71 protein-coding genes (1 of these 71 cut by a window edge) are annotated in these 80,752 nt (G+C 70.3%); 27 read left to right on the top strand and 44 right to left on the bottom strand.

The genetic code is table 11. The annotated features are described in order from the left end of the window. Positions 1 to 640: 640 nt before the first annotated feature. Both C5B99_RS02695 and C5B99_RS02690 read left to right on the top strand, forming a co-directional pair. Entirely contained in the window at positions 641 to 1,006 is a 366-nt protein-coding gene (locus C5B99_RS02695) for a PadR family transcriptional regulator (RefSeq protein WP_104240224.1), read from the top strand. Continuing rightward, positions 1,003 to 2,418 (top strand): hypothetical protein, encoded by a 1,416-nt coding sequence (locus C5B99_RS02690; RefSeq protein WP_104240223.1) that lies wholly within the window; start codon positions 1,003 to 1,005, stop codon positions 2,416 to 2,418. Before C5B99_RS02695 ends, C5B99_RS02690 begins: the two co-directional genes overlap by 4 nt. Before the next feature lie 471 nt (positions 2,419 to 2,889). Here the strand turns inward: C5B99_RS02690 and C5B99_RS02685 are convergent, their stop codons facing one another. The 5 genes from C5B99_RS02685 to efeU form a co-directional block, all read right to left on the bottom strand. Next, entirely contained in the window at positions 2,890 to 4,401 is a 1,512-nt protein-coding gene (locus C5B99_RS02685; protein ID WP_181064915.1) for a cell wall metabolism sensor histidine kinase WalK, read from the bottom strand. 56 nt (positions 4,402 to 4,457) lie between these two features. After that, a complete protein-coding gene (locus C5B99_RS02680) occupies positions 4,458 to 5,207 on the bottom strand; it encodes a response regulator transcription factor (protein WP_104240221.1) in 750 nt (249 codons plus the stop codon). A gap of 115 nt (positions 5,208 to 5,322) precedes the next feature. Beyond that, entirely contained in the window at positions 5,323 to 6,639 is a 1,317-nt protein-coding gene (efeB, locus tag C5B99_RS02675; protein WP_104240220.1) for an iron uptake transporter deferrochelatase/peroxidase subunit, read from the bottom strand. A 124-nt stretch (positions 6,640 to 6,763) separates the two neighbouring features. Next, on the bottom strand, positions 6,764 to 7,981 hold the full coding sequence (gene efeO, locus C5B99_RS02670; protein WP_104240219.1) for an iron uptake system protein EfeO: 1,218 nt from the start codon (positions 7,979 to 7,981) through the stop codon (positions 6,764 to 6,766). Between the two features lie 49 nt (positions 7,982 to 8,030). After that, positions 8,031 to 8,939, bottom strand: coding sequence for an iron uptake transporter permease EfeU (efeU, locus tag C5B99_RS02665; RefSeq protein ID WP_104240218.1), 909 nt, complete (start codon positions 8,937 to 8,939; stop codon positions 8,031 to 8,033). Positions 8,940 to 9,206: 267 nt separating this feature from the next. On the opposite strand from efeU, the gene C5B99_RS02660 reads away from it, so the two are divergent. The 3 genes from C5B99_RS02660 to recQ all read left to right on the top strand — a co-directional run bounded on the left by C5B99_RS02660 (position 9,207) and on the right by recQ (position 11,869). Then, the gene (locus tag C5B99_RS02660) at positions 9,207 to 9,509 is read left to right on the top strand and encodes a rhodanese-like domain-containing protein (RefSeq protein ID WP_104240217.1); all 303 of its coding nucleotides are present in this window, start codon (positions 9,207 to 9,209) and stop codon (positions 9,507 to 9,509) included. A 157-nt stretch (positions 9,510 to 9,666) separates the two neighbouring features. Further along, entirely contained in the window at positions 9,667 to 9,894 is a 228-nt protein-coding gene (locus C5B99_RS02655; protein WP_104240216.1) for a hypothetical protein, read from the top strand. A 61-nt stretch (positions 9,895 to 9,955) separates the two neighbouring features. Beyond that, entirely contained in the window at positions 9,956 to 11,869 is a 1,914-nt protein-coding gene (recQ, locus tag C5B99_RS02650) for a DNA helicase RecQ (protein WP_104240254.1), read from the top strand. Between the two features lie 185 nt (positions 11,870 to 12,054). Here the strand turns inward: recQ and C5B99_RS02645 are convergent, their stop codons facing one another. Then, positions 12,055 to 12,555: a heme-degrading domain-containing protein gene (locus C5B99_RS02645; RefSeq protein ID WP_104240215.1), complete on the bottom strand. Its 501-nt coding sequence runs from the start codon at positions 12,553 to 12,555 to the stop codon at positions 12,055 to 12,057. A gap of 160 nt (positions 12,556 to 12,715) precedes the next feature. On the opposite strand from C5B99_RS02645, the gene C5B99_RS02640 reads away from it, so the two are divergent. Then, the gene (locus C5B99_RS02640) at positions 12,716 to 13,117 is read left to right on the top strand and encodes a YccF domain-containing protein (RefSeq protein WP_104240253.1); all 402 of its coding nucleotides are present in this window, start codon (positions 12,716 to 12,718) and stop codon (positions 13,115 to 13,117) included. Positions 13,118 to 13,212: 95 nt separating this feature from the next. Here C5B99_RS02640 and C5B99_RS02635 read toward each other — a convergent pair whose 3' ends face one another. The 5 genes from C5B99_RS02635 to C5B99_RS02615 form a co-directional block, all read right to left on the bottom strand. Then, a complete protein-coding gene (locus C5B99_RS02635) occupies positions 13,213 to 14,112 on the bottom strand; it encodes an ATP-binding cassette domain-containing protein (RefSeq protein WP_104240214.1) in 900 nt (299 codons plus the stop codon). Continuing rightward, positions 14,112 to 15,194 (bottom strand): ABC transporter permease, encoded by a 1,083-nt coding sequence (locus C5B99_RS02630; RefSeq protein ID WP_104240213.1) that lies wholly within the window; start codon positions 15,192 to 15,194, stop codon positions 14,112 to 14,114. Before C5B99_RS02630 ends, C5B99_RS02635 begins: the two co-directional genes overlap by 1 nt. Positions 15,195 to 15,261: 67 nt before the next feature. Then, complete coding sequence (locus C5B99_RS02625; RefSeq protein WP_104240252.1) at positions 15,262 to 16,239, bottom strand: substrate-binding domain-containing protein; 978 nt, start codon at positions 16,237 to 16,239, stop codon at positions 15,262 to 15,264. A 283-nt stretch (positions 16,240 to 16,522) separates the two neighbouring features. Next, a complete protein-coding gene (locus tag C5B99_RS02620) occupies positions 16,523 to 17,515 on the bottom strand; it encodes a Gfo/Idh/MocA family oxidoreductase (RefSeq protein ID WP_104240212.1) in 993 nt (330 codons plus the stop codon). A 1-nt stretch (position 17,516) separates the two neighbouring features. Further along, complete coding sequence (locus C5B99_RS02615) at positions 17,517 to 18,743, bottom strand: Gfo/Idh/MocA family protein (RefSeq protein WP_104240251.1); 1,227 nt, start codon at positions 18,741 to 18,743, stop codon at positions 17,517 to 17,519. A 131-nt stretch (positions 18,744 to 18,874) separates the two neighbouring features. Between C5B99_RS02615 and C5B99_RS02610 the strand changes: the two genes are divergently transcribed. Together C5B99_RS02610 and C5B99_RS02605 are read left to right on the top strand one after the other, a co-directional pair. Next, positions 18,875 to 19,906, top strand: a complete 1,032-nt coding sequence (locus C5B99_RS02610) for a LacI family DNA-binding transcriptional regulator (RefSeq protein WP_258063012.1) — start codon at positions 18,875 to 18,877, stop codon at positions 19,904 to 19,906. A gap of 91 nt (positions 19,907 to 19,997) precedes the next feature. Continuing rightward, a complete protein-coding gene (locus tag C5B99_RS02605) occupies positions 19,998 to 20,528 on the top strand; it encodes a GNAT family N-acetyltransferase (protein ID WP_104240210.1) in 531 nt (176 codons plus the stop codon). Positions 20,529 to 20,777: 249 nt separating this feature from the next. Here the strand turns inward: C5B99_RS02605 and C5B99_RS02600 are convergent, their stop codons facing one another. Next, entirely contained in the window at positions 20,778 to 22,394 is a 1,617-nt protein-coding gene (locus tag C5B99_RS02600) for an aminotransferase class I/II-fold pyridoxal phosphate-dependent enzyme (RefSeq protein ID WP_258063011.1), read from the bottom strand. 75 nt (positions 22,395 to 22,469) lie between these two features. On the opposite strand from C5B99_RS02600, the gene C5B99_RS02595 reads away from it, so the two are divergent. Next, positions 22,470 to 23,411, top strand: a complete 942-nt coding sequence (locus tag C5B99_RS02595; protein WP_104240209.1) for a LysR family transcriptional regulator — start codon at positions 22,470 to 22,472, stop codon at positions 23,409 to 23,411. A gap of 96 nt (positions 23,412 to 23,507) precedes the next feature. Further along, positions 23,508 to 24,341, top strand: coding sequence for an aldo/keto reductase (locus C5B99_RS02590; protein ID WP_104240208.1), 834 nt, complete (start codon positions 23,508 to 23,510; stop codon positions 24,339 to 24,341). A gap of 274 nt (positions 24,342 to 24,615) precedes the next feature. Here the strand turns inward: C5B99_RS02590 and C5B99_RS02585 are convergent, their stop codons facing one another. The 3 genes from C5B99_RS02585 to C5B99_RS02575 form a co-directional block, all read right to left on the bottom strand. Beyond that, positions 24,616 to 25,509, bottom strand: a complete 894-nt coding sequence (locus C5B99_RS02585; protein ID WP_104240207.1) for a neutral zinc metallopeptidase — start codon at positions 25,507 to 25,509, stop codon at positions 24,616 to 24,618. A gap of 136 nt (positions 25,510 to 25,645) precedes the next feature. Further along, entirely contained in the window at positions 25,646 to 27,070 is a 1,425-nt protein-coding gene (locus tag C5B99_RS02580; protein ID WP_308471574.1) for an aldehyde dehydrogenase family protein, read from the bottom strand. Beyond that, positions 27,067 to 28,152, bottom strand: a complete 1,086-nt coding sequence (locus C5B99_RS02575; protein WP_104240206.1) for a homoserine dehydrogenase — start codon at positions 28,150 to 28,152, stop codon at positions 27,067 to 27,069. The genes C5B99_RS02580 and C5B99_RS02575 overlap by 4 nt, the downstream gene beginning before the upstream one ends. Positions 28,153 to 28,407: 255 nt before the next feature. On the opposite strand from C5B99_RS02575, the gene C5B99_RS02570 reads away from it, so the two are divergent. The 3 genes from C5B99_RS02570 to C5B99_RS02560 are packed head-to-tail and all read left to right on the top strand — an operon-like array spanning position 28,408 to position 31,892. Further along, positions 28,408 to 29,925, top strand: coding sequence for an amino acid permease (locus C5B99_RS02570; RefSeq protein ID WP_374953459.1), 1,518 nt, complete (start codon positions 28,408 to 28,410; stop codon positions 29,923 to 29,925). Next, positions 29,922 to 31,088, top strand: a complete 1,167-nt coding sequence (alr, locus tag C5B99_RS02565; protein ID WP_104240205.1) for an alanine racemase — start codon at positions 29,922 to 29,924, stop codon at positions 31,086 to 31,088. The genes C5B99_RS02570 and alr overlap by 4 nt, the downstream gene beginning before the upstream one ends. A gap of 51 nt (positions 31,089 to 31,139) precedes the next feature. Next, complete coding sequence (locus tag C5B99_RS02560) at positions 31,140 to 31,892, top strand: IclR family transcriptional regulator (protein ID WP_104240204.1); 753 nt, start codon at positions 31,140 to 31,142, stop codon at positions 31,890 to 31,892. A gap of 34 nt (positions 31,893 to 31,926) precedes the next feature. Here C5B99_RS02560 and C5B99_RS02555 read toward each other — a convergent pair whose 3' ends face one another. Together C5B99_RS02555 and C5B99_RS02550 are read right to left on the bottom strand one after the other, a co-directional pair. Continuing rightward, positions 31,927 to 32,691 (bottom strand): IclR family transcriptional regulator, encoded by a 765-nt coding sequence (locus C5B99_RS02555; RefSeq protein ID WP_258063010.1) that lies wholly within the window; start codon positions 32,689 to 32,691, stop codon positions 31,927 to 31,929. Between the two features lie 19 nt (positions 32,692 to 32,710). Beyond that, complete coding sequence (locus C5B99_RS02550) at positions 32,711 to 33,415, bottom strand: cyclase family protein (protein WP_104240246.1); 705 nt, start codon at positions 33,413 to 33,415, stop codon at positions 32,711 to 32,713. A 571-nt stretch (positions 33,416 to 33,986) separates the two neighbouring features. On the opposite strand from C5B99_RS02550, the gene C5B99_RS02545 reads away from it, so the two are divergent. Then, positions 33,987 to 34,484 (top strand): Lrp/AsnC family transcriptional regulator, encoded by a 498-nt coding sequence (locus C5B99_RS02545; RefSeq protein ID WP_104240203.1) that lies wholly within the window; start codon positions 33,987 to 33,989, stop codon positions 34,482 to 34,484. 29 nt (positions 34,485 to 34,513) lie between these two features. Here C5B99_RS02545 and C5B99_RS02540 read toward each other — a convergent pair whose 3' ends face one another. The 10 genes from C5B99_RS02540 to C5B99_RS02495 all read right to left on the bottom strand — a co-directional run bounded on the left by C5B99_RS02540 (position 34,514) and on the right by C5B99_RS02495 (position 45,260). Beyond that, on the bottom strand, positions 34,514 to 34,975 hold the full coding sequence (locus tag C5B99_RS02540) for a flavodoxin domain-containing protein (RefSeq protein WP_104240202.1): 462 nt from the start codon (positions 34,973 to 34,975) through the stop codon (positions 34,514 to 34,516). Positions 34,976 to 34,984: 9 nt separating this feature from the next. Further along, on the bottom strand, positions 34,985 to 36,331 hold the full coding sequence (locus C5B99_RS02535; RefSeq protein ID WP_104240201.1) for an FAD-dependent oxidoreductase: 1,347 nt from the start codon (positions 36,329 to 36,331) through the stop codon (positions 34,985 to 34,987). 113 nt (positions 36,332 to 36,444) lie between these two features. Next, positions 36,445 to 38,538: an acyl-CoA dehydrogenase gene (locus C5B99_RS02530; RefSeq protein WP_104240200.1), complete on the bottom strand. Its 2,094-nt coding sequence runs from the start codon at positions 38,536 to 38,538 to the stop codon at positions 36,445 to 36,447. Positions 38,539 to 38,733: 195 nt separating this feature from the next. Beyond that, positions 38,734 to 39,927 (bottom strand): ABC transporter permease, encoded by a 1,194-nt coding sequence (locus C5B99_RS02525; protein WP_104240199.1) that lies wholly within the window; start codon positions 39,925 to 39,927, stop codon positions 38,734 to 38,736. Further along, positions 39,924 to 40,808, bottom strand: coding sequence for an ABC transporter ATP-binding protein (locus C5B99_RS02520; protein WP_104240198.1), 885 nt, complete (start codon positions 40,806 to 40,808; stop codon positions 39,924 to 39,926). The genes C5B99_RS02525 and C5B99_RS02520 overlap by 4 nt, the downstream gene beginning before the upstream one ends. Positions 40,809 to 41,029: 221 nt before the next feature. Further along, positions 41,030 to 41,749, bottom strand: a complete 720-nt coding sequence (locus C5B99_RS02515; protein WP_104240197.1) for a response regulator transcription factor — start codon at positions 41,747 to 41,749, stop codon at positions 41,030 to 41,032. Positions 41,750 to 41,853: 104 nt separating this feature from the next. Next, a complete protein-coding gene (locus C5B99_RS02510) occupies positions 41,854 to 43,308 on the bottom strand; it encodes a sensor histidine kinase (protein WP_181064914.1) in 1,455 nt (484 codons plus the stop codon). Between the two features lie 46 nt (positions 43,309 to 43,354). Continuing rightward, entirely contained in the window at positions 43,355 to 43,837 is a 483-nt protein-coding gene (locus C5B99_RS02505; protein ID WP_104240195.1) for a hypothetical protein, read from the bottom strand. Positions 43,838 to 43,968: 131 nt separating this feature from the next. Continuing rightward, positions 43,969 to 44,787 carry a M48 family metalloprotease gene (locus tag C5B99_RS02500; protein WP_104240194.1) on the bottom strand — a complete coding sequence of 273 codons (819 nt, stop codon included), beginning with the start codon at positions 44,785 to 44,787 and terminating at the stop codon, positions 43,969 to 43,971. Between the two features lie 74 nt (positions 44,788 to 44,861). Then, positions 44,862 to 45,260, bottom strand: coding sequence for a BlaI/MecI/CopY family transcriptional regulator (locus tag C5B99_RS02495; RefSeq protein WP_104240193.1), 399 nt, complete (start codon positions 45,258 to 45,260; stop codon positions 44,862 to 44,864). Positions 45,261 to 45,437: 177 nt separating this feature from the next. On the opposite strand from C5B99_RS02495, the gene C5B99_RS02490 reads away from it, so the two are divergent. From C5B99_RS02490 to C5B99_RS02480, 3 genes are read left to right on the top strand one after another with little or no spacing between them, the layout of a single operon-like run. Next, positions 45,438 to 46,001 (top strand): ECF transporter S component, encoded by a 564-nt coding sequence (locus C5B99_RS02490; RefSeq protein ID WP_104240192.1) that lies wholly within the window; start codon positions 45,438 to 45,440, stop codon positions 45,999 to 46,001. After that, positions 45,998 to 47,860 carry an ABC transporter ATP-binding protein gene (locus C5B99_RS02485; RefSeq protein ID WP_104240191.1) on the top strand — a complete coding sequence of 621 codons (1,863 nt, stop codon included), beginning with the start codon at positions 45,998 to 46,000 and terminating at the stop codon, positions 47,858 to 47,860. The genes C5B99_RS02490 and C5B99_RS02485 overlap by 4 nt, the downstream gene beginning before the upstream one ends. Then, positions 47,857 to 48,726, top strand: a complete 870-nt coding sequence (locus C5B99_RS02480) for an energy-coupling factor transporter transmembrane component T (protein ID WP_104240190.1) — start codon at positions 47,857 to 47,859, stop codon at positions 48,724 to 48,726. The genes C5B99_RS02485 and C5B99_RS02480 overlap by 4 nt, the downstream gene beginning before the upstream one ends. 31 nt (positions 48,727 to 48,757) lie before the next feature. Here the strand turns inward: C5B99_RS02480 and C5B99_RS02475 are convergent, their stop codons facing one another. From C5B99_RS02475 to C5B99_RS02450, 6 genes are all read right to left on the bottom strand, one after another. Further along, entirely contained in the window at positions 48,758 to 49,093 is a 336-nt protein-coding gene (locus C5B99_RS02475; protein ID WP_104240189.1) for a hypothetical protein, read from the bottom strand. 114 nt (positions 49,094 to 49,207) lie between these two features. Further along, positions 49,208 to 51,313 (bottom strand): DEAD/DEAH box helicase, encoded by a 2,106-nt coding sequence (locus C5B99_RS02470; RefSeq protein ID WP_104240188.1) that lies wholly within the window; start codon positions 51,311 to 51,313, stop codon positions 49,208 to 49,210. A gap of 129 nt (positions 51,314 to 51,442) precedes the next feature. Continuing rightward, positions 51,443 to 52,222 (bottom strand): hypothetical protein, encoded by a 780-nt coding sequence (locus C5B99_RS02465; protein ID WP_258063008.1) that lies wholly within the window; start codon positions 52,220 to 52,222, stop codon positions 51,443 to 51,445. After that, positions 52,198 to 54,033 carry a polysaccharide deacetylase family protein gene (locus C5B99_RS02460; RefSeq protein WP_104240187.1) on the bottom strand — a complete coding sequence of 612 codons (1,836 nt, stop codon included), beginning with the start codon at positions 54,031 to 54,033 and terminating at the stop codon, positions 52,198 to 52,200. Before C5B99_RS02460 ends, C5B99_RS02465 begins: the two co-directional genes overlap by 25 nt. Continuing rightward, positions 54,030 to 55,010, bottom strand: a complete 981-nt coding sequence (locus C5B99_RS02455; RefSeq protein WP_104240186.1) for an NAD-dependent epimerase/dehydratase family protein — start codon at positions 55,008 to 55,010, stop codon at positions 54,030 to 54,032. The genes C5B99_RS02460 and C5B99_RS02455 overlap by 4 nt, the downstream gene beginning before the upstream one ends. Before the next feature lie 23 nt (positions 55,011 to 55,033). Continuing rightward, positions 55,034 to 56,305 (bottom strand): nucleotide sugar dehydrogenase, encoded by a 1,272-nt coding sequence (locus C5B99_RS02450; RefSeq protein ID WP_219819606.1) that lies wholly within the window; start codon positions 56,303 to 56,305, stop codon positions 55,034 to 55,036. A 326-nt stretch (positions 56,306 to 56,631) separates the two neighbouring features. Here C5B99_RS02450 and C5B99_RS02445 point away from each other — a divergent pair, with 326 nt between their 5' ends. Continuing rightward, positions 56,632 to 57,894: a glycosyltransferase family 2 protein gene (locus C5B99_RS02445; protein ID WP_181064913.1), complete on the top strand. Its 1,263-nt coding sequence runs from the start codon at positions 56,632 to 56,634 to the stop codon at positions 57,892 to 57,894. Here C5B99_RS02445 and C5B99_RS19135 read toward each other — a convergent pair. Next, positions 57,891 to 61,352 carry an efflux RND transporter permease subunit gene (locus tag C5B99_RS19135; RefSeq protein ID WP_258063007.1) on the bottom strand — a complete coding sequence of 1,154 codons (3,462 nt, stop codon included), beginning with the start codon at positions 61,350 to 61,352 and terminating at the stop codon, positions 57,891 to 57,893. The genes C5B99_RS02445 and C5B99_RS19135 overlap by 4 nt on opposite strands. 128 nt (positions 61,353 to 61,480) lie before the next feature. Continuing rightward, positions 61,481 to 62,572, bottom strand: a complete 1,092-nt coding sequence (locus tag C5B99_RS02435; RefSeq protein ID WP_104240183.1) for a YdcF family protein — start codon at positions 62,570 to 62,572, stop codon at positions 61,481 to 61,483. A 207-nt stretch (positions 62,573 to 62,779) separates the two neighbouring features. Here C5B99_RS02435 and C5B99_RS02430 point away from each other — a divergent pair, with 207 nt between their 5' ends. The 6 genes from C5B99_RS02430 to C5B99_RS02405 all read left to right on the top strand — a co-directional run bounded on the left by C5B99_RS02430 (position 62,780) and on the right by C5B99_RS02405 (position 68,332). Beyond that, positions 62,780 to 63,757 (top strand): hypothetical protein, encoded by a 978-nt coding sequence (locus C5B99_RS02430; RefSeq protein WP_146081916.1) that lies wholly within the window; start codon positions 62,780 to 62,782, stop codon positions 63,755 to 63,757. Further along, positions 63,754 to 64,791, top strand: a complete 1,038-nt coding sequence (locus tag C5B99_RS19805) for a PadR family transcriptional regulator (protein WP_104240181.1) — start codon at positions 63,754 to 63,756, stop codon at positions 64,789 to 64,791. Before C5B99_RS02430 ends, C5B99_RS19805 begins: the two co-directional genes overlap by 4 nt. 140 nt (positions 64,792 to 64,931) lie before the next feature. After that, positions 64,932 to 65,447 (top strand): CrcB family protein, encoded by a 516-nt coding sequence (locus C5B99_RS02420; protein WP_181064911.1) that lies wholly within the window; start codon positions 64,932 to 64,934, stop codon positions 65,445 to 65,447. Continuing rightward, positions 65,447 to 65,911 (top strand): CrcB family protein, encoded by a 465-nt coding sequence (locus C5B99_RS02415; RefSeq protein ID WP_104240179.1) that lies wholly within the window; start codon positions 65,447 to 65,449, stop codon positions 65,909 to 65,911. Before C5B99_RS02420 ends, C5B99_RS02415 begins: the two co-directional genes overlap by 1 nt. 127 nt (positions 65,912 to 66,038) lie before the next feature. Then, positions 66,039 to 66,857 carry an ABC transporter ATP-binding protein gene (locus C5B99_RS02410; protein WP_104240178.1) on the top strand — a complete coding sequence of 273 codons (819 nt, stop codon included), beginning with the start codon at positions 66,039 to 66,041 and terminating at the stop codon, positions 66,855 to 66,857. After that, positions 66,854 to 68,332, top strand: coding sequence for a permease (locus tag C5B99_RS02405; RefSeq protein ID WP_104240177.1), 1,479 nt, complete (start codon positions 66,854 to 66,856; stop codon positions 68,330 to 68,332). The genes C5B99_RS02410 and C5B99_RS02405 overlap by 4 nt, the downstream gene beginning before the upstream one ends. 200 nt (positions 68,333 to 68,532) lie before the next feature. Here the strand turns inward: C5B99_RS02405 and C5B99_RS02400 are convergent, their stop codons facing one another. Then, positions 68,533 to 69,681 (bottom strand): NAD(P)/FAD-dependent oxidoreductase, encoded by a 1,149-nt coding sequence (locus C5B99_RS02400; protein ID WP_181057695.1) that lies wholly within the window; start codon positions 69,679 to 69,681, stop codon positions 68,533 to 68,535. Between the two features lie 225 nt (positions 69,682 to 69,906). Between C5B99_RS02400 and C5B99_RS02395 the strand changes: the two genes are divergently transcribed. Then, positions 69,907 to 70,152: a DUF3073 domain-containing protein gene (locus tag C5B99_RS02395; RefSeq protein WP_104240175.1), complete on the top strand. Its 246-nt coding sequence runs from the start codon at positions 69,907 to 69,909 to the stop codon at positions 70,150 to 70,152. A 72-nt stretch (positions 70,153 to 70,224) separates the two neighbouring features. Next, the gene (locus tag C5B99_RS02390) at positions 70,225 to 70,602 is read left to right on the top strand and encodes an SdpI family protein (RefSeq protein ID WP_181059585.1); all 378 of its coding nucleotides are present in this window, start codon (positions 70,225 to 70,227) and stop codon (positions 70,600 to 70,602) included. Between the two features lie 28 nt (positions 70,603 to 70,630). Here the strand turns inward: C5B99_RS02390 and C5B99_RS02385 are convergent, their stop codons facing one another. The 8 genes from C5B99_RS02385 to C5B99_RS02350 form a co-directional block, all read right to left on the bottom strand. Further along, entirely contained in the window at positions 70,631 to 71,122 is a 492-nt protein-coding gene (locus C5B99_RS02385; protein WP_104240174.1) for an FBP domain-containing protein, read from the bottom strand. A gap of 25 nt (positions 71,123 to 71,147) precedes the next feature. Next, positions 71,148 to 71,828, bottom strand: coding sequence for an alpha/beta fold hydrolase (locus tag C5B99_RS02380; RefSeq protein WP_104240173.1), 681 nt, complete (start codon positions 71,826 to 71,828; stop codon positions 71,148 to 71,150). Positions 71,829 to 72,325: 497 nt separating this feature from the next. Further along, on the bottom strand, positions 72,326 to 73,633 hold the full coding sequence (locus C5B99_RS02375) for a M20 family metallo-hydrolase (RefSeq protein WP_104240172.1): 1,308 nt from the start codon (positions 73,631 to 73,633) through the stop codon (positions 72,326 to 72,328). After that, positions 73,623 to 74,741, bottom strand: a complete 1,119-nt coding sequence (locus C5B99_RS02370) for a DUF917 family protein (RefSeq protein ID WP_104240171.1) — start codon at positions 74,739 to 74,741, stop codon at positions 73,623 to 73,625. The genes C5B99_RS02375 and C5B99_RS02370 overlap by 11 nt, the downstream gene beginning before the upstream one ends. After that, positions 74,734 to 76,602, bottom strand: a complete 1,869-nt coding sequence (locus C5B99_RS02365; RefSeq protein WP_219819605.1) for a urocanate hydratase — start codon at positions 76,600 to 76,602, stop codon at positions 74,734 to 74,736. The genes C5B99_RS02370 and C5B99_RS02365 overlap by 8 nt, the downstream gene beginning before the upstream one ends. After that, positions 76,595 to 77,437: an IclR family transcriptional regulator gene (locus C5B99_RS02360; RefSeq protein WP_104240169.1), complete on the bottom strand. Its 843-nt coding sequence runs from the start codon at positions 77,435 to 77,437 to the stop codon at positions 76,595 to 76,597. The genes C5B99_RS02365 and C5B99_RS02360 overlap by 8 nt, the downstream gene beginning before the upstream one ends. A 2-nt stretch (positions 77,438 to 77,439) precedes the next feature. After that, positions 77,440 to 78,831 (bottom strand): dihydroorotase family protein, encoded by a 1,392-nt coding sequence (locus C5B99_RS02355; protein WP_104240168.1) that lies wholly within the window; start codon positions 78,829 to 78,831, stop codon positions 77,440 to 77,442. A gap of 341 nt (positions 78,832 to 79,172) precedes the next feature. After that, positions 79,173 to 79,646: an Lrp/AsnC family transcriptional regulator gene (locus C5B99_RS02350; protein ID WP_104240243.1), complete on the bottom strand. Its 474-nt coding sequence runs from the start codon at positions 79,644 to 79,646 to the stop codon at positions 79,173 to 79,175. 150 nt (positions 79,647 to 79,796) lie between these two features. On the opposite strand from C5B99_RS02350, the gene ald reads away from it, so the two are divergent. Beyond that, positions 79,797 to 80,752 carry the 5' portion of an alanine dehydrogenase gene (gene ald, locus C5B99_RS02345; RefSeq protein WP_104240167.1) on the top strand. It continues 166 nt past the right edge of the window, so the window shows 956 of its 1,122 coding nt (coding positions 1-956); the start codon lies at positions 79,797 to 79,799; its stop codon lies beyond the right edge, outside the window.

Raw genomic sequence — 80,752 nt, 5'->3', positions numbered from 1 at the left:
CGGGCGGACCGCGACGGCGGGCGGCAGCAGCGGGCGGGCGGCGGCGGGCGGCGGCCATCAGCCCCGCGTCCGCGCATCCGCCCCGCGCCCTCCGCGTCCCACCCCAGCGCCGACTCGCCCGCAATAAGGACACCTTGACCGCGTGTCGCGAGGCATCACGGGGTGAAACCGACCTATTTGGCGGCGGAGAGTGCGCGGGCGGGCGACGGAGAGCGGGCGAGCGACGGACGGGCGGCGGCGGCATCCAGCCCGCCGAGTGCCTCCGTCCCGCACGCCCGACCCGCGTCAGCGCGCATCCGCCCCGCGGACCTCGCGCCCTCCGCGCCGACCCGGCCGGCCGATTGCCCGCAAAAAGGACACTTGAACCGCGTGTTGCACGCCTCCATGGGGCAGAACCGACCCATCTGTCGGCGGGGAACGAGCACACGGCGGGCAGGGGCGAGCGGAGGACGCACGGCGGATGAGGTGCACGGGCTGGGGCCGGGACGCAACGCGCGACCAGGCACGCGAGGCGACGCGAGGCGACGACGCGCGATGCCGGTGGATGGCGGGCGGCCAAGTGGATGCGGGCGGCGGAGAAAGGGCGGCGGAGAGCGTGGGCGCGTGGCCAGATAGTCCAATGGCGGGTATATTCCTGTGCATGGCAACCATGACCGAGTCCACGTTCTGGATCCTCACCGCCCTCGCCGCCGGGCGTCAGCACGGCTACGCGATCATGCGCGACGTGGGGCGCCTCAGCGGCGGCGCCGCGACGCTGCGCGCGACCACCCTCTACGCGGCGCTCGAGCGCCTCGAACGCGAGCAGCGCATCCAGAAGGCAGGCGACGAGATCGTGGATGGCCGCGCCCGCCGCTCTTACGAGCTCACCCCGCAGGGACACCACGACCTGGTGGCTGAGACCGAGGCTCTTGCGGCTCGCGCGCAGGTCGCCGCGACGGCGCTGAAGCGTGGCCCCTCGCCTGCCGTTCGCCCCTCCCCGGCCCTGCGTCTCGGCCGCGCCTGGTGAGCGCATCCCTCAGCACGAGGTTCGAGCGCCTGCTCCGGTGGTATCCGCGCGCCTGGCGGGAGGAGAACGGCGACTACCTGCTCGCGGTGCTCCTCGAGGACGCCGTCGAGCGCGGCAAGACGAAGCCGACGCTCGCGGACGCCTGGTCGATCCGCGTGCATGGCCTCGCCGCCCGGGCCACACCGGGGGCGACGCTCGGTGTCGCGGTCGCAGCGCTGATCGTGAGCCTCATCCCGATGGCCACCATCTTCGTGAGCGCGCTCATGGAGCCGACCTGGCTGCGCCTCGGCATCGCCGGGTTCCAGGAGTTCTCAGGCCTGCTCCTGCTCTTCCTGACCGTCATGATGTTCGGCCGCCGCCACGGTGGCAAGCTCACCGCCCCGGCCGCACTCTCGGCACTTGCGCTCTGGGTGCTGCACGCCGCGGCCGCCGCGTGCGCGCGCCTGAGCTGGTCGATCGGATGGGAGGAAGCGGATGACAACCTGCTGCCGGGAGCGACGAGCACCTGGTTCGGAGACTCCACCTCCTTCTGGCTCGCGGTTGCCGGCACGCTCGGGATCGCTTCGCTGAGCATCGTCTTCCGGGGCCCACTACGACGGAATCGTTCCGCTTTCGAGGCGTGGATGCTTGCCGGAGTCATCTCCTCAGGCTGCCTCGTCGCCCTGTTCATCACGAGCATGATGCCGTCGATCATGCCGCTCGCAGCGGGAACCATGCTCGTCCTGAGCGCGATCGACGTGAGCAGGGAGACCGCAGGCGCCCGCAGGTCGCAGCTCGCTGCTCGCCCAAACCGCCCCGTGCATGGCCGAGCCCGACAGCGCCGAGCCCGCTTCCTGATCCTGTTGGTCCTCGCGGCCCTGACGGCGCTGGCCGGAGCGTTCTGCGCGGCGCTCGCCATCGGCGGCAGCAGCTGGAGTCTGGCGTTCCGCGACACGACGCACGCCATGAACGTCGGGTTGGCCCTCGGCTGCCTCGTCGTGGTTCCGCTCGCAGCCGTCGGAGCGTGGATGCTCTTCCGCCGGTTCGGAAGGCGCTGGCTGGTCGGCGGTGCGTTCCTCGTGGCCGCGCTGCTGCTCGAGGCAGGCTCGCAGCTCGCGGGGGCAGGCCATCCGGCGCAAGAGCCGCTCTGGGTGCTCGCGGCCCTCTGCATCGGCGCGGCACCCACCATCCCGCTCACCGCGCTGATCCCCGCGTCGAGGCCCGTCAGCGCCATCCTCGCGGTAGGCGGGTCAGTTGTGCTCGCCCTGACCGTGGGGCTCGGCGTGCCAGGCCTGCCGTTCATCGCGCCACTCGCGTCCGTCGCCGTCGCGTGCTGGGCCGCGGTTCAGATCATCGTGGATGCGCGTCGCTCGCGAGCCGACGCGCGAACCCCGAGCGCCGGGGGTGGATTCCAGCTGGCAGAGTCGCCCTGAGCAGGCGCTCGCCGCAGCCGCATCATCCCCGCGCGCATCTGACCCCCGCGCGTCCTCCCCGCGCACATCCGTCCCCGGTGCACCTCTGCGTCCTCCGCGCGCATCCGCTCCCGGCGCCCGCGCCCGCACCCCAGCGCGGAGCTACCCACGAAAAGGTCACTTTGGCCGCGTGTTGCACGCCGCGACGGGGTGAAAACGCCCCATCTGACGGCAGATGGGCGGATGGCGGACGGGCGGCGCTCACCCGCCCTACTCCCGCCCCGCGCGGGCCCCGAGTACGCGCGCACCGCAGCCGCTCCATCCCCGCGCGCATCCACCTCCGCGCACCCCCACCCCAGCGGAGCTACCCACGAAAAGGTCACTTTGGCCGCGTGTTGCACGCCGCGACGGGGTGAAAACGCCCCATCTGACGACGGATGGGCGGATGGCGGGCGGGCTCGGCGTCGGGGCGGGCTCGACCTCGCGCGGGGCTCAGCCCCGCGAGGGCTGAGGCTCGGCGAGCGGCAGGCGCACCGTGAAGCGCGTCTCGCCAGGGCGGCTGTCGACGGAGATCGTGCCGCCGTGCGCATCCACCACGCTCTTCACGATCGAGAGGCCGAGTCCCGTGCCGCGGGTGACCGGGATGGAGCTCGCCTCGGTCTCGCCGCGCGTGCGAGACACGTCGCCGCGCACGAACCGCTCGAAGAGGTGCTCGAGCACGCCGGGGTCGATGCCTGGCCCGTCGTCGACGACGCTGAGCACGGCGTTGCTGCCCTCGACGCCGAGCGTCAGGGTGACGTTCGTTCCCGCCGGGGTGTGCGCGTTCGCGTTGGCGAGGAGGTTCGAGACGACTCGGCGCAGCTGCGCGTCGACTCCCGTCACCTCGATGGCGACGCCTGGGATGTCGAGGTTCCACCGATGCTTCGGCCACGCAGCGTGCGCGTCGCCGACCGCCTCGAGGGCGATGAGCGACAGGTCGACCGTCCCGTGCTCGACGTCGACACCCTCATCGAGGCGGGCGAGCAGCAGGAGCTCCTCGACGAGCGCGGTCATGCGGACGGACTCCGAGTCGATCCGCTCGAGCGCGCGAGCAGTGTCCTCCGGCAGGTCTGCGCGGCTGCGGCGCGTGAGCTCGGAGTAGCCGCGGATGGACGCGAGGGGAGTGCGCAGCTCGTGGCTCGCATCCGCCACGAACTGCCGCATCTTCGCTTCGCTCGCCTCCCTCGCGGTGAAGGCGCGGGAGATGTGCCCGAGCATCGTGTTGAAGGCCTGGCCCATGCGCCCGACCTCGGTGCGCGGGTCCGCGTCGCGCGGTTCGACCCGTACGTCGAGGGCGGCGTCGCCCGAGGTGAGGGGCAGCTTCGAGATGCTGGTCGCGAGATGCTCGACCCGCTCGAGCGGTGCCATGGATGCGCGGATCCAACGCGACGTGAAGATCGCGGCGAGCCCCATGCCGAGGAGTCCGATGAGGGCGATCATGAGGCTCAGCGTCGTCGTCGTCGCGTTGACGTCGCCGAGTGGGAGCGCGATGACGACGCCGTATCCGGCTGGCCCTTCGCTCGCTTGCGCCCTGACTTCGCCGATGCCGAGGACGGTGACGGTGTGCGCCTGCCCATCCTGTGGGACGCTCGCAAGTTCCTCGGCGGTGGCCGGGGAGATCAGCACGACCTCGCCGAGACTGTTGAGGGCGCCCGCCGAGATGACGGTGTCGTCGTCGATGACCGCGCCGACGGTGCCCTCTGCCTGGCCGGGGAGCTTCAGCACGAACGTCGCGTTCGGGGTGATGGAGAGGGGTCCACCCGTGTCGCCGTGACCGGACGCGCCTTCGCGCCCGCGGTCGCTCGCAGAGGAAAGCTGCTGGTCGAGCCGGTCGACGAGCACGTTGTGCAGCAGCGTCACGCTCACGGCGCCGATGACGGCGGTCACGATGACGAGCGTCGCGACGAGTCCGAGGACGAGTCGACGCCGGAGGGTCAGCGGCGCACGCTCGCGCCTTGAATCCACGCCCGACGGTGGAGCATTCGGGGGCAGAGCTGCAGGGGATGCGCCTCCCGGCGCGCTCATTCCGTGGCCTTGAGCATGTAGCCGACGCCGCGAACCGTGCTGATCATGGGCTCACGGCCGGCGTCGACCTTCTTGCGCAGGTAGGAGATGTACAGCTCGACGACGGTCTCGCGCCCGCCGAAGTCGTAGCTCCACACGTGGTCGAGGATCTGCGCCTTCGACAGCACGCGGCGGGGGTTGCGCATGAGGAAGCGCAGCAGCTCGAACTCGGTGGCCGTGAGCTCGATGAGGTCGTCGCCGCGGCGCACCTCGTAGCTCTCCTCGTCGAGGCTGAGGTCGCCGACGCGCAGCACGGGGTCGTTGGCGCCGCCCTGCGTGAGCATGGAGCGTCGGACGAGGCCGCGCACGCGCGCGATGACCTCCTCCAAGCTGAAGGGCTTCGTGACGTAGTCGTCGCCGCCGGCTGTGAGCCCCGCGAGTCGGTCGGCGAGCGCGTCCTTCGCGGTCAGGAACAGCACGGGCAGCGTCTCGTCGTCGGCGCGGATGCGGTGCAGCAGCGAGAGCCCGTCCGTGTCGGGGAGCATGATGTCGAGCACGGCAGCGTGCGGCTTGAACTCGCGGGCGACCTTCACCGCGGATGCCCCGTCCGCGGCGGTGCGCACTTCCCAGCCCTCGTAGCGCAACGCCATCCTGAGGAGGTCGGTGAGCGAGGGCTCGTCGTCGACGACGAGCACTCGGATGGCGGACCCGTCGGCCGCCTTGAGCATCGGGCCGAGTCGCGAGCTCGACTGATCGGTGGGAGGCATGCCTCTAGTCTCCTCCTTGATCTATGGAGGAGCTATGAGGCGCCTGAGCGCCGGGTATGGGGTCGGCAACGGGCGCGCAACGTTCTGGGCCGCATCCGCTCACCCACCCATCGAGTCAGCCGAAGAGCGTCTCCCCGACGTACCCGCCCTCGCGAGCGCCAGGGGGAATCGCCCAGATGCCGCTTCCGGTGTGCTTGATGTACTCGTTGAGGAGGTCGGTGCTGAGCGACTGCTGCACGCGGATGAACTGCTCCGGGTCTCGCTGGTAGGACAGGAAGAAGAGGCCGGCGTTGAGGCGTCCGAGCTCATCGTTGCCGTCGACGAAGTTGTAGCCGCGGCGCAGGAGCCGAGCTCCCGCGTTCTTGGTGGGGTGCGCAAGCGCGACGTGGGAGTTCGCGTCGATCGCCGGCTGCCCGAACGTCGTGCTGCTCTCGGCCGCGAAGTCGGGTTCGGCGAACTCCTCGCCGCCGCTGAGCGGCGCCCCGGCGCGCTTGTCGCGGCCGATGATCTGCTCCTGCTCCTCGAGCCTGACCCGGTCCCAGGACTCGATCATCATGCGGATTCGCCTCGCCACGAGGTAGGAGCCGCCGGCCAGCCAGTCGGCGCCGTCGCCTGGCGCGACCCAGACGTGCTCCGTCGTGGCGCTCGTCTCTTCCGCCTTGACGTTCGCGGTGCCGTCCTTGAAGCCGAAGAGGTTGCGAGGTGTGGCCTGGCTCGTCGAGGTCGACGAGGTGCGCCCGAAGCCCAGCTGCGACCAGCGCAGGATGACGCGGCCGAAGCCGATGCGCGTGAGGTTCCGGATCGCGTGGACCGCGACCTGGGGGTCGTCGGCGCAGGCCTGGATGCAGAGGTCGCCGCCCGAGAGCGCGCTGTCGAGCGCGTCTCCGGAGAAGCGTGGGAGCTGCGTGAGCTTCGCCGGCTGCTTGCTGGCCAGGCCGAAGCGGTCGACCCCGTCGCCGTCGACGAAGAGCGTCGGGCCGAAGCCGAACGTGATGGTGAGTGCCGAGGGCGGCAGTCCGAGGGCCTCGCCGGTGTCGTCGGGTGGGGCGAGCGGCGACCCTCCGACGGCTCCGGAGGCGGAGACGTCGAGGCCCTGCACGAGTCGCGACGACGCGTAGCTCCAGTCCTGCAGCAGCTCCGCGAGGTCCTCCCTCGTCGTTCCCTCGCGGACGTCGAAGGTCGCGAAGTGGATGCGGTCCTGGGCCGGGGTTACGATGCCGGCCTGGTGCTCGCCGTTGAAGGGGTACTGGGTTCCGCTGCCGGCGTGGGAGGTGGCACCGGCACCGGTTGCCGCGGCGATCCCGAAGCCGCCGGCGCCACCTGCGGCGATTCCGGCCGCGCCTGCGCCGAGGAGGCCGAGGAGACCGCGGCGGGACAGGCCGCGGGCGGGTTCTTCGATGTCGTGTTCGTTCGGGGTCTCGCCTGCGCTCACGGGCAGCCCTCCTGGGTTGTTCTGATGAGAGTGGCCAGCTTGCGTGACCGTCCGCGGGTGGTCACCGCGTTCGGGGTGACCACAGGCGGATGCTGACGCAAGCTGGCCGGGTGCGCTGGGAACGCTATGCCGGCAGCCCGAGCACGGTGGTCGTGAGCTGCGAGAGCGGCTCGGCGAGCGCGTCGACCTGGGTCGACAGCTCCTTTACCTGCTCGGGGGTGAGGTCGCGGTAGTTGGTGAAGCCGTCCTCATAGCTGCCGTAGCTCGCGAGCAGATCGTTGAGCGCGGTGAACTCGGTGCTGATCGAGTCGGCGATCGCGATGCCGTCCTCGCCCTTCGACCGGGCGACGTCCTCGACGATGCCGAACGCGACCTCCGCGCCCTCGACGTTCGCCTTGAAGTCGCTGAGGTCGGTGCCGGACCACCAGTCCTCCTCACCCGAGATCTTGCCGGTCGCGACCTCGTCGAGCAGGCCGATGGCGCCGTTCGTGATGTCCTCGATGGAGATCGAGAACTCGTCGCTGTTCACGAGGTCCGCGAGCTGCTGGATGTCGGCGACGAGCTGGTCCGCGTACTGCGCGCGCTCCGCCGTGGTCGACGGCGCCCAGTCCAGGAACGCGTCGGTGTCGTCGGAGTTCTTGGCGCCGGGCTGCGGCTGCCAGAGGTCCTTCTCGATCCGGTGGAAGCCGGTCCAGTCGAGGCCTTCGGCGACGGCGTCGACCTCGCGGTAGTCGATCTTCGGGTCGAGGTCGCCGAAGGCCTCGGCGGTCGGCTCGATGCGCTCGTATGGCACGCGCGCGGCTGCGAAGAGCTCGCGCGCGGCTTCGTCATCGCCCGACTTGTAGGCGGTGGTGAACTGATCCACGAGGGGGACGAGCTCGGCGACCTGGTTGCGCAGGTAGGCGGTGTAGCTCGTGACGGCTTCGTCGTAGGCCGCCTGGTCGTCGGCGGCGACCGCGACTGCCTCGCCCGAGACAGAGAAGGCGGTCTGGCCGATGCCGGCCCCGAGCATGCCCGGCTTGCACACGGTGAAGTAGCTGCCTGGCTGCGCGACGACCGAGAGCTGGCGGCTCGTGCCTGGCGCGATGTTCTCGACCTCGCCGACGATGCGGAGTCCGTCGTCGGCGAGCAGGTAGAACTCGGTGACGCGTTCGCCGTCGTTGGTGACCTCGAAGGTGATGGGGCCGCTGGCGGCGGAGTCACCGGAGACCGTGCAGTCGGTGTCCGTGCTCGAGACGGCGAGCGAGGCGGCGGAGTCGGCCGGCGCGTTCGGCACGCAGCCGGTGAGGGAGACGAGCGTGACGGCGGAGAGCAGTCCGACCGTGAGTGGCTTGAGGTGCATGGTTGTCCTTCTGAGAGCGGGTGCTGAAAGCGGGTGCTGAGGTCGGTGCTCAGCGTGCGGCGGTCGCCGCGGGCTGAGGTGATGTGGGGGTCGATTGGCGGCGGCCGGAGCGCGTGCGGATGACGAAGAGCGCGGCTGTCGGGATCAGGTAGGCGAAGTAGGCGAGGATCTCGGGCTTCGTCATCTCGGGCGTGAAGCCGATGGTGCCCTTGAGGAGCGCCCCGAGGAGCCCGTCCGGCGGGATGACCTCTGGGATTCGGAACGCCCACGCGTTCTCCCCGAACCAGGCCTGCACGGCGGCGGATGCGCCCTCCGGCGCCGCGATGAAGGGGCCGGGCAGGACGGCGGCTTCCTGCAGGTCGTGGATGGCGTAGGCGACGATGCCGGCGGCGAAGACGATGAGGATGGCGCCGGTCCACGTGAAGAACGTCGAGAGGTTGATGCGCACGACGCCGCGGAAGAGCCCCCAGGCGAGGCCGACCGCGAGGAGCAGGCCGACGATGGCGCCGAGGAAGCCGAGCACCCAGCCGTCGCCCGAGCGGGTGGTCGACCAGACGAAGAGCGCCGTCTCGAGCCCCTCGCGTGCGACGGAGACGAAGGCGACGGCGACGATGCCCCACCCGCTGCCCCCGAGGTGCCGGTCGACCTGCCCTTCCAGCTCGTGCTTGAGGGTCTTGGAGACTCGGAGCATCCAGAAGACCATCCAGGTGACCATGGCCACGGCGACGAGCGAGAGGCTGCCGCCGATGATCTCCTGCGCCTGGAAGGAGAGCCCGTAGGCGCCGAAGGTGAGGACGGCGCCGAGGATGAGCGACGCGACGACCGCGAAGGCGACGCCGAGCCAGATGCGGCGCACGATGTCGGGACGCTGGATGCGCCTTGCGTAGGCGATGAGGATGCCGACGACAAGCGCCGCTTCGAGGCCTTCGCGGAGTCCGATGAGCAGAGAGCCGAGCATGTTGGGTTCCTGGGCGTGAGGGGGTACGGGCTGGCGGGCGTGAGGGCCAGCCATAGCCCAGGCGTCCATGCGCGGTAGGCCAGGTAAGGCTTACCTTTCGCGAAGATACACCCGTCCTCGGCGAATTGCCAAGTCCCCGATACCGAGGATCGCGCACCCGCCACGATCGGGCTGGAACGGGGCGGAAGGTCCCACCGAGACGACTCAAGTACCGTGGGCAGCGGCCCGCGCCACCGTCGGGCATCAGCCAGTTCAGGAGGAGCATTCGTGCAGACCATCGACATCACCCAGCTCGCGGCGCTCGGCGAGCAGGCCACGGTCATCGACGTCCGCGAGCCGGACGAATTCTCGGCCGTGCGCATCCCCTGGGCCAGCAACGTGCCGCTCAGTGAACTTGTGGAGCGCGCAGACGAGGTGCCGGATGACGGCCCGGTCTACCTGATCTGCGCGGCTGGTGTGCGCAGCGAGCGAGCCACTGCCTACCTCGAGCAGCAGGACAAGCCGGTCGTCAACGTGCTCGGCGGCATGTCGGAGTGGGCGGGCGCCGGCCACACGGTCGAGCGCGGCTGACGCGAGCAGCCAGGAGCGCTCACCGCCGAGTACCGAACGGCGACGGGGAGTTCTCCCCGTCCTCTCGGGTGTGCCGCGCGACGATTCTCGCTAGCGTGGGGCCACCTCGACTGGGGCGCCAACGGCGCCCCAGATCCACCGGCGATGGGAGTGGAGCGTGAACAGTCCACGGCGTCCTGCGCGCACCCGCGACGCCCCGAACCGGCTGGCCTCGCAGCCGAACACCGAGGCGCAGCGGCAGGCCGAGCAGCAGCACCGGGCGGCGCAGGCAGATCCCTTCGGCCACACGCTGCCGCGGCGCCAGCCAGCCGTCCAACCGCCTCCGCTCTTCATCCCGGGCTTCCGGTACTACCCGCCCGCGGCCCGCATCCGCGCCGCGGGGTAGCACCGAGTCATCGCTCGCTGCTGAGCGCATGGAGCGATCGCGCCTGTGGATGACCGAGCGGATGTCCGAGGTCGCGCCTAGGGTTGCTTGCATGGTCGCAACGCACGAGACAGATGCCCCCGCTCCATCAGGGACCCTGCTCCAGCGCGCGCAGACGGTGCTCAGGGAGGTCTTCGGCTACGACGACTTCCGCGGCGACCAGGCGCAGATCATCGAGCGGCTGTGCGCCGGCGACGATGCCGTCGTGCTCATGCCGACCGGTGGCGGGAAGAGCCTCTGCTACCAGGTGCCCGCGCTGGTCCGCGAGGGCACCGGCGTCGTCATCTCGCCGCTCATCGCGCTCATGCACGACCAGGTCGGGGCACTCGAGCAGCTCGGCGTGCGGGCGGCCTTCCTCAACTCCACGCAGTCCATCGACGAGCGCCGCGACGTCGAGCGTCAGCTGCTGGCGGGCGAGCTCGACCTCATCTACCTGGCGCCGGAACGTCTGCCCGTCGCAGCCGACCTCCTCAGCCGAACGAACATCTCGCTGTTCGCCATCGACGAGGCGCACTGCGTCGCGCAGTGGGGTCACGACTTCCGACCCGACTACCTGAACCTGTCGATGATCGCCGAGCGGTGGCCCGGGGTTCCGCGCATCGCGCTGACGGCGACCGCGACGAGCGAGACGCGGCAGGAGATCGTCGAGCGGCTAGCGCTCGACGACGCGAAGGTGTTCGTCGCGAGCTTCGACCGCCCCAACATCCAGTACCGCGTCTCCCCCAAGCGGACCCCGAAGGCGCAGCTGCTGCGCCTCATCCAGGAGGAGCACGCGGGCGATGCGGGCGTCGTCTACTGCCTGAGTCGAAAGTCGGTCGAGAACATCTCGGAGTGGCTGCGTGGGCAGGGCGTGAATGCCCTCGGCTACCACGCCGGCATGCCCGCCGAGACGCGGGCGAGGCACCAGTCGAAGTTCCTGCGCGAGGACGGGGTCGTCATGGTCGCGACGATCGCGTTCGGCATGGGCATTGACAAGCCCGATGTGCGCTTCGTCGCCCACCTCGACCTGCCGAAGAGCATCGAGGGCTACTACCAGGAGACGGGTCGAGCCGGACGCGACGGGCTCCCCTCGACCGCGTGGCTCGCCTACGGGCTCCAGGACGTGGTGCAGCAGCGGCGCATGATCGCCGAAGGCGATGGCGACGCGCAGCGCAAGCGCGCGCAGAGCCAGCACCTCGACGCCATGCTCGCGCTCTGCGAGACGGTCACGTGTCGCCGCGTGCAGCTCCTCGCCTACTTCGGGCAGCTGAGCGAGCCGTGCGGCAACTGCGACACGTGCATCTCACCTCCCGACTCGTGGGACGGCACGATTCCCGCGCAGAAGCTGCTCTCGACGGTGCTGCGGCTCGACAGGGAGCGCAACGGCCAGGCGTTCGGCGCCGGCCAGCTCATCGACATCCTCACGGGGAAGACCACCGACAAGGTCACGCAGTGGAAGCACGACGAGCTCTCCACGTTCGGCATCGGCAAAGACCTGGGCGACACGGAATGGCGCGGGGTCGTGCGCCAGCTGCTCGCGGCGGGCGTGCTCGCGGTGCGCGGCGAGTACGGCGTGCTCGCGCTCACCAGCGAGGCCGCCCCGGTGCTGCGCGGCGAGCGTCAGCTCATGTTCCGCAAGGAGCCCCCGAAGGCGCCCGGCTCGAGCGGGCGACGCTCGCGCGGCGAGTACTCGGGCCGCTCCGGCGGCGGCAGCGCGGCGGCCGCGGCCCTCACCGAATCGCAGCGCGAGGTGTTCGAGCGGCTGCGTGCCTGGCGGGCGGAGACCGCGAAGGAGCAGGGCGTGCCGGCGTACATCGTGTTCACGGATGCGACGCTCGCGGCCATCGCCGAGGTGAAGCCGCGCCAGCACGCGCAGCTCGCGGCGATCTCAGGCGTCGGCGCGGCGAAGCTGGAGCGCTACGCCGACGACGTGCTCGACGCCATCGCGGATGAGTAGCGCCGCCGACCTCGAACCGTGATGGGTTTCAGTGACCGTGATGGGATAAAACCCATCACCGGTCACCGAAACCCAGCACGAGCGCCCCGAGAACCCATCGGCGTCGCCGGAAGCCAGCCTCCGCACACGTTGAGCGGGGGCGGGGGCACGGACTGCAGGTCAGTCAGCGTCCTGTTGCCTGGCGGCTAGGAGAGCACTCGGTGCACGCGCAGCGCTTCGACGACCAGCCCGTGGTCCTCGTGCATCTCGAGGCCGCTCACGCCGACGGCACCGGCGAGCGTTCCCCCGATGCGGATGGGGAAGGCGCCGCCGGCAGCGGCGTACTCGCGCGGGTCGAGCAGCGAGTCGGCGGCGAAGTCCTCGCCGTTCGCCTGATAGATGTACCGGACCGCGAGGGTCGAGTGGCCGAAGTGCTCGACGACCCGGAACTTGCGGGCGAGCCACGCGTCGTTGAGCGCCGCGGAGCCGGGGGTCGCCGCGTGGAACGCCCGCTGCCCGCCCAGGACGATCGAGACGGCGACGCTGTGCCCGCGCACGAGCGACTCGTGGCGCAGCCACGTGCCGACCTGCCAGGCATCCTCGAGCGTGAAGCTCGGGAAGTCGAGCTCCCGCTCTTCGGCGCGCAGGAGCTGGAGGATGTCGTCGACGGGCAGGGCGACGTATGGCGGAGTGGGGGCGGAGCTCATGGTTCACCTCGGTGTGCGGAATGAGTGGAGTGCTGGGGCACGCCTACGTGCCTGCAAGCGAGCATAACCCTCGAAGCCTCATTTGTCATGACATACGAACATGATCGATTTCACCCTCCGGTATGACGCGATACATCGCGAGTTCCGGCAGGCTGTTCGCATGCGCACTCTCCTTAACATCATCTGGCTCCTCCTCTCGGGGTTCTGGCTCTTCTGCGGCTACGTCCTCGCGGGCGTGCTGCTGTGCATCCCGATCATCACCATCCCGTGGGCGATCGCCTCGTTCCGCATCGGCCTCTACGCGCTCTGGCCCTTCGGACGCGACGTCGTCTCGCGAGCCGACGCCGGCGCGTTCTCGTTCATCGGCAACGTCGTCTGGTTCGTCCTCGCGGGCTGGTGGCTCGCGATCGGCCACATCGTCTCTGGCATCGCACTGTGCGTCACGATCATCGGCATCCCGATGGGCATCGCCGACTTCAAGATGATCCCGATCTCCCTCTCGCCCCTCGGCAAGGAAGTCGTCGACCGTGACAACGGCCCGTTCGGCAGCCCGCGGCGCTGACGGGTCTCCCCGAGCGCAAGGAACGGCCGGCACCCAACTGAGGGTGCCGGCCGTTCCGCGCGCTGCTCGCGGCGTCTCGCGGTGGATGCGCGCGCCTACTTCACGGGCACGTCCGGGATGTCGTCCTCCACTTCGCGGATGACGGCGATGTCCTGCGTGTATCCGCCGAGCTGTTCGAGCTCGTGGGCGAGCTCCTCGAGCTCGGCACCGCCGGCCATCTGCGCCGTGAGCTCGTCGAGGGTGATGTCGGCCTTGTCGTAGTAGCCGATCGACTTGCCGCGCTTGAGGAGCAGGAAGCTGTCGCCGACAGGGAACGCGTGGTGCGGGTTGTGGGTGATGAAGATCACGCCGAGCCCGCGGTCGCGGGCCGCGAGGATGTAGCGCAGCACGACGCCGGACTGCTTCACGCCGAGGGCGGCGGTCGGTTCGTCGAGGATAAGCGCCTTCGCGCCGAAGTACACGGCGCGGGCGATCGCGACGCACTGCCGCTCGCCGCCGGAGAGCTGGCCGATGGGCTGGTCGACGTCGCGAAGGTCGATGCCCATGTCGAGCAGCTCCTTCTTGGTGATGGCCTTCATCTGGTCGACGTCGAGGCTCTTGAAGGGGCCGAAGCCCTTCGTGAGCTCGGAGCCGAGGAAGAAGTTGCGCCAGATGGGCATGAGCGGCACGACCGCGAGGTCCTGGTAGACGGCCGCGATGCCCCGCTCGAGGGCCTCGCGCGGCGACTTGAGGTGCACCGACTCGCCCTCGATGAGGAACTCGCCGTCGGTGTGCTCGTGGCGTCCCGCGATGATCTTGATGAGCGTCGACTTGCCGGCACCGTTGTCGCCGAGCACGCACGTGACGCGACCCGGATCGACGTCCATGTCGACGTTCTGCAGGGCGAGGATGTTGCCGTACCGCTTGCCCGCATCCCGGAGCGAGATGAGGTGCGTGCCCTGCTCGACGCGGTCGGGTTGCCGCACGTCCGCTGCTGCTGTCTGGTTGGTTGTCATCACTTCTGCTCCGCTCGCTTCTTGACGACGAGGTTCACGATCGTTGCCATCAGCAGCATGAGGCCGAGGAAGAACTTGAACCAGTCCGGGTTCCACTGGGCGTAGACGATGCCCTTGTTGGCCATGCCGAAGATGAGGGCGCCGATCGCGCCGCCGATCGCCGAGCCGTAGCCGCCGGTGAGGAGGCAGCCGCCGATGACGGCCGCGATGATGTACAGGAACTCGTTGCCGATACCCTCGCCCGACTGGACCACGTTGAAGGCGAACAGGTTGTGCATGCCCAGGATCCAGGCGCAGAACCCGACGCCCATGAAGAGGCCGATCTTGGTCGCCGTGACGGGCACGCCGACCGCGCGGGCCGCGTTCTCGTCGCCGCCGACGGCGAAGATCCAGTTGCCGATCTTGGTGCGCATCAGGATGAACGTGGCGACGAGCACCAGCGCGATCCAGATGAAGACGGTGACGTTCACGTTGACGCCGAAGACGGGGATCTCGCTGGCAAAGATCGCCTTGGCCGATGCGAAGCCGTCCATGTCCGCGATGGCGGGGCTGGAGACACCGCCGCCGACGAGTCGAGTGATGCCGAGGTTGAGCCCCGTCAGCATGAGGAACGACGCGAGCGTCACGATGAACGACGGCAGCTTCGTCTTGATGAGCAGCCAGCCGTTGATGAAGCCGACGGCGAGGGCGAAGACGAGGCCCATGAGCACGCCCACCCACACGTTGGTGGCGAAGTACCAGCTGAAGAGGGATGCGGTGAGTGCCGAGGAGATGACGGCGACACCGGCGGAGAGGTCGAACTCGCCGCCGATCATGAGGAGGGAGACGCCGACCGCCATGATGCCGATCGTGGAGGCGCCGTAGAGGACGGTCGCGAGGGAGGTGACCTGGGTGAAGACGGGCGCCGCGATCGCGAAGAAGACGAACACGACGATTGCGCCGACGACGGCGCCCATCTCGGGCCGACCGAGGATGACCGACAGCGGCGAGCGTCTGCCGATACGCTCGTCGGCGCTCGAGGATACGGGGCCGGTGGCGGGTGTTCGGGGCGATGCTGAAGTTGGTGTTGCGGTGTGAACCATGACTGCACTTCCTTGTGAGAGGTCGGGATGGCCGCGGCTCGCAGCCATCCCGACCGTGGCTCGCTGGTTAGCGGATACCCTTCTTGGCCTCTTCGAGGACAACGGCCGCGTTGCTCTCGTCGATGATCGTCGGGCCGGTGAGCACGGGCTTGCCGCCACCGAGGGCGAACTCGCCGTTGTTCTGCAGCCAGAGCGAGTCGACTGCCATGTATCCCTGCAGGTAGGGCTGCTGATCGACGGTGAACACGACGTCGCCGTCGACGATCGCCTGCGCGAGGTCTGCGTTGAGGTCGAAGGACGCGACCTTGGCGCTGGAGCCGGTCTCGGCGACCGAATCGATCGCCGTGAGCGTGAACGGAGCGCCGAGTCCGATGACGACGTCGGTGTCCGGCGTCGACTGGAGCTTGGCGGAGATGGTCGACTTGACCTGCGTCATGTCCGTGCCGGTCACGTACAGGATCTCGGTGGCTGGCACCTTCTCCTTGATGCCGGCGCAGCGGGCTTCGAGGCCGACGTGGCCCTGCTCCTGGATGATGCAGAGGGGCTTCGTGTAGCCGAGCTCGGTGATCTTGTCGCCAGCGGCCTGGCCTGCAACCACTTCGTCCTGGCCAATGTAGGTGAAGGCACCGAATTCGAAGGCCTCCTTGCTTCCGCCGTTGAATGCGACCACGGGGATACCGGCGTCGACGGCGGCCTTGATGGAGTCTTCGAGTGCGTCCCCCTTGGCGATCGTGACGGCGATGCCGTCGACGCCCTGGTCGATCGCCTGTTGGATGAGCTGGGCCTGGTTCGGCGCCTGCGGGTCGGAGGAATAGAGCAGTTCGACGTTGTCCTTCGCCGCCGCGGTCTCGGCGCCCTTCCGAACGATGTCCCAGAAGGTGTCTCCCGGGGCGGCGTGCGTGATCATCGCGATCTTGATGGAGGGCGTGTCTGCGACGCCCGCGACCGCCGGGTCTTCGGCCGTTCCGGTGTCGCGTCCGCCTGCGGAGGAGCAGGCGGTGAGCGCGAAGACCGGCACCATTGCGAGCGCTGCCAGGCCGAACATGAGACGTTTCTTCTTCACGAAAACTCCTTTGAATGCCGTGATGACGCCAGTTGGACGCTCGACAGGACAGCCGCTGGGGGACGGCGTCTTGAGGAACCCACGTGTGCTCGCTCGGTCATCCTTGTCCGAGAGCGACGAGCACGTCACTGACTTGTCATGACAATAGCTCAACAGGTGTATTAAGCAAATACTTTTTTGTGACGCGTCCATCTCAGCTTCGTCACGACGCGAGAAGGTGGGCGATCGCGGAGCGACCGCCCACCCGGAGAGCAGAGGTGACCCCCTACTCCACCGGCTCCTCACGCCCACTCGCGAGCGACCGCGTCGCGGCCTCCGCGATCGCCTGGGCCCGCAGCGCATCCCGCAGCGACGGTGACGGCGCGTGACCACCCTCGAGCGCCGCGACGAACTCCGCGAGCGCGGCCGCGTACGTGGGCTGCACGCGCTCGAACCAGCCGGCGTGCATCCCCGACCCGACGACGACGCCCTTGCCGTACCTCGCGACCTGACCTGCGGGGTGCCGCTTCGCCTCGACGAGCCCCTCCGAGCCGAACACCTCGATGCGCTCGTCGTAGCCGTACCCCGAGCGACGGATGCTGTCGATCTGCACGAGCGCACCATTCGCGAGCCGCACGGTCGCGATCGACGTATCGACGTCGCCGTACTCGGCGACCCTCGGCTCCGCGAGCGCGCTGCCCGCCGCGTACACCGCGACGGCGTCGAGTCCCGTGATCCACGTCGCGAGGTCGAAGAAGTGCACCGTCTGGTCGCGCATCTGCCCGCCCGAGACCGCGATGTACTCGAGCGGCGGCATGGAGGGGCCGCGACTCGAGAGCTGCAGCAGCTCGACGGTACCGATCTCCCCAGCATCCACGGTGCGCTTCAGCTCGGCATAGTCGCGGTCGAAGCGTCGGTTGAAGTCGACCATGGCGGTGATGCCGGATTCCTCGACGTACTCGACCGTCTCGCGAGCGCGCTCCAGATCGAGATCGATGGGCTTCTCGCAGAGCGCCGCGACACCGGCATCGGCCGCGAGCCGCAAATGACCGGCATGCTTGTTCGTGGACGACGCGATGAGCACCGCGTCGACCTCTGACGCATCGAAGAGCTGCTCGAGCGAGGACGCCGCGGCGGCACCGTGCGAGGCAGCCAGCTTCTCGGCCCTGGCCCGGTCGACGTCGTAGACGAATCGGAAGTCGACGTCCGGGTTGGCCGCGAGACTCTGGGCGTGGACGGCGCCGATGAACCCGGCGCCGATGAGGGCGAAACGCTGCATGTCACTTCCCTCCGGCTTCCCGGAGCTCGGCGTCGGCCGCAGCCACCTCGGCGTCGCGGTCGGCGACGCTCGCGGGCACGGTCCACGCCCCATCCGCCGCGTGCGAGGCCGCGACGGCCTCCACGAACTGCACCCCGATGAGACCATCGATGCCCGTCGGGAACGACAGCTCGCGGACCGTCGAGCCTCGCGCGTCCCGGCGCGCCTCGAGCTCGTCGGCGAGGTCGCGGTAGAAGTTGCCGAACGCCTCGAGGAACCCCTCGGGGTGCCCGAGCCCGACCCTCGTGAGCCTCGCGGAGTCCTCGGAGAGCGACGCGAGGCCGTGCGTGAAGATCGTCGTCGTCCCCTCCAGATCCTGGAAGGTGAGGTGGTGCGGGTCCTCGTGCTGCCACTCGAGGCTGCCCTCGTCGCCGAACACCCGGATGCGCAGCCCGTGGTTGTGACCCGTCGCGGCCATGCTCGCCCAGAGACGGCCGGGGGTGTCGTCGACGAGCCTGAGCGCGACCGTCGCGTTGTCGAAGACCCTGCGTCCCGGCACGAGCGTGTGCAGCTGGGCGGAGACCTGCTCGGCCTCGAGGCCCGTGATGTAGCGGGCGAGGTGGTAGGCGTGCGTGCCGAGGTCCCCGACCACGCTCGGGAAGCCGGCGATGTCGGGGTCCGTGCGCCAGCTCGCCTGCTTGTGGCCGGTCAGCTCCAGCGGCGTCGCGGCCCACCCGGAGGCGTGCTCGACGTCAACGAAGGTGAGGCGCCCCAGGCGTCCGTCGCTGACCATTCGAGCGGCCTCGCGCACCATCGGGTAAGCCGAGTAGCAATGGGGGACGGCGAGGATCGCTCCGCTCGCGGCCGCCAGCTCGACGAGCTCGCGCGCGGTCGCGGAGTCCTGCGTGAGCGGCTTCTCGCACACGACGTGGATGCCGCGCTCGAGGAACGCCTTGGCCACCTCGAAGTGGGTGTCGTTCGGCGTCGCGACGATGACGACGTCGACACCGTCCGCCCTCGTCGCCTCGACCTCCGCCATCTCCTGGTAGCTCGCGTAGCTGCGTTCCGGAGCGACCCCGAGCGATGCGGCCACCTCGGCCGACTGTCCGCGGTCGCGGCCGAAGACCCCGGCGTCGAGGGCGTATCGGTCGTCCAGCCGCATCCCGAATCGATGCGTCTTGCCGATGTCGGCACCGATGCCGCCACCGACCATTCCTGCGCTCAGCCGGCGCGCGTTCTGTCTGCTCATGTCACCCTCGGTGCTCGTCTGCTTTGCCTTGCCACTCTTGGACAAATATGGATCGATGCAAATAGTTCCACACGATGCCGGGAAAGGCCATACGCTGGTGGCGACCAGATGCAGAGCACGGAGGCGACCTCGTGAGCGAGACCCCGAAGTCCCCCGCGGCACCAGTCACGATCCGTGACGTCGCCGAGCAGGCCGGCGTCTCCAAATCCCTCGTCTCGCTGGTCCTGCGCGACGCACCGCACGTGAGCGACGCGAGACGCCAGGCAGTGCTCGCTGCGATCGCCGAGCTCGGCTACCGGCCGAACGCGCACGCGCGAGGCCTCGCCCGCACCAAGACGAAGACCGTCGGACTCATCGTCAACGACCTCCGCAACCCCTGGTTCGTCGAACTCCTCGAAGGGGTCTCCGCCACGCTCCACGCCTCCGGCTACGCGACCCTCCTCGCCGACAGCCGCACCGACCAGCGCGTCGGGCGCAGCTCGCTGCAGACCCTCACGCAGCAGGGCGTCGACGGCATCGTCGTCATCGGCACCACCTCCGAGGCCGATGCCATCGCACGCATCGCCGACGACATCCCCACCGTGCTCGCCGGCACCCTCGACCCCGAGCTGCCCTCCGTCGACGTCGTCACCAACGACGACGAGGCGGGCGCCCACCAGGTGACCCGCCACCTCCTCGACCTCGGCCACACCCGCATCGCGTACCTGCAGGGCCCAGGTCGCATCAGCCGACTGCGCGAGCAGGGGTTCCTGCGCGCCATGACGGAAGCAGGCGTCGCCTCGAGCGCCGTCGTCGACGCAGGCGGCATGAGCGAGGAGAGCGCACATGCCGCAGCAGCCCGCCTCCTCAGCCGCTCGGCCGCCGAACGCGTCACCGCGATCTTCGCCTTCAACGACGCCTCGGCCATCGGCGTGCTCTCGGTCGCCGACACCCTCGGCCTCCGTGTCCCCGCCGACCTCTCCGTCGCGGGCTACGACAACTCCCCGCTCGCGAGGTTCCAGGTCGTCTCCCTCACGTCCGTCGACACCGGCAACTTCGCGATCGGCGTGCAGGCGGGCACGTTCCTGCTCGAACGGATGCAGCACCCCGTGCAGCTCCAGCGGGTGCAGCGGGTGGTCACGAGCCTCGCGGTGCGCGGGTCGACGGGCAGCGCCCCGGCCTGAGCCGCGGACGCGCGGGGGTGCAGGGGCGCCGGGCCAGGCACGCCCTGACTCGCGGAGGCGCGGGGGTGCGGCCCTGCGGGATACTGGCCGAGTGACCCCGATCATCCGCGATGCCACCGTCGACGACATCCCCGCGATCACCGCGATCTACAACGAGGACGTGCTGACGACGACCGTCAACTGGAACGCCGAGACGGTCGACGACGACGACCGTCGCTCCTGGTTCGCGGGGCGCACCTCAGCCGGCCTGCCCGTGCTCGTCGCCGTCGATGAATCGGATGCGGTGCTCGGCTACGCGAGCTACGGCGACTTCCGCACCTTCTCCGGCTACCGGCACACGGTCGAGCACTCCGTCTACGTGCGCGGCGAGGCCCGCGGGCGCGGACTCGGGAAGGCCCTCACGCTCGCGCTCATCGGCCGCGCCCGAGATGCGGGCAAGCACGTCATGGTGGCCGCCATCGACGCGGCGAACGTGACCTCGATCAGCCTGCACGAGCGTCTCGGCTTCGTGCACGCGGGCCGCCTCGACCAGGTCGGCACGAAGTTCGGCCGCTGGCTCGACGTGGTCTTCCTGCAGCTCATCCTCGACGACGGCACACCGGCCGACGCCGGACGCACCTGACCGCCGCCGTCGGAAAGGGCTCGGCGCCCGCGACCCCGCCCACGTGACCCCGCGACTGGCCGACTTCCGTGATGGAGGCCCGCAGACCAGCCCCCGAAGAGCCACCAGCCACCTGCCATCACGGAAATTGGCCACGGCCGCGCGAGGTGAGGCGAGGCAAGGCGACGTGCGCGAGGCGTCCGGCAGCGCCCCCGTCCGCGCGAAGCCGCGCGATCCTGCGCCGCGGCCGCACCGGGCCATGGCGCGGAGCTACTCGACGACGACGCGGAATGCGGAGACTGCCGAGTCCACGGCACCGCGCACGTGGCTCCCCGCCGCAGCCGAAGCGCGGAGGAAGTCGACGACCTCGAGCGTGATCTCCTCACCGGGGAGGACGTTCGGGATCCCTGGCGGGTAGGCGGCGAGCGAGTCGGCGGAGATGCGCCCGACCGCATCCGAGAACGACACCGTCTCGGCGTCAGCGAGGTATGCGGCGCGGGGGCGGATGCGCATGGCCCCTGGCCCCGGCATGGGCGGGATCGAGGGGGCCGAGTCGCCCGCCGCATCCGCAGCAAGCGAGTCGGCGGCGCCTGCCGCGATCTCGACGAGCGCGTCGAGCAGGACGCGTGTGTCCGGCGTCTTGCCGATGCCGATGACCGCGACGATGCAGCTGACGGTCGCCATCTCGACCATCACGCCGTATTCGCGGGCGAGCCGCAGCCGCACGGTGTGCCCGTCGAGGCCAGTCGCACGGATGTCGAGCGGGATGCGGAAGGGGTCGATCGCGACGGTCGACGGGAAGCCCCCGAACGCGTCGGAGGCCACAGGGAAGCGGCCGTCGGCACGGAACATCGCCCTGGCGGCGAGCACGGCAGCGTGCGACTCCTCGAGCAGGTCGCGGCGCTCGACGAGGTCACGACGGTCGAGGTCGAGCGATGCGAGCAGCAAGGAGCTCTCGCTCGTGGATGCGGTCATGCGGTGGGCGCGCTCGACGTGCGGCTCGAGGGCTCGCGCGATGGGCCCGTGCCCGAGGTGGACGAGCGCGCTCTGCGAGAGCGAGGACGTGAGCTTGTGGGTGCTCGTCACGACGAGGTCGGCACCGAGCCGAACCGGGGAGTCCGGAAGCTCGGGAAGGAAGCCGAAGTGGGCACCCCAGGCGGCGTCGACGATGAGCGCGGCGCCGGCCTCGTGTGCGACCTCGGCGATGCCGGCGACATCGGCGACCGCGCCGAAGTAGCTCGGGGACACGATGTAGATGGCCGCGACGTCACCGCCGCCGGATGCCTGCCGCTCGGCGAGCGCTTCGGCGACCGAGTCGGGGGTGACGCCGTGGGCGATGCCGTGCTCGAGGTCGACCTCCGGCAGCACGAAGCTCGGCGAGGAGCCGCCGAGGATGATGCCGTCGACGAAGCTCGAGTGGGCGCTGCGCTGCATGAGCACCCCCTCGCCAAGTCCCCTGGCCGCGAGCGCGGCCATGCGGTTGCCCATCGAGGAGCCGCCGGTCAGGAACCAGGTCCTGGACGCGCCCCAGGCGTCGGCGGCGAGCTGCTCGGCCTGCTCGCGGGGCGAGCCGTCACCGAGGTCGATGCCGTCGAGCAGGGGCGTCACGTCGAGTTCGAGGACGCGCTCGCCGAAGTACTCGGCCTGCCCGAGGCCGAGGCCGCTGGCGTCGGCGCCGTGCCCCGGGACCAGGAAGGCCGTCGAGTCGCGGGCAGCGTGCATCGCGAGCGCCGCCGCGTAGGGGGCGCCGGCCGTCTCGCGGCTCGCGCCGCTCGCCCCCATCTGGCTCTGTCCCTGCACGCCCAGACTTGCATTCGCCGCGGCTCCGCCGAAGGCGCCCGCTGCGTCGTCGAGGGCGAACGTGGGGAACTCAGGTGCGTGCGTCATCCCCCTATCGTGGCACCCCGGCATCCAAGAGAGAATGGCAGGTTGCCGGGGTCGCTTCAGCCCTAGACTGAAGCCATGTATGATCGCCGATCCGCGGACCTCCCCGACTTCCGCGGACTCGCGGCGTTCGACGCGGTGCTCGCGGCGGGCTCCGTCTCAGCCGCGGCGACGGCACTCGGATGGAGCCACCCGACCGTCGACCACCACCTGAAGCGCCTCGAGCAGCAGGCGGGCACGAAGCTCCTCGAGCGCGGCCCTCGGGGAAGCGTGCCGACCGCGGCCGGCACCGTGTTCGCACCTCGGGCGAGGCAGCTGCTCGAGGGCGGACGCCGGGCATTCGCCGAGCTCGACGCCTGGCTCGACGACGAGCGACGCCTCGTCCGCTTCGGCATCTTCCCCACGCTCGGCGCCCTGGTCGTGCCCGGCATCCTGAGCCGCGCCGAACGAGAGCAGCTCAGCCTCGAACTGACCCTCGACGAGTGCGAGCGCCTCGGCCGGCAGCTCGAGCAGGGGCGGCTCGACGCGGCGGTCCTGTTCCAGGCGTCGGACCTGCCGACGCCGTTGTCCCCCGAGATCACCACCACGCTCCTCTTCGCCGAGCCGCTCTTCCTCGCCGTGCCTCGCGAGCATCCGCTCGCGGCCGCCGAGCGCCGGCAGCCGGTCCGGGGATTCGGCGAGCTGCGCGACGACCGCTGGGCGTTCGGTGCCTCCGGTGGAGACACGCTCGACGAGGCGACCCGGGAACACTGCAGGAGGGCCGGGTTCGAAGCGAGCACGGGGATGCGCTCGGACGATTACCCCGCGATCCTCGGGATGATCGCCGCGGGGCAGCTCGTCGCCGTGGTCCCTGCCTCGGTGGCGAGCTGGCACGACGACGCGGTGGCATTCGTGCCCATCGATCCCGCGACGCTCACGCGTGAGGTGGTGCTCGCGACGCGCGAGGAGCCGCCGGCTGGCCTGCGCGCGGCCATCACGGAAGCGCTCGCGGACCTCCACTCCCCCACCTCCGCCACCTGATGGCGGCATCGACGCGGTGCCGCGCGTCACGGTCGGAAACCTCCCGAGCGCACACCCTAGGCTCGCTTTGTTCTGACAAATGACGGAAGGCGAACAGTGACCAGCAACGTTCCTGCACTCGGGCTCAACGACGGCACCACGATCCCCGCGATCGGCTTCGGCACCTACCCCCACGCGGGCGAGGACTCGGCAGGCCCCACTCGCGAGGCGCTTGCGCTCGGCTACCGGCTGCTCGACACCGCCATCAGCTACGACAACGAGGAAGCCGTCGGGCGCGGCATCCGCGCCTCCGAGGTGCCACGCTCCGAGATCGTCGTGACGAGCAAGATCCCCGGCCGCTTCCACGGCTACGACGAGACCCTCACGGGCTTCGACGAGTCGATCGCGCGCCTCGGGCTCGAGCAGCTCGACCTGCTCCTCATCCACTGGCCGCTGCCCCGCCTCGAGAAGTACGTCGACACCTGGCAGGCCCTGGTGCAGCTGCAGAAGGACGGCCGCGTGCGCTCCATCGGCGTCTCGAACTTCACACCGGAGCACCTCACGAGGATTGTCGAAGCGACCGGTGTCACACCCGCCGTCAACCAGATCGAGCTGCACCCGTTCTTCCCGCAGGCCGCGCTCCGCGCGTTCCACGCCGAGCACGGCATCGTGACGGAGGCGTGGAGCCCGCTCGGTCGCGGTGAGCTGCTCGAGCACCCGGTCGTCGCCGAGATCGCCGCCGCGCACGAGGTGTCGCCAGCGCAGGCGATTCTCCGCTGGCACGTCGAGCTCGGCTCGGTGCCGATCCCGAAGTCACGATCCACCGAGCGCCAGGCGAAGAACCTCGACATCTTCGGCTTCCAGCTCGACCAGGCCGAGGTGGATGCGCTCACAGCACTCGAGCGCGGACGCATCTGGGACCAGGACCCGGACACGCACGAGGAGTTCTAGGCGGGAGCTCTCGCGGAGAGCCCGCGGCGACACCTCTCGCCGGGAGCCCGAGTCGGGACCTCCCGGTGGAGCATCCTGCCGCCGCTGGCCAACTTCCGGGACGAGCCGTGGCCTCGGGCCGCGCCCGGCGCCAGCTGCGCGCGCTCGTCACGCAAGTTGGCCAGGTCGAGGAGTGCGCCGGACCGCCGGAGACAGGTGTGGCCCGGTGCGGCTCATCTCACGATGGGCGGCACCGGGCCACGATGCTGCGCGCCGGCGCGACGCGCGGCGGACGCTAGAGCTGGCTGCCGCTGACCGCGAAGGTGTCGCAGGCGCCGGTGCCCTGCTCGTAGCCCGTGACGAACCAGTTCACGCGCTGCTCGCTCGTGCCGTGCGTGAACGACTCCGGGTTCACCTGGCCCTGCTGGCCCTGGATGTGGTCGTCGCCGACGGCGGATGCTGCCGACAGGGCGACATCCACCTGCTCGCGTGTCGGCGGCTCGAGGAGCGTCACGCCGTCGGCAGTCTCGGTGGTCGCCGCGGCGCCCAGCCAGGAGCCGGCGAAGCAGTCGGCCTGCAGCTCGATGCGCACGCCGTCAGAGGTCGGCCCCGTGTCCGTACGGTTCGTGGTGTCGAAGACACCCATCTGGTGCTGGATGTGGTGGCCCCACTCGTGCGCGACGACGTACATCTCCGCGAGCGGGCCCTCCTTGGCACCCAGCTGCGAGGTGAGCAGCTGGAAGAACGACGTGTCGACGTACATCGACGAGTCGCCGGGGCAGTAGAACGGGCCGACCGCGTTGGACGCGGTGCCGCAGGCCGAGCTCGTCTGGCCTTCGTAGAGGATGAACCCGGGCCGCTCGTACGTGACGCCGACGGCCGCGCTCTCGGTCTCCCAGAAGTCGGCGAGCGAGTTCTGCACGCCGACCATGCGGCACTCGATCTGCGCGTTCGCGTCAGCGCCGGTCTGGCAGGCTTCGAGGCCGGTGCCCTCGACCTGCTCCTGCGACTGCTGGCCCGTGTCGACGCCGCTGACGAGCCCCGTCAGGTCGACTCCGAGGAACTGCGAGGCGAGGAACGCCACGATGAGCAGGCCGATCGAGCCGCCGCCGATCGCGGCGGTCTTGGCCCCCCGGCCGCGCTTCTGCACGCCGCTCGTGTCGAGCTTCGCGTTCTCGTTGAAAGTCATGCGCGCAATCTACTCCGCTGGGCGGCCGGTCGGGGCGCTGATCGGCGAGCGTTCCCAAACCGAGGCCGAGCGGTGAGCGGATGCACACGCCGACTGCATCCGCTCGCCCTCGTTCACGGCGCCCGTGTGATGCGGGTCACTCCAGGATGCCGACGACCTTGGTCTGCGTCATGTCCTCGTAGGCGAACCGGACGCCTTCGCGCCCCATGCTCCCGTACTTGGCACCACCGAACGGCATCGCGTCGAAGCGGTAGTCGGAGGAGTCGTTGACCATGACGGCTCCGGCGTCGAGTTCGCGAGTCGCTCGCATCGCCGTCGCGAGACTGCCCGTGAAGACCGCAGCGTGCAGCGCGTACTCGGGCTCGTTGGCGAGATCGACGGCCTCCTCGAAGGTGGAGAAGGCCTCGATGACGACGATCGGCGCGAAGGCCTCCTCCGCCCACACGCATTGCTCGCGAGGGACGTCGGTGAGGACGGTCGGCGGGAAGATGTGCCCTTCGGCGCGACCGCCGAGAAGCAGCTCGGCCCCCGCGCGAACGGCGGCCTCGACCGCTTCCTCCGCCGATCGGGCGGCGGCGGTGCTGATCATCGGGCCCACGTCGGTCGTCTCCTGCCTGGGGTCGCCGACGGTGAGCTCGGAGGCGGCGGCGACGAACGCCGTTCGGAAGCGCTCGACGATCGATTCGTGCACGATGATGCGCTGCGTGCCGATGCAGTTCTGCCCCGCTGCCCAGAACGATCCAGAGACGCAGCGCCCGACGGCGGCCTCGATGTCGGCGTCAGCGAAGACGAGCACGGGCGCGTTGCCTCCCAGCTCCATGGCGACCTTCTTGATGCCGGCGGAGGCGGCGATCGCCTCACCCGTCCGGAACCCTCCCGTGAAGGACACCATGCGGACCTCCCTGGCCGAGACGAGCGCCTGCGACAGGCGACGGTCGCCGTGCACGGTGGTGATCACCTCCGCTGGAAGGCCCGCTTCGACGAGGAGGTCGACGAGGAGCCTGGCGGTCAGCGGCGTGAGCTGCGACGGCTTGAGGATGACGGAATTCCCCCCGGCGATGGCGGGGCCGACCTTGTGCGCGACGAGGTTGAGCGCGTCGTTGTAGGGCGTGATGGCGACGATGATGCCGAGCGGCTCCCGTGTGAACCATCCCGTTCGGGTCTCCTCGCCTTCGTAGGCATCGAACGGGATCACCTCGCCCGCGTTGCTGCGGGCCTGGGCAGCCGAGAGCTTGAGGGTGTTCCGGCAGCGCGAGACCTCCTTGCGCGCCTGGCGAATGGTCTTCCCGGCCTCCGCGACGATGAGGTCGGCGACGGCTTCCGACCGGTCACGGAGGAGGTCGGCGGCGCGCTCGAGGACGCTCGCTCGCTCGTGCCGCGACAGGCACTTGGCGACGAGGCTGCCCGCCCGCGCTCGGGCCAGGATCTCGGGCAGGTCTTCTGCGAGGTGCTGCCTGACCCCGCCGACGACGGCTCCATCGGCGGGGCTCGTGACGACGAGCTCCTCCCCCCGGGCCGCGAGCGTGCGGTGCTCCCTCGAGAGCGACGACAGGGCGGTCACAGCGTCGCCCCGAACAGCCCGACGAGCTCATCTTCGGGGGCGACGCGCTGCGATGCCGCCCTGTCGATGGCGACGAGGTCGGAGATCAGCGCGTACGCCGTCTCCACTCGGCCTGCTCCTGGCCCGGCCACGGTGACCTGGCCGAGCAGGTCCGTCGTGAACGTCACGGCGTTGGTCGGGCCGGCGATGCCGGCGAGTGGATGCTCCGCGCCGAGCGCGACGGGCCGCACGCGCGCCTCCACCCCGCCCTCTGCGGTGCGCGTCGCCGAGCCGACGAGCTTCCACCTGAGACCCTGCGCCGCGGCTTCCACGATGTCCGCATCGGTGATGCCGGAGATCCCCTCCGTGACGACCTCGGTCGTCGGCACGTCGACACCGAGGACCTGCTGCGCGAGGATGGCGACCTTGAGCCGCACATCCGACCCTTCGATGTCCGCGGTCGGGTCGGCTTCCGCGTACCCGAGCTGCTGCGCTTCAGCGATCGCGGCTTCGAGCGATACGCCCGCCTCGCGGCGTCCGAGGACGTAGTTGCTCGTGCCGTTGAGGATGCCCTCGACGGAGGTCACGGTGAGCGCAGGGAGCATCTGCTGCGCGAACCGGAGGATCGGGGTTCCGCTGAGCACGGAGCCCTCGAACTCGAACGCCAGCCCTCGCGTCGCCGCGAGCGCACTGAGCGACGCGGCGTGGAGGGCCACCGGCCCCTTGTTCGTCGTCGTGACGTGCTTGCCGGATTCCAGTGCCCACCTGACGTGGGAGGCCGCAGGCTCTCCGTCGCTCGGGTTCGTGAACGTGGCCTCGACGACGATGTCCGCCGTGCATCCCTGGATGACCTCTCGGTTGTTCGGTTCTGCCGATCCGCCTGGCAGTCCCCCGAAATCGGCGCCGCGGGGCAGCGCGAGGACATGTTCGAGGTCGATTCCGCTCGACTGCACCAGCGATCCGAAGGCGAGGTCGGTGATGGCGACGACTCTGAGGGTGAAGCCGAGCTGGGCGGTCAGGCGTGCAGCGTCGTTGCTGATGATCTCTGCGAGGGCTCGGCTGACGCCGCCGAACCCGATGAGGGCCAGATCGTAATTTCTCACGGTGTCTCCTTGTGTGTTCTAGGTGCCCTCAGCCTGGGTTGCAGTGGCGGCAGCGCGATGCTGTCTTTTCGCTGCTCGTGGCTGCCGTTCTGCTCGCCTCGCTGCCCATGTGCCTGACGCGGCTTCGGATGCTTGCGTCGGGGCAGTTCGTCGGGATACTTGGGAATTACCTCCAGAGGATGCAATATAGGCATCAACGCGTGGCTATGTTGCACACTGCTCCTCGACCGCGACACAGAACTCAAAGGTGAGCCCATGTCCCCCTCAACGCACGAAGAGCTGCCCAACTCGCTCCCGCACACGACGTCGACCCAAGTTCCCCTGCGCAAGCTGCAGCGATCCATGGGCGCGCGTCACCTCGTCATGATCGCGCTCGGCGGAGTCATCGGCTCTGGCCTGTTCCTGAGCTCCGGCTACACGATCTCGCAGGCTGGCCCCCTCGGTGCCGTCCTCGCCTACGGCATCGGCGCCGTAGTCGTCTACCTCGTGATGACCTGCCTGGGCGAGCTGGCCGTCGCCTACCCGGTCTCGGGCGCCTTCCACATCTACGCGGCCCGGAGCATCAACCCCGCGACCGGGTTCACGACAGCATGGCTCTACTGGCTCTGCTGGGCCGTCGCCCTCGGCTCCGAGTTCACCGCCGCCGGGATCCTCATGCAGCGGTGGTTCCCGGGCGTCGACGTCTGGATCTGGTGCCTGGTGTTCGCCGCCGCGCTCTTCGGAATGAACGCCATCTCGGCGCGCGTGTTCGGGGAGTCGGAGTTCTGGTTCTCGATCGTCAAGGTCGCAGCCATCGTCGTGCTCATCATCCTCGGCGGCGCGGCCATCTTCGGCTTCGCCCCGTTCGGTGGCCCAGCCGCCGAGCACGGCCCCGTGTTCTTCACGAACTTCGAGACGCCGGACGGCCTCTTCCCGACCGGGATCTCCGGGGTGCTGGTGACCGCCCTCGCCGTCTTCTACGCCTTCAGTGGCTCCGAGCTGATCGGCGTCGCGGCCGGCGAGACGAAGGACCCGGCGAAGAACATCCCGCGTGCGCTCAAGTCGACCGTGCTGCGCCTCGTCATCTTCTTCATCGGCGCCATCACGGTCATCGCGGCCATCGTCCCGTACGAGGAGACCGGCGTGACCGACAGCCCGTTCGTGACCGTCTTCGAGTACATCGGCATCCCGTTCGCCGCCGACATCATGAACTTCGTCATCATCACGGCGCTGCTCTCCGCCGGCAACAGCGGACTCTTCTCCTGCGCGCGGATGCTCTTCTCCCTCGCCGAGGAGGGGCACGCCCCACGCGCATTCACGAAGCTCACCCGGCGAGGCATCCCCCTCACGGCCCTCAGCGTCAGCATGCTCGGCGGGCTCGCCTCGCTCATCTCGAGCGTCATGGCGCCCGAGACGGTCTATCTCGTCCTCGTCTCCGTCGCAGGCTTCGCCGTCGTCGCCGTCTGGATGTCGATCGTCGCGTCCCAGTTCTTCCACAGGAGGAAGTTCGTCCGGGCCGGCGGCGACGTCAGCACCCTGGCCTACCGGACCCCGCTCTACCCGTTCGTCCCGATCCTCGCGTTCGCGCTCCTCAGCATCTCGATCGTGGCGATCGCGTTCGACCCGAACCAGATCGCCGCACTGTACTTCGGCGTGCCCTTCGTCATCGCCTGCTACGTCGTCTTCTGGTGGCGGTACACGCGCCGGGGCGCGAAGCCGGCGCTCCTCGTCGACGAGGAAGCTGCGTCCGCCCCAGCTGAGCAGCTGGACACACCGAGGAGCCACACGTCATGACCACCGCGATGACGGCGGAGCCGGTCTGGGTTGAGATCAACCTCGACGCCATCCACCACAACCTTCGGGAGATCAAGCGAGAGCTCGCCGGCAACAGCACGCTCTGCGTCGTGCTGAAGTCCGACGCCTACGGGCACGGCATCGATCTCGTCGGCCCCGTCGTCATCGCCCACGACATCGAGATGCTCGGCATCTCGAGGAACCGTGAAGCCGCCCAACTCCGCGCCCTTGGCTTCACGGGGCGTCTCCTGCGGCTGCGTTCAGCGCAGCCGCAGGAGATGCAGGCGGGCACGGCGTGGATGATCGAGGAATGGATCGGCGGGTTCCCCCACGCGACCGCCGCGTCGGCCGTCGCCGTCGCCGCTGGACGGAGCATCCCAGTGCACCTCTCCATCAACTCATCCGGGATCTCACGTGACGGCGTCGACGTCTCCCGGGACGCGGGACTGGCTGAGCTGCGCGCGCTCGCCTCGCTCCCAGGCCTCGACGTGCGCGGCGTCGCGACGCACTTCCCTCAAGAGGATGCGGACGACGTCCGGGCTGGCACGACACGGTTCGTCGCCGAATCCGAGGTCATCCGCGCGACCCTCGCGCAGCGAGGCGCGCGTTCGCCGATCGACCGGCACTGCGCCACCTCCTTCGCCGCGTTCACGGTCCCGGAGTCGAGACTCGACCTCGTGCGGATCGGCGCGGCACTCTACGGCGACACGGCCGCCGACCCGAAGCGGTTCCGGACGGCGATGGCGCTCAAGTCGCGCGTCGCGGCCGTCAACGGCTACTCGCGCGGCGAGAGCGTGGGCTACAACCGCGCACATGCACTCGCGAGGGACTCCGTCCTCGCCACGGTTCCGGTGGGATACGGCGACGGCTACCCCCGTGACCTGAGCGGTCGAGCCGAAGTCCTCATCCGCGGCAAGCGGGCTCCCGTCATCGACCTGCTCGCCATGAACTGCCTCACCATCGACGTCACGGAGGTGCACGGCGTGTTCCCCGGTGACGAGGTGGTCCTCTACGGCAGACAGGGCGGTGAGGAAGTGACCGGCGCCGACCTGGAGCTCGCGCATGGGCACCTCGCCGCCGACCTCTACACGGCGTGGGGAAGAATGCTCCCGCGGAAGGCAACGGGTGCGCACGCCCTGGAGCGTGCCACGACGCTAGGCTGAAACGTCACGATCACCGAGTTGCCCAGCAGCCCCACGAGACGGGAGCCTCGCATGCACCAGCAGTCGTCGCTCTCCCAGGGCCTGCAGCTGCTCGCCGCGGCGACGCAGCGCGAGGCGACGGGACGCAGCGCGTTCACCGTCTCGAGGCTGGCTGACCACACGGGGCTCGAACGCAGCCGGGTCTCGCGACTCACTCAGGAGCTCGTCCAGCTGGGCATGCTCGAGAAGAACAGGGACCTCGCCTTCCGGCCGGGCCCCCGTCACTTCGAAGTGGCCGCAGCACGCCAGATGCCGTGGCTCCGGGAGGCACGTCGAGAGCTTCGCGGGCTCGTCTCCGCGTTCCAGGTGGATGCCCGCATCTCGGCGTCGCTCGGTGACCGGGCCCTGCTCCTCAGGTTCGAGTCGCCCGCGTCCGGCGCCAGCACCTCCGTCCGCCCGGGGATGGTGACGCCGATCTGGTGCACGGGAGCCGGCAGGGCGCTGCTCTGGGATGCGTCGACGGATCAGCTCCAGGCGCTGCTCGGGCACGCACAGTTCGTCGGCGTCGGCGGCCCGAGAGCCCCCTACTCGATCACGGAGCTCTCCGAACGACTGACTCGCGATCGCGCGACCGGACACATCGACGCGTTCGAGGAGTTCGAGCACGGGACCTCCGACCTGGCCGCTCCGATTCGCGGCGAGGAAGGGGCCATCGTCGCCGCCCTGAGCTGTGTGTCGCGGGCGCTCCCGGAGACGGCGCAGCCGCGTCTCGTCGCGGCCATGGCGGCGGCGGCCGATCGCCTCAGCGCGCTCGCCGACTCCTGAGCAGCGAGCGGATGCGCGCGGGAGCGCGCGATGCTCAGTGCACTGGAGCGGCGAGAATCGTGGACAGCGTCAGGGCGCAGTCCCGAACGGCCGCACCCAGCTCTGCCGTCTTCGGGCGCAGCCGTTCGCGCGTGCCGACGATCTGCACGGCGGCGACCACCTCGCCCCGGAAGTCGTACACCGGAGCACCCACGGAGTACAGGCCCGGTTCGGCCTCCTCATCCACGATCGAGTAGCCACGCTCGCGCGCAGCCGCGAGCCTCGCCAGGAACTCCTCGAGGCTGGCCGCGGCGTTCGGGCCCGCGGCCCGGAACTCGGTCGCGGCGAGCACCGCGGCGATCTCGTCGTCGGTGGCATCCCACAGCACCCCCTGCCCCGCGTCCGAGCAGAACGCGGGGTAGGGGCGCCCCAGCCATGACCCGATCATGCGCGCAGCCGTCGGGAGCGCCTCCACGATCGTCACCGTGCTGTCACCGCTCAGCACGCCGATGAAGCAGGCCTCGCGCGTCCTCTCGGCGAGCTCCTCGAGCAGCGTGAGTCCGTCGGTCTGGAGGCGACGATCGGTGAGCTCCTGAGCGGTGGCGTAGCCCCGCCAGCCGAGCTGGTAGCTCCGGTCCTCGAGCCTCGTGACCGCCCCTTCCTCCGTGAGGAACTTGAGCGTCCGAGACACCTGCGAGCGGTCACGCTCGAGCATCGCCGCGACCTGCGCGACGGTCGCCCGGTGCGGCGCCACGCTCGTGAGGTCGGCGAGGGTCGTGAGCACGTCCAGCGCACGCCCCATGCTCGAGTTGGAGTCCACGCGGCCAGCCTAGCGACGCTCAGTGGATGGCGAAGACGCGCGCCGGGAATCCGCTGCCGCCCAGGGGCTTGGGCCACGTCGCGACCACAGCCGCCCCCGCCGCTGGGACGCGGTCGAGGTGCGCCATGAGCTCGATCTGCCAGCGGTCCTGCTCCAGCAGATACCGCTCGAGGCTGAAGTCGCCCACCGAGGTCGCGGAGCCCGGGTCGGTGTCGGTCTGCTCGTGGCCGACCGCCGCGACATCACGCTGGGTGACCAGGAACGTCAGCACCTCGCGACTCCATCCAGGCACGTGGCTGACCCCGTCGGCGCTCGCGTTCGCCATGGCCGACGCGTCAGGCCACCGCGTGCTCCAGTCGGTGCGCAGCGCGACGAAGGATCGAGCGGGGATCCTCCCGTGCTCGCTCTCCCAGAGCTCGATGTCCTGCAGCGTCGGGGTCGCATCGGGGTCGACTGCGGCACGCGCGCTGATATCGAGCACGACCAGCGGAAGGATCATCTCCGCGACGGGCAGCTCGTCGAGGCTGCGTCCGCCCTGCGCGAAGTGCGAGGGCGGGTCGACGTGCGTGCCCCACTGGCCGATGATCGAGTACCGGTGGGCCGTGAAGCCATCGCCGCGATCGAGGGAGAAGATCTCCGTCCGCTCCTCGTCGGGGAATGCAGGGAAGCGCGGCTGGCCGGCATGGAAGGCGTGCGTGAGGTCCGTGAACGTGCGGCCGAGCATGGCCGAACGCAGCTGGGGCCACAGATCGCTGCGGGCGGCAGGAGGCTCGTCTCTGGCGCGCGAGACGAGCGTCACGCCCTCGGTGACCTCGATGACCGGAACCTCCCACGGATGGACCTCGACGATGCGCTCGAGGATCTCCGTGAGCCGGTGAGAGCCCAGCTCGCTCTCGACGTGGGTCGTCACGGCGAGCGTCGGTGAGATGGTGCGCTCTCCGGCGGATCCGAGCGTCGGCTGAGCCCCTGGGCCGACAGTGAAGCCCTCGAAGCCGATTGAGACCTCCGTCACCGTCTTGTAGTCGCCGAAGTCCCCGACCTCGGGGAACGACGAGAGGGCCTCTCTCAGGGGTCGTACGTCTGGGCTGTCTGCGAAGACCGCGGCGTTGCCAGCGACGACCTCGGCGAACGTCTCCGGCTGCACGGGCCAGTAGATCCGGATCCTGCTTCGAACCGTCGTGCTGAGAACCATGGTGTTCCTCTCCTCTGACGCGCCATCGCGTCATTCTCGTCCCGCGCCCATGCCATATAACCACGCGAGAGTGCTAATGTCACACTCAAAGAGGGAGCAGACAATGACGATGCGACCACGCGACGACATCGACGCGCAGCTGCTGCGCGAACTCACGAAGAACGCGCGAACCCCGCTGGTGACCCTCGGCAACAAGGTGCGGCTCTCCAGGAACGCCGTCAAGCAGCGCATCGAGCGACTCGAGCGCGACGGCGTCATCGAGGGCTACACGCTGGTTCGGGGACATGACGCCGGCAGCCAGGACACCCCGATCTCGGCGGTGCTGTTCGTGTACCGCTCCGACCGCATGCGCGGCTCCGACGTGCTCGCTGCCCTCGCCCAGGTCCCCGAGGTCACCAGGTGCGACATCCTGACGGGCGACTACGACCTGTTCGTCCTGCTCGAAGCGCGATCGGTCGAGCGCATCAAAGAGGTCTGGGAGAGCATCGCCGCGATTCCCGGAGTCTCGGACACCGTCACGTCGCTCTCGCTCTCCACCGCCATCCGCCGCCCTCCCCCAGCACCTGCCGGACACACGCCGCCGCCCATCGCTGATGCGTGATGGGCGGCGGAAGGCCAGTCGGACGGGCGCTACGCGTCGATGCCGGCCGCTTCGAGCGCCGCGAGCAGCGTCGGAAGCCAGGCGAGCGCCGCGTCGCTCGCCGTCTGGCGCGAGCTGGCGTCGTGGCGACCGTACTCGCCGACGCGCTGCGCGCCGAGCTCCGTCATGAGCCGGTCGATGTGCTCGCTCCCCTGGCTGTAGGTGTCCGAGTAGGTGGTGTCACCCATCCCGAACATGCCGTAGCGGTACCCGTCGAGCGCGGGACGGATGGCGTCGAGCTCCTCCCAGAAGGGCAGGGCACCGCTCGGGAGCTCCCCGTCGCCGTGCGTCGAGCAGACGAAGAGGTAGAAGGTGCCTTCCTCGAGCTCTTCCGGCTCGAAGACCGACATGTCCTCGACCATGACGTCGCGGTCCGGCATGGCGTCGGCGAGGTCGCCGGCCACGAGCTCGGCGTTGCCCGACTCGGTGCCGTAGAGGATGACAATGCTCATGTGCTGCTCCTAGGTGTTGCTTGCGGGGTGGGGGTCTTGGACACTCGCACGACCGGCCTCGGCGTGTGCATCGGAGGAGTCGACCTCGGCTCGGCCGCGTGCGATGCGCAGCAGCGTCTCGGTGTTCTGCTCCTTCGCTCGCACGCGCCCCGGGCCAGCCCGGCGCTGCTCGTGCTCATCGATCGTGCTCCACTCGGCGAAGCTCACGGCGCTCTCCTCGAGCCGCTCGAGCAGTGCGGCCCGCTCATCGTGCGGCTCGTGCGCCGCGGATGCGAGCCACGAGTCGACCTCTCGCGCGACCGTCTGACCCTCGGCGCGGCTCTCGGCGATGGTGCCCTTGGGGCCCCGTCTCGCCCAGCCCGCCGCGAAGACATCATCCTCGTGACCGAGGAGCGCGTGCAGGAGGTGCGCGTCGCCGCGGTGGAAGCCGACGGCCGTGATGACGGAGTCGACGTCGATGGATGCGGGCTCGGCGCTCGTCGAGGCGGCGAGCGCCTCGGACGCGCCCGGTCCGGCGAGCGATAGGCGGAGGGTCTCGCCGTCCCGCGCGAGCGCCACCGGCGCGACGCCGAGTCGAAGGCGGACCGTGACCCGCGGGTTCTCCGGCTGCGGTCGGTCCAGGAGGCCTGCCAGGGCGACGGCCTGTGCGGACCGAGTCGATGTGTCCGCCAGAGAGCTGTCGTCGACGCCGAAGGCCTCGACGCGGACATCGTCGATGCGCCCGAGTTCGGCAAGCAGCGACGGTGTGAACTTGGCGTCGTCGATGCCTGCCCGCCCGAGCACCTCGATGACCTGCAGCTCGCCTGCTGCGGCGTCGAGCAGCGGCGAGTGCACGTCAGAGCCCTCGAAGTCGGTCTCGTGCTTGGCGAGCAGGCGCACGACGTCGATCGCGACGTTGCCGTTCCCGACGACCGCGACCCGACTCCCCAGCTGCGGGAGCGAGATCTCGTCGCCGGGATGCTGGTTGAGGATGCGCATGAACCGACCAGCGCCGATGACCCGCTCGTCGTCGAAGCCGGGAAGCGGCAGCTCCGCATCGGCGTGGAGCCCCGTGGCGACGACCGTCGCGTCGAACGCGCTGCGAACGGCATCGAACTCGACGTCCCGCCCCACCTCCACGTTGCCGAGGAAGCGCACACCCGAGCGGGTGAACAGGCGATCGAACTGCCGAGTCACGGCCTTCGTGCCGACGTGGTCCGGGGCGACGCCGTAGCGGATGAGCCCATACGGCACGGGCAGTCGCTCGAACATGACGATCTCGACGTCGCGGCGCAGCTTGAGCAGCGCCTGCGCCGTGTAGCAGGCCGACGGGCCGCTGCCGATGATCGCGACGGCACGTCGGGGTTCAACGGTCATGCGGTGATGCTCTCCTCGACTCACGGGGCGCGGGAAACGCTCCGCCGAGTATCGCACCTCGACCCAGGCCGCCGCTTCAGGTTGGCGGCCGACCGCGGCTCGGCGCGCGAGCGTCAGGCGTTGGCGCCCGCCTTCTGCTGCTTGAGCTTCTCCTCAGCGCGCATCGCCTTCTCTTCCACCGGGGCAGTGCCCGACTCCCGCTGCGCGCGCATGTAGGCGCGGGCTTCGTCTTGCCGCTCGCGCTCAGCGCCGGAGGCGATGGAGGCGCGGATGTGCTCCGGCCCGTAGCCGAAAGCATCGACGAGGTCAGCGGCATGCGGGCGCAGACGCGCGATGAGGCGCTCCCTGTAGGCGGAGACGGCCTGAGCGCGGGGCACGGAGAGCCGACCCGACATGAGGTACCAGGCGAGGTTCTCCTCGATGAGGCCCAGACCGAAGAGATCGCGCAGCCACGTGAGCACCTGGCGGGTCTTGCCTTCCGGCATGGTGGTGATCGCGTCGGTGAACGCCTCCCACTGCAGGAGCTGGCCGTGCGCGCGGGCCGCCTCGATGAGCGTCGGCTGGTTGCGGTTGAAGAGCGCGGCCGCCTCGGCCTTGGACAGCTTCTTGGCGTTGCGCAGCTTGGCGGCGATCTCGGAGACGAGGGTCTCGACGCGCGCCGTCAGCAGCTCGTGCTGCGTGGCAGGCTGGCGTAGCCAGCCGACGGACCGCGCGCGGCTGCCGCGGTCGAGGACGATCTGGCCGATGCCCCGGAGCCCGGAGCCCGAGTAGACGCGCTCGGCGGTCTGCTCGGCGATGATGCGCGTCACCTGCCCCCGGTCAGCACCCTTGAACTGCTCGGCGTAGTCGCTGAGCAGGCGCTTGCCGACAAGCTGCAGCAGCACGTGGTTGTCGCCCTCGAAGGTCGTGTAGATGTCGAGGTCGTGGCGCAGCTGCGCGACTCGGTTCTCGGCGAGGAAGCCGGCACCGCCGCAGGCCTCGCGGGCCTCCTGGAGGGTGTCGATGCCGTGCCAGGTCGAGAGGGGCTTGAGCGCCGCCGCGAGGGTCTCGAGGTCTTCCCGGTTCTCGGGGGTGTCGAGCTCGCCGGAGAAGACGCCGTGGAACTGCTTGAGGAGGTTCTCGTGCGCGAAGCTGAGCGCATACGTCGTCGCGAGACGCGGGATGAGCCGCTTCTGGTGCATGCCGTAGTCGAGCAGCACCGTCTCCTCGCCATCGCCGCCCGCAAACTGCCTGCGCTCGTTCGCGTAGGTGACCGCGATCTTGAGCGCGACCTTCGAGGCGGCCACCGAGGCGCCATCGAGCGAGACGCGACCCTGCACGAGCGTGCCGAGCATCGTGAAGAAGCGACGCCCAGGGCTCTCGATCGGCGAGCTGTACGTGCCGTCCTCCGCGACGTCGCCGTAGCGGTTGAGGAGATTGCGCCGAGGCACCCGCACCTCGGTGAAGTGCAGTCGGCCGTTGTCGATGCCGTTGAGGCCGCCCTTGACGCCGTCGTCCTCGCCACCGACGCCGGGCAGGAAGCCGCCGTCGTCGTCGCGGATGGGCACGTAGAAGGCGTGCACGCCGTGCTTGACGTTCTTCGTGATGAGCTGCGCGAAGACGACCGCGGCCTTGCCGTGCAGCGCCGCGTTGCCGAGGTAGTCCTTCCAGGCCCCGCGGAACGGGGTGTCGATGACCCACTCCTGCGTGCCCTCGTCGTAGCTCGCCGTCGTTCCGATCGAGGCGACATCCGAGCCGTGGCCCGTCTCGGTCATGGCGTAGACGCCCGGCACCTCGAGGCTCATGATGCCGGGAAGGAACGTGTCGTGGTGGTACTCGGTTCCGAGGTGCATGACGGCCGAGCCGAACAGGCCCCACTGGACGCCCGCCTTGATCTGCAGGCTCGGGTCTGCCACGACGAGCTCCTCGAACGCGGCGATGTTGCCGCCGTGGTTCTCGCCGCCGCCGAGCCGCTTCGGGAAGGCCAGGTTGACGGCCCCCTCCTCGACCAGGATGCGCAGCTGGCCCATGACGCGGTCACGATGCTCCGGCATAGCCAGAGCCGGATCGCGCCAGAGCTCGGGCCGGGCCGAGTTCGCTCGCGCGCGCAGCCGCTCCTCCGGCCAGGTGCCGAGCAGCTGCTGCGACAGCCAGCCGACATCGATGCGGCTCTGCTCGAGAGCGACAGGCTCGTCGAGTTCCGGATCGTTGATGCTGATGTCAGACACGGATGCTCCTTTGCAACGTTCGGGGGTGCATCCACGCTAAGACGGGCCACCGACACTCGCCATTTCCCAGTGGGAGGGCACGAGAATCACGCGCCACTCGAGCCCCCGAATTGCACACTTCATACAACTCAGCGGGCCAAGCGTTAGCTTGACCCGCCAGAGATGTCGGTGAAACCGGTGCGATTCAGACCGCGGCTACCCCTTGAGGGCGTCGCTGAGCTTCACGCGCCCACCGATGCGCAGGATCGAGTTCTCGTAGATCCGGGCACCGATCATGATCGACACGGCGCTCGTCGCAATGAGGATCACGAGCGCCAGGATCGGCTCCCACCACTCAGCCTGGCCGAGCACCACCCGGAGCGGCATCGCGATGGTCGCCGAGAAGGGGATGTAGCTGAGGATCGTCATGAGCAGCGCGTTGCTGTTGAACAGGATCACGAGCATGTACGGGATGAGCATGAGCATCATGAGCGGCGTCGTGACGCTGCCCACCTCCTCCTGCCTCGAGACCATCGCGGAGGCGCCGGCGTAGAGGGTCGCGATGAGCACGAACCCGAACACGAACAGCACGAGGAACCAGATGAAGCCGGGCCCGATGAGCGAGAACAGCGCGCCCTGCCCCGTCGCGGCGAGCGCTATCGCCGCAGCCGCGAGGATCGCGGCGACCTGGATGAGCGCGAGTACGCTGTTGCCGATGACCTTGCCCGCCATGATGACGCGGGGCGTGACCGTGGAGAGCAGGATCTCCACGATGCGCGACTGCTTCTCCTCGACGACGCTCTGCGCGATCGTGTATGCGTAGCCCATGGCGGCCATGAAGTAGAGCACGCCGAACGCGACGGCCATGATGTAGCCAAGCGCGGGGTTCACCTCGGGTGCCTGCAGCGAGAACGATGCCGGCACCTGGGCGAGCGCCATGGAGTCCTCGGTCGGAACGCCGTCGAGGCCGACGAGCACGAAGGCCCCGTCGCCGAGGTCGCCTGCCGGCTGCCCGTCGCCCGTGAAGAGCTCGAGGCTGCGCGCATCCGGCGGCGTCAGCACCGCGTACTCGACGTCGCCGTCTGTCACGAGTCGGGCCGCCTCCTCAGCGGATGCGACCTCCGTCGTCTCGAGTCCGGCGGCTGCGGCGACGGACTGCGTTCCCGAGACGGTCGCCACCTTGGTCGCGCCGCCCCCGATGGCGTCGCCGAAGAGCGCGACGGCGACGATGCCGCCCGCGACGAGCAGCAGCGTGACGAGGAACGAGATCTGCTGGGCGCGCGAGCGTGCCTGCACGAGGATCTCGCGCTTCGCGATGAGCTGGATGCCCTTCGCAGAGCTCAGACCGAACTGTCGCGGCGGCGTGGAGGCGCCCCGCTGCGGTGCCTTGGTGTCCTGTGTTGTTGTCATGCGACGACCTCCCGGTAGATGTCGGAGAGCTTCACGATGTGGCGGCCGAAGCCGAAGACGGGGCCCCGGTCGAGTGCGGTGCGAAGAATGCGCTGCGCGGTCTCGCCGGAGTCGGCGACGAAGATCGCGTCCCCTCGGTCGAACTCGAGCACCGTGATGCCCGGCTCGTCGCGCAGCCAGCCGGCGTCACCCGCGAGCGAGATGCGGTGCATGCCCTCGGAGTGCCGCTCCTGCAGCTCGTTCCGGTCGCCGCTCGCCCTGATGGCGCCGCCCGAGATGATGACGAGGTTGTCGCTGAGTCGCTCCACCACGTCGAGCTGGTGGCTCGAGAAGAGCACGGGCACTCCGCGCGCTGCGAAGCCCTGCAGCGTCTCGAGGACCACCTCGACGGCAAGCGGGTCGAGTCCTGAGAACGGCTCGTCGAGGATGAGGATCTCGGGCTCATGCGCGAGGGACGCCGCGATCTGCGCGCGCTGCTGGTTGCCCAGCGAGAGGTCTTCGACGTTGTCGCCCGCCCGCTCCGTGAGGCCCAGATCCTCCAGGAATCGGTCTGCGTTGCTCGCCGCCTCCCTGGCGCTCAGGCCGTGCAGCTCCGCGAAGTACGTGACCTGCTCCTTGACCTTCATCTTCGGGTAGAGGCCGCGCTCCTCTGGCATGTACCCGAAGCGGGCACGGTCGGTGACGGCGACGGGCCTGCCGCTGATCGTGACGACGCCCGAGTCCGGCTTGACGACGCCGAGGATCGTGCGCATGGTCGTGGTCTTCCCCGCCCCGTTGCCGCCGACGAAGCCCGTGAGCTTGCCAGGCTCGACCGTGAAGCTCACGTCGTCGAGCACCTTGCGGTCTCCGTAGGTCTTGGAGATGTTCTGGATCTCGAGCATCACCCCTCCTGTCTCGCGCGACGTCCGCCGCACCGTCTCTCGGCCCGTCCACCTCTGGGCCTGATGGAAACGCTACGGAGATCGGTCAGAGGAGGGATCGGCCGCGCGACGGAACTGCCCTCGCTCGGCGTTCATCCGCTCGGGTGAGGAGGTGCCGACCACGACGGAACCGCCGGGCCCGGCTGCACGATGCCACGCACCCGGCCGCGCGCACCCGGCCGTTACTCGACGGGGGCGACGACCCCCACGTTGTAGGCGAAGATCACGGCGTGGATGCGGTCGCGCACGCCGATCTTCGCGAGCAGGTTCGAGACGTGCGTCTTCACGGTCGCCTCGGACACGAAGAGCCGCTGCGCGATGTCCGCGTTGCTGAGCCCCTCCGCGATGAGGGCGAGCACCTCCCCCTCCCGGTCGGTGAGGCTCGCGAGAGTGGGATGCTCGGCAGCGGACTGCGAGACGGGCGCGGCCTGGAGCGCGTCCGCAGGCTGGGACGGCGCTGCCTCCGCGGGGTCCTGCAGCATGCCGGCGATCACGCCGCGCGTCACCTGGGGGTCGAGCAGCGCGTCACCGGAGTGCACGACCCGTACCGCCTCCACCAGTGTCTCCGGCGGGGAGTTCTTGAGCACGAAGCCGCTGGCCCCCGCGCGAAGCGAGTCGCGGACGGCGGCCTCGTCGCGGAAGGTCGTCAGCATGAGCACTCGCGGCACGGCCCCTCCGAGCTGCATGATCTCGCGGGTCGCTGCGATGCCGTCGAGGACCGGCATCTGCACGTCCATGCAGACGAGGTCGGGGCGGAGCTCGGCGACGACGGAGACGGCTTCGCGGCCGTCGGTTGCCTCGCCGACGACGACGATGTCGGGTTCCGACTCGAGAATGAGCTTGAACCCCATGCGGACGAGCTGGTGATCGTCGACCAGCACGACGCGGATCTTCTCAGACACTTGGCCTCCTTTGGCACCCGCCGGAGCGGTGTCGTTCTCGTGACCGTATCGGGGCGAGGTTACCGGGAGCTTGCCGATCGGTGCTGGGACACGGGCGCATGCCGTCAGCTCTGCCGCTCGTAGGGGACGCGGAGGAGCACGCGGAAGCCGCCACCGCCCCGCTTGCTCGTCGTGAGGTCGCCGCCGGCGGCCCTGGCGCGCTCTCGCATGCCCACGAGGCCCAGGCCGCCGGAGCCGTTCGCTTGCTTCGACGCCGCGGCATGCGCGAGGGAGGCTGGCCCGTCGTCGGTCACGTCGAGCTCGACGCCGCGCTCGAGGTAGCGGAGTCGCACATCGGCGGGGGCATCGGGGCCCGCGTGCTTCCGCGTGTTCGTGAGGGATTCCTGCAGCACCCGGTAGACGGCGATGCCCGTCAGGGGCGACACCGACCGAGGCTCGCCGAGGGTGCTGAACTCCACCCGCATGCCAGCCCCGCGCAGCTCCTCGATGAGCGCTGGCACCTGTTCGATCGTGTGCGTCGAGGGGGCGGATGCGCCGGTTTGCGCTCCGGAGGCACCGTCGTTCTCGCGCTGGCCGCCGTCGGCGGACTCCGAGTCAGCATCAGCGTCTGCGCTGCGCAGCGTCGTCAGCAGCGAGTGCAGCTCGTCGATCGCGACTCGCGCGCTCTGCTCGACGCCGAGGAGCGCCTGCTTGGACTTCTCCGGCGAGGTCTCCGCCGTCCGGCGCGCGGCGGCTGCCTGCAGGCCCATGAGCGAGACGTGATGTGCGACCACGTCGTGGAGCTCCCGCGCGATGCGGACGCGGTCGAGGCGGATGGCCTGCTCCTCGACGAGGCGACGCTCGTCGGCGAGCGCCGCCGTGTACTCCTCGAGCTCGCGGGTGCGCTCCTCGAGCGCCGCCCGCTGGCCGGCCCTCCTGAAGTCGGAGTTCCCGAACCAGAACGCGCCGATGAAGTAGAGCACGTTGATGAGCAGGGTGTAGGCGCCGAAGACGCTCGTGATCCAGTTCTCACTGTCGCTCCCATCCGAGAACGTGAACACGAGCGTGGCGCGAGTGAGGGAGTCGACGAGCGCCCACACGATCATGCCGATCGTGATCCCGATGCGGAGCAGCGTCACCAGGGCACGCTGGTTGCTCCACGCTCCCGCGGTGAAGAGCACCAGGAAGTAGCCGATCTGTGTGACGATCGTGTCGAGGTACGTGAAGGCGAATGCCGAGACGAACGCAACCGTGCAGAGCACGAGCATCCACAGCGGGAAGCGGCGCCGAAGGGCGATGGCGACCCCGTACATGGCGGGGACGAGGACCATGCCGACCAGCGCCGAGGCGGGGTCGGTGTCATGGAGGATCGCGCCGACCTCTGCCGGGTCTGCGCCCTTGCGCAGCTCGAGCACGGCCCAGTTCGAGAAGACCATGAGCGCGACGGCGACCAGCGCCACGACGATGTCGGTGCGGAGCGCGCGCGGCGACGGCCCCGGACGCTTCCAGTCGGCGGGATGCTCGGCATCGATGCCCTGCAGCCGCTGCCACAGCTCGCTGCCACGTGCTGACGTGATCATGTGGCCAAGCGTAGGCGGGGCCTCCGACATCCGGCGCGCGAGCGCATCAGTCGAGGAGCCCCGTCGGCTCGGCTGGGAGGCGGCGCCAGGCGGCGTGCAGCCAGATCGCGCCGACGACGCCCGTGCCGAGCCCCACGATCAGCTGCACCGTGCCCGTCGGGCTCGCACCGGTGATGGCGAGCACCCCGGTGAGGAGCAGGCCTGTGACGGCAAGGACCGACAGGATGCTGCCCGCCGTGCGGGCCCCCTCCGCGCGCTTCCGCCTGGGCGAGCCGAGCAGCTTCCAGATCGCACCGTAGCCGACCACGACGACGACGAGCATGACCGCAAAGCTCAGCACGCTCGCCGAGCGGAACTCGGCCTCCTGCTGCCAGTTGGCGAACGCGCCGGCTGCGATCATCACGGCGAGCAGGATCGTGAGCTTGCGCAGCCTCGAGACCCGGGACGGCGTGAGCGCGCGCTCTGGCTCAGCGTCGCGCGCGACGTCGTAGCCCGGGCGTGGTTCTTCGAACGGGGTGGAATCAGGCATGACCCAAGCCTCCCACGTCGAGCCCCCGCGGCCGTCTCCGTCCCGTCACAGAACGGATTCGAACACCTGGATGCGCGTCCAGCTTCGCCAGCGGTCGACGTAAAGCGAGTGCCGCCCCTGCCCAGATGAGCTCAGGCGTCGAGGCTCGGCGCCGCTCCTGTGGTCCGCGTGCGGAGCCTCCGCGCGCGCTGCACGAGCACGTCGTCCTCGGCGCCTGCGCCCGCGAGCGCCTGGAGCGCCCCGGCGAGAGCATCCGCCCCGGCCTCGTTCGCAGCCGCGTCGTCGGCGATCAGCTCGATGAGCAGCGACGTCGCACGCGACAGGTTCTTCGCGCCGGCGTACCGCGGCAGGCAGGCCTCGTTGACCTCCGCGAGGCGCTGCGCCAGCGCGTGGAAGCGCATCAGGTGGCAGCGCTCGTGCGCCACGACAGCCTCGAGCTGCTCCCGCGTCAGCAGCTCGACGAGTCCGCTCGACACGATGACGACCGGCGCGCGCCCCGCGGCCGCGAGGGCGTGGGGCACTGGCGAGTCGACGAAGCGCACGAGCGCTCCGCCGATTCGCTCGTCCCGGTAGGACAGCACGCGCGCGGCGTCTCGGAGCTCGTCGTTCGCGCGGCGTCCGTCGGCGAAGGCGCGGCCCGACCGGCGCGTCACGATGAAGCCCCAGCCGAACATCGCGATCAGGCCGGCGCTCGCGAAGACGGAGGCGAGCGCGATCTCGAATCCGCTCAGCCAGCTTCCCTCGTCATGCTCCCAGGTGAGCACCGCGACGACAGAGAGCGCGACGGCCGCGAGCAGGGCGAGCGACCCGCCGACGACTGCGCCATGCCAGAGGCCGAGGGCGAGCTGCGGGTGTCGCACCTGCCAGGTGCCGCGCGTCAGGAGCGAGGGCGCGGCGAGCATCGTGAACACCGCGAACGCGAGGCACACGAGGGCAGGGATGATCCACATCGGAGATCACTCGCGCTCGGGCAGCATGCCCGAACGCCCTCTCGGAGCCATGGTGAAGGCCAGTCCGGCTCCGGCTAGCTCGCCGTGGCGGCCTCGGAGGCCGCGGCGGGCGCGTGCTGGAGGGCGGCACGCAGCAGGTCGGCGTCGCGGGCGTCGAGGTTGCCGGCGAACTTCAGCAGTGCGGCCTCGCGGCCGTCGATCGTCTTGAGGGCGTTCAGCATGGCCCGGGAGGCGTGCTCTGCCTCGCTCTGCGTGGCGGCGAAGCGGATGCCCCGCTGCTCGTGGCCGACACGGGCGACATCGCCCTTGGCCCTGAGTCGGTCGAGGGCGGTGAGGATGGTCGTGGAGGCGGGAACCCGGCCCGGGAAGCGGTCCTGGATCTCGCGCGCCGTGAGGGGCTCCGCCGCCGCCCAGAGGAGTCGCAGCACGACGAGTTCGAGCTCACCCCGCGCTCGAGTGCGAGTTCCTGGCATTGTGTTGCTCCAATTCTTGTCGCGGAGGTGCCGTGGGGAACGTCACCCAGGCATCCGCGAATACCCAGGCTATCAAGCCCGGAGCCCCGTCGCGCGACTCGCTCTACATTTTGTAGACTTGGGTCAGCCCGTGACCCCAGCGGGACCGTATCCCGCTGAGGGAAGGCGTGGAGCCCAATGAGAACCGTCAGCACTCGTCTGCTCATGAGCTGTGCCGCGATCGGCGTCGCCGGCGGCGTGGTGTTCACCGTCAACGCCTACATCGGCGGCGCGGTCTCGAACCTGCTCCCGCTGGTCTACGGCCTCACGATCGGCCTCTACTTCATTCCCGGAGCCCTGGCCCAGGCGCTCTTCCGTCGGCCTTGGGTCGGCCTCATCACCTCTGCCCTCGCCGGGCTCGTCGCGAGCCCGTTCCAGCCGATCGCCTTCGGGGCGTTCCTCATCGGCGTCGGCATCGGCGTCCTGCAGGAGCTGCCGTTCCTCATCACCCGGTATCGGCGCTGGCAGGCGTGGCTGTTCCTCGCGGGCGCGGCCTTCGCCGGCCTCATCATGACCGCGGCCGCGTTCCGCATCCTCGGTGGCGGCGAGTACGACGTGCTCGGCACGGTGCTGCTCATCGGCAGCTTCTTCATCTCGCCCCCGCTCTGCACCATGCTCGCGGTGTGGCTCGCGAAGCAGCTCGAGCGAGCGGGCATCGGCCGCGACCTGCGCCTCGCCGAAGACCGCAGAGCAGCCAGGTGACGACCCCGCTGCTGCGAGTCGAGCACCTCTCCGTCACCCACTTCGACGCTTCGGCCGCGCGCCCCCACGACGTCTCGTTCTCGATCTCGCGCGGCGAGGCGGTCCTGCTGCTCGGCCCGTCCGGCTGCGGGAAGTCGACCCTCGCGAGAGCCCTCAACGGGCTCATCCCCCAGTCGCTGGGAGCCGAGGTGACCGGGCGCGTCCTGCTCGCCGACTCCGAACCCGGCGCCGGGTGGCACGATGTCGCCGAGCTCGGCGTCGCGGCCGCCAGCCAGCAGGTCGCCATGGTGTTCCAGGATGCGGACGCCCAGATCGTCACCGGGCAGGTCTTCGACGAGGTCGCCTTCGGCCCGGAGAACCTGCGACTGCCCGTTCCGGACATCGAGGAGCGCGTCGAGCGGGCGCTCCGCCAGCTCGGCCTCTGGGACCGCCGCGAGGACTCCCCAGACATCCTGTCCGGCGGAGGACGGCAACGGCTGGCCATCGCGAGCGCCCTCGCCATGGGCTCGCCCCTGCTTGTCCTCGACGAGCCGACCGCGAACCTCGACCAGACCGCGAAGCACTCCATCTACCTCGCCCTCGGCGAGCTCGTGCGCGCGGGCACGCACGGCCTGCTGCTCATCGAGCACGACCTCGACGAAGCCCTCACCATCGCGACGCGCGTCATCGTCCTCGACGCCGAGGGGCGGCTCGCCTTCGACGGCGCACCACGCGAGGTCTTCGGGCAGAACGCCGCACGGCTGCGCGAGCTCGGCGTGTGGTTCCCGGTCGCGCACGAGGCCGCGGCGTGCTTCACGGCGGCGGGCTGGGATCTCGGCCCCGGCCCCCTGCCCCTGCTCGGCAGCGAGCTCGCGCGGCGTCTCGAGCGGGTGGATCGCGCATCGCTGCCCGACTCCAGCGGCGGCGGCGCGCATCGGCGTGAGCTGCCGCCTCCTGCGGAGGCTGAAGCGGGTGCCGGCGCCAGCGAGCTGCCGCAGCAGTCGGACGCCCTGCCGATCACGGGCCTGGCCGGGAAGCGGGCTCCCGGGGAGCCAGCTCCCCGGCTCGAGACCCGTGCGCTCACGGTGACGCGGGGCCGCACACGCGTGCTCGGCCCCGTCTCCCTGAGCATCCAGCCGGGCTCGATCACGGCCGTCGTCGGCCACAACGGAGCAGGCAAGTCAAGCCTGCTCCAGGCGCTCGCCGGAGTCCGCCGGGCACCGCGCGGCACGGTCCTCCTCGACGGACAGGACACGGCTCGCATGCGGGCGGGCGCGCTGCGCACGCGCGTCGGCTACGTCTTCCAGAACCCGGAGCACCAGTTCCTCACGCACACGGTGCGCGACGAGCTCGCCTTCGAGATCGAGCGCGGGGCGGCGGATGCCCAGACCCGCGTCGACGAAATGCTCGAGCGCTTCGGCCTCGCCGAGCACGCGGACCGGCACCCCTTCCTCCTCTCCGGGGGACAGAAGCGAAGGCTCACGGTGGCCGCCGCGCTCCTCGACGGTGCCGACGTGCTGGTGTTGGATGAGCCGACGTTCGGACAGGACCGGGCGCGTGCGGAAGAGCTCGTCGCCCTCCTGCGGGAGCTGCACCGGGACGGGGCGACGCTGGTGCTCGCGACCCACGACCTGCAGCTCGTCACGGAGCTCGCCACGCACCTGCTTGTCCTCGACGGTGGGGTGGTGGCGGCGCACGGCGAGGTGAACCGGGTCGTGGCCTCCGGGGCGCTCGAGGCCGCGGGGCTCGGCCTGCCCCCTCTGCCCCGAGCGCTCGCCGGGGTGCACCGGCACTCCTACCTGCGCGAGATCACGTCGATCTCGCAGCTGGAAGCCGCGCTCGCTCGCCACCCGGACATCCACGACGGCGGCGCCCCGTGAGTGGCGCCGGGAACGCCCTCGTCTCGCGCCCGAGCGTCGATCGCTCCCGTCGTGAGCACCTGCCGTGGCTGCACCGGCGCACCCCGCTCGTGAAGATCGCGGCGACGCTGCCCGCCATCGTCGCGATGTTCGTCGTGCGGGACGCGTTCAGCCCGGCCCTCCTGATCCTGCTCTGCGCGCTGGTCATCCTCAGCGGCACTCGCCTGTCGGGACGCGGCACACTGCTGCTGATCGTGGGCGTTCCCGTCGTACTGTCCGTGCTCTCGGTGACGCTCGGGGTCTGGGTCGACCCGAGCGTTGCGGCGGAGACGTCGAGTGCCGCTCCCCTGCTCGCGGCGGTCGGGCTCGACGGGGCATCCACGATCTTCGAGATCGTGGGGCGCCCGTTCACGGTCGCCGCCTGGGCGACGGGTCTCGGCACGGCGCTGCGCCTCGTCGCGATCGTGCTGCTGTCGCTCGTGGGCGGCATCGCCACCGCCGGGGACGACTTCGTGCGCTCCCTGGTGCAGCACCTCCGTGTGCCCTACCGCTTCGGCTACGCGGCGATGGCGGCGTTCCGGTTCGTGCCGAGGTTCCAGTCGGAACTCGACGTGATCCGGGCAGCTCGCCGCGTGCGCGGCATCGACCGCGGACGCGGGCCCATCGCGTGGCTGCGCTCCCAGCTGGACGTCGCCATCCCGCTGCTCGCAGGCGCACTGCGGCACGCCGACCGGGTTGCCCTGTCGATGGACGCACGCGCCTTCGGGTTCGCAAGGACACGCACCGAGCGTCACGTGCTGCAGACGGATACGGGCGATTGGGTGCTCCTGCCCATCGCCTGGGCGGCCACGACCCTCGCGCTCATCGCGCCGAGCCTGCTGAGCTGACGCCGCGCGCCGAAGCGCAGCAGAGCCCGCGCTACTCGGCGGTGTTCTGCCCGAAGTTGCTCTCGGCCACACCCGACTCGTCCGGGCCGGTTGCGAAGCGCGTGTCGTGCGCCTCCGCCTCCTCGACCTCCGCCTCGAGCTGCTCCGGGGTGTCGGCCTGCTCCGGCTCGAAGAGCGAGCCGGCGTCGGGGAAGAGGTTGCCGTCGCCGTGTGCGCGCTCGTTCTCGAGCTGCTCTGTGCTCATGCGAGCCGAGCTCGCCTGCGCCGCACGCTCGCCGGCAGAGCCTTCGCCGTTCGCTGCGACGTCTTCGCCTGCACTCGCCTGGTCTGCCCGCGCCTGCGGGTCGTTCGCCTGCTGTTCGCTCATGCGCGCAACGCTACGCGGGCTTCATCAACGTTCCGCGTGCGCCGCGAAGACGGATGCCCCTCGGGCTGGAGCAGCGTCCATCCCGAGGGGCATCTGTCATCTGCGTTCGGCAGGTCAGTCGGCGTAGGCCATGAAGGCGTCGAGCTCGGCGCCACCCGGGCGTGCCGGGATCATGGGAGCCTCGATCTCGGCGCGCTCGAGCAGCTCCGACATCCGGCGACGGCGCTGCTTCGGGATGACCGTGACGACGGTGCCGCGCTGACCCGCGCGGCCCGTGCGGCCCGAACGGTGCAGGTACGACTTGTACTCCTCGGGCATGTCCGACTGGATGACCAGGCGGATGTCGTCGACGTGGATGCCTCGCGCGGCGACGTCGGTCGCGACGAGCACGTTGACCTTGCCGCTCGTGAGGAGTCGCAGGTTGTGCGTGCGGCGACCCTGCGTGAGGTCTCCGTGGAGGGCGGCCGCGGGAACGCCGGCCATCGAGAGCTCGGTCGCGAGGCCTTCTGCGGCCACACGGGTCTTCGTGAAGATGAGGACCCGTCCGCCCGAGCCGGCGAGCTGCTCGATCACGGCACGCTTGTCGTCGCGTTCGACGACGAGCACGCTGTGGTCGATGTCGGTGTGCTGCTCCTCCTCACCGGCCACCTCGTGCACCGATGGCTTCTTGAGGAACTCCGTGACGAGCCGCTGCACGGCGGCGTCGAGCGTCGCCGAGAACAGCAGTCGCTGACCACCCGGCATCGTCATGCGGAGGATGCGCTGCACCGGCTCCAGGAACCCGAGGTCGCACATCTGGTCGGCTTCGTCCAGCACCGTGATCTCGACCTGGTCGAGGCGCAGGAAGCCCTGGCGCTCGAGGTCCTCGATGCGGCCGGGCGTGCCGATGACGATGTCGACGCCGCGCCCAAGGGCCGTGACCTGCCGTTGCTGCGGCACGCCGCCGTAGACCTGGGTCGTGAAGAGGCCGACGCTGCGGGCGATGGGCTGGATCGTCCGGTCGATCTGGAGGGCGAGCTCGCGAGTGGGCGCGACGATGAGGGCGCGGGGTGCGCGCCCGATCTTGCGCTTGCTCGCGTCGGCGTCGCGTCCGCGGGCCACGCTGAGGCGCTGCACGAGTGCGGCGCCGAACGCGATCGTCTTGCCGCTGCCCGTGCGGCCACGGCCGAGGACATCTCGACCGTGGATCGCATCCGGGATCGTGGAGGCCTGGATGGGGAACGGGCTCGGCGCACCGAGTTCGGCCAGCGCGTCGACGATGTTCGCGTCGAGACCGAGGTCGCCGAAGCTCAGGCCGTCGGCGTTCTTCGCGCCGACCGCGGTCGGGGCGAGGCGCTCGAGCACGCGGTCCTCGTCGTGGGAGGGGGCACGGCCGGCAGCTGACTGGCTGTGACTGCGGTAGTCCTGGATGGCCCCGCGCTGCGGCTGGTTCGCGCCTGGCGCCGTCGGGTCGAAGTGCTTCGCGCTGCGGTCACCGCGGGAACCCGCGGCCGGCTGGCGGCCGTGCGACTGGCGCAGCGCGTCGTGGTGGTGACGGTCGATGCGTTCGTTGCGGTCCGAGAACTGGCCGTCGCGACCGCGAGCGCCGCCACGGGCGGGAGCTCCACCGCGGGTGGGTGCGCCTCCGCGAGCGGATGCTGCCCCCTTGCGAGTGCTGTAGCGGTCTTCGCCGCGGGGACGGCTCTGGTCGGAGCTGCGCGAGCTGTCGCGCGAGCGATCGAAGGACTCGGCCCGTCCTGCACCGTCGTAGCCGCCGCGGCGGTCGTCGCCGCCTGCACGGTAGCCACCCCGCCGCTCGTCAGCGCCCGCACCTCGGCCCGTGCCGCGACGGTCATCGCCGGCGGCCGGCCGCGAAGCGCGTCCGTAGCCACCCTGTCGGTCGTCGCTGCGTCCGCCGTAGCCGCCACGGCGGTCGTCGCCGCCTGCACGCGCGCCGGGGCGCCGGTCGTCGCCGCCCGACGAGCCGCCTCGGCGATCGTCACCGCGGTACGAGCCGCGGTCGCCGCCGCCCGTTGAGCCGGAGCCGCGTCGGTCGTCGCGGCCGCCTCGGCGGTCGTCTCCGCCGGCACCGTCGCGGCGGCTCTCGCTCGCCCAGCGCGGGTTTCCGTTGGCGCCAGCGCCGCCACCGGCACGCGCCGGTCGCTCGCCACGACCCGAGGAGTCCTTGGGGATGTAGTTGCTCGCGGGCTTGAACCCGCCCTTTGCTTTGCGCTTGGGCATGTGTGCCTTCTCCAGTCCGGCACGCTGCTCACACAGAATTCGGCGCATGCCCAACTTGCCAGGATACGCGACAATCGGCGGGCTGGCCAGGGTGGCACTCGCGGGCAGGTTCGGCCCGGTGGCCCGTCGCTATCGCGAGGTCGTCACGAGCAGCGACCATGGGCCGTCAGGGACGTCACCCTCGTCCACGAATCGCCAGGAGACGCCGCCCTCCACCCCGTTGGTCGCGGCAAACCCGAGGCAGGAGTTGAGGGCGGGTGAGACGTCCATGCCGGCGCCGCCGTACCGCTCGTTCGCGGGCCTCGCGTCGTGCGCCCCGAAGACGTACTCGGCGTCGTCGTACTCGCCGGGCCCCGCGTCCTGGATCTGGCCGTAGCAGGTCCGCCCGTCGTGCTCGAGCTGCACCCACCGGTTCTTCATGAGGCTGAACGACGGATCCTCGAGCCCGCGGGAGTACGCGGCGTCACCGGCCCACGGCACGACTCGCTGCCGCATCCCGGCCGCCGACGCGTTGTTCACGTCATCGAACGGCAGGTCCAGGTAGAACGGGTTCTCCTCGGCCGTCATCCGTGTCGGAAAGTAGCCGTTCGCCGCGGAGCGAGGCTCGGTCTGGCACACGCCGCCGACCACGGCCCCGTCGCAGCCGCCGTAGCTCGCGTACCAGTCCTTGTCGTAGGTCGAGTACACCTGGCTGCCGTCAGGTGCGTCGGCATCGAAGACCTCCCCGACCCAGAAGGTCGTCGCGGTGATGTCTGTGTGCAGCGGATACTCCCGACCCTGCCCCGCTCCCCACGGGGTGCCCTGGCCCCCGGCGCAAGCGGCGCTGCTGAGGAGGATCAGCAGCGCCGCCGAGATACCGGAGGCTCTCGCGATGCGCCTCCTCGTCACCACCAGCGCGGTGGCTTGCACTTGGACGGCGAGCCGTGCTTGGTGGCCCCTCCGTCAGAGAAGGAGTGCTTCGGGTACGGATCGTAGGAGGACGTGCCCGCTGGGTTGAGGTAGGAGCCCCAGCTTGTGTGGTGGTGGTGGTGGCCCGCGTCGTGGACGGGCCAGGGCTTGGTGCACTTCGGGTCCACCGGCGGTTTGGGCTTCACCGGCGGCTTCGGCTTCACCGGCGGCTTCGGCGGCTTCGGCGTCACGGTCGGCGTGGATGTCGCCGATGTCGACGGAGTTGCCGTGGGCGTCGGCGTCGCGGTCGCAGCCGGCGTGGCGGTCGGCGTGGCGGTCGCGGTCGGCGTCGCAGTCGCAGTCGCACTCGGCGTCGCAGTCGCAACCGGGGTAGGCGTCGCAACCGTCGTCGGCGTCGGCGTCGGCGTCGGCGTCGGCGTCGGCGTCGCGGCCGGGGTCGGCTCGACGGCCCCGGACCCGACCATCGATGCGGCATCGAGGGTGAGCGAGCCGTTCGAGAACACGGTGAGGCCGAACGACAGGGCCGTCGCATCTGCCGGCACGGGCGGCGTCGTCCAGGTGGCGGTGGACGCGGACGCGCTCGGATCGAACCACGGGCTGGAGTCCCAGTAGCGCCACGCGCCACGTGCGTCACGGAGATAGACCGCGAACTGCGTGGCGGTGGTCGAGGCGTACGTCGCGCTCAAGTCGTACACGGCTCCGGGTTCGGCCGCTGGCGCGCATTCGCCGAGGTCGAGGTTCGGCATGAGCGACGAAGAACCGCTCTCGTAGTCGCTGACCGCGACGGTCAGGCCGCCGCCGTCCGCGGTGCGCGTGAACTTGGCGGTGTGCGCGCCCCAGGTATTCGGCGTCCAGCAGCTCGGTGCGGATGCACCTGTCGTCCAGTCGTCGAGCTGGGCGTTCACCACCCGGTTCCCGTCCTTCGCGGTCTGGCCGACAGGCCAGTCGCCCTGCCGAACGGGCTTCGCCTCGCCTCCGATGACTTCGTCGACGGTCTTCACCGCGACTCGACCCGCGGCGGCTTCGTCCCGGAGGTAGCTCGCGAACTGCTCGAGGGTCTGGGTCGTCACCCCGATGCTGGAGCAGCCGACTGTCTCGCACACCCGGTGGAAGGTGATCGGCATCCAGCCACCCGCGGCCTGCGCCTGGACGACCAGCGACTTCAGGTTGTCGAAAGACCACGTCTCCGTGACCTGGGCCGGCGCGAGCAGCGCGAAGGCGTCGAGAGGCGGGATGCTCTCGACCGGTGGGCAGCCGTTGCACCCTTCGTGCGACTCCACGCCGCCGAGGAGTCTCGCGCTGGAGAAGCCGCACTCCTGCACGGCGGCCTTCGCCGACTCGCTGAAGCCCGCGAACGGGTAGGCGAAGCTCGTCGTGACGAAGCCCAGGTCGGCGAGGTTCGCGCGGTCTGTGCACACCTGCCGGACGGCTTCGTCCTTGCTGATGGTCGATAGGTCCACGTGCCCCGTCGTGTGCGAGCCGATCTCGTGTCCCGCGGCGCTGAGACGCGTGAGGTCGCCGGTGGAGAAGTAGCCATCGGTGTTGAGCGCACCGCTCTGCACGAAGAACGTGCCGTCCAGGTCGTAGCGGTCGAGGATGTCCACGCCGAGCAGCTGGTCGATGTTGCCGTCGTCGAAGGTGAGCGAGACCACGGGAAGCGCATCCGCAGCCGGTGCTGACGGGCTGATGGGTGCCGCCCCGGCCCCCGTCGCGAGCACGAGCGAGACCACGATCGCGACGGGCACCGCGAGATGCTCCGCGAGACGGAGCGGCATCGGGCGCCGGCGGGCGACATTCCGCGCGCGCGTCATGCGCGACTCCCCGCCCGCTCCAGGCGGCCACGCACCCCGTCGACGACCGCGTCGACGATCCGCTCCAGCGGAAGACGCGGTTCGTAGCCGATGAGCTCAGCCGCGAGCTGGTTGTTCGGGACTCGCCGCTGCATGTCCTCGTACCCTTCGCCGTACGCCTCCGAGTAGGGCACGAGCGTCACCTCGCTCTCGCTCTCCGTGCGGTCGCGGATGATGCCGGCGAGCTCGAGGATGGACACCTCGCGAGCGCCGCCGAGGTTGACGGCGCGCCCGTGGGCATGCGGTTCCTCGAGCAGGGCGACGAGGGCGGGGGCCACTTCACCCACGTAGCCGAAGCACCGGGTCTGCGTGCCGTCACCGTGGACGGTGAGCGGGGCGCCGGCGATCGCCTGCCTGACCAGGTTCGGCACGACCATGCCGTACCGGCCCGTCTGTCTGGGGCCCACCGTGTTGAACGGGCGCGCGATGGCGACCCGGAGTCCGTGCTCGCGAGCGTAGGCGTGGGCGAACGACTCGTCGAGCCCCTTCGCGGCGGCGTACGTCCACCGCGCGGTGAGCGGAGACCCGAGGATCCGGTCGGCGTCCTCGCTGAGCGCATCCGCCGTGTTCTTGCCGTAGATCTCGCTCGTCGACGCGATCAGGATCTCGGCATCGTGCGTGAGCGACGCCTCCAGCACGTTCTCCGTGCCGTGCAGGTTCGTGCGCAGGCTCCTGAGCGGTTCCCCGAGGATCGTGTGGACGCCCACCGCGGCGGCGAGATGGAACACCCGGTCTGCACGAGCGACCAGGGAGTCGACGAGGTCCTCGTCGAGCACGCTGCCCTCGACGAACTGCAGCGAGTCGATCGAGGTCGCCAGATTGTCGACGCTGCCGGTCGAGAGGTCGTCGAGGACGACGACCTCGTCGCCGCGCGCGACGAGGAGGTCGGTGAGGTGGCTGCCGATGAACCCGGCCCCGCCCGTGATGAGAGTTCTCATGTTCTGGTGTGTCCTTCGTTCTGCTAGATGAGCGCTTGCCCGGTGCGGGCAGGCAGGGTGTAGGTGGCGTCGAGGACGCACTGGTGCTCGCCGAGCCAGGCGAGATCCGTGTCTTCGTGGCGCGTGTGGAGCAGCACGAGATCGGCGTCGAGGAGCTCCTCCTGGCTGCTCGCCGCGAGCAGCTGCCCGTCCGCCAGGCGGATGGACGGCACGTGCGAGTCGATGAACGAGACATGCATCCCCTGCTTGCTCAGGAGCTGGATGATCTCGGTCGCCGTCGATTCGCGGACGTCGGCGACATTCGGCTTGTAGGCGACGCCGAGGACAACCACACGGGCACGGCTCGCGACGACACCGGCGGCGGCGAGCATCGACCCGACTCGAGCCGCGACGCGCTGCGGCCGGTGCGCGAGAGCGTTCATCGCCTCCTCGAGGATCGGCGACGACACCCGATCGGCCCGCAGCTGCCACAGCAGGTAGTGCGGGTCGCACGGGATGCAGTGCCCGCCGACGCCGGGTCCCGGCCGGAACGGCATGAAGCCGTACGGCTTCGTCGCGGCGGCGTCGATGACCTCGGTGACCGGGACGCCCAGCTCTCGGCAGACGCTCGCGAACTCGTTGATGAAGGCGATGTTCACGGCCCTGAAGGAGTTCTCGAGGAGCTTCGACGCCTCGGCGATCTCCAGCGTCTCGACGAGGTGCGGCGAGTCGACGTACTGGCCGAGCGTGGCGGCGGCCAGCTCCGTGCAGCTCGCGGTGAACCCGCCGACGACGCGTGGCACCTCCTCGTGGCCGAACGCCTCGTCGGCGGGGTTGATGCGCTCGGGGCTGAAGGCGACGTGCACGTCGACCCCCGGCTGGAGCCCCCTGGCGATGAGCGGATGCACGAGCAGGTCCCTGGTGCAGCCCACGTACGACGTCGAGGTCAGGATGAGGAGCTGACCTGGCACGGCGGCGTCGAGCACCGCCGAGCAGGCGGACGTCAGCGCGTGGAGGTCTGGCACCGCGTGCGCGTCGATGGGAGTCGGAACGCACACGATGACGGCGCGCGCCCGACTGATCGATGCGACGTCGGAGGTCAGCCACCAGCCCTCGGGCTCGGCGTTCGCGGTTCCGAGTCGAAGCTGATCTCCGGGGACGAGGTCGACGCTCCCCGTTCGCACCGAGGCGAGCCTCGACTCGTCGACGTCGACGCCGAGCACCCTGGAGCCCGCTGCCCGGAAGGCGAGCGCGGTGGGCAGGCCGACGTAGCCGAGGCCCACGATGGCGATATCGAAGTCCCAGACCTGGGACACGGACGGTGGATCGGTGAGCACTGTGTTGACGCGCGACAATTGACGCCCCTTTCGCGACGATGTGAACAGAGACTGGCAGGCTACGAATCCCCCGGCCATCCACCAGCTCTACAACCGAGGCTACCGTCGGAACGGGGTGCGCAAAGGGGCAACTTCTCCGTGAACACCCGCACAACGAGCGGAATGTGGGCCACCTGTCTGGGTTTCCGAACCACCGCATCGAGTGCGGGAGTATTCCGATGCGCACGCATCGACATGGGGAGAAGTCCCCGGTAAGTGATCTTGGAATCCCACCCGAGAAGCGCTCAGCTCGATACACTTCTGCAGTGTCGAACCCAGCGATCCTCCTCGTGGCGCTCGTCGTCTTCCTCTTCGTCGGGGCCAACGCATCGTTCTGGACCGCGGTCTCCGCGGTGCGCGCCCTTCGCGAGCGACGGCTTCGCCTGCACGAGGTGCCGCAGACCCTCACGAGCACAGCCCTCCGACCGAGGGACGTCGCCATCCTCATCGCCGCGCACGACGAGGAACGCGGCATCCAGCGCACCGTGCGCTCGACGGGTCAGCACGTCCCGCGCTCCAACGTGTTCGTCGCCTCGGACGGCTCCCGCGATTCGACCGCCGCCATCGCGAGAGCCGAAGGCGCGAACGTCGTCGACATCTCACCGAACCGCGGCAAGGCGGGGGCACTCGAGCACGCCATCCGATGGTTCAGGCTGGCCGATCGGTTCGAGGTGGTGATGCTGCTCGACGCCGACACGGTCCTCGGCCCGGACTACCTCGACTCCGCGCTGCCGCTCTTCGCCGACGAGCGTGTCGTCGCCGTCGCGGGGACGGCGAGGACCGCACTCTTCCCAGGCCCGACCTCGCGTCTCGGTGACCTCCTCATCACTCACCGCGACCGCATGTACGTCGTCATGCAGTACCTGCTCAAGTTCGGTCAGGCCGCGAGCTTCGCCAACGCCGTGATGATCGTGCCCGGCTTCGCGTCGCTGTACCGCACGCGCATCCTCGCCGAGCTCGACATCGCCGCACCCGGCCTCGTGATCGAGGACTTCAACATGACCTTCGAGGTGCACGCGAAGCGGCTCGGCCGGATCGCCTTCGACCCACGCGTGGCCACGGCGTACACGCAGGACCCGGACACGCTTCGAAGCTACATCGCGCAGGTGCGTCGCTGGAATCTCGGCTTCTGGCAGACCCTCCGGCGCCATTCGCGGATGCAGCCGCGCTTCGGCACCCTGGCCGCGGCGTCGGTGGTCGAGATCACGATCAGCTCGCTGCTCATCGCCCTGGCTCCCCTCCTGGTGCTGGCGTCGTTCACGGTCGGCCTCCCCGAAGTGGTCGCGTGCCCGTCGCTCGAGGAAGCCGCCGCACGTTTTCCCGCGCTCCTGCTGCTCGCCGCGTTCTTCGCAGCGGACCTGGCGCTGACGCTCGTCGCCCTGTGCATCTCACGGCGACTCGCATTCCTGAGATGGGCGCCCCTTCTGCCCGTTCTCCGCTGGCTGGACGCGCTGCTGTGCCTGCAGGCCGCCCTGCTCAGCCTGCGCCGGAGCGGCGACGGCCGTTGGCGGAGTCCCGTTCGCCGCTAGGTGCGCTCCAGCTGGGGTGGCGCGGCGCTCCGCTCCTCGTCGTGTTCGGCGGAGGCGAGCTCCTGCTCGATGCGCTCCTCACGGCGGGCTCGGCGGCGTTCGAGCGGCCCTTCGACGACGGAGTAGAGGGCAGGCAGGACGAGCAGCGTCAGCACCGTGGAGGAGAGCAGCCCGCCGATCACGACGAGCGCGAGCGGCTGCGAGATGAAGCCGCCGTGACCGGTGATGCCGAGTGCCATCGGGGTGAGTGCCAGCATCGTCGCGAGCGCGGTCATGACGATGGGACGGACACGTCTGGCGCCTCCGGCGAGCATCGCCTCGTGCACGGCGAGGCCCCGCTCCCTGAACTGGTTGACGAGGTCGATGAGCACGATGGCGTTGGTCACGACGACGCCGATGAGCATGAGCACGCCGATGAGGGAGGCGACGCCGAGGGGCACACCGCTCGCGAGCTGCAGCAGGATCGCGCCCGTCGCCGCGAACGGCACGGACACGAGCAGGAGCAGCGGCTGCAGGAGGCTCTTGAAGGTGGCCACCATGACGATGTAGACGATGAGGATCGCAGCCAGCAGCGCGAGCCCGAGCTGCTGGAAGGCGGCCGCCTGGTCGGAGCTGACTCCGCCGAGGGCGGCGGTGGCGCCTTCTGGCAGGGTGATCGTGTCGAGCTGCTCGGTGATGAGCGCATTCGCGGAGCTGAGGTTGTCGTCGGTGGGCACGACGGTGACGGAGGCGAGTGGCACCCCGCGCTCGGACGAGATAGAGACGGGCCCGTCGACGATCTCGACGCTCGCGAGCGTCGTGAGCGGGACGGGGCCGAGGGCCGTTGGGATGCTCGTGGCTCGGAGCGCATCGATATTCGCCGGCGGTTCCGACCCGACGAGCACGACCTGGACGCTGGACCCGTCGATCGTGAGCGAGCCGACGGGGGTCGGCTGCAGCTGCTGGGCGACGATCGCCCCGATGGCCGTCTGGCTGAGCCCGTACTGGGCGGCCGTAGCCTGGTCGATGTCCATCTCGACGAACGGTCGGGTCTCGTCGAGGTCGCTCGTGACCTCGCCGAGCTGCTCGACTCCCGCGAGCACGGCGACGACCTGGTCACTGGCCTGGCGGAGGGTCTCGGCATCCGGTGCGGTCAGGTCGACACTGATCGCGCTCGAGAATCCGGCGCTGCCGCCACCGCCGACGGAGATCTCGCCTGCCCCCTCGAGGCCGTCGAGCTCCTCGCGGAGCTCGGCCTGGATGGCGTCGGAGTCGGCGTCGGTTGAGGTGGTCACGGAGAAGCTCGCGCGGGAGGCTCCGCCGCCGGTGAAGAGCGATGCCGCTCCCCCTCCGCCGATCGTGAGCTGCACCGTCTCGACGCCTTCCTTGGCCCTGATGAGGTCTTCCACCTGGGAGGCGGCCTCGCCGGAGGCGGCGAGCGTGAGGTTGGGTTCGAGGGTCTGCGTCACCGTGAAGCTGTTGCTGCCGGTGTTGCCGAGGAAGTTGGTCTTCATGAGCGGCGCGAGTGCGCCCGTGAGGATGAGGATGAGCAGCGCCGCACCGAGCGTGATGAAGGGGCGGCGCAGGGTCCAGCCGAGGACCGGCTCGTAGCCGCGCTGCAGCCAGCTGCTCTCCTCGCTCGATGAGGTGAGCTCGGAGTCGGGGCCGTTCTCCGCGCGGCCGACTGCGGTGGCCTCCTGCTCCGCCTGGCGGCGGAGCGCACGGCGGGGGTGCAGGTCCTCGTCGTCGCTGCGCAGTCCGAGCGGCGCGAACCGACCGGCGTCGCGCTTGGCACGCTCTCGACGCGGGCGCACGCGGACCGGCTCGATGGGAGCCTCATCGCCGCCCGCAGCGGGGAGCGGCTCCTGCGCGGTGACGCTGCCCGAGGTGCGTGTGGCCTCGCTCGCGAGGACCGCCTCGCGGTCTCGAGCGGTCTCGCCTTCGGGGGTGCTGCCTCCGGCCCAGGTCTCCGCCGTGCCGACGCGGGCGCGGCGCTTGCGATGCCGCCCTCCGAGCATCCAGTAGGCGAGCACGGGGACGATCGTGAGCGAGACGAGGAGCGACGCGAGGAGCGCGATGACGCTCGTGAGGGCGAACGGACGGAAGAGCTCTCCGGAGATGTCGCCGACGAATGCGATGGGCAGGTAGACGGCGACGGTTGCGATCGTGGCGCTCGTGACGGCGGTCGCGACTTCGCGGACCGCCTCCGTGATGACGCGCACGCGCTCGGTGCCGCGCAGGCTCGCATCCGGGTGCATCGACATGTGCCGCTTGATGTTCTCGATGACGACGATCGAGTCGTCGACGACTCGCCCGATCGCGATGGTGAGGGCGCCGAGCGTGAGGATGTTGAGCGAGTACTCGGCGGCCTGCAGGCCGATGAAGGTCACGAGCAGCGAGGTCGGTATGGAGATCGCCGTGACGAGCGTCGCGCGGAAGGACAGCAGGAAGACGAAGATGACGATGACCGCGAAGACAAGGCCGAGGAGGCCTTCCACGACGAGGGTGTCGATGGACTGCTGGATGAACGGGGCCTGGTCGAAGACGATCTGCAGGGTCGCTCCCCCGCCGATGGATGCCTGCAGCGCCGGGAGCGCGTCCCGGACCGCCTGCGACACCTCGACGGTGTTGGCGTTCGCGAGCTTCGTGACGGACACCGTGAGGGCGTCCTCGCCGTTGACGCGGGAGATGGAGGTCGCGGGCTCCGGCCCGAGCTCGAGGGCCGCGACGTCGCCGAGGGTCGTCGTGGCGGGGGTGGCCCCGCTGAGGGGCAGAGCGGCGATGGCGTCGACGTTGTCGAGCAGCGTTCCGGCCTGCACGGTGAGGGCGTCGTCACCCTCGGTGATCTGTCCGATGGGGATCAGCGTGCCTGCCGCGTCGAGCGTGTCGCGGATGCTCTGGACGCTGGCTCCCGCCCCCGCGAGCGCCGCCTGGTCTGGCGTGATCTCGATGCGGGAGACCGGCGCACCGCTGACGGCCGCCTCTCGGACGCCATCGAGCTCGGTCAGCCCTGGCACGGTCGAGCTCTCGAGGCTGGCCGCGAGCTCCTCCGTGCTCGTGCCGCCTGTCGCAGCGATCTGGATGACCGGGAAGTCGTCGATCGAGCCGCTCAGCACGGTCGTCTCCGTACCTTCCGGCAGCTGGCTCTCGATGCGGTTGAGCGCCTGCTGGATGCGCTGCTCGGCGTAGACGGTGTCGGTGCCGTACTCGAACTCGACCGTCACCGACGAGAAGTTCGCGCTGGAGGTGACCTGCGTCGAGGAGAGCCCCTGAAGCCCCTGAAGGGAGGTCTCGACGAGCCTGGACACGTCCTCGTCGACGATCTCCGGCGATGCGCCCGGGTAGCTCGTCACGACCGACACGATCGGCAGGGAGACCGAGGGAATGAGCTCCTGCTTGAGCGAGGTCATGGACAGTCCGCCGAAGAGGAGCACGGAGAGCGTCACGAGGGCGATCAGCGCGCGGTTCTTCAAGCTCATCTCAGCGAGTTTGTGCACTCCGTCAGTGTCGCACGCACCGCCGACACAGCCGGGGACCCCGCTGAGTGCGTCCCGAATCCGCGGTTCGGGTCGCGCTCGCCGATCAGCCGCGCCGACCGATGGCGGGATCAGCCGTTGCCGAGCGCGACCCAGAGGCTGAGCGCAGGGATCGGGAACGCGAAGAGCACCCCGGCAACGAGGTTGAGCAGCCAGTAGCGCCTGAGGATCGCCGCGAACTCCCGCAGGATCGCGCTCGGCCAGTAGTAGCGGGCGACGGGTGCCTGCACTGCCTGCGCATCGATGCCGAGCTCCCTGGCGAGCATCGCGGCGCGCATGGCGTGGTAGCTGCTCGTCGCGATGATGCCGGGGCCGGTGACACCCTCGCGCTCGAGGATCCGCGACGTGAAGCGGAGGTTCTCCTCGGTGTTGACCGATTCCTCCTCGCTCAGGATGCGCGGCTCGGCGGCGTTCCCCGCCATCGGCAGGGCCCCTTGGCGCCCGTCGGCGCCGGAGTTGGCGGGGTCGGCGTCGGCGGAGTCGGCGTTGGCGGGGTCGAGCGCCCACTCGCGCATGGCGCGCCCCTCCGCGAGCGCCTCGTCGCCGCCCTGCCCGCCGGACATGACGACGACGGAGGCCCCGACCCGGTGCGCCGCATCCAGGCCCGCCCGGATGCGCGCGGCGAGCAGCGGCGGCACGCGTCGCCCTCCGCTGAGGCCGGAGCCGAGCACGACGACCCAGGTGCCGACGGCACCGCGAACGAGCCGCGAGTAGAGCCACGAGTAGGCGAGGAACAGGGCGAACGCCGCCCCGAGGTAGGCGGCTCCGGCCGCGAGGAGGAGCGCGATGGAGATGAAGACGTCGTCGCCGACGAGGATGGCCGCGAACGGCAGCGCCGCCAGCGCCGTCAGGATGACGGCCAAGACGAGGGACAGCAGGTTCCCCAGCGAGCGCCCCTCGCGTCGGATCATGCGGGCCCCATTCACGTACAGCAGCACGATGAGCGCCAGCAGTAGAGCGGGCGAGAGCACGAAGGGCAGCCACGTCAGCGTGCTGACGAGCATCGACACCTGACCGTCGAAGCTGGAGACGGCGCTGATGAGGACGACGGCCGCGGCGACGATCCACACGCCGTTGCTGAGGCGTCGAGGCTCGTTCCTCGTGCGCCGCACGGCGATGAAGGCCAGTCCCGCGCCGACGACGAGGGTGAGCAGCACCGACACCCATGACAGTTCCTGCGTGATGATGTCCTGCTCCCTCGCGACACACCCGCCGGGGGCCGCCGACGGTGCGCCCAGTATGCCGCACGCCAGAAGCCAGCTGAGAGAGTCGCGAGCGCACGCGAATCCCCAGACTCGCGATATAACGTGACTTGCAGTCGTCGGGCGCGAAGCCCGCGCGCATCAAGAACCCTTTCCCGAGGAGCAGCAGTGGCTATTGAACAGTGGATCGTGGACGGACCCCGCGTCATCGACGTGCAGACCGTCCGCAGCGTTCGCGCGAGACTCGCAGGCGGCGCCATCAGCGTGCTCGCGCACGACGAGCCGAGCACCCGCATCGAGGTGTCCGGCATCACCGGCCGCGATCTGAAGATCGCCATCGACGGAGACCAGCTCCTCATCGACCATCCGCAGCTGTCCTGGACCGACGTGCAGACCTCGGCGAAGACCATCTGGAACCAGCCGAACGTCGTCGTGAGCGTGCTCGTCCCCGCCGGCGTCGACGTCGACGTGCTCGGCGTCAGCGCGGAGGTGCTCGTCGCCGGGATCAGCGGACGCATCGACATCAACACAGTCGGCGGAGAGCAGTTCCTCGACGCGACCCGCGGCGAGCTGCACCTCAACTCCATCGGCGGCGAGATCAGCGTCCGCGGCCACGCTGGGACGGCCGTCGTGAAGACCGCATCGGGGGACGTCACCGCCACCGGATCTCTCGTGAGCTTCGACGGCAGCACCGTCTCGGGTGCCACGATCGTCGACGTCACCTCTGGCGCCCCCAGCCTCATCGCGAACAGGTCCGTCAGCGGCGCCACCACGGTGCGCCTCCCCGGCGGCACCCACCCCAGCTACCAGGTCTCCACGGTCGGCTCCTCCGTGCAGCTCGACGGCCTCCACCTCGAACCGCTGCGCGGGACCACGTACCGCTCCGAGCCCACCGAGGGCGCCGTCACCGACGTGCGCATCAGTACGGTCACCGGTCGAGTCTCCGTGCTCCTCTCCGCCCGCACTCCGCGGGCAGGAGATGCGCCAGCGGACTTCGACGAGCGCATCGACGCCCGCATCGCGACCAGCCCCGTTCCCGACGGCGTCCCCGCCGGGGATGGCGACCGCGAGGCCGCGGCCCCTGCATCCGAGAACGCGGGCGACGAGCCCGAGAACGACACCACACAGCCGGGAGGCACCGCGTGACCCCGCCAGTCTTCGCCCACGGACACCTTCGCCTCTACCTGCTGAGCCTGCTCGAAGACCAGCCGCGCCACGGCTACGAGCTCATCCAGGCGCTCTCCGAGCGCTTCGACGGCACGTACTCGCCAAGCGCCGGCACCATCTACCCGCGCCTCGCGAAGCTCGAGGAGGAAGGGCTCGTCACCAAGCACAACGACGGCCGCAAGAGCGTCTACCGCATCACGGAAGCCGGCCGGCGTGAGCTCGATTCGCGCCGAGAGGAACTCGCCTCCATCGAGCAGGACGTCGACTCGTCGGTCCGCCGTCTCGCCGCCGACGTCCGCCACGGGCTCGCGAGTGCCCGCGAGGAGCTGCGTGCCGAGTTCGCGCGACTCGCCCAGGAGCTCGGGCCGGATGCACGTGCCGGGTTCGAGAAGGCCGCGAGCGCGGGAGCAGCGGGAGCCGCATCCGCTCGTGGCTTCTTCTCCGGCGCAGGCAAGGGATGGGATGCGCCGCGCGAGAACCCGATCACGACGCCAGGCGACACACCGCCCGGCTTCGTGCCACCGGGATTCACGCGCGGCTCGAGCGCCGCGGGCGAACCGCGCCCGCAGGACCCGCCCCGGCCCCCAGCGGGACCAGACGCACCTGGAGCCCCCGAGGCGCCGCAGACGCCGCAGGCCCCGACGGCAGCGGGCGACGGCCACCGAACGCATGGGCGCTACGACACGTGGTCCTCCGCGAGCAGCTCGCACGTCTGGAGCAGCGGCACGGCAGACGACGGGGCCTCAAGATCCGAGCCAGGAGGCGACAGCCGGCCGCCGCGAGACGCCCTGCGCGCGCAGCTCGAGGCTCTGTCTCAGGCCGACCTGGTGCTCAACCGGTTCCGACACGAGCTGCGGCAGGAGCTGCGCGCCGCGCAGAGCGAGCAGCGGCTCTCCCCCGGCATCGTGACGTTCCTCGACCAGGAGCTGGAGCGAGTGCGAGAGCGCATCTCGCACGCCCTCGGCTCGCGTGACGACAGGAGCGGCGACGGCGGGGGCACTTCCGACGCCTGAGCCGTCGCACAGGCGCACACCAGGCGCCGGGCGAGGGGCGCTCTCCACCACGGGGAGCGCCCCTCGCCTTGGGCACGCCGCAGGATCGCCGCCGCCGCGGGCTGGTGGCGCCCGGCCCAGCCCGGGAGTACGGTTGCCGCGTGCGTTCGCCTGCCCGCCTCCTCCTCGCCGTGTTCCTCGGCGGCGCCCTCGGGACGCTCGCGCGCGTCTGGCTGACGTCCCTGACGTCGATGTCGATGCTCGATGGCGACCAGACGCTGTACGTGCCACTCTCCGCGAACCTGCACGTTCTCGACTCCGACATCGTCGCGGCGCTCATCGCCAACGTGGCCGGGTCCCTCGCGCTCGGCATCGTCGCGGGAGCGCACTGGCCGGAGCGGCTGGCCACGTTGCGCGCGGCCCTCGGCCCCGGCTTCTGCGGCGGCTTCACCACGTTCTCCCTCATCGCCCTGGCGCTCGCCCTCGTCTTCTCGAACTCCGGCTGGGCGGTCGTCGCGTTCGCGGCCGGCACCGTCGGCGGCATCCTCGCCATCGTCGCGGGGCGAGCCATCGGCCGTCGCGTCTCCCCTCCGCCAGGTGCTGGCCGAGGCCCGGTCGCGCCGAGCCACGACACGTTCGGCCCCGACGGCGGAGCGCCAGCTGGCGGGGTGCGCTGATGGACGTCCTCGTGCTCCTGGCGGTCGGGCTCGCAGGGGGCCTCGGCGCCTGCATCCGGTACGTCGCCGTCGAAGGGTGGCCGCGGATGCGCCAGCCGGCATCGGCGATCTCCACCGCCCACCCATCGAGCCCGCAGGGCGCAGCCGCACCGCGCCGCGTCGCCCCGGAGTGGCGGCTCATGATCGTGAACGTCGTCGCGTCGCTCATCGCCGGCCTCGCGGCAGGCCTGCTCCCACTTCCCACCGTCGCGTCGATGCTCGTCATCTCCGGCTTCTGCGGGGGCATGAGCTCGTGGAGCTCCGTCATGCTCGACGCGACGAACGCGTTGGGCGCCCGCAAGATCGGCAAGGCCGCGATCATCGTGATCGTCCAGATGCTCTGGGGAGTGCTCGCGGCGCTGATCGGCGTGACCGTCGGCCAGCTGCTCGGCGAGAGCCTCGGGCTTGGGATGCTCGGCTGGTAGACCCCGGCCGCGGCGCCAGCGGTCATCCTCCCGGATGATGCCAGCCCGCGAATACCCTCCCAGAGTCGGGGGCGGATGAGCCCGCAGGCGGTCGAGGCGCGCACCCCGAGACGGGCACCTTGGAGGCATGACTTCCCACCCAGGCTTCCAGACACCGGCCGCGGCACAACCGCACGCGGCAGCAGCACCCGCACAACGCTTCGCCCCGCACCCGAACGATGCGGCGGGCCGCGCATCCGCAGCCCTGCCAGCTGCCGGCGGGGTGCTCGCGGCACATTCACTCAGCAAGGCCTACGGACCGACGACCGCCCTCGCGGGCGTCAGCATCGCGGTGCAGGCAGGCGAGGCGCTCGCCATCATGGGCGCCTCCGGGTCGGGCAAGACCACGCTCCTCCACTGCCTGGCCGGCATCGTCACGCCGGACGCGGGCCGCATCGATCTGCACGGCGCTGCCGGCACCCGCGAGATCACCGGAATGTCCGACGCGGAGCGCACCGAGCTGCGCCGCACCGAATTCGGCTTCGTGTTCCAGGAGGGGATGCTCCTGCCGGAGCTCACCGCACTCGAGAACGTCGCCATCGCGGCGATGCTCTGCGGCGTCGACCGCACGCGCGCCGAGCAGGCCGCTGCGCAGTGGCTCGCGGCTATGGGGCTCGCCGGTATGGAGGCCCGTCGCATCGGAGAGCTCTCCGGTGGGCAGGCGCAGCGCGTCGCCATCGCCCGCGCCCAGGTCACCGGCGCCCGCGTCGTCTTCGCGGACGAGCCGACGGGCGCCCTCGACTCAGCGACGAGCGCCGACGTCATGACGGCGCTGCTGGCCGCGACCGCTCGGGCCGGCCGCAGCCTCGTCGTCGTCACCCACGACCCCGAGGTCGCGGCGCGCTGCGACCGCACGGTCCGGATGCGCGACGGGTACCTCCTCGAGGACACGGCGGCCCGCGCATGAACGGCAGCCACGACGCCGGGCCCCTCGGCCTCGCAGCGGATACCCGACCGACCGCGAAGGTCAGGGCCGCCGCCCCGTCGTCCGCAGTCGGCACCGTGAGCGTCCCGAGCCCCGCGCCCCGCGGCTCCAGCCGCATCCCGCTCCTCACGATCCTGCGGATGCTCACCCGGCCCGACACCGTCGGCCGCGCCGCCGTCGCCCTGCCGGCCGTGGCCTTCGCCGTCGTGACGGCCCTCACACTCGTCGTGGTCGGCGGCACCATGATGCTCTTCAACCCACCGCCCGGCATGCCATCCCACGGCTTCTTCGCGGTCTTCGCGCTGACCCTGCTCGCGGTCCCGCTGCTGACCCTCGGCGTCGCGGCGGCACGCCTCTCCGCCCGCCGCCGCGACGATCGCCTCGCGACGCTCAGGCTGCTCGGCGCATCCACCAGGGTCGTGACGCTGCTCGCCGTCGCCGAGGCGACGCTCGTCGCCATCGCGGGCATCCTCGCCGGCATGGTGCTCTACGCCGCCCTCCTCCCCCTCGTGGGACTCCTGCACTTCTACGGCGCCCCCATCGGGGCGGCGTCCGTCTGGGTGGGGTTCCCTGTGCTCCTCGCGACCGCGGCCGGCATCACCCTGCTGGCGGCCCTCAGCTCGTTCGCCGGGTTGGCAGCCGTGCGCGTCACGCCCCTCGGCGTGCGCAAGCGCGGCACGCAGCCGCGGGTCAAGTGGTTCGCGCTCGCCTCCGGCGTCGTCATCCTGCTCATCAGCCTCGGCCTCGTCGGCATGATGCAGGGACTCGCGTCGGCCTTCGGAATGATCGGAATCGTCATCGCCGTGCTCGTCCCCCTTGCGGCAGGGATGCTCGCCCTCAACCTCATCGGCAGCCCCCTGGTCGGCCTCATCGGCCGGCAGATGGCGAAGCGCGCGAAGTCACCCGCACGCCTCATCGGCGGGCGCCGGCTCGCCGAGACGCCCGGCGTCGCGTGGCGCAGCGTCTCGGGCATCGCGATGATCGCGTTCGTCGCCGTCATCGGCGGCAGCGGCCTCGCCCTCCTCGACATGGTCGGCACGTCGGGCATGCAGGCAGAGGATCTCATCCTCATGACCGACCTGCGCACCGGCGTCTTCCTGACGCTCTTCATCGCGTTCCTCATGCTGGCGTGCACGGTCGGCGTCTCGCAGGCGGCCGCGATCCTCGACGAGCGCAAGCTGCTCATCTCCCTCGATAGGGCCGGCATGCCGCGCAAGGTCTTCGAGCAGGCGCAGCGCGTGCAGGTCTGGGCGCCGCTGCTGCTCGCCGCACTCGGAGGAGCCGGAGCCGCGGCAGCCATCATCCTGCCGATCGTCGGCGCCTCGCTGATCATCGCGCCCCTCGCGATGCTCACGATGGCCCTCTGCTTCGCGCTCGGATTCGGTGCCGTCTGGCTGGCGCTCCTCGGCACGCGCCCCGTCGTCACCTCGGTGCTCGCCTCCGCGAACCGCGGCTAGCGCTCCTGCCGTGCGCCTCGCCCCCTGGCCCCTCTGCCCCCGTTCCCTCTGCCCCCGGAACCCCTGACTCGCTGACCCCTGATTCGCTGATCCCCGGTGGAAGAGTCAGCCAGATGCACGCTCCCGATCGGCGGACGCTGCATCTGGCTGACTTTCAGCGCGAGAAGGGGCGGGGAGGAGGGGCGGTCAGGGAGGAGGGGCTACTTCACCGTGGCCGGGGTCTCGCCGAGGCGATCGAAGACGCCCTCCGCGAGATGCTCGGCATCGAGGCGGGCCGCCACCGGGTTCCGACGGTTCGTTCCGTAGCCGAGCAGCGCGACGCGATTGTCTCGGCGACTCCACCCGTCGCGCAGACGAGCCATGCCGCCCTGCTCGCGCAGCTGCAGGGGCGCGAGATGGCGCATCGTGGGACGACTCCCCGTCGCCCAGATGATCGCATCCGCCTCGAAGCGCTCACCGCTCGCCAACGTCACCCCATCCGGCTGAACGCTCGCGAGAGGACCCTGCGAGACGAGCAGCCCCCGCCGAACCGCAGCGAGAGTCCCCCTCGAGAGTGGGATGCCGCGCACGCTCACCTCGCTCGGCAGACGCTCCCCTCGCTCGACGAATCGGACGAACTCGGCCTCGTGGCGTGCATCCATCTCCCGCTGCCGGGAATCGGTCCGCGACGGCAGCGTGAGGCGCGGCAGCTCGTGGAAGTCGGGCTCACGACGCGTCGACCACGCCGTCTTCGCCGCGATCGGCTCCAGCTCACGCAGAATCGTCACCGCCGAGCGCCCACCGCCGACGACAAGCACCCGCTTGCCCGAGAATCCCGCCAGCGACTCGATGTGCGCGGACGGCAGCTGCTGGCCGGCGAAGTCGAGGGCACCCGGATACCAGGGCACGAACGGCGACGACCAGTCGCCAGTCGCGTTGATGACGTACCTCGTCGTGATCGTGCGCGGCGGGCGGTCCCCCACCTGGATGTGCAGCGTCAGCAACGGCGAACGCCGCATCGCCTCGACGCGCAGCACCCGCACCGGGCGGGCCACGAACAGGTCGTACGCGTCCTCGTAGCGCCGCATGAGCGGGGGCATGATGTCGCGGACGATGGCCTCAGGATCCTGATCGCTGAGACGGATGCCCAGCTCAGAGAGCCCAGGTGGGCCGGAGAGCAGGGGCGTGTGCCCCACCGTCTGGAAGTCCCATCCGCGTCCCCAGGATCCGCCGGGCTGCGGCTCGGCATCGAAGACCACGAAATCCCGCAGCGGCCGGAGGCCCATCTCGGCGAGCGTCGCAGCGACCGTCACACCTGGCACACCCGCGCCGATGACGACGAGGTCGATGTCGGTCTTCACGGTGAGCACGTCCGGCTTCCTGTCGAGGCGCTGCGGGCGCAGCTCTGCGGGTACATCGGACTGTCGACGAGCTCGGGTCCGGTAGGCCACAGTCTAGAGACGCAGAGTGACGCGGCCGGGTCGGCGCACCGAAGATTCGCTCGGCCGCCGTGGTAATGTGAGCGTCAGATTTTCGTTAACGACTTGCGACCGGGTGGCCATTCCTGCCCGGCCCGAATTATAAGGGGGTTACGCATGGGGCGTGGCCGTCAAAAGGCGAAGCACACCAAGGTCGCCCGTGAGCTCAAGTACTCCGTACATGAGACGAACTATGACGCGCTGGCACGTGAACTCTCCGGTGGCTCCTCGAGCTACCCGGCGAGTCCGCCAGCCACTGAAGAACCCAACGACGACATCCTCTCGAAGTGGTCCGAGTACCTCGACGATGATGACGCCGACGAAGACGACGACGCGAGCGGCTACGAGCAGAAGCGCGCGTAAGCGTGCGAGCACGACTCCCCGGAGTCCTGCCGCCGCTGCCCTCGTCTGACTCCGAGCCGACCTCATCACCTGGTGATCGAACTCCAGCCCCCGAGCTTCCCTGCCGCCATCGCAGTGGCAGTGATCCTCGTCGTCGGCAACCTCATGAGCATGCTCACGGTGCGCTGGGGAGCTGACGGGCGTCTCGATCGCTGGGGGTACGCGGGTCTGCGCACCGCAGCGACTCGCGCATCCGACGAAGCCTGGCGGGCCGGCCACGAGGCGGCACTGCGCCCGGCGAATACCGGTGCAGGCGCCGGCATCGTCTTCGCGATCGTCTCGGTGCTCTCCGCCAACTCCGTCGCGCCGTACCTCGTCGCGCTCTCCCTCGCCGTGATCTCGACGCTCACGGGAGTCATCCTGAGCCTCGTCATCGCCCACCGCGCAGCCAAGGCAGTCGCCGGCAAGTAGACGCCGAGCGACATCCGGTGGATGGCGCTCAGACCCCGTCGCGCAGGTTCCTGGCGAAGCTCGCAGCGCGCATCCGCAGGTTCTCCTTGCGCTGCTCGCGGGCCGCCTCACGGTCGTAGCCGATGTACGCCGACGTGGGAAGGCGTCGCACGTTCGTCGAGCACTCGAACTCGGCGCAGACGAGCGTGCCGACGGTATCCCCGCGACGGCCTGCGTCGCCGGTGCGCTTCGCGCTGTAGAAGACGACGTCGTTGGGCAGCGTCACGTCCTCGCACCACGAGCACATGGCGCGCCGAGTCGGCAGCTTCCGCGCACGCTCGAACATGATCGCCACGAGGTCCCCGTCCACCGGGATCACCGCGTAGGCGCGACGCCCAAGCTTCGGGTCCGTCCAGCCGAGGTAGTCGCGCCGCTCCCAGTCCACGTCGTGGAACCCAGGTAGCAACGTCAGGTCGCTGACCTCCTTGCGCGAGGCGTTGACAAACGCATCCCGGATCTGGGCCTCGGTGAGCTGCTGCATCTGACGAGCGTACCCAGCCTCCCGGTCAGAGGCCGTCAGCAAACTCCGCGAGGGCCCTCGCGAGCGGGTCAGGCGCGCCGATGGCGACGTAGTGGCCTCCGGGGACCACGACCGCCTCGACCCCCGCACGGTCGCGGGCGAGCTGCTTCGCGAACTCGAGCGGGAAGAACAGGTCGTCCTCAGGCGCGATGAACCCCGTGGGGACCTCGCGCCCGACGCCCGGCCACGGCGCATCCATCCACGAGCCGGACTCCTCGCGCACGTGCGCCTTCGCGTCGACCACAAGATCGTCCGGCACGAGATTGTAGTACACGAGCTCGTCCTCGGCATCGACGCCGAGCGCGCTGTGGCCCGTCGCCGTCCACCACTCCTGCATCGTCTCGCCCGGCTTGGGGATCATGCCCGCGACGTAGACGAGCCCGTCGGCGTCGAGACGCTCAGCCACGAGAGCGGCGGAGAAGCCGCCGAGCGAGTGGCCGACGATCACCAGCTGCTCCCCCTGCCCGTCGCCGTCGGAACTGTCGCCCCTCGCCTCGTCGAGCTGCGCCGAGACCGAGTCCGCGTAGTCGACGAGCGACAGACCCGGCTCCTCGATCGGCAGGTCGACGGCGACCGCGCGATGGCCCGCCTCCTCCAGCTTCGGGACCACAAGGTGCCAGTCCCAGCTCGACGATCCTCCACCGTGGATGAGCACAAACGTAGCCATGGGCGTTCCCCTCGTTCCCGACCGCCGGCCACCTGACCGACACACTCTCCCACCTTGGGGGCCGTGCCTGGGCTTTCGCTCTACTCGGGCCTGCGCCGGCGCGAAGCGCCCAGCCCGAGGCGGCCGGCGCAACCGGCGCGAGTTTCGGGATGACATACACGCACGCAGATGGGTTGCAACTCATCCCGAAGCGCGAAACCCATCCCGAAACCCGGCGGCGCGGGGGCGGGCGGGCGCGGGCGGCGTCACCAAGCGGCCAGTGGAGTTTCGGGATGGGCTACACGCACGCAGATGGGTTGCAATTCATCCCGAAGCGCGAAACCCATCCCGAAACCGTGCGGCGCGGGGGCGGGCGGCGTCACGAAGCGGCCAGTGAAGTTTCGGGATGGGATACACGCACGCGGATGGGTTGCAATTCATCCCGAAGCGCGAAAGCCATCCTGAAAGCGGCGAGGGTGGGCGCGAGGGCTCGAGGGCGCGAGGGCGGGCCGGCGCGGTCAGCTCACGGCGAGGGGGCGCTCGCTGCGGTCGGCGGCGACGAGCGCCGTCGCGAGCACGTGGATGCCGACCGCGATGTCGTCGGCCTCGGTGAACTCCTCGGGCACGTGGCTGCGCCCGCCGACCGACGGCACGAAGATCATGCCCATAGGTCCGAGGTGCGCGAGGTGCGCCGCGTCGTGGCCCGCGCCGGACGGCACGGCCTCCCACGTGTAGCCGAGCGCGTCCGCGGCGTCGCCGAGGAGGCGCTGCACGTCGGGGTCGGCCGCGACCGGGTCCTGGTCGTTGAGCCACTCGATGGCGGTCTCGACACCGCGGAGCGCGGCAGCCGCAGCGATATCCTCGGCGACGCGACGCTTCGCGCCGTGCAGCCACGACGCATCCACGCTGCGCATCTCCGCCCAGATGCGCGCCTCGTCTGGAACGATGTTGAAGGAGCCAGGCGACGACTCGATACGGCCCGTCGTCGACACGCCGTGGATGGGGGCCCCGCACGCTTCTCGCTCGATCGTGAGGATCGCCTCGGCGGCCGCGATGAGCGCGTCGTGCCTGCCCTGCATGGGCATGGTGCCCGCGTGGTCTGCTCGGCCCGAGAACGCGGCCATGAGGCGTTCGATGCCCGCGATCGCCGTCACGACGCCGATCTGCCTGCCGCTGCGCTCGAGCTGCGGCCCCTGCTCGATGTGCAGCTCGAGGTAGGCGTGCAGGGAGCCGGGCGCCCAGGCCTGGCCGAGGGCGCCGCTCGTGTCGAGGCCGAACCCCGTCATGGCGTCGCCGAGCCGAAGCGCCGTGTCGCCGTTCGTGCGCTCGAGGTGCTCGGGGAGGAGCAGCCCCGCGATGGAGCGCGAGCCGATGCAGGAGACGCCGAACGAGTTCGCCTCCTCGCCGAGGAAGTCGACGACGTATAGGTCACGTGCGAGCGTGATGCCCTCCTCGCGCAGGCGCCGCGCGACCTCGATGCCGCCGAGCACGCCCACGATGCCGTCGTAGCGTCCGCCCGCGTGCACGGTGTCGGTGTGCGAACCGGTCATGAGGGGCTTCAGCGACGAGTTCTCGCCACGCAGCACCCCGACGACGTTGCCCGCCGGGTCGATGTGCGCGTCGAGACCGGATGCGCGCATCCGGTCGCGCACCCATTCGCGCCCCGCACGGTACGCGTCGGAGAACACCCGGCGGGAGAACCCAGGCTCTGCGCTCTCGATGAGGCCGGCGAGCTCGGTCAGGTCGGCGAGCACCCGCTGCTGGTCTGGCCGCAGACGCGACGGGTCGACGGCGCCGAGCAGCGCATCCGCGGTGTCAGCCGACATAGCCGGCCGTTCCGCCGACGAGTCCCGAGTCGCGGTACTTCAGGAAGTCGATGCCCATGATCTGCTCGATCTCGGCGAGCCCGGACTCGTCGATCGCCGACGACGACACCGGCAGCCCGGAGGCCGGCACCGACACGAGCACAACATCCTGCCCCTCGGCGGCATCCTTCACCGCGACCGCCTCTCCGAGCTTCGGGTCGAGGAGGATGATCGTGTCCGGGTAGGTTGCGATGCGCTCCCCGCCCGACTCGATGGCCATGTACTCGTTGAGGTACGGCACCGTGAAGTCGCCGATGCGGAAGGTGCCGTGGTCCCAGCCTCCGTGCGTGTCGGTCGGCACCTCGAGGCCGAGCGGCCCGCGCGAGACGACCGTGCCGCCGAGGCGTTCGACGACTGCCTGCACGAACGCATCCTGCTTGCCGGCGCCGCGCTTCCGGAGCGCCGCCGCCATGTCCCTGCCGAGGTCGAGGGCGAGCGAGATCGACCCGTGCGCGGCGTGCTCGCGCACGTAGCTCAGCTCGACCGGGTTGCGGGCGGCGGCGATGAAGCCGCCCGTGCGCACCGAGATGTCGCGCAGCACGTCGTCGCATGTGTTGATCGTGCCCCGGTTCACGGAGAGGAAGTGGCCGTGGAGGGCGCGGTTGCCGCCCGACACGACCTGCGTCGCCACGTAGCCTTCCCGCTCGGCGAGGCCGAGCGAGCCGAGCTTGCCCGTCGGGTGCGCGCGCACGTCTCCGGCCGCATCCAGCACCTTGACGCCGAGCACGGACGACTGGATCCAGCCGTTCAGCGTCGTCGAGTAGCCGTTCTGCGCGGTCATGACGGCCGAGATGGGCACCTCAGTCGCCCTGATGAGCTCCTGCAGGGCGTGCACATAGTCGACGGGGCGGATCTCCCAGTTCTTCGCGGCTGGCGCGCCGATCGCGGTGACCGTCGCCACCCAGCTGTCCTCCGGGAGCTCGTCGATGCCCGCGAGCACCGGCCTGTTGAGCTCGGTCGCCATGCGGCCCATGAGCTCGCCGTGGTGCTTCCACCCGCCGCCGCCGCACGCGAGCACACCGCCTCCGAGCACTCCGTGGACGGCGTCTTCCTGGGTCAGTTCACGCACGGGCGTTCCCTTCGGGGTCGGTGGGGGTGGATGCCGCCGGCGCTGCGGCCTCTTCTGCGGCCGGCCCGGCGGACGCGGGGGCACCGCGCGCGGCGAGCCCGAGGGCGGCGATGGGGGCGTCGCCCGTCTCGCCGTTCCGCGCGATGGCGGACGCGGCCTCCTCGTAGCCGGCGGCGGCGTGGCGGATGACGCCGAGCCCCGTGTCGAGGTCGAGAGCCAGGCGGAGTCGTTCGAGGGTCTCCGGCTTGCCGTCGGCGACGATGGAGACGCCGGCGGACTGCATCCACCCGGTGTAACCGCCGCCACCCGAGTGGATCGCGACGAGGTCGGCCCCGGCCGTGGAGAGCAGCATGGCGTCGAGGAGCGGCCAGTCGGTGACGCCGTCGGAGCCGTCTCGCATGCCCTCGGTGCCGATGCGCGGATGGGTCATGCCGGCGGAGTCGAGGTGGTCGCGGCTGAAGAGCACGGGAGCCGTGAGCCGGCCGTCGGCGACGAGCTCGTTCGCGGCCTGTGCGAGGCGCGAGCGTTCGCCGTGCCCGAGCCAGCAGGACCGCGCGGGGAGGCCCTGCTGCGGCACGTGGACGCCCGCGAGCGCGAGCCACTCGGCGACCTCGGGCCGGTCCGGGAAGAGCGAGGAAGCGAGCGCATCCATGGTCAGCTGGTCTTCGACATCGCCGGACAGGCACACCCAGCGGAAGGGACCGATGCCGCGCGCGAAGAGCGGCCGGAGGTAGGCCTCCATGAAGCCGGGGATGCGGTTGACCCGCTCGGTCTCGCTCTCGCCGAGGTGCTCCAACGCCTTCACGCGCAGGTTGTTGCCGTTCTCGAAGGCGATGGATCCGCGTTCCTGCAGCGTGAGCATGGCCTCGACCTGCTTGGCCATGGAGGCGCGTGCGAGGGCCTCGACGCGTTCCGGCTCGGACTCACGGGCGGCGATCCACTCGTCGAGCGTGTACTCGAGGGGCACGTAGCCGTAGCGCGCGTCGTGCGCGGCGGTCTGGTCGGTGACGATGTCCGGGACGACGCCGCGCGCGGCGAGCTCCGCGAAGACGGCCGCCGCGTTGGCGCGGAGCGCGACGGCGGCGGGGATGCCCTCGGCGCGTGCCGCCTCGAGCAGCGCCAGCGCGTCGTCGAGCGAGGGTGCGAGGACGTCGACGCCGCCCACCGCGAGCGCCCGGTCGATCTTCACCTGGTCGATCTCCACGGTCAGGGACGACAGGCCGAGGATGCGCGCCGAGATGGGCTGGGCTGAGCCCATGCCGCCGAGCCCGGCCGTGAGCATCCACCGGCCCTCCGCCCGCGCGTCGTAGTGCTGGACCAGCACCTCGCGGAGGAGCTCGTACGTGCCCTGCAGCACGCCCTGCCTGCCGATGTACTGCCAGGCGGCTGCCGTCAGCCCGCCCCAGATGGTCTGCCCGGCCCGATACCGCTCGTAGAAGCGGTCGCTGGTCGCCCAGTTGCCGACGGTGTTGTTGACGGCGGAGAGCACCATGGGCGAGTCGCGCTTCGTCGACATGATGCCGACCGCGGCGCCCGTCTGCAGGATCAGCGTCTCGGCCTCGTCGAGCTCGAGCAGCGAGTTCACGATGCGGCAGGCCTCGTCCCAGTTGCGGGCGGCCTTGCCGAGCGACGCGTAGACGATGAGCTCCGCCGCGTTCTCTCCAACCTCGAGCACGTTCTCGAACATGCGAAGCAGGCCCTCGGCCCGCCAGTTCCTCGCGCGCAGCTTCGTGCCGCGCTGCGCGGTGATCGGCTGCGTTCCACGCGCGAGGATGGGGCTCGCGAGCGGCCCGGACACGGGCGGCGCGGACTCCTCGAAGGCGGGGGACGGGGCTGCGGGGTTCGCGGCGATTTCAGGCACTCTGGTCGCTCCAGACTTCGAGGTCGACGTTCGACGGCAGTTTCGCGGCGAGCTCTGCAGCTCCCTGCTTGAGGAGCGCGACGCGCTCATCCAGTACCCCAGTCTGCCGCTCGTCACCGACAAGAGACAGGGAGCACAGCACTCGGCCGCCTGCGAAGACGGGCACGCCGATGCCGACCATGCCAGGGGTGATCTGCCCGTAGGAGACGGCGTGCCCCTCGGCGCGCACCTGCCGCAGGTACGGCTCGATCATCTCCGGGCTCATCGTCGCGGTCGTGTACGCGCGGAGGCCGCCGGAGAGCAGCTCGCGCACGACCTTCTTCGGTGCGTACGCGAGCAGGGGCAGGGCCGTCGCCCCCGCGTACAGGCTGCGCACCTTCCCGCGGCCGAAGGGGATGCGGTGCTGCGGATGCGCATACGACACCTCCAGGCACACGGCCGTGATGTGCACGCGCACGGCGAGGATCGCCGTCATGCCGGTGAGCTCCCTGAGGCGACGCAGCACGGGCGCCGCGTAGCGCACGAGGTGCGGGGAGGCGTCGTCGTTCTCCGCGAGGCGGCTCGACGGCATGAGGTAGCCGTCGATCTCGATCGCGAAGCCCGCGTCTCGAAGCACGGTCACGTAGCGGTACACGGTCGACAGCGGCATGCCGAGCTCGCTGCTGATCTCCGAGATCTTGAGCCGCCCTCGGCCCTGGATGAGCTGCAGGATCTCGAGGCCACGGTGCAGCGACTTGTACGCGGCTCCCCCGGTCCCCCCAGCCCCACCGGAGGCAGCCGCTCCCCCGGATATGGGCCGTCCGTTCGGGTCCGCCTTCGGTCGCAGATCGCTCATGGTCAGACCAGCACCTCTCCCCGGCCCGCGCGCGCCAGGAGCCCAGCGGTGTCGGAGTAGACGAGCTCGCCGCGGGAGAAGGTGTGCGTCACGCTGCCGCCGGGCGACCTGCCCTCGTATGGCGTCCAGCCCGCGTTCGAGAGCATCCGGTCGAGTTCGATGGATGCGTCCCCCGGCGTGAACACGACGATGTCGGCGTCCTTGCCGACCTCGAGCGACCCCTTGCGAGCGTCGAGACCGTACCGGCGCGCTGGGCTGATCGTGAGCGCATCCACCGCCTGCGCCAGGAGCGTGCCGGACGGATCGCGACGCAGCGCCCCGCCCAGCGTCGCGGCGACGAGCGTCTGCACGCCCGGCGCGCCCGAGCTGTTGTCGAGCATGACGTCGTGGTCCTTCAGCTCCGTCGACCACGGGGCGTGGTCCGAGCTGACCACGCTCACCAGCCCCTTGCCGAGGCGATCCCACAGCCCGTCGCGCGCCTCCGCGTCCCGCAACGGCGGGTTGATCTTCAGGCGTCCCCGCTGCGTCTCGAGGTCGTCCTGGGTGAAGGTCAGGTAGTGCGGGCAGGTCTCGAGCGTGACGTCGGCGCCCTGCGTCCGGTACCAGTCGACCAGGTCGACGCTGCGGGGCAGCGACAGGTGGCAGACGTGCAGCCTGGCCCCCGTGTCGGCGGCGACCTCGAGTGCCGTCAGGACGCCGAGCGTCTCCGAGACGGGCGGACGAGAGCGTGAGTGCGACTGCGGGTCGGTGCTGCCCGCCGCTCGCTCCTCGCGGAGGAGCGCCTGGATGATCTCGTTGTTCTCGGCGTGCGTGCACAGCGTGCGTCCCGCGTCCCGAACCGCGGCCATGACGCTCAGCAGCTCGCGGTCGTCGATGCGAGGAAAGCGCGTCTCGTGCGTGTGGAACAGTGACACCTTGAAGCCGGCAGCCCCAGCCTCGGCGAGTTCGCCGGCCGCGCGCCAGCCGCCGCCGGGCGCGAGCGTGCCGAGGAGCGCCACGTCGATGTGCGCCTCATCGTTCGCGAGGTCCTGCTTCGCCCGGAGCCTGTCGAGGCTGTTGATGGGGCCGGTGCCGTCATAGGGCATCTCGACGATCGTCGTCACGCCACCGGCCGCGGCGGCCCTCGTCGCCGCCGCGATGCCCTCGCCGCCGTGCGAGAGGGAATGCACGTGCGCATCCACCACTCCGGCCAGCACGTAGGCGTCGCCGACGTCGACGATGCGGGCGCCAGCGGGTGCCGGGGTGCGAGAGCGGCCCGTGTGCACCGCGACGATGCGCGGCCCCGCTGCCCACACCTCGCCTTGCCCCCAGACGCCGCGCGGGTCTCGGATCTTCCCACGCACGATGAGGGTCGCGACGAGGTCGTCGTCCTGCACCTGCGCTGCTGGATCCATGCACACAGAATAAGAACGTCACGGCGGTCCCGGCTACTGCGTTCTCAGATCACGGGATGAGTTGCGGGTGCCGGAGCGGGCTGGTCAGCGCTGGTCAGGGTCGGCGTTGGGCCGGCGTTGAGGTGAAGGGGCCCTGAGGGTCGGGCGCACTCCGGCTACACAGACCTCGGCCTCGCGCAGGCGTGCGCTCCGCCGCGCCTGCACGTCCCCGAAGTCTGCGCGGGGTACGGCCCCGACGCTCGCAGACCTGGGGTATCTGCAGGTCGCCACCTCAGTGAATCCGCCAAGGACCGACGTCTTGCCGTGTGGCACGCAGGACGCGGCACGCACGACGCGGCAGCTCAGCGGATGCGGTGATGGTCGAAGACGATGCTCGTCCGAGTGGAGGCGACGGCAGGGTGCGTCGACAGGTTCGCCACCACGAACTCCCGCGCGTCGTTCGAATCACGGACGGCGACGTGCACGATGAAGTCCTCCGAGCCGCCGAGGAAGAAGATCTGCACGACCTCGGGCAGCGCACGCATCTCCTCCGCGAAGTGCGCGAGCTCCTGACGCTGCCCCGAGCGGATGTTGACGCTGATGAGGGCCTGCAGCGCGAGGCCCAGCTGCGGCAGGCCCACATCCGCCGTGAACCTCGTGATGATGCCGCGATCGACGAGCGAGCGCACGCGCGCGATGCACGTCGACTGGGCGATACCGACCGCGGCCGCGAGCTGCGTGTTCGACTGCCGCGAGTTGGCCTGCAGCAGCTCGACGAGACGGCGGTCGACATCGTCGAGCAGCCCGGCGTCGACGGCCCGTAGTTCCTTCGGCATCTCACCCACGCGTGTGCCTCCTCAGCGAAGTTTTGCCCCGATTCTCCCTCACATGCCGATGTTTCTTCGGCATTCAACGTATTCGAAACACGTTCTGCGCATGATTGCCGGAGAGAAGCACCGAACGAGCACGAACACAAAGGGGTAATCATGCGCATCGGGGTCCCGACGGAGATCAAGAACAACGAGAACCGCGTGGCTATCACGCCCGCCGGGGTCCACGAGCTGGAGCGCCACGGCCACCAGGTCTTCATCGAGGCGGGGGCCGGCCTCGGCTCGGCAATCCCCGACACCTCCTACGAGGCGGCGGGTGCGCGCATCCTCGCGACCGCAGACGAGGTCTGGTCGACGGCCGAGCTGCTGCTCAAGGTGAAGGAGCCCATCGCCGCCGAGTACCGCCACATGCGCCCCGAGCTGGTGCTCTTCACCTACCTGCACCTCGCGGCCGACCGCGCGCAGGCGGAGGCGCTCGCGAACGCCGGCACGACCGCCATCGCGTACGAGACGGTGCAGCTCCCGAACCGCTCCCTGCCGCTGCTCACGCCCATGAGCGAGGTCGCCGGCCGCCTCGCCACCCAGGTCGGCGCCTACCACCTCATGAAGGCTGCGGGCGGACGCGGCCTGCTGCTCGGCGGCGTGCCCGGCACCCCGAAGGCGAAGGTCGTCGTCATCGGCGGCGGTGTCGCCGGGGAGCACGCCGCCGCGAACGCCGTCGGCATGGGCGCGGACGTCACCATCATCGACCTGAACATCCCGCGCCTCCGTGAGCTCGAGGTGCAGTTCCAGGGCAAGATCCAGACGCGGGCTTCGTCGGCGTACGAGATCGCGGCGCAGCTCGCCGAGGCCGACCTGGTCGTCGGCTCCGTCCTCATCCCGGGCGCCGCCGCCCCGAAGCTCGTCACCGACGAGATGGTGGCGGGCATGAAGAAGGGCTCCGTGCTCGTCGACATCGCGATCGACCAGGGCGGATGCTTCGAGGGCTCCCACCCCACGACGCATGACGACCCGACGTTCGCCGTGCACAACTCGATCTACTACTGCGTCGCCAACATGCCGGGTGCCGTGCCGGAGACCTCGACGCGCGCCCTCACGAACGTGACGCTCCC

This window comes from Pseudoclavibacter sp. Z016 (assembly GCF_002931215.1).
GTDB lineage: Bacteria > Actinomycetota > Actinomycetes > Actinomycetales > Microbacteriaceae > Pseudoclavibacter.
Note: the sequence above shows the minus strand (reverse complement) of the source record. Positions and strands in the feature narration are given on the sequence as shown.

Excerpts from the sequence above, each read along its gene's own strand:
- C5B99_RS02460 (WP_104240187.1), bottom strand. The coding sequence starts at position 54,033 with ATGACGCGCGCGCGGAATGTCGCCCGCCGGCGCCCGATGCCGCTCCGT.
- C5B99_RS02375 (WP_104240172.1), bottom strand. The coding sequence starts at position 73,633 with ATGTCGGCTGACACCGCGGATGCGCTGCTCGGCGCCGTCGACCCGTCG.
- C5B99_RS02600 (WP_258063011.1), bottom strand. The coding sequence starts at position 22,394 with ATGACGCACGCACCTGAGTTCCCCACGTTCGCCCTCGACGACGCAGCG.
- C5B99_RS02490 (WP_104240192.1), top strand. The coding sequence starts at position 45,438 with ATGAGAACCGTCAGCACTCGTCTGCTCATGAGCTGTGCCGCGATCGGC.
- C5B99_RS02595 (WP_104240209.1), top strand. The coding sequence starts at position 22,470 with ATGTATGATCGCCGATCCGCGGACCTCCCCGACTTCCGCGGACTCGCG.
- C5B99_RS02585 (WP_104240207.1), bottom strand. The coding sequence starts at position 25,509 with ATGACTTTCAACGAGAACGCGAAGCTCGACACGAGCGGCGTGCAGAAG.
- efeU (WP_104240218.1), bottom strand. The coding sequence starts at position 8,939 with ATGCTCGGCTCTCTGCTCATCGGACTCCGCGAAGGCCTCGAAGCGGCG.
- C5B99_RS02540 (WP_104240202.1), bottom strand. The coding sequence starts at position 34,975 with ATGAGCATTGTCATCCTCTACGGCACCGAGTCGGGCAACGCCGAGCTC.
- C5B99_RS02455 (WP_104240186.1), bottom strand. The coding sequence starts at position 55,010 with ATGAGAACTCTCATCACGGGCGGGGCCGGGTTCATCGGCAGCCACCTC.
- C5B99_RS02500 (WP_104240194.1), bottom strand. The coding sequence starts at position 44,787 with ATGTGGATCATCCCTGCCCTCGTGTGCCTCGCGTTCGCGGTGTTCACG.
- C5B99_RS02635 (WP_104240214.1), bottom strand. The coding sequence starts at position 14,112 with ATGACAACCAACCAGACAGCAGCAGCGGACGTGCGGCAACCCGACCGC.
- C5B99_RS02410 (WP_104240178.1), top strand. The coding sequence starts at position 66,039 with ATGACTTCCCACCCAGGCTTCCAGACACCGGCCGCGGCACAACCGCAC.
- C5B99_RS02525 (WP_104240199.1), bottom strand. The coding sequence starts at position 39,927 with ATGACAACAACACAGGACACCAAGGCACCGCAGCGGGGCGCCTCCACG.
- C5B99_RS02695 (WP_104240224.1), top strand. The coding sequence starts at position 641 with ATGGCAACCATGACCGAGTCCACGTTCTGGATCCTCACCGCCCTCGCC.
- alr (WP_104240205.1), top strand. The coding sequence starts at position 29,922 with ATGACCACCGCGATGACGGCGGAGCCGGTCTGGGTTGAGATCAACCTC.
- C5B99_RS02495 (WP_104240193.1), bottom strand. The coding sequence starts at position 45,260 with ATGCCAGGAACTCGCACTCGAGCGCGGGGTGAGCTCGAACTCGTCGTG.
- C5B99_RS02350 (WP_104240243.1), bottom strand. The coding sequence starts at position 79,646 with ATGCCGAAGGAACTACGGGCCGTCGACGCCGGGCTGCTCGACGATGTC.
- C5B99_RS02620 (WP_104240212.1), bottom strand. The coding sequence starts at position 17,515 with ATGCAGCGTTTCGCCCTCATCGGCGCCGGGTTCATCGGCGCCGTCCAC.
- C5B99_RS02520 (WP_104240198.1), bottom strand. The coding sequence starts at position 40,808 with ATGCTCGAGATCCAGAACATCTCCAAGACCTACGGAGACCGCAAGGTG.
- C5B99_RS19135 (WP_258063007.1), bottom strand. The coding sequence starts at position 61,352 with ATGAGCTTGAAGAACCGCGCGCTGATCGCCCTCGTGACGCTCTCCGTG.
- C5B99_RS02510 (WP_181064914.1), bottom strand. The coding sequence starts at position 43,308 with ATGATCACGTCAGCACGTGGCAGCGAGCTGTGGCAGCGGCTGCAGGGC.
- C5B99_RS02645 (WP_104240215.1), bottom strand. The coding sequence starts at position 12,555 with ATGAGCTCCGCCCCCACTCCGCCATACGTCGCCCTGCCCGTCGACGAC.
- recQ (WP_104240254.1), top strand. The coding sequence starts at position 9,956 with ATGTCCGAGGTCGCGCCTAGGGTTGCTTGCATGGTCGCAACGCACGAG.
- C5B99_RS02630 (WP_104240213.1), bottom strand. The coding sequence starts at position 15,194 with ATGGTTCACACCGCAACACCAACTTCAGCATCGCCCCGAACACCCGCC.
- efeO (WP_104240219.1), bottom strand. The coding sequence starts at position 7,981 with ATGCACCTCAAGCCACTCACGGTCGGACTGCTCTCCGCCGTCACGCTC.
- C5B99_RS02385 (WP_104240174.1), bottom strand. The coding sequence starts at position 71,122 with ATGCAGCAGCTCACCGAGGCCCAGATCCGGGATGCGTTTGTCAACGCC.
- C5B99_RS02625 (WP_104240252.1), bottom strand. The coding sequence starts at position 16,239 with ATGTTCGGCCTGGCAGCGCTCGCAATGGTGCCGGTCTTCGCGCTCACC.
- C5B99_RS02470 (WP_104240188.1), bottom strand. The coding sequence starts at position 51,313 with ATGCCCAAGCGCAAAGCAAAGGGCGGGTTCAAGCCCGCGAGCAACTAC.
- C5B99_RS02355 (WP_104240168.1), bottom strand. The coding sequence starts at position 78,831 with ATGGATCCAGCAGCGCAGGTGCAGGACGACGACCTCGTCGCGACCCTC.
- C5B99_RS02550 (WP_104240246.1), bottom strand. The coding sequence starts at position 33,415 with ATGCTCGGCCGCACGTTCACGGACCTCACGCACGCCTTCCATGCCGGC.
- C5B99_RS02570 (WP_374953459.1), top strand. The coding sequence starts at position 28,408 with ATGTCCCCCTCAACGCACGAAGAGCTGCCCAACTCGCTCCCGCACACG.
- C5B99_RS02535 (WP_104240201.1), bottom strand. The coding sequence starts at position 36,331 with ATGACCGTTGAACCCCGACGTGCCGTCGCGATCATCGGCAGCGGCCCG.
- C5B99_RS02405 (WP_104240177.1), top strand. The coding sequence starts at position 66,854 with ATGAACGGCAGCCACGACGCCGGGCCCCTCGGCCTCGCAGCGGATACC.
- C5B99_RS02680 (WP_104240221.1), bottom strand. The coding sequence starts at position 5,207 with ATGCCTCCCACCGATCAGTCGAGCTCGCGACTCGGCCCGATGCTCAAG.
- C5B99_RS02615 (WP_104240251.1), bottom strand. The coding sequence starts at position 18,743 with ATGAGCAGACAGAACGCGCGCCGGCTGAGCGCAGGAATGGTCGGTGGC.
- C5B99_RS02360 (WP_104240169.1), bottom strand. The coding sequence starts at position 77,437 with ATGAGCGATCTGCGACCGAAGGCGGACCCGAACGGACGGCCCATATCC.
- C5B99_RS02380 (WP_104240173.1), bottom strand. The coding sequence starts at position 71,828 with ATGGCTACGTTTGTGCTCATCCACGGTGGAGGATCGTCGAGCTGGGAC.
- C5B99_RS02560 (WP_104240204.1), top strand. The coding sequence starts at position 31,140 with ATGCACCAGCAGTCGTCGCTCTCCCAGGGCCTGCAGCTGCTCGCCGCG.
- C5B99_RS02415 (WP_104240179.1), top strand. The coding sequence starts at position 65,447 with ATGGACGTCCTCGTGCTCCTGGCGGTCGGGCTCGCAGGGGGCCTCGGC.
- C5B99_RS02640 (WP_104240253.1), top strand. The coding sequence starts at position 12,716 with ATGCGCACTCTCCTTAACATCATCTGGCTCCTCCTCTCGGGGTTCTGG.
- C5B99_RS02505 (WP_104240195.1), bottom strand. The coding sequence starts at position 43,837 with ATGCCTGATTCCACCCCGTTCGAAGAACCACGCCCGGGCTACGACGTC.
- C5B99_RS02475 (WP_104240189.1), bottom strand. The coding sequence starts at position 49,093 with ATGAGCGAACAGCAGGCGAACGACCCGCAGGCGCGGGCAGACCAGGCG.
- C5B99_RS02395 (WP_104240175.1), top strand. The coding sequence starts at position 69,907 with ATGGGGCGTGGCCGTCAAAAGGCGAAGCACACCAAGGTCGCCCGTGAG.
- C5B99_RS02545 (WP_104240203.1), top strand. The coding sequence starts at position 33,987 with ATGACGATGCGACCACGCGACGACATCGACGCGCAGCTGCTGCGCGAA.